Consider the following 115,343-nt stretch of genomic DNA (forward strand, 5'->3'; position numbering starts at 1 on the left):
TTACGATAGATTTTTGAAACATTTCCGTCATAAGTTATACTATAAAAATACCAGACTTCTTTTACTAATGGCACTGAAACGATCACATTATTTGTATCTCCCCAGCCTACCAGACTCAAATCTGAATTGCTTCCAGACACGGGCTGTTGTACTAATCCAAAATATTGTCCGTTTACTGCTGCACCGTATCCTAAAATGTAATTTGGAATATTGACCGCATTAAATTTTACCCAAACCGATATAGTTTTTGGTTTATTATCCTGCGGAAGCTCTCCTACTACAGCCTGATAAGCTTTATTTGTAAGTCGCAAAGCGCTTTTGGGACTTCCCATTCTATCGTTAACAAAAAGTGGCGTTCCTAAAAAAGAAATGGAATTATCAGCACTGTTAAGATTACCGTTAAAATTAAATTCCTGTACCGGATTTTGCGCATTGGCAGTTAAAAAATTTACAAACATTAACGTGAGTAATATTTTTTTCATAGTTATAGGTTTTTATCAGAATAGTGGTAAATGGGCAAATAGTTTAAAATGGCAATTTGAAATCATTTTCTCGACTTCAAACTTTCGTTTATTATTTTCATAAATTTTGTTAAAACTATAATTTTAATTCAGCATCACCAAACGATTCCTACACACAAATGCATAATTCTCACAAAATTACAATTAACACATAAAACAATAATGCTTTAATGCATTTTAGACAACTTTAGAATGGAAATTAAAACTAAAAAAAGCTTCCTGATCCCAGAAAGCTTCCCTTACTATTCCAAAAACTCAATTGCTTACGCAATAAAAAAATACTAACTAACATTTAAAAACAAACTAAAAAACCATTTATTTTGAAGTAATTTTCTTTGATGCAGTGCTGGTAATTTTTAATAAATAAGTCCCTTCAGGGAGATCTGCTATGTTCGCTGCATTACTTCCCATTATTTTTTGTCCTTGCGAATAAACTTCTACACTTTTAGTTGTACCGTTAACTTCATTTGAAGTAATAATAGCCTCACTTGCAGTTTTTGCTTTTACAGATGTTTTTTCCGTTTTAGCTTCTACAGATCCCACAGGAGACAAATTAGAAACCTTTTCGCTATCATACAATTCTTTTACCTGAACTGGAGTCAAAGCAATATTATAAATCTTTAAATCATCTATATCAGCATTTATTCCAACCATTGTATTGATTTCTCCCAATCTAAAAATATTGCCATTTGTAGATCTAGTCATACCTTCCAGATACTTCAGTAATTTACCGTCACGATATATCTTAGAAGTAGTACCTTCATAGGTAATAGTATAATGGTACCAAATATTTTTTTCTAGCGGTGTAGATACGATAACATCATTAGAAGCTCCCCAGGCCGCTAAACTTAGGTCAGAGTTAGAAGAAGTTGTTCCTTGCTGCAATAAACCGCAATATTGAGCATTTAAAGGATTTCCGTAGCCCCAAATATAATTTGCATTTGAAATATCGTTGAATTTAACCCAAATACTGATTGTTCTTGAGCTTTTTCCTTGTGGCAGATTATCAATTACTGCTTCTAAAGCTTTATTATTTAACCGCTGAGCGCCTTTCAGAACACCCGCTCTATCAGCTACATAATTGTCGGTTCCAATGAATGAAATTGTATTTGCCGTATTGTTTAAAGTACCATTAAAGTTAAATTCCTGAATCGGTGTTTGTGCATTTACATTCAAAAAACTTACAAACAATACGGTTAGTAGTAATTTTTTCATAATAGTAGATTTTAGGGATTAAACAACTTTCGTTATCTTAACACCTCAAAACTAGACTATTATAATTTTCACAAGAAAAATTTCCGATAAAATGCCTAAAAATTCGTTAAAATAACGTTTTTCATTCATTTTGACGGTAAAAACATTTTTAAAAAATCATAAATAATATTAAAATATTAAACTTAACTCAAATAAAATCACAATTTCTTACGTATAAATACGGTATATTCAACAAAATAATTATTTTAACTTTTTACAAAAAAACTTATCACACAGAAAAGTTTATCACAAAAAAAACTCCATTCAAGAACGAATGGAGTTGTATATTTTGGAAAGTACTTTTATTACTTTACGAATTCAATTTTTTGAGCTTCTTCTTCATTAACGCTATCAAAGAAACCTTGCTCGTTCATCCAGTCATCGCTAAATACTTTACTCATGTAACGAGAACCATGATCTGGGAATATGGCAATAATATTGCTGTCTTTTGTAAATTCTCCTTCTTCAGCATATTGCTTAATAGCTTGCATTACTGCTCCCGAAGTATATCCAACAAATAAACCTTCTTTTCTAGTGATTTCTCTTGCTGAGTGAGCACTTTCTTCGTCGGTTACTTTCATGAATTTATCAATGATATCAAAATCAGTAGCAGATGGGATTAAGTTTTTACCAAGACCTTCTATACGATATGGGTAAATTTCTTTGCTGTCAAACTCTTTTGTCTCGTGGTATTTTTTCAATACAGATCCAAAAGCATCAACTCCTAAGATTCTAATATTCGGATTTTTTTCTTTTAAGAATTTTGCAGTTCCAGAGATAGTTCCTCCTGTTCCGCTGCAAGCAACTAAGTGCGTAATTTGTCCTTTTGTTTGTTCCCAAATCTCTGGACCTGTAGTGTTGTAGTGGGCATCAATATTTAACTGGTTGAAATATTGATTAATGTAGACTGACCCTTTTGTCTCTTCGTGCAAACGTTTGGCTACATTATAATAAGATCTTTCATCATCTGCAGAAACATGAGCCGGACAGACATACACTTTGGCGCCTAAACTTCTCAACATGTCAATTTTGTCTTTAGATGATTTTGAGCTTACTGCCAAAATACAATTGTAACCTTTAATAATGCTTACCATTGCTAAACTAAATCCTGTATTACCAGAGGTAGTTTCGATAATGGTATCTCCCGGAGATAGAATTCCTTTTCTCTCGGCTTCTTCAATAATATATAACGCTATTCTATCTTTTGAGGAATGACCTGGGTTGAAAGCTTCTACCTTTGCGTAGAAATTTCCTTCTAACTCTTCGGTAATTTTATTTAGCTTAATAAGGGGGGTGTTTCCTATTAACTCTAAAACATTATTATAAGCAGTTATTTCTTCTTTCATAAAAAAATAGTTAATCAAAGGCCTTTTTAAATTAACCTTGATAGGTTGCAAATTTAACAAAAAATTTCTAATTAGCTTTTAATTTTTTCTAAATCTAATAAAAAACTAAATTCCTTTGCTAAGTCTTTTAAAGCCTCAAAACGTCCCGAAGCCCCGCCATGACCTGCATCCATGTTGGTATCTAAAAACAAAAGTTTGTTATTTGTTTTTAAATCTCTCAGTTTTGCAACCCATTTAGCTGGCTCCCAATATTGTACCTGCGAATCATGTAATCCAGTAGAAACATACATATTAGGATATTCCTGCGCTTTTACATTATCGTAAGGTGAATACGATAACATATAGTCGTAATATTTTTTATTGTTTGGGTTACCCCATTCGTCATACTCTCCAGTTGTAAGCGGAATACTGTCGTCTAACATCGTAGTAATTACGTCTACAAAAGGCACCTGAGCGATAACGCCATTATACAATTCAGGAGCTTCATTTACGATTACTCCCATTAAAAGTCCGCCAGCAGATCCTCCTTCTGCATAGAGATGTTCGGGAGAAGTGTACTTTTGGTCTACTACAAATTTAGAGCAATCGATGAAATCTGTAAAGGTATTTTTCTTTTTTAACAGTTTTCCGTCCTCATACCATTGTCTTCCTAAGTCCTCACCTCCTCTAATATGCGCAATAGCGTAAACAAATCCGCGGTCTAAGAGCGATAACCTTGTTGAAGAGAAATAGGTATCCATTGTAATTCCGTAAGAACCATACGCATAAAGCAGTAACGGATTTTTACCGTTTTTCTCCAATCCCTTTCTGTAAACCATAGAAATTGGCACTTTTACACCATCTCTTGCAGTTGCCCAAACTCTCTCTTCTATGTAATTTTCTTTATCAAACTTTCCTCCCAAAACCTGCTGTTCTTTCAAGATTTCCTTGGTTTTGGTCTTCATATTAAAGTCAATTACCGAAGACGGAGTTGCCAATGACTGATAGCTGTAACGCAAAATATCGGTATCAAAATCAACATTGGTTGTAGTGTAAGCATTATAGGTTTCACTGCCAAAAGGAAGATAATAATCTGGCTCGCCATTCCAAGGCATGATTCGAATATGATTTAATCCGTTAGAGCGCTCTTCAACAACCAAATAGTTTTTAAAGATCTCAATATCTTCCAATAAAACATCTTCTCTATGCGGAATAAGATCGACCCAGTTTTTCTTTCCTGTTTTGCTTTCAGACGTTTTCATCAATTTAAAATTGGTCGCCTTATCTTTATTAGTCAAAACATAAAATGAATCCTCGTAATGAGAAATGCTATATTCTAATCCGCGCACACGGGGCTGGAAAACCGTAAATTCCCCATCAGGATTATCTGAATTCAAAATTCTATATTCAGTTGTCAAAGTGCTTCCAGAGCCAATAACAATGTATTTTTTTGATTTTTCTTTGCTGATAGAAACATTAAAAGTATCGTCAACTTCATCATAAACCAAAACATCATTTTCTGAACTAGTGTTTAATTTATGTCTAAAAACTTTATCAGCCCTTAATGTCACCTGATCTTGTCTCACATAAAAAATAGTATTGTTATCGTTTGCCCAAACAGAAGCTCCGGTAACATTTTCTATTTTATCTGCTAATATTTCACCTGTTTCTAAGTTTTTAATCTGGATAGTATAAATTCTTCTCCCCACAATATCCACTCCAAAACTGGCAAATTTATTATCTGGGCTAATGCTCAAACCGCCTAATTTGAAATAAGCATGTCCTTTTGCCATTTCGTTACAGTCAAAAAGAATTTCTTCATCTGCAGAAAGGCTTCCCTTTTTTCGAGCGAAAATTGGATAATCCTGACCTGTTTCAAAACGCGTAATGTAAAAATACCCATTGTAGAAATAAGGAACCGAAGAGTCATCTTCTTTAATTCTACTTTTCATTTCCTCAAAGAGACTTTCTTTCAAATTTTGAGTGTGGGCAGTCATGCTTTCGTAATAAGCATTCTCCTGATTCAGATAATCTATTACCTCTGGGTTTTCTCTGTCATTAAGCCAGAAATAGTTGTCAATTCTAGTTTCTTTATGTTTTTTTAATGTCTTTGGAATTATTTTAGCCTTTGGGGCCGATATATCATTTTGCATTGATTGAGCATTAATTTTTAAATATGAAGACGCAAAAATAGCACAAACCCAACAGAACAAAATTAATTTTTTCATAAAATATTCTATTGAATTAACACAGCAATATACTAATTTTGTCTGAAATAATTTAAAAAATCAACAAAAATGGATTTAATGGGAATGATGGGTAAACTTAAAGAAACCCAACAAAAAATTGAAGATACAAAAAAGCGTTTAGATACTGTTTTGATTGATGAACAAAGCGCTGACGGATTATTAAAAGTCACTATTACCGCAAGCCGAAAAATAAAATCTCTTTCTATTGACGATTCTCTTCTAGAAGATAAAGAGCAACTGGAAGATTACTTAATTGTAACGCTAAATAAAGCGATAGAAAAAGCAACAAGTGTAAACGAAAGAGAATTAGATGCTGTTGCCAGAATGGATATGCCTTCTATTCCTGGAATGGATAATCTTTTTAAATAAGATTCTAAGAAACTAAGGTTCTAAGTTTCTGAGTTTTTCTTTTATTGTGAAGACTTAGAACCTTAGAATCTTAGTACCTTAGCAACTTTCTCTAAAACTTCGAAAGTGTTTCCAACACATAAGTATGCATCACTTCTTTATAATCTAGATGCGTTACAATTCTGAGTTTATTATGCCCTAAAGAACTTATTAGTATATTTTTCTGTTTCAATTTTTCAATTAATAATTGATCACTGTAACCTTCAGCTAATGAAAAAATCAAAATATTAGTTTCTACAGGCTCAATTGACGCAATCCAAGGTTTTGTACTTAAGATTTTTGCTATTTCTTTTGCTCTGCGGTGATCTTCTGCTAATCTTTCGATATTATGAGCTAAAGCATACAATCCTGCCGCAGCTAAATAACCAACTTGACGCATTCCCCCACCCAATATCTTTCTGATTCTCAACGCTCTGTGAATATCAGCTTTGCTTCCAAGCAATACAGAACCAATTGGAGCGCCTAATCCTTTAGACAAACAAACCGAAATAGTATCAAAAATAGCTCCGAATTCTCTAGGATTTTGTCTTTTAGCGACTAATGCATTCCAAATTCTTGCTCCATCTAAGTGAAACTTCAAATTATGAGCGTCGCAAACCTTTTTTATTTCTCTTAAATCTTCCAACTCGTAACACGCGCCGCCGCCTTTATTTGTTGTATTTTCAACACAAACCAAACTTGTTAATGGACTGTGATAAAATTCTGGATCGTTTATTGCCGCTTTTACTTGTGCCGCCGTAATCATACCACGATTTCCATCCAGCAGACAGCAAGAAACGCCACTGTTAAAAGAAACACCTCCTCCTTCATAATGATAAACGTGAGCATATTTATCAGCTATTAGCTGTTCACCAGGCTGCGTATGCAGTTTTATTGCAGTCTGGTTTGCCATAGTTCCAGACGGAAAGAAAAGTCCAGCTTCCATACCAAAAAACTCTGCTGTTCTATTTTCCAATTCAATCACCGTTGGGTCCTGTTTGTATACGTCATCGCCAACGTGGGCGTTAAACATATACTGCAGCATTTCATAAGTAGGCTTTGTTATGGTATCGCTGATTAAATTTATTTCCATATTCTAAAAACTATATCTTATTTTTGTATGCAAAATTACGTATTACTTATAGTTATTCTCAGCAAGTTTTGGTAAAATTTAACTCGCTGGTTTCTCTAGACCAAATTAACGTAATAATTCTAAAAAACATATAAAACCTAGTAATTAATTTATGACAACAGCCGAACAAGTAAAAGGTATTGTGGAGCGCCTTGGTGCGTTGAGGAGGTATCTTTGACGTTGATGCCAAGCTAATCGAAATTGCAAACGAAGAAGAAAAAACGTTTGCTCCTGATTTTTGGAACAATCCGAAAGAAGCAGAAAATATTGTAAAAAATCTTCGAAACAAGAAAAAATGGATTGAAGATTATGATAAAGCAGTCTCTCTTACAGAAGAATTACAGCTTGCTTATGATTTCTACAAAGAAGGAGAACTTTCTGTAGATGAATTGGATGAACAATATAATGTTGCTCAAGCACACATTGAAAACATCGAATTCAAAAACATGCTTTCTGACGAAGGAGACAGTTTAAGCGCTGTGGTTCAGATTACTGCGGGAGCTGGAGGAACAGAAAGCTGTGACTGGGCAGGAATGCTGATGCGTATGTACATGATGTGGGGAGAAAGTTATGGCTATAAAATAAAAGAACTTAACTTTCAGGAAGGTGACGTGGCTGGAATTAAAACCGTAACTTTAGAATTCGAAGGAGATTATTCTTTTGGATATTTAAAAGGAGAAAACGGAGTTCACCGTTTGGTTCGTATTTCGCCATTTGACAGTAACGCTAAACGTCATACATCATTCGTTTCTGTGTATGTTTATCCGCTTGTAGATGATAGTATCGAGATTGACATTAACCCTGCCGATATCGAAATTACGACTTCTCGTTCGAGTGGTGCTGGAGGACAAAATGTAAATAAAGTTGAAACGAAAGTACAGCTTGTTCACAAACCAACCGGAATCCAGATTCAATGTTCTGAGACAAGATCACAGCAAGATAACAGACAGCGTGCTATGCAAATGCTTCGTTCTCAATTGTATGAAATTGAGTTAAAAAAACAGCAAGCACAGCGTGCTGACATTGAAGCAAGCAAAATGAAAATCGAATGGGGTTCGCAGATTCGTAACTACGTAATGCAACCTTATAAATTGGTAAAAGATGTTCGCACTGGCTACGAAACCAGCGATGTTGACGGCGTTATGAACGGAAATATCGATCCTTTCTTGAAAGCCTATCTGATGATGATGGGACAAAAAGAGGAAGAGTAAACAGTCACAGTTTACGGTCACAGTAAACTTGAAACCTGAAACTTGAAACTTAAAACAAAAAGTTATGATAAAATGGGCAGATGTAATTCATTTTACAAATAAAGGAAATCCAACTCCAGACAAAAGAGTCGAGAAAACGGAGGAAGAATGGAAACAAGTTCTAACGCCAGAAGAATTTCAAGTAACACGCTTAAAGGGAACTGAAAGATCTTTTAGCTCTGAATTGTGCAGTTTATTTGATCCTGGAATTTACGAATGTAAATGCTGCGGAACAGTTCTTTTTGATGCAAGCGAAAAGTTTGAATCTGGCACAGGATGGCCCTCATTTACCCAACCTGTAAAAGAAAACGCTATTGCTTATCATGCTGACAAGTCATACGGAATGATCCGTGTTGAGGTAGTCTGCAATGTATGCGACTCTCATTTAGGGCATGTTTTCCCTGACGGACCTCCTCCGAGTGGTCTGCGTTATTGCATCAATGCAGTTTCATTATCAAAAATCAAAGAATAATTTATAAAAAGCGATTCACTAAAAAAGTGAATCGCTTTTTTTATTAATCATCACTTATAAAAATGATTTAACAAAACAAATGTAAGCCATCACTTAACAATTATTTTTTTTAGCTTTTAGTCCTCAATTTTAGCTTTTAAAATTAGAAATCTAAACAATCGCCCCATTAGTACATTGAAAAACTTTTATTTAATTAATATTTTAAATGTTAATTTTACAAAAAACAGATCTATATTTTAAATAATTATTAAGAAACAAGAATAATTAATTAGGTAATTAAAATGTATTTCATTTTATTTGGCAAAAAATAACCTAAGTCGATTAAAATTTGTCAATGAGATCCTATTCAATTCAAGAAATTAATGAAGTTATAAATGGCGTAATTTACGGCAGCACTTCGGAAGGCATTACTGCCACAGAACAACTAGAAAAAGCAACAACTTCAGAAATTTCATTTATTGGAAACAAGAAATACGAAAAATACTGGTCGACTTCTAATGCTTCAATCGCAATTGTGAACGAAGACATTTCGATTGAGCCGGGAGAAAATCGAGCTTTTATAAAAGTCAAAAATGCCGATTTGGCAATGTCACAAATCCTTGCTCTTTTTGCTCCCCCTGCCCCAATCTTTCATTACAATATTCATAAAACCGCAACTGTAGACGAAACAGCGATAATTGGCGAAGGTGCTAAAATTGGCGCTGGCTGTTACATTGGCCCAAAAGTTGAAATTGGAGCTAATGCCATAATTTATCCAAATGTTACCATTTTAGACGAATGCACAATCGGAAGAAACACAACCATCTGGTCTGGAACCGTTGTTCGTGAGCGCTGTCATATTGGCAACGAATGCATTATTCATCCAAACGCAACAATTGGTGCAGACGGTTTCGGTTTTCGTCCTTGCGAAAAAAATGGACTTGTAAAAATTCCGCAAATTGGTAATGTAATAATTGGAAACAGGGTTGAAATCGGAGCTAATACTTGCGTAGATCGCGGAAAATTTAGTTCAACTATTGTTGGAGACGGATGCAAAATTGACAATTTGGTGCAGATTGGACATAATAGCAAACTCGGAAAGTTCTGTATCATGGCTGGAAACAGCGGTTTAGCAGGTTCTGTAACTTTAGGAAACGGAGTTATTATTGGCGGAAGCGCTTCAATAAAAGATCACACCACTATTGGAGATGGCGCGGTAATTGGTGCTGGATCTGGTGTTACTGGAGATGTTCCTGCTGGAAAAACTATGTTAGGATATCCTGCTGTTGAAGCTCGTGATGCTTTAAAACAATGGGCTTTGCTGAAACAAATGGTTTGTGGCCTTAAAAAATAATATCACTTAAAATCGAAAAAAGAACATCCGCTAAAACGGGTGTTTTTTTTATTAATGCTATTTCTTAATTCATAAAGCAACTCGTTTATTTCAATTGATTTTGTAAATTAGCCAACACTATTTTATCAAATCAATACTATATCATGGATTTAAACTTCAATAAAAACGAAGATCACAATAAATTACTTCTTTCTGAATTAAAACAAAAATTTGCCAAAGTTAAATTGGGTGGTGGCGAAAAAAGAATCGAAAAACTGCATGCCGAAGGTAAAATGACCGCGCGCGAAAGAATTGCTTATTTATTGGACGAAAATTCTAAAAGTATTGAAATTGGAGGTTTTGCTGGTGAAGGAATGTATGCAGAACATGGCGGTTGTCCTTCAGGAGGTGTTGTGGTAAAAATTGGCTACATCAGAGGAAAACAATGTATTGTCGTTGCCAATGATGCTACTGTAAAAGCAGGAGCTTGGTTTCCGATAACAGGAAAGAAAAACCTTCGCGCGCAAGAAATCGCAATGGAAAATCGACTGCCAATTATTTATCTTGTAGATAGCGCAGGAGTTTATTTGCCAATGCAGGATGAAATTTTCCCTGATAAAGAACATTTCGGACGCATCTTTAGAAACAACGCCCAAATGAGCAGTATGGGAATCACGCAAATAGCTGCCGTTATGGGAAGCTGTGTTGCTGGTGGCGCCTATCTCCCAATCATGAGCGATGAAGCTTTAATCGTTGACAAAACCGGAAGTATTTTCCTTGCGGGAAGTTATTTAGTAAAAGCTGCAATTGGCGAAACTATCGACAATGAAACTCTTGGCGGAGCAACAACTCATTGTGAAATTTCAGGTGTTACCGATTATAAAGCTAAAGACGATAAAGATGCTTTAGACAAAATCAAAAACATTGTAGATAAAATTGGTGATTTTGACAAAGCTGGCTACAGCAGAATCAAAGCCGAAAAACCTGCGTTAGATCCAAATGAAATTTACGGAATTCTTCCAAAAGCAAGAACCGAGCAATATGATATGATGGAAATCATCAAACGTTTGGTCGATAATTCTGAATTTGAAGCGTATAAAGATGGTTACGGACAATCTCTAATAACAGGATATGCCAGAATTGATGGTTGGGCTGTCGGAATTGTTGCCAATCAAAGGAAAGTCGTAAAAACCAAAAAAGGCGAAATGCAGTTTGGTGGTGTAATTTATTCTGATAGTGCTGACAAGGCTACTCGTTTTATTGCCAACTGCAACCAGAAAAAGATTCCGCTAGTGTTTTTACAAGACGTTACAGGTTTTATGGTGGGTTCAAAATCAGAACACGGCGGTATTATTAAAGACGGTGCCAAAATGGTAAATGCCGTGAGCAATTCTGTTGTTCCTAAATTTACAGTTATTGTTGGAAACTCCTACGGAGCAGGAAATTACGCGATGTGTGGAAAAGCTTATGATCCTAGATTGATATTTGCATGGCCAAGTGCAGAACTTGCTGTTATGGGCGGAACTCAAGCGGCGAAAGTTTTGGCGCAAATAGAGGCTTCTTCGCTTAAAGCAAAAGGAGAAACTGTCGACGAAGCAAAAGAAGCTGAATTATTCGATAAAATAAAAGCCCGTTACGACGAGCAGACTTCGCCTTACTATGCTGCTTCAAGACTTTGGACAGATGCCATTATTGATCCATTAGAAACCCGCAATTGGATTTCGATAGGAATTGAAGCTGCAAACCATGCTCCGATTCAAAAACCATTTAATTTAGGAGTCATTCAGGTATAACGATTTAAGAATTCTCAACAAGACGTTAAATAAAAAGTAAAAAACTTATTTTCAAGGTGTTAAAAATAAATATCTGATTAAAAATTAGTAACTTAGTGCATAATTTTTAATCACACAACATCATGGAAAATGTAAAAAGTTTGAATAAATGGGCGAACTCGCACACTTATTTACCAGTTGATTTAGTACGTATTGTTTTGGGTGGATTTTTATTTATGAAAGGTGTCTCTTTCGTCACCAATGTTCAATACCTGCATGATTTGATTTCCCCGATTGATAAGTTTGGAGGAGGTATGTTTATGCTGCATTACATTGCTCCAGCTCACATGATTGGTGGTATAATGATTATTTTTGGGCTTCTAACCCGTTGGGCAATTGCTGCTCAATTGCCTATTTTATTTGGTGCTGTTCTTGTCAACTCTATGGGAAGAATGCATTCTGAAAGTTTAATTTTAGCTATAGTCGTTTTATTAGTCTGCATATTCTTCCTGTTTTATGGAAGCGGCAAACATTCAGCAGATTATTATTTTAAAATGCAACAATAACCTCATAAGTCCTCAGTTTCGCTGAGGACTTTTTTTGAGTGTTAATTAATTCTATAAAATTTCTTTAATTGCGTTTTATGACTTAAATTCGCCGACATGAATTGGATTCGTAAAACCGTTATTCTTATTACACTTATACTTGCAGGACTGTTTGCTTATCAGGCAAACCAATCTGCTGTACACGCAATTGAAACGGAAAAATCCGATACCAACTTCTGCAAAGACATTCCTGATTCGTCTGCATTTATACAGCCTCAGGGAAGTTATCAGCTTGCGGCAAACGTCAAAACAAATCCTACTGGAATAATTAAATGTTTTGAGAACCTTTTACCGCTTATCCCGCAGCATCAAACCGTTACACACACTACAGCATATACTAAACTCTTTACAACACAAAGTAAAAAGGTTTTAGTCATACTCTATGCTTTCCATTTTTTCTGGTAAATAAATACTTGATTTTTCATTAGAAGATCTATTCTTCATCACGTACTTAACCGTTTTCAAATCGAGAACTGTTTTGCATATCATTTATTTATTACATTAAAACATTATGGAAACTACTACCACAATAATGGGAATTGTGATTTTAATCATTGTTGCTATCCCAATATATTTCTCTGCACGTTCATCTGCAGCAAGTAAATCGAGAATTTTAAACATCAAAAAAAGATTCAATCCCAATCATCCAGAAGATTTTGATTTGACAGAATCAATCAACAATAAGACTTTAACAATTGATCAAAAAAACAATAAGTTTATTTTGATGAATTTCAATCCAAATCAGCAAGAGTCAATTTATGTCGATTTGAATACAATTTCTTCATGCAAATTAGTTCCAACAACAGATGCTGGTTCTGATACTATTGTTAAAATTGATTTTGATTTTCAAGAAAAAGAAACTGGTAAAAAAATAATAATTCCATTCTATGATTTTGATGATGACCGCATCAAACAGATTAGCGTCTATCAAGATCATCAGTTTGCGAAAAAATGGCTTAAAATCATCCAAGATTCTATATCACGTTAGTTATTTAATTCAGAAAAGAGGCTCCAATTTAGGCCTCTTTTTTTTTGCGTTTTACATGATATTTGTCATTTTATGTCTTAGTTTGAAGTTTTAATTTTGAGGTAAACTAAATCCGTCATTATGAAAATTTCTTTGACTCAAAAGTACAACGTCCCAGGTCCAAGATATACTAGTTATCCGACTGTTCCTTATTGGAATGAAGCAGACTTTACATCCGAAAAATGGATTACTACTTTAAAGCAATCATTTTCTGAAAGCAATTCAAAAAACGGAATAAGTTTATACATTCACCTGCCTTTCTGTGAAAGCATGTGCACTTTCTGCGGATGCAATAAACGCATTACAAAAAATCACTCAGTAGAAGAAAAATACATTCAGGCGGTTCTGAAAGAATGGAAAATGTATTGTGATTTACTTCCAGAAAAGCCTGTAATCAAAGAAATTCATTTGGGTGGAGGAACACCAACCTTCTTTTCAAAAGAAAATTTAGAATGTCTTATTAACGGAATTTTTGATTATGCTGTAAAAGCAGAAAATCACGAATTTAGTTTTGAAGGGCATCCAAACAATACTACTCACGAACAACTCAAAAAACTATATGATTTAGGCTTTCGCCGAGTGAGTTTTGGCGTTCAAGATTATTCTCCTGCTGTTCAAAAAGCAATTAATAGAATTCAGCCTTTTCATAATGTTGCCAAAGTAACTTTTTGGGCAAAAGAAATTGGCTATACTTCAATTGGGCACGATATTATTTTTGGACTTCCATTTCAAACTATCGAAGATGTCGTAGATACAGTCGAGAAAACCAATTCTTTAAAACCAGATCGATTGGCATTTTATAGCTATGCGCATGTGCCGTGGATAAAAGGAAACGGACAGCGAGGCTTTAATGACGAAAACCTGCCAAAGGATGCCGAAAAAAGAAAACTATATGAAATTGGTAAAAAGCTTCTGATTCAAAACGGATATCACGAAATTGGCATGGATCATTTTGCTTTAAAAGGCGATAGTTTATACAAGGCAGCTCACAACGGAAATCTGCATAGAAATTTCATGGGATACAGCGCTTCCAAAACTCAAGTTATGATTGGTTTAGGCGTTTCTTCAATAAGTGATAGCTGGTACAGCTTTGCTCAAAACACCAAAAGCCTAGAAGAATATTATGAAATTTTAGAATCGGATAAACTTCCTGTTGTAAAGGGTCATATTTTAAACGATGAAGATCTTATCATTAGAAAACACATTCTGAATCTAACCTGCGAATTGGAAACTTCCTGGACTGCAGAATCTTTAAATTTTGCTGAACTTCCTGAAGTTTTAATTGCTTTAAAAGAAATAGAAAACGATAATTTGATTATTATTGAAAACAATAAAATCACAATTACCGAAGAAGGGAGACCTTTTGTCCGTAATATCTGTATGGCATTTGACTTACATCTAAAAAGAAAGTCACCGGAAACAAACCTGTTTTCGATGACTGTATAATAACTTAAATATATCTTCTAGTGGCAGTTTGGAGTCTGCTGTACAAACAAACTCATGTTTGAGGGAGAGATATATGGAATTCCTAATCCCAATCCACGAAGGATGAATAAAACACCAATTATAACAGCTACATACGGAATTGCCTTTTGGATTTTATTTCTGAAAGGCAATTTTAATAATGAGTTGACATAAACCACAACCGTCATTAGCGGTATAGTCCCAATCCCGAATAAAAGCATGTAGAGAACACCAAGACTTGCACTCTGCATGGCAATTGCTCCAAATAAAGCAACATAAACCATTCCGCATGGCAGAAATCCGTTTAGAAGGCCAATAGTAAAAAGAGATTTGTAACTCTTGTTTTTAAACTGGCTACCTAAATTCGATTTAATTTTAGAAATGATTTTATAAACAGGTTTAGAAAAATTGTATTGAGCAAATTTTTTCTCGGGAATCAAAACCACAACAATCATAATTACACCAATAATTATTGACATTTTCTGCTGCAAGCCCGCTAGAAAAAAACCTCTTCCCAATAATCCAAAAATCAACCCAATTGTTGAATAAGCAGTTAATCGTCCAAAGTGATAAGTCATAATCTGCATTGCCTTTTTAGCTTCATTTTGCCTATCTACAGGAAGCATCATAGCAATTGGTCCACACATACCAACGCAATGCAGACTACTGATCAAACCTAAAAAGAAAGCAGAGAATAACATTTTATTTTTAGTTTACGTAAATAACCTCTTTAGTGAGATATTTTTTGCCTTCGTACTGCCATTCCATATTAACATCCCAGCGTCCTTTTATTAATTTTTTCTGCGGAATAATGATTTCTGAATTGGTTAAAGCAATTTGAGTATTAAAGTCAAATTTTTTGTTTGAAGGTCTGTATAATTGAATATTTCCTTTTACTTTATCACTTTCAAATCCTGCAGGAAAAATTACCGCAACACCTTCTCCAGTATATTTGATTGATGGTTTGTGCTGCAAATCGTGTGCATTCTGAATTCTAGCCATTTCTTCTTGAAAGTGCGTATCGTGTTTATAATATTCTTCTACAACCAAATCATTATCGTATTTAGAGTTTGACTGTACTTCAAAAACAAAATATAAAATAAAGGTCATAAACAATCCGAATGCAATGACGATACCTGTGCCCCAATTAAATTTCATATTTGTAGATTTTATTTGTTATTTGTCAAATATGTTATCGCCTTTATTCTTTTGTTTTGATTTTACAAAGTTTATTTTGTGGCGATTTCATAATAATATATTTTTAATTAAAACTGCGCGGCCCTAAGAAATTTGTAGTAGTTGTTTGCAAAAGTTCAGAACCATTATAAACTCCAATTTTTACTTTTGTTTTATCGCTTTCAAGCAGAACTTCATCAATTTCTATAAACAATGTTCCTTGAGAAATTCCTTCTTTAGCAATTTTAAAGTGTTTTTTACCAACATTTTTAATTTCTCCTTTCTGATCAATTAGTTCGAAATGTATATCGTTGTAATCTTTCATTGTCTTGTTTACAATTTTATAAGTGTAAACATTGCTGATTTTTTCTCCATTATGCTGGAACAGCTGGCCAGGCAATCTTAAAATTACTGCCTGTACATCTGTTCTTAAAAACAGCATTCCAACAAAAATACTCAATAAAATGAAGAGAACGGCTGTATATCCTTTCATTCTCGCTGTAAACTTGAAAGGTTCCTTTTTCGCAATTTCATCTTCAGATGCATAGCGAATAAGTCCTTTTGGCAATCCAACAGATTCCATAATATGATCACATTCGTCGATACAAGCTGTACAGTTTGTACATTCCAGCTGTGTTCCGTTTCTGATATCAATTCCCATTGGACAGACGTGAACACATTGAAGACAATCAATACAATCTCCTTTTCCTGTTAATGCTCTATCTTCATTTTTTTTGAATTTTGCACGTCCTTCTTCTTTTTCACCTCGAACAAAATCGTAAGCAACATTTATAGATTTATTATCTAAAAGTACGCCTTGCAATCTTCCGTATGGGCAGGCGATAATACAAACCTGTTCACGAAACCATACAAAAACAAAATAGAAAATACTTGTAAATATTAATAGAGCAATAAAATTGCTTGCTTGTTTAACGGGACCTTGCTCAATCATTAAGAATAAAGCATCACTTCCTACCAAATAGGCCAAAAAAACATTAGCTATAAGGAAAGATATTAAGAAGAATATAGTCCATTTCAAAACTCGTTTTCTAATTTTTTCAGCATTCCATTCCTGTCTTGCCAAACGAGTTTGAGAACCTCTGTCTCCATCGATCCAATATTCGATACGACGGAAAACCATTTCAAGGAAAATAGTCTGCGGACAAATCCAACCGCAAAATATTCTTCCGAAAACAACAGTAAATAAAATTATAAATACAACGCCGACAAGCATTGAAATTACGAAGAGATAAAAATCCTGAGGCCAAAAAGGGAATCCAAAAATATTAAAACGACGTTCCAAGATATTGAACATCATAAACTGATTTCCATTAACCTTGATAAAAGGATTTATGAATAAAATTGCTAGCAAAACATAGCTGACAATTTTCCTATAATCATAAAATTTACCAGACGGTTTTTTAGGAAATATAAATTTTCGTTTACCACCTTCATCTATTGTTCCAATGGTATTTCTAAAAGCTTCGTCTGGTAAATTTGACATGATATTCTAATTATTTTTTAACTTCTGTGGTATCTTTTGTAGTTGCTGCAGCGGCATCGGTTTTAGGAGCGCTATCGTCTACCCAAACTTCTCCTTCTGCTTCTTTTGGATCTTTTGGATTACTTCCTTGTAAAGACAGAATATAACTAGCCACTTTTTGTATTTCTTTTGGTTTAAGAGTTCCTTTCCAGGCAATCATCCCTTTACCGTCTCTTCCTCCATTTGTAATGGTGTGGAATAGATTTTTGATTCCTCCTCCTAAAATCCATCTATCATCTGTAAGGTTTGGTCCAATCTGTCCTCCCGCATCGGCACGGTGGCACGCAGCACAATTCGTAGTAAAGATTGTTTTCCCTTCAGCTAGACTTGGCCCATCAGTTAACAAAACAACCGTTTTTTCATCCATTAAATCTGGTGCTGTTTTCATGTATTCTGCAACATCAATCTTGGCTTGAGCCAATTCTTTTTTCAATTCCATTTCCTGATCATCAGCTCCTAAAACATCGTAACGAACTACATAAATTACTCCGAAAATGATACAGATGTAGAATAAATATACCCACCATGGCGGTAAATTATTATCTAGCTCTTTGATTCCGTCATAATCATGATCCATCAATAATTCACCTTCTTTTTCAATTGGCTCTGTTTTAGTCAATTTATGCATTAGGTTTTTAAACCAAGTGCTTTCTTTAAAGCTTAAACTTTCTTCAAGTTCTTTTTGTGCTTTTTCTTCAGGCGATAATAATTGATACATTACTCGATTAACAGCACTAAGCGTAATCTCGATGGCAATTAGAATAAACAAAAAGACAAATAAAAAGAGTGATACCATTGGATATTTTACAAAAGCCGGCTTATCGCCTGAATCTATAAAATATTCCATCAAAGCAAATACGATGAAGAAAATCAACGGTACTCTAACATATACTGGGAAAAACTTTTTCATTTTTATCTATCTTTTGTAGTTACACTAAGTCCTTCATCTAAAGGTATATTACTCATTTCTTGAATTTTTTCTTTTCTATAAGAGAACACCCAAATGCCTAATCCTACAAAGAAGAAGAAAAAAATTAAGAGGGAAATAATCGGGTAAATTTCTATACCCGATATTGTTTCCATATTGTGTTTTATCTGTTCAAACATAATGCTGTTATTTTGAAGTTTCTTTTACTTTAATATCAGTACCAAGTCTTTGAATATAAGCGATTAAAGCAACGATTTCTCTTTCGTTCATCGGAATGAATTTCTCGCCTTTTGCAGCAGCTTTTTTACGGCTGTCTTCATAACTCTTAACGAAATCAGGATCGCTTTCTAAGCTTTTTTCAATCTTAACAGCCTGCTCTCTTAAAGTTTTCTGTGCATTTGCAACATCTTCTGGAGAATATGGCACACCTAATGAAATCATTGCCTGCATTTTCTTTTGTGTCAATGAAATGTCCATTGGTTTGTTATCGAACAACCATTTGTAACCTGGCATAATTGAGCCTGCAGATGTGCTTTGCGGATTCCACATGTGGTTAAAGTGCCAGTTATCATTGTACTTACCACCCACTCTTAACAAGTCTGGTCCTGTACGTTTTGACCCCCATAAGAATGGATGATCGTAAACAAATTCTCCCGCTTTTGACTGAACTCCATAACGCTCTACTTCACTTCTAAAAGGACGAACTGATTGCGAGTGACATCCAACACAACCTTCTCTAATGTATAGGTCACGACCTTCAAGTTCTAACGGTGTATATGGTTTTACACTTGAAATTGTTGGAATATTTGATTTTACCATAATTGTTGGCACAATCTGAATAATACCTCCAATTAAAATTGCGATTGTAGCTAGAATAGTTAATTGAATTGGTTTTCTTTCTAACCAAGAGTGGAATTTCTCTCCGCTTAATCTACCACTTTTTATTGTTTGTAATGCAGGAGCTTGAGCCAATTCATCTTCTACTGGATTTCCAGCTTTAATTGTCATCACAATATTATATACCAATGTAAGCATACCTACCAGATACATAGTACCACCAATAGCTCTCATCCAATACATTGGCATAATAGCCGTTACGGTTTCAAGGAAATTCCCATAAGTTAAAGTGCCATCTGGATTAAACTGTTTCCACATTGATGCTTGCTGGAAACCAGCGACATATAATGGAATCGTATAAGCTATTATCCCCAAAGTACCAATCCAAAAATGGAAATTGGCTAATTTCTTAGAGAATAACTCTGATTTTGTCATTCTTGGAATCAGCCAGTAGATAATACCAAATGACATGAAACCATTCCAAGCTAAAGCTCCTACGTGTACGTGTGCTACGATCCAATCAGTATAGTGCGCAATAGCATTTACATTTTTTAAAGACAGCATAGGACCTTCGAAAGTTGCCATACCATAACCAGTAATGGCTACGACGAAGAATTTCAAAACCGGTTCTTCACGAACTTTATCCCAAGCTCCTCTTAATGTTAAAAGACCATTGATCATACCTCCCCAAGATGGAGCAATTAACATTACTGAGAATGCAACTCCTAAATTCTGAGCCCAGTTTGGCAGTGCAGAATACAATAAGTGATGTGGTCCTGCCCATATATAAATAAAGATTAAAGACCAAAAGTGAATAATGGATAACCTATAGGAGTAAACTGGTCTATTTGCAATTTTTGGAACGAAGTAATACATTAGCCCCAAGAACGGAGTTGTAAGGAAGAATGCCACCGCATTATGTCCGTACCACCATTGCACCAATGCGTCTTGAACACCAGCATATACAGAGTAACTTTTTAAACCCGAAACTGGAATTTCAATGTTATTAAAGATATGCAGTACGGCTACCGTTACAAATGTCGCGATATAAAACCAAATCGCTACATATAAGTGACGCTCCCTGCGTTTTATCATTGTACCAATCATATTGATTCCCATTACAACCCAAATCAAAGCGATTGCAATATCAATTGGCCACTCTAACTCTGCATATTCCTTTGAAGAAGTATAACCTAGAGGAAGCGTAATTGCTGCAGCCACAATAATCAGCTGCCATCCCCAGAAGTGAAGATTACTAAGAAAATCACTAAACATTCTGGCTTTTAGTAATCTTTGCAGCGAGTAATACATACCGGCAAAAAAAGCATTACCCACAAAGGCAAAAATAACTGCATTAGTGTGTAACGGTCTTAATCGGCCGTAACTCAACCACGAAATCCCATCTGTCATGTTGGGAAAAAGGTACATTACCGCTAAGGTAAGTCCCACTAACATACCTACAACTCCAAAAAGAATTGTGGCATAAATGAATTTTTTTACAATTTTGTTGTCGTAATAAAACTGTTCCATTTCCATAATTATACTTGTTTTTCTTCGATTGGTGAATTATTATTTTGGGAATTAATTTTTGTTTCGTCATCAAAAAGGATTCTGACTGAAGGAGTATAATCATCATCATACTGTCCAGATTTGACAGCAACGACAAAGGCAATAAAGAAACAGATTGCCACAAAAATACTTACTGAAATTAAAAGATAAATAACACTCATACCTTAGATTTATATTAACAAAATTACTTCGTTAAAGGCGCATAAAATATGATAATTATCATGATCAAAAAGATATGTTAAATTTATAAAAAATATCTTTCAAAACAATTTAAATTTACTCTAAATTTTTGTTACTGAAATAGTTAGACATAAAAGTTACAAAACTGACAATCGTAATTGTACTCAGTGGCATAATGATCGCCGCAACCAGCGGAAGCAGATTTCCTGTAACCGCAAATGCAAGACCGACAACATTGTACAGCAATGACAACCCAAAACTCATTTTTATAATTAAAATAGCTTTATGAGAAAGCTTTAAAAAGTAGTTGAGACGAGAAAATTCTGTTGCATCCAAAATGGCATCACAGGCAGGTGAAAAGACATTCACGTTTTCAGATATAGAAATCCCGACATTACTTTGAGCTAAAGCGCCAGCATCATTCAATCCATCGCCCACCATCATAACGTTTTGTCCTTTCTCCTGAAGTTGCTTTATGTATTCTAATTTCTGTTCAGGCTTTTGATTAAATATCAACTCGGTACCTTTTGGAAGAATAGCTTCCAGATTTGACCTTTCGCCATCATTGTCACCAGAAAGCACTTTTATTTGATAATCTTTGCTCAGGTTTGCAAAAAGCTTTTCTAAACCTTCACGATATTGATTTTGGAAAGTATATTTTCCGAAATAAATCTCACCTATTTTAATGTGTAATGCTGTTTTTTCTATTTCTGAACCATCTGCAACTATATCATTTACAAATTGCCCTGAGCCAATTTTCATTTCCTTTCCGTCAATTATTGCTAGAATTCCTTTTCCTGTAATTTCTTGAAACTCTTCTACAGCAATGCGTTTACTTTCTGGCAGAAAATCGTAAAGCATTCGGCTTAATGGATGATTTGAACCTCGCAATACATTTTTAATCAATGTAATATCTGAATTTGAAATAGGATTTCCTTCATATAATATATTCGACTTCTTGTTGGTTGTAATGGTTCCTGTTTTATCAAAAACAATTGTATCAACTTTGGCAAGCTGTTCGATTACAACAGCATTTTTCAAATAAAATTTCTTTTTACCTAAAATTCGCAATATGTTTCCAAAAGTAAACGGGGCAGTGAGAGCCAATGCACATGGGCAGGCTACGATCAATACCGCGGTAAAAACATTAAAAGCAGTATTGGCATCTTTAAAAATCCAATAACCAAAACCAGCAAATGCAATGAGCAATAATATGGGGGTAAAATATCGACTTATTGCATCTGTTATGGTCTTATGCTTCTGGTCTACTTTTTTCTGAAAAATTTCGTTACTCCATAATTGGGTTAAATAACTTTGAGAAACAGAATGCAAAACTTCCATTTCGATCACTTTACCAATCTGCTTTCCTCCTGCAAAGACTTTATCACCAGACTTTTTGGTAATAGGCACTGCTTCTCCCGTAACAAAACTATAGTCTATTTCGGCGCTATCGCTGATTAAAATTCCGTCAACAGGAATAAGCTCTTGATTTCTTATTAATAACCGGTCTCCTTTTAGAACATCATAAATAGCAACATTTTCTTCAGAAGTATCTTTATTTATTTTAGTAACCGCAATTGGAAAGTATGATTTAAAGTCTCTTTCGAAACTTAAAAAACTATACGTTTTAATTTGAAACATTTTGCCAAGAAGCATAAAAAATATCAAACTGGCCAAACTGTCAAAAAAACCTGGACCGTGGTCCATTAGCATATCGTAAGTACTTCGAATAAACATCACGATAATTCCTAAAGCAATCGGGATATCAATATTGAGCATTCTCGTTCTAATGCTATGATAAGCAGAAACATAATATCCGCTCGCTGAGTAAAAAAAAGTGGGTAATGCTAGAAGAAAAATAAGTAATCTGAAAAACGGCTTGTAACTATCGAGCCAGAATTCTTTCATTTCGAAATATTCTGGAAATGAAAGCAGCATAATATTTCCGAAACAGAAAAATGCAACACCTAATTTATAGGTTAAACTTCTGTCGACTTTTGCTTTTGCAGATCCATAATTTTCTAAACTAATATAAGGTTCATAACCTATCGAACTTAGGAGATAAACTATTTCTTTTAAAGAAACCACATCAGAATTAAAGGTAATTCTAACTTTCTTTTCGTGAAAATTAACTTGAGAAGTGCTAATTCCTAGCTGAAGACGATTAAGATTTTCTAGAATCCAGATGCAAGAACTGCAATGGATATGAGGAATATTAAGCGAAACGATTGAAGTGTTTCCTTCTTGAAACTCTAAAACTTTTGCAAGTATGGTTTCATTCTCTAAAAAATCATATTTTCCTTTGATGTCTTGCGGAGTGGCTCCCGGAGACTTTTCAAAATCATAATATGATGTCAGGTCATTGATGCTAAAAATTTCGTAAACTGTTTTACAGCCAGTGCAACAAAACTTTTTATCATCAAAATCAATTTCTTCATTTTGTTCAATAGTTAAACCACAATGAAAACAACTTTGCTCCCTCATAAACTTGTTTTTATTTGCCACAAATTTCCAACTAAAGCACAATTATTAAGATGATAATTGTCATGTTATTTTGAAATTGGATACCTAAATTTATAAAATAAAAAGTTCAAAAAAGAGCTAACCCTAATTTATAATAAATTTACCTTTTAAAGGTGGCTAAAACCCTCAAATATCCTTATTTTTGCAGCAAACAAATATTGTCATGAACAAATGTGATCAATGCATTGTACGCCAGTTAAGCTCATTAAAAGCCCTTAATAAAGAAGAAGTTATTAAGTTAGCCAATAGCAAAACGACTTACAAAATTAAAAAAGGCGAGGCTCTTTTTGAAGAAGGCGAAGTAACCAATGGTGTTTTTTGTGTAAAAGACGGAGTTGGGAAACTTTCAAAACTGAGTGCAAACGGAAAAGACCAAATTGTAAAATTGGTAAAATCTGGTGAACTTCTTGGACAGCGCTCTATGATTAGCAATGAACCCGCAAACTTGACTGCAAAAGCGATTGCCGATATGGAAGTCTGCTTTATTCCTAAAGCTGAAATCATCAATTTCTTTAATAATAACAATCAGTTTTCTTTAAATATGATGCAATCTGTTTGCGAAGATTTAAAGGAATCTGAGAACGAAAAAATTGCCTTAGTGCAAAAAACTGTTAAGCAGAGACTTGCCGAGACTTTACTGCACCTACATGATGAATTTGGCGAAGATACCGATAAAACACTAAGAGTACAGCTAACAAGAGAAGAACTTGCAGGGATTATTGGAACTGCTACAGAAAGCTGTATTCGTTTATTATCTGATTTTAATAAATTAGGATTGATAGAATTAGTTGGTAAAAAAATTATGTTGAAAGACGTTCGCGCATTAAAGAAATTGGCCGACAACTAGAGTTTTTTAGCTTCATTCCAGAAAACATCCATTTCTGTTAGCGTCATATCCATTAAAGGCTTTCCTAATTCGTTTGCTTTACTTTCTAGGTATTGAAAACGCTTAATAAACTTTTTATTGGTTCTTTCTAAAGCATCTTCAGGGTTTACATTTAAAAATCTTGCATAATTAATCATAGAAAACAAGACATCTCCAAACTCGTCTTCAATTTTATCTTGATTTCCAGTTTTTACTTCGTCTTGTAGTTCCTGTAATTCTTCTTGTACTTTATCCCAAACCTGATGAGGTTCTTCCCAGTCAAACCCTACTCCTTTCACTTTGTCTTGAATTCGACTTGCTTTGACCATTGCCGGAAGACTTCTCGGAACGCCTTCTAAAACAGATTTCTTACCTTCTTTAAGCTTTAGCTTTTCCCAATTTTGTTTTACTTCTTCCTCATTTTCTACTTTTACATCTCCATAAATATGAGGATGACGATGAATCAATTTATCGCAGATTTCATTACAGACATCAGCAATATCAAAATCATTAGTTTCACTGCCTATTTTGGCATAGAAAACAATATGAAGCAGTAAATCACCCAATTCTTTTTTAACTTCATTTAAATCATTGTCCAGAATAGCATCTCCTAGCTCATAGGTTTCTTCGATTGTCAAATGTCTTAAAGTCTGAAGAGTTTGCTTTTTATCCCATGGACATTGCTCACGAAGTTCATCCATGATATTCAGTAATCTCTCAAATGCTTTTAACTGGTTTTCTTTGCTCATTTTGAAGTTTCTTTTGATTTAAACTCGATTCTGTAAAATTAAAAATCCTGTCAAGAAAACCTCTCAACAGGATTATATTATGTTTAAAGAAGAGCGATTATTCTTCTTTTTTAGCTTTTGCTTTTTTAGTCGCTGGAGCTTTTTTAGGTTTTTCAGCCGCAACTGGAGCTTCTTCTTTTGGTTCTTCAGCTGCAGGAGCTAAATCTGTAACCAATCCTTTTGCTTGAAGTGTGTTGTACCAGCTTAATACTTTTTTAATGTCTGATGGGTAAACTCTTTCTTCGTCGTAATCGGGAAGAATTTGTTTAAAATAAGCAGACAAAGTAGCATTATCTTCTTTATGAGAGATAGCTTGTCCTTTGTTTTCTTTAACGGCAATCTGCTGCATTACTTCAGTTAACGGTTTTTCGCCTTCGTAAGTATAAATCGAAATTTCAGACAATAAACTTACATTGCTTTTTAGATTTACAGTAATCTTCTTCCCATCAATTAATGATTCCGCCACAAAACCTGTACGAGTTTGTACTTTTAATTCGTATAAACCTGGTTTTCCTGAAATGGCTAAAATTTTCGTTAAATTCATTTTTATTAAAATTAGTATTAAGAATTTTATTTATTTTTTGTTTCTAAATATATAGAAAACTTATCTTGCTTTTTTAGCTGCGTAAAATTTCATTCTATATTCCTGAGACGTTTTTCCCTCAGTAATATTTTTTAATTTCTTTTGGATTAAACGTTTTTTTAGAGATGAGATTTTATCTGTAAACAAGATTCCTTCAATATGGTCGTATTCATGCTGGATAACTCTTGCAATTAACCCGTCAAATACTTCCGTTTTCATTACAAAATCTTCTTCACAATATTCGATTGTAACAGTTGGTTTTCTGTAAACGTCTTCACGTACATCAGGAATACTCAAACAGCCTTCATTAAATCCCCACTCTTCTCCTTCTTCTTTAACGATTTTAGCATTGATAAAAGTCTTCTTAAAGCCTTTCAAATCTTTTTGTTCCTCTGAAGGAAGATCCTCATCATCACTAAAAGGCGTTGTATCTATCACAAACAAACGAATTGGTAGTCCAACCTGCGGTGCTGCAAGTCCAACTCCATACGCATTGTACATCGTCTCGTACATATTTGCGATCGTTTCTTTTAGGTTTGGATATTCTGGTGTAATATCCTGCCCTACTTTTCTTAAAACAGGATCACCGTATCCTACAATTGGTAAAATCATTTGTTTTTATTTATGTTTTAATGTGCTGCAAAAACAGAATTAAAGTTCTGATATTTCAGCTGGCAAAAATAGTAAAAAATAGTCAATGAATAATTCTTATAAGGCATTATATCATATTTTTTACTTGCTAATAAAAATCTCAGCTATAATTATGCCAAAATCACTCCTACAATTCTTACCTTTGTTAGTAAACCTCTTTTTATGATTGATAGAATTTCGAAATTTACTAACAGCACTTCCTTTCTAAATGCCTCTAAAGTAACTATTGCTTCTGTTGTTCCTGTTTTAGTTTTAAATTTTCTTGGTCATTTTGAAATCGGTTTTACCATTGCGCTTGGTGCATTTTATACTTATCCCAGTGATATTCCAAGTTCTCTCAGCCATAAAATAAAAGGATTAATTGCTGCTTCTTTTATTGTTTCTGGAGTTAATCTTTTGGTAAATCTTGTTTATCCTTTTCCTTTCCTTTTTTATATCTTTTTAGGATTTCTGCTGTTTTTATGTTCTATGATTTCGGTTTACGGACAGCGAGCTACTTTGATTTCTTTCTCTGCCTTATTATCGATTTCCCTGTCCTTTGGCCATTTGCATGAAGGTTGGGAAGCTTTTGAATACTCTGGTTTTATTTTTATCGGAGGAATTCTATATTTAATAGTATCTCTTGTTTTTCATTTTGTACAGCCTTATAAATATGTAGAATTACAAATTGCCGAAGGAATAAAACTTACTGCTAAATATCTAAAATTAAGAGGCGATCTATGGAGTCCTGAAGCCAACAGAAAAGCAATTATTGAAAAACAGTTAGCTGTTCAGGTAGAATTGAATCTTATTCATGAAGATTTAAGGAAAATGCTCATTGGAAACCAGAATGCATCTGGAACTACAAGCCAGAACCGAAAAATGCTTTTGGTTTTTATTACTTTGGTCGAAATTCAAGAATTGGCTTTATACACTTCATTTGACCACAGCAAACTTCATGAAAAATTTGCCAAACATCCTGATGTTTTAAGAACCTATCAAAACGTAGCATATAAATTAGCTTCTACCTTAAAAAAGCTTTCAAAAAATGTGAACCATATTAGTACTTATGTTGACAAACATGACCTAAAAAATGAGTTGGATGCTCTTGAATTTGCCATTTTTGATTATGAAAAAACATTAGGAAAAGAAGAAGCCGCAGAAGGTGTATTAATGCTGACCAATATGCTAAAATACGCTAAAAATCAGGTTGGGAAAATAAAAACCATTCAGCGTGCGCTTTCTTTAGCAATGCAATCTTATAAATTGAAAGATCAAGACAAAGAGCTTGAAAAATTCTTAACACCACAATATTATCCGCTTCGAACTTTAATTGAAAACTTAAGTTATTCTTCTTCCATTTTCAGACATTCGATACGATTAACCATAACTATTTTGATTGGCTTTTTTCTCGGCCAAATGCTACCGTTTCAAAACGTATATTGGATTCTGCTGACCATTGTAGTAATCATGCGTCCTGGGTATGGCTTGACCAAAGAGCGATCGTACAATAGAATGTTCGGAACTATTCTAGGTGGAATTATAGCTTTCGGAATTGTATCTGTTATTCAGAACCACGTGGCATTGAGCATTTTCTCTATTGTATGCATGCTGCTCGGAATTTCATTTACCCAGATCAATTACAAGATTAGTGCAACATTTGTTACGATGTACGTGGTTTTCATCTACGGAATTCTAACTCCAGACATTAATGAAGTAATTCAATACAGAATATTAGATACACTTGCAGGAGCAACCTTAGCTTTTATTGCTAATCAGTTTTTATGGCCAGCTTGGGAATTCATCAATACACCGATTCACATTGAAAACACCATTCGAGCCAATAGAAATTATTTAAAAGAGATTGCAGATTTTTATAATAAAAAAGGAGAAGTTCCTACTTCGTACCGCTTAGCGCGAAAGAATGCCTTTGTCGAAATAGGAAATTTAATGACTTCTTTCCAGCGTATGATGCAAGAACCTAAGTCGAAACAAAAAACAATGCCTTTGGTAAATAAGTTAGTGGTTTTAAACCACTCTTTATTATCTGCTTTGGCGTCACTTTCTACCTATATTCAGTCTCACCAAACCACTTCTGCATCTGATTCTTTTAATTATATTATCAAAACAATTTTGGCCAATTTGGATCACTCTATTTCGGTCTTAAGAAACGAAGTTGTAATACAAGATACTTTTTTTGAAAAAGAAGATGTGACTTTGCAATTTGAAGAATTAAAGCGTAGGCATTTTACCCGTTTAGCGGAAGATGACGATTTGGACAAAGAAACGCGCCAGGCTAAAATGCAGGAAGCACAGATGGTAATTGAGCAATTAATCTGGATGAGCAATCTGGCAGAAAAAATTCTAAAAAATACAACCGACTTAAAAGCAACAAATCCAGATTAATTCATCTGGATTTGTTTTTTTTTATATTAAATATGAGAAGCTAATTCAATTTTAAAACTTCTGCTGTTTGTTTTCTAAGCTGTTCTAAAAGTTCTGGCTTATCGTTTAAAGTCTGTCCGTAAGACGGAATCATTGTCTTTAATTTCGCTTGCCATTCTGGTGTTTTAATCTGGTGTGTAAAACATCTGCTAATCAAATCAATCATAATTGCTACAGCTGTAGAAGCACCCGGAGAAGCACCCAATAAAACCGCTAAAGTTCCGTCATGTGTATTGATAACTTCTGTACCAAACTCTAAAACTCCACCTTCTTTTTCATCTTTTTTGATTACCTGAACACGTTGCCCTGCTTTTTCTAATTTCCAGTCTTTTGAACGTGCTGTTGGAAGATATTCGCGTAAAGCCTTCATTCTGTCTTTTGGAGACTGACGCACTTGCTCAATCAAATATTTGGTTAATGGAATATTGTGATATCCAGCAGCCAACATCGGAATTAAGTTGTTACGCTTAATAGATAGTGGCAAATCTAAATATGAACCATTTTTAAGGAAACGAGTTGAGAATCCTGCGAATGGCCCAAAAAGAAGCGCTTTTTCACCATCAATTACACGAGTATCAATATGTGGAACAGACATTGGAGGTGCTCCAACACTTGCTTTTCCATACACTTTTGCTTGATGTTTTGCAATTACTTCTGGATTTGTACATTTTAGCCATTGTCCGCTCACAGGGAAACCTCCATATCCATTCCCTTCTGGCACATTTGCTTTTTCTAGTAAAGGAAGAGAGCCTCCACCTGCACCAATAAATACAAATTTTGTATAAGCTTTACGAGTTTTTCCAGTTGACAAATCCTTAATTTTAATTCTCCAAGATTTGTCTTCACGCTGTCTTAGTTTTTTAACTTCGTGATTGAAGAACAAAGAGACACCATCTAGTTTTTCTAAGTAATTGAACATGCTTCTTGTCAAAGCACCAAAATTAACATCAGTACCAATTTCCATATGTGTTGCTGCTAATTTTTCGTCAGCACTTCTGCCTTCCATTACCAATGGCATCCATTTTTGAAGCTGTTCAAAATCGGTACTGAAAGTCATATCTGAGAAAATCGGGTTACTCTGAAGCACCTCGAATCTCTTTTTTAAATAATTTACATTTTTATCTCCCCACACAAAACTCATATGAGGCACGCTTTTAATAAAATTATCCGGAGACGGCACTTTGTTTTGCTGTACTAAGTAAGACCAAAACTGGCGAGAAATCTCGAATGATTCTGCAATGCTTATAGCTTTTTTAGGATCTATGCTTCCGTCTGCCTTTTCTGGAGTATAATTTAGTTCACAAAAAGCAGAGTGTCCAGTTCCTGCATTATTCCAAGCATCAGAGCTTTCTGCTGCAGCAACATCTAATCTTTCGTAAATTTCAATTTTTATATCTGGTTGTAATTCTTTCAAAATTACTCCAAGAGTGGCACTCATTATTCCAGCGCCAATGAGTACTACATCACTATTTGAACGTATGGTTTCGTCAGGCATAACAGTATTTTTATTTAAAGTGCAAAGGTACTTTTTTAATTGCAAAAAAAAACTAATTTTTAGATGATAAAAGTTAGGATTTTCTAAAAACCATTAAATTATAAATAAAAAATACGACGAACAGCGCTATTTTTTTGCGGAAAGATAATCTTGAAGCAGAATTGTGGCAGAAATTTCGTCTATTAAACCTTTGTTCTGACGCTGCTTTTTACTTAAACCACTGTCGATCATGGTTTGAAATGCCATTTTTGAAGTAAAACGCTCATCAACGCGAATCACTTTCATGTCTGGAAAAATATTCGAAAAATGCTTTGCAAAACCATTAATCACTGAAGCGCTTTCTGATGGCTGTCCGTTCATCTGTTTTGGCTCGCCAATCAAAACCGCTTCGACTTTTTCTTTAGCAAAATAATCTTTTAAAAAGTCAATCAAAGTATGAGTCGGAATCGTTGTTAAGCCCGAAGCAATAATCTGCATTTCGTCTGTAACAGCAATTCCTGTGCGTTTTTGTCCGTAATCTATTGAAAGGATTCTTGGCATGTTGTACAATTTTAAGCAAATTTAATCTAAAATATTTTTCTAATTTTCCATTTCACTCAAAATAAACTTCTTCAAGATTATTTTCAATAAAAAAATCCGCCATGAAAACTCAAGACGGATCTTTATCCAAATATTCAAACCTAAAAAATAACTCAATTTATCTTCCGAACAAACGACTGAAAAAACCTCTATGTTCTTCTTCCTCTCCTGCATCCTCTTCTTCAGAATAATTAGCAAACTTAGATTGTGACTTTTCATGTTCGTAAATCAGCTCCTTAATATATTCAACGTAAGTTCTCTTTTTCTCTTCTAAGAACCCAATCAAGTACTTCTCGCTAAATTCTACTCCGCTTGCTGCTTCGATCTGCAATAACTTTTTATACAAAGGTTCAATATGCATCGCAATTACTTCTTGCGGTACGGCTTGCCTTCTTCCGAAATAATTTACAATAACGTCGTTTTCGTCGCGGGCAATTTCAAAATCTGTAATTACCCAATAGTATCTTCCAGACTTCGCAAGGTTTTTTACAATAGCATGAAAGTTTTTCCCGTTTTTAAGATTTTCCCAAAGCACTTTAAAAATTACTTTTGGCATATCAGGGTGACGTATGATATTATGAGGCTGTCCCATTAATTCATAGTCTTCGTAACCACAAACATCTACAAATACTTCGTTGGCATATTCAATAATACCGTATGCATTTGTTTTACTCATGATAACCTGAGTCTTATCCCAGCTTACTTCTTTGTCAATGATTACTCTGTTTTGAAGGTGATTTTCTTGATTCATATTTTACTGCTTATATGATTATTTATGGAATGGAATGTTGATCAACACTGCGAAATTAAAGTGAAGAAAAAATAGAAATCCTGACTTTTGTCATATTTTGATATAAAAAAAACTTCTAGTGGTAATACTATTAATCAAAAACTTATATACCCTTCGACAACCTTACAAATAAGAAACAAAAAGTTAAATCTGTAACATTTTCAAGTGGTTTTGCTTTTTTGCATTTATACAAATACGTTATCTTTGCCAAAAAAATAAACGTATGAATTCTTTACAGACTATAATTGAACAAGCTTGGGAAAATAGAGCTTTATTGCAAGAAACTACAACTACAGATGCCATTAGAGAAGTTATCGAATTGGTAGACGCAGGAAAATTACGTGTTGCTGAACCAGTTGGTGACAAATGGCAAGTAAACGAATGGGTTAAGAAAGCAGTTGTTATGTATTTCCCGATTCAGAAAATGGAAACATGGGAATCTGGTATTTTCGAGTACCACGATAAAATGTTGCTGAAAAGAAATTATGCTGAAAAAGGAATTCGTGTAGTGCCAAATGCTGTTGCTCGTTATGGTGCTTACATCTCTAGCGGTGTAATCTTAATGCCAAGTTATGTAAACATTGGTGCTTATGTAGACGAAGGAACAATGGTTGATACTTGGGCAACTGTAGGAAGCTGTGCTCAAATTGGTAAAAATGTTCACTTAAGCGGTGGTGTTGGTATTGGTGGTGTTCTTGAGCCATTGCAAGCAGCTCCAGTAATTATTGAAGACGGTGCTTTTATCGGATCTCGTTGTATTGTTGTTGAAGGTGTTCACGTTGGTAAAGAAGCTGTTCTTGGAGCTAACGTATGTTTGACAGCATCTACTAAAATTATTGATGTTACAGGCGATGAACCAGTCGAAATGAAAGGTTATGTGCCAGCTCGTTCTGTAGTTATCCCAGGAAGCTATACTAAGAAATTTGCTGCTGGAGAATACCAAGTTCCTTGTGCCTTAATCATTGGAACTCGTAAACCATCTACAGATTTAAAAACTTCTTTAAACAATGCACTTCGTGAGTACGATGTTGCTGTATAGATTTTAAGAAATCCTAAAATTAAAAATCCAAATTCCATTTAATTATTATTGGAATTTGGATTTTTTTATTTTCTGCTTTTTTGAAGTTTTATAAGCTTGGCATATTTCATATACGAGAAAAAAGCCTGAATCATTGCTATTGAGAGTCCGTCAAGACCATTGAAGATTCCTTTTTTAAAGAAATAGCAGCGAACAAAAGCTACTGTTCCGTTAAGAACAGGTTTGAAAGCATTAATTCTTTTCCCTTGATCAAATAACTGCTGTGCATGCCATCCAGAATACTGGTTCTTTTTTGCAATAATTTGGTCAAAAGAATCCCATCCATAATGCAGAATATGTACAGCAACTTTTTTCTCGTTTTGAGTTACAATTTTCTGGTGTACTTTAGATTCTGAAGGATGAGCTGTTAGTTTATTAAAAAAACGAACTTTATGATCTGGATACCATCCTGAAAAATCAATTAACTTATCTGCTAAAAAGTTCTTTACCCTGAAACTGAAAGCGTCGTAATTTCCTTCCAAATACTTTTTGTTCAGAATAAATTCCTCAGCATCTTTATCTAAAAATTCATCTGCATCAAGATTTAAGATCCAATCATTTTTACAAAAAGGCAATCCGTGTGTACGCTGCGGACCATCTCCTAAAAACACTTGTTGAATAACCTGTGCTCCTTTTTCTTTAGCTATTTCTACTGTTCGATCTTTACTGAAAGAATCCACAATAATAACTTCGTCACAAACTTTAAATAAGGCATCTATACATTTTCCAATGTTTTTTTCCTCATTGAAAGTAATAACCAAACCGCTAATTCCCATTGTTCATTTTAATTTGTTGAGCACAAAAATATAACTTTTTAATTTAGTTTAATCTTATTCATATCATCTCTTGTACACTTCGTAAAATAGTTTGTATTTTAGCCTTTTAATTGAACAAAAACCCAAATGAGAATATTAGTCATTCAGCAAAAAAGAATTGGAGACGTTTTAACAAGCACGATTATTTGCAACAATCTTAAAGCCAAGTTTCCAGACTCTACAATTGACTACATGTGTTACCCTAATTCGATTGATGTTCTTATAGAAAATCCGAATATTCATAACATAATACCGGTGACTAATAAAATCAGAAAATCAACTTTTGAATTCATTAAATTTATTTTTGAGATTCGAAGAAAAAAATACGATGCTGTAATAGACGTATACAGTAAATTGGGAACTAGTCTAATTACTTTTTTCTCTGGTGCAAAATATAAAGTTTCATACCATAAGTGGTATTCCAACATATTTTATAATTACAGTTACGAGCGTTTTGATGCCATAAAATCTGAATTTGGTTTGGCAATTGAAAACAGATTATTGCTTCTTAAACCTTTTTTCTCAGAAAAGATTACAAACGTAAAACCAAAGATCTTTTTAAAAGAATCTGAAATTGCTGAAGCAAAAAACATTTTAAAAAGTTATAATGTAGATCCAGAAAAACCATTGATTATGTTTGGAATTTTAGGAAGCGAGCATTACAAAACATATCCGCTTGACGGAATGGCAAAAATTATTGATTTTACTGTAGCCAAAACAAATGCCACTATCCTATTTAATTATATTCCAAACCAAAAAGAACAAGCTTTAGAGGTCTATAATTATTGTTCGGAAGAAACCAAAAAGCATATTATTTTTGATTTATATGCTACAGATTTACGCCAGTTTTTAGCCATACTTTCTCAATGCGAAATGCTAATTGGAAACGAAGGCGGCGCGGTAAATATGGCTAAAGCTCTTGAGATTCCAACTTTCTCAATCTTCACTCCTTCTGTTAGAAAAGAAACATGGCAATTATTTGAAAATGAAGCAAAAAATGTTTCAGTTCATTTAAAAGATTTAAAACCTGAAATCTACGAGAAGCATACAGAGCAATATATAAAAGAACATACTTTTGAATATTACGCTGAATATCCATTGGAATTGATGCTCCAAAAGCTCGAAACTTATTTTCAAGAATATAAAAATTGAAAAAAGTAAAAGGAATTTATAATGAATAGTGAAAAGCAAAAATTATCAGTCCTGATTATTACGCTTAACGAAGAACAGCATATAAAATCACTTCTGGATGATATTGATTTTGCTGACGAAATAATTGTTGTTGATTCCTGCAGTACCGATAAAACAGTAAGCATAGTTGAGTCTTTCAAAAATGTAAAATTGATTCGGCACCGTTTTGTCGATTATACATCTCAACGGAATTTTGCCTTGGATCAGGCAAAAAATTCATGGATTTTATTTATTGATGCCGACGAAAGATTAACACCAGAATTAAAATCTGAAATTGTTACAGCAATTAATTCTGAAAATGTAGCAAGCGCTTATTTTATCTACCGTATTTTTATGTTTAAAAACAGTCGATTGAAATTCAGCGGCTGGCAAACCGATAAGATTTTTAGGCTTTTTGACAAATCAAAATGCAGATATAACGAAGAGAGAACCGTTCATGAGAAATTAATTGTAAACGGACCAATTGCCTCCCTAAAACATAAAATCATACATTTTTCGTATTCGTCTTATGAAGACTATAAATCAAAAATGTATCATTACGGAATTCTTAAGGCTAATGAAAAATTAGCAAAAGGAATAAAACCTAGCTTCTTACTGCAGCTCCTCCATCCTCTATATACATTATTGTATCAGTTTATAATACGTTTTGGTTTTTTGGACGGCAGAAAAGGCGTTATTATTTGTTATCTGAATGCTTACAGCGTTTATATTCGCTATAAAGAATTAAGAACAATTACTTCTTCCAAAATTTAAGTTTCTTTTTCAAGCGTTTTTTTCTATAAAACTTCTCTTGAAAATCTGAAGTATATTTCCATAAAGTTTCAAAAATCTTCTCTTCAGATTCTGCTTTATAATATTTAGCATATTCATTACTCATTGTCGCAACCATCTCTTCTAAAGGCGTCAAACGACAAAGGTTTTTCATGCGCATTTCAAAAGACATAGAATTATGAAACTCCATTCTGTTTAAATCTACCAGAAAGAAATCGTAATTTCCGCTGGCATTCTTTTTTATCAAAGTATTACCTGGGGAATGGTCTAAAAATTCGATGCCTTTTTCGTGAAGATCAAAACTAAATTTAGTAAACTGTCTTAAAATGTTCTCACGATCTGGAAAATCAGGAATTTCGACTAGTTCTCTATAAGTAAGATCTGCATTTAGATGCTCGCTTACATAAAAACTTTTCTCCAAACCGAATACCGATGAAAACTCAGCAAATGCGATAGGTTCAGGAGTTCCAACGCCTAATTCTAACAATTTGTTTGCAAACTCAAATGATCGTTTTGCTTTTGATTTTCTAAAATATTTATAAGCGATTTTATTGATAAAGTGCGGAACTTTAAACGATTTTATATTAATTGTCTTGCCATTAAAATCAAACAATTTTATTTTGTTGCGATCTCCATTTCCAAAAAGCTCGCCTGTGGAACTAAACATTTTGATGGTATTCAGTATCGAATCAGTATTGTTCTCGAAAATTGGATTTACTTTAAAATTCATCAGCTTTTTTTATAAACAACAAAAATACATATACGATTTAACACTTCAAATTATTATTGTATTTTCGTAAAAAAAAGAAAAAAATGTCATTTAAGATTTTTCTGGAAACACATAACATAATTAACAGGGCTGCTGGCTTAGGAACTTTCAATTATGAACTAGTAAAGGGTTTATCTACTTTAGATTTTAAAAATTTTGAATTAACACTAAACACTCCTAATCCTGATGTATTGAAAGAAGAATTTAAAGACAAATTTGAATATCACAAATACAATAGTCTATCCAGGCATCCACTATTTAGAGTTCGAAAGAAATACGATTTATGGCACTCCGTAAATCAGAATACTAAAGTCGAGCCTTATCATTGTAACAAATACCTATTAACGATTCATGATGTTCATTTTATCGATGAAGTTTCTCCAGATCCTAATCATAGATTAAATAGGTTATTTAGAGCTAAACTCGAAAAATCAACTGCCATAACATATATCTCAGAGTTTGCAAAGTCTGAGACACATAAAAATTTTGATGTCCCAGATATTCCTGAATATGTAATTTATAATGGAAACCCGATTTCTACAATATTAGATACATCGAAATATATTACAAACATTCCTGTTGATAAGCCTTTTTTCTATGCTATTGGAGATTTTCTTGAAAGAAAAAATTATCAGTCGATTGTTAATATGATGAAGCATATAAGAGACTTCAACTTAATTATTTCCGGGAACAATGATAAAAAATACGGCGATAAAATAAAGCGGTTAATTGCTGATAACGGATTAACCAATCAGGTTTTTTTGACTGGAAAAGTAAGTGAAGAAGGCAAACAGTTTTTTATGAAAAATTGCACTGCATTTCTTTTCCCTTCAATTAGGGAAGGTTTTGGACTTCCACCAATTGAAGCAATGAGTTTTGGGAAACCTACTTTTTTATCGAATAAAACATCTCTTCCAGAAATTGGTGGGGAAGCATCAATCTATTGGGATAATTTTGATCCTGAATATATGAAAAACGTTTTAATCGAAGGTCTACATGATTATGAAACCAATAAAACTGAAAGAGAAGCAATCATAAAAAAACGAGCAGCCGACTTTGATTGGAAAAGAACAGCTGCTGATTATTTTGATGTATATACTAAAGTTTTATATTAATTCCATTTAAATAAAAATTTAAACCATTGTCCAAAGTTTTTCATAAAAAGATAGGTCTTGGAAAGTTTTAAAACTTTAGATTCTATTACAAATTTTTTAATATCTTTTAAGTTTTTACTAGGAAAATAGTTTAATCGTTTCCATCTTTCTGGTTCTATATAGTAAAAATTTTCAAACTGAAAGTAATTGTTTTCATTTACCTTAATCCATTTGTTCAAAAACTCAGGATTTACTTCACGTTTATGTCCCCAATTTTCTAATTTAAAACGTAATTCTTCTTCTGTTCTGGATAAAGATTCATGCAACACAATATTATCAGTGTAAATTACCTGTGCTTTAGTTCGTCGTGCGCAAGTATAATTAGGATAATTGGTAGCAAACACTGCTTTCATCGGCAGATCGACATATAATATCCCATTATCAGTATATTTATAAAGTATTATCCAAAAAGCGGCAATCTGGATTTTCTTCTTTTCAGGATTATCGAGATAATGGTCAAATTTTCTCAAGTCCATAACAAACTTTTCGAAATTTAAAAAGTACTCATCACTATCAATCTGAATGAGCCAATTTCCAATTCCCATCTTTAGAGACAGCAAGTGACGCTCTCTTGTATCCATATCAATTTCCGTGAGAGATGGGATATAGAAATTATCTTTATAAATCTCGATTTTATTATCTACATCAATTTCTTTTAGCCATTCAAAAAAAGCAGGATCTACCGCAAATTTATTTCCTGACCATGTGACAAAATTTTCATCCATAGCGATAAAAATTCTATCAGAAGCTCCATAAACAGGAGGGATAGACAACTTTAATTTTTCATAATCATGAGAAAATAAAAAACCAACATGGATTTTCTTCATATACATTTTTCAATCAAGGAGGAGTTAAGAAAAAATTATCTCTTTTCAATTTTAGGCAAAAATAGTAATAATACGTTAATAAAACCTTTTAATAATTTCCAACTAATGTTATATTTTTTTATATGTTGAAATTGCAAAAACCTTTTCGAATTCAAAACTTCAACTTCTTTATAATCATCTTCAAATGCAGGAAAATATTTTTGAAAAGTTTCTTTTTTTTCTTCATTATATAATTCTCTGAATTTTGGATCTGAAGAGATTCCTGTAAAATCATAAACGGCAATAGTCTTTTTTAAATACTTATAGGATACATTTTGATGACATATAGTATAAACAAAAAATTCCCAATCTGAAGCAATCTTATAATCTTCATTATAATAAAAGTATTTATCAAAAAGACTTTTTCTTATAAATGTAGATTGATGATTAATAGAACTTGTATAAAAAAAAGAAAAATGAAGTTTTTCACTATATGTTTTTAGCCTTTTTGATCCATTACTTTGTTTGTAATTGTCACCATAATAAATGTCATATTCAGACGTCAAACTTGAAACATTATCTTGCAGTACAAAATCATCATTAAAGCAGTCTCCACCATTCATAAATATTACAAATTCTCCTGTAGCAGCCTTAATTCCTTTATTCATTGCATGAAAAACCCCATTATCCTTCTCACTAATCCAATATGAAATTTTATTTTGATATTTTTCTATCAATTCTTTACTTCCATCTGTACTTCCGCCATCAATTACAATAAATTCGAAATCTTTGTATGTCTGATTAGTAACACTTTTAAGTGTTTTATGCAGTCCATTTTTATCATTAAAATTTACAGTTATTACAGATATCACACTCATGGTCATTTAATTATTTCTTTTTCTTCCAAAATTTCAGTCTTCTCCATTTATTTTTTCTTCTTTTCCTTTCTACATTGAACTCTCTCGCCATAGTAAAAAAATCGGCTGTTTTACTAGGAAGAACTATAATAGGATGTGTGATATCGTCAAGTTTTTCAGTCTTTAAATTTGAGAAACAATCATCAGCATTTATAGTATGCGTTGCATTTACTCCAAAACCTATGTTACTAATTAAATTTACATTGGGAATAATTGATAAACTATTATTAAAAAAATTGGTTATTGTCCATTGATAATCCCAAGTATCTATTTCGCTTCTAAGCATTTTATCAAAAATAGACTTCCAGCTATCTACAACAATTGGATCGCTGAAAATTAATTTAAAACTATTTTCAGCATCAATGTCTTTATACCTAGAAAGTTCAACATCATAATCATTCCAAGCTCTTCTCCACGAAGCCCATCCCCATACGTGAGTCAAATTCGAAAAATAATAGCTATCCTTTCCATGTTTTTGACCCATTTGTAAATTGCTGCCTCCAATGTGCCGTATTCTGGTATCAAATCGATATTTTTCAAGCATTGTGTCACAAAAAACAAAAAAATCATCAGATGGAAGACAATCATCTTCTAATATAATTCCTTCCTCTTCATTATCAAAAAACCAATTTATTGCAGAAGAAACAGCATACTTACATCCTAAATTTTCATCCCGAAATAAAGTTTTTACTTCACAATCCCAATCAATTTTATTTATAATACTTCTAGTTTCATTACAAAGTTCTTTTTCATTGAATCTATCATTTCTAGGACCATCAGCCGCTATATACAACTTTTGAGGTTGTTGTTTTTTAATCTGTTCAAAAACCAGCTCCGTTACATCCGGACGATTAAAAATTAAAAATAATACTGGGGATTTTGTTTTATAATTATTCATTTTTATTAATTAATTTGAACACGCTTTCCTATAAAGATCTAAACATTGCTGAGCAGCATTTTCCCATGTAAACTTTTTTATTTGTTCAACTCCTTTTACCGAAAATTCTTTTCTTAATTCTTCACTTTGTATCAATTTCAGAATCTTTTCTTTTAAATCATCTTTACTATTCACATCAAAATATACTCCTGCATTTGCTGCTACTTCAGGAAATGAGCTATGATTTCCTAAAACAACCGGACATTCACAAGCCATAGATTCTAAAACTGGAATTCCAAATCCCTCATATAGCGAAGGAAACACAAAACATATGGCCTTTTTATAAAAAAGTCCTAATTCATTTTCTCTAAAATCAAATTGTAATATTTGCTTCTCTAAATCTAACCTTTTTATAAATTCTTTCTCTTCTTTATCTAATTTTCCACCTCCGGCGCAAACTAGGAATAAATTTGAATCATTTTTTAAAAGTTCTTTAATAGCTTCAGCTAAAAACTTAAAATTTTTATAATCTGCCCTAGATCCAACATATAAGATATAATTTTCTGGCAAATTCACATTAACATTTTCATTCACACTAATTGATGTTCCATGATAAATAACCTCTATTTTTGACTCATCAATATGTGGGTACAATGTTAAAATATCCTTTTTAGTATTTTGAGAAACGGCAATTATTTTCGCTGACTTTTCAATTAATAATAATTTACTTTCTCTTAATTCAGCAGCATTAGAAAAGTACTGCGGAAAAAGCTCATGAATCATATCATAAACTGTTAGGATAAATGGTTTTTCATTTATAAAATTTAAAAAGTAAGGATCATAGTATGTGGGAATAAAAACATCAAAAGAATCTTCTAATAATGTATTAATTGTTCTAGAGTAATTATTTTTTTTACTTTTTTTTCTAATACTTATTCCTAGTTTAGATAAAAGCCCTAAAAAATAGCTATTTCGCTTTTGGCTTTTATTAAAAAGTTTACTATCTCGATAATATAAATTTCTAGTATATAACCAAGGAGTGATAATCTCTAGACCAGCTTTATTGGAAAGAATAGAAAAAATCTCTGTATAATATCTTGAAACGCCTCCATATTTTTGATAATTAAACGCTTGGGAATCGAGGATTATTTTCATTGTTTGAGATTAATTTTCAAGTTTAAAATTAAAAAAAATAAGTAGCCAAATTACATTTTACAGACAACATTTCAGATTTTCCTTAATGAGAACAATTGGTTAAATTTTGCTGCAAAATAAATGCTTAAAAAACTCATATACTATTTTTTTATTCATTTTAAAATAACAATCTTGTCATAATTTCTAAATACGTTTGATTATTTTCAAACAACTTTTTTTAAAGTTTATTATTTACCTTTACATTTCTTTCTGAAAGAATAAATTAATTAGTTTATGGATATTATAAACCAAGAAATCATCAACGCATACGAAGTAATAAAAAACGGAGGTATAATCCTTTACCCAACAGATACAGTTTGGGGAATTGGCTGTGATGCCACAAACGCAGAGGCTGTTGCTAAAATCTATAAATTAAAACAGCGAGCAGAAACCCAAAGCATGATTGTTTTAATGAATAGCGAAAAAATGATGTACAATGTTTTTAAAGACATTCCTGAAGTTGCGTGGCAAATTATGGATTTATCTGAAAAACCAACAACTCTAATTCTTGACGACGCTAGAAACGTTGCTCCAAATATTATTGCTGCAGACAAATCTCTTGGAGTTAGATTAGTAAAAGAACCTTTCTGCTATAAATTGATGGAAAGAATGAAAAAGCCGTTGGTTTCTACTTCAGCTAATATTTCTGGACAGCCTACACCGCAAAGTTTCAAAGATATTAGTCCTGAAATTATCAATGGCGTAGACTATGTTGTAAAATTAAACCAAGACAAAGTCAACGGAAAATCTTCAACCATTATCAAATTAACCAAAGATTCTCAGGTAAAAGTTATTCGTAAATAGCTTTTTTGTTTCAAGTTTCAAGCCTCAAGTTTTTGAAAAATTTTGAGTATAGTTTTTACCGCAAGTTTTACTAGAATCTAAAGAGAGCTTAAAAAAAGTTCGCAAAGTTTTATCAAAACAAACTTTGCGAACTTTTTAGTTTTATTCTTATCGCAATCCTAATTAAAAAAACTTAAAATCTCAGAGCCTTAGCATCTCAGCATCTTAGACCGTTTTCAAACTCTCAATAAGCCAGTCGATATCTTCTTTGGTATTATAATGACTAAATGAAATTCTGAGATTTGGTAATTTTAAATCCGTCTCAGAAAGCATTTCGTTTAAAACATGCGAAGGTTTTATACTTCCAGACTGGCAAGCGCTTCCTCTTGAAACCGCAATTCCTTTCATATCCAAACTAAAGAGTAACATCGAGGTTTTATCTGATGAAAAAGGCAGAATAATATTGATGATGTTATAGAAGTCATCTTTTTTCCCGTTGATTCTAAAATCTGGAAAATGAATTTCTAACTGCTCAATCAGGTAATTTTTTATACTTGAAATATAAGCTCTTTCTTCGTCTAATTTTTCATAAGAAATAGACAAAGCTTTTGCCATTCCGGCAATCTGATGTACAGCTTCAGTTCCTGCACGAAGTCCTTTTTCTTGTTCTCCTCCAAAAAGCAACGGTTGTAAACCAGAATTTTTTCTAATAAAAGCAAAACCAATTCCTTTTGGCCCGTGAAACTTATGCGCACTAGCCAAAATAAAATCAACAGGAGTCTTTTGAAGGTCGATTTCTGTCTTCCCAACAGACTGCACTGTATCTGAATGAAACAAAGCATTATATTGCTTACAAATCAAACTAACGCGATCTAAATCTAAAACAGTTCCCGTTTCGTTGTTTACATGCATTAAACTGACTAAAGTCTTTTTTTCGTCAGCCAATAAATTAGATAAATGTGTTAAGTCAAGACTTCCGTCTGTATTTACATTAACGTAGTCGACCTGAATTTTGTATTCATCTTGAAGCGCCCAAACGGTATGCAAAACGGCATGATGTTCAATCTTTGAAGTAATGATTCTTTGTACTTTTAAATCCTCGACAGAAGAGCGCAGAATCCAGTTGTCGGCTTCAGTTCCGCCAGAAGTAAAAATGATTTCTTGAGCAGTGCAATTAAGATGTTTCGCAATACTCTTTCTTGAAAGTTCTAATATTGTTTTACCGTTTCGCCCAAAACTATGTGTAGATGACGGATTTCCGTAATCCTCAAGCATTATTTTTGTCATTTCCTGAATTACTTCGGGACGCATGGCGGTTGTTGAGGCATTATCTAGATATACTTTTTTCATTGCTGCAAAGTTAAGAAATATCAATTGTCAAATCTTAAATATCATTTGGCATTTTTTTCACTATTTTTGACCCAAATAAATTTTACAATGAAAAAATATGCTGCCCTCCTACTATTTGCTCTTTTCTTAAACGGATGCGATGATGGAGATTTGACTGTAGATAAAATAGATTTTGAAGATATTGCAGAGTCTCAAGCTTGTGATCCTACAACAAATACTTTAATTTATAAATTAAAGCCACAAGAAGCGCTTTTACTTCAAATGCCAGAAGGAGCAATTATCAATGACAATGGCACCAAAACATACACAATAGATGCAAAAGGTAATGGTTCATACAGAGTAGTTTATAGAGCTTATGACGGAACTGTTGCGAAAGAAAATATTTGCGGTACGATTCCGCCAAGCACTCCAAAAGTAACCGAAGAATGGCTTGGAATTGATGGTCTAATCGAAATTGCAACCACTCAACTGGTAGATTCAAGCGCAACTGATGGAAGCACTAGAATTAAAGGTTATGAGCACAGTATCATTTTTAGAAATATCACATTTGCCAAACCAGCAGGAAACCAAACACAAGCAGAATTTGTATTTGGAACATACAATACTACCATAACACCAGCCAACCTGACTTTCAAAACTAACCCTAATGGATCTGCTTATGAATGTGACGAAGTGGCTAGAGTTTATAATTACAACAACACATTCTATTTATCGATTGATGATATAGATCCTGCTTTACTTGTCAATGTTGTTACTCCAAGCAACCAGCCTCGTACAAGTTTAATAACTGCTACACAAAATAAAGTGTTTTATAAAACAGCTAAAGAAGGAACTGGATCTATAACGCCAGCTTTTGTGTGTGCCAAAATACAGCCGTCTGCTCCAGCAATCGAAGAAACCTGGACAGGGCAGCTTGGAGTTGCTAATGTAAGCGGAATTATCGAAGTCACTACTACTTTGACTGGACAAGTTTATGAGCACACAATCGTCCTTAAAAACGTAGTTTTACAAAAAGGAAATAGCAACTTTAAACTGGGAAGCAATTTCGTTCTTGGAAAAATTAATAGAACAGCGACGAACTAAATAAATAAATTTCTAAAAAGAAATCAGCAAAAATAATTCTTACAAAAAAACGTCTGTTTTTTGAGATGATTTTACAACTAAATCGAATCAAAAAAATAGACGTTTTTTTTATGCTTTAAGACAGCCCTTTTTACTGCATAAAATTGTTTTACTTATTGCTTTGTCTAATATAAACTTCTGTAGCTCCAAGACCATATTTTTGATAATTGGCATCTTGAAAATCAATTCCGTCATAACGGCCTAATAAAAAATCGAGTTCCGCTTTCAAAATTCCTTCACCAACACCATGAATAAAAACGATTTTTGGAATGCGGTTTCTTATCGCAAATTCGATATGTCTTTTTGCCGTTTCAGTCTGCAATGTCAAAATATCATAGTTTGACATTCCGCGTTTATTGGGAACCAATTTTTCGATATGCAAATCAAATTCTGGAACACCAACATCACGTTTATCTTTCTTTTCTTTTACAAAACTTCTTGGTTTTGGCTCTGTTTTCTCTTTTGAAACTTCATCTAAATTAATTCTTTTAATAGAATTCATTAAATCACTGGTTTCTTGAATTTTAATTAGTTCGTTGACTAAAAATGTCATCATAAAACCATCTTCTGTTTCAATCAAAACTTCATTGTTTTTAACCGAAACTACCGTTCCGTTTATGGCTTCATCGAGTACTGAAACCTTATCTCCTTTTACCAGCATCCTACTCCTCTTTATCGTTATTTTTACTTGGCGTTTTTGCACTCAATTGCATCATTCCGAACATGAAAACTACAATTGCAGCAATCATGATATAGATGTTTTTTTCTTCCGAAACCTGTTCGTATAACGCAACCGAAATCGCAAGAATCATTATTATAATTTTAAAAGTTTTCATCCTTTCTTTATTTTAAGATTTCAAAAATATAAAACTTTCAAATAGTACTTCTATACTCCTTCAAACGTTTCTCATATTTTTTTAGTAAAATTGCAAAAAAGATCTGCCATGAGTTTAGAAAAATATATGATTCCTTGCATGTTCAAAACTGTATTTGGCTTTGACTGTTTGGGGTGTGGATTTCAGAGATCTCTATTCTTACTTTTTCAAGGCAATTTTTTAGCAGCTTTTAAAATGTATCCAGCCATTTATACCTGCCTTTTACTCTTTATTTTTTCGGCATTTCATTTCTTAGATAAATCTAGAAATTATAAAAAACTAATCTGGAGAATGGCAATCATAAATCTATTTTTTATGCTGGGTGGTTACTATCTTAAACACTTTTATTTTTAGATTTTCTAAAATCGCTTCGCTCTTTTTTGGAATTTGTCCCGATAGCTATCGGGATTAAAAAATTGGAATTTTAAAAACTTTTATTTCTTAATCTGATCCAAAATATCGTTCATCATTTCGATTTGGACTTTTTGAATTTCGATTAATTCTTGCTGCTGATGCATAATCAAATGATCAATTTTATCATGAATTAATCTAATTTCCAACTCTGATTTAAGATTAATCATAAAATCTTTTTTAGCACGATTACGGTCTTTTTCTTCCTGACGATTTTGGCTCATCATAATCACAGGTGCCTGTAAAGCTGCCACACAAGACAATATTAAGTTCAAGAGAATAAATGGATACGGATCAAATCCTTTGTTTAGGAAAATAAAAACATTTGAGCCAATCCAAACCGAAATAAAAACTACAAACGAAATAATAAAAGTCCAGCTTCCTCCAAAATCAGCCACTTTATCGGCTACTTTTTGCCCTAAATTTCTAGTTTCCTCCTCTTCTTCCACAATACTTACAATCGATTTATCTTCTTTTAATGAAGAAATAACATTTTTCTCCATTGCAGAAAGAGCTCCGATTTCAGAAGAAAGATAATTTGAAATATATTTTTGGCGATAAACATTTAACTCATTTATAGAAATACAGTCTTCAGCATCAAAATCAGGATATTCTTTTTTAATTAATCCCAAAATAGGATCATGAATTGCCCTTCCGTAAATTTTCTCACTTTCAGGAAAAGAAATCCCAGAAATATCACTTTTAAATGTTTGATTGTTTTTCATTTTAATATATTTTAAAAGCTAATTTACGCAATAAACTTCTTAAGAATTGCATAAAAAAGAACCGCTTACAATTCATTTTTTATCACAAATCAAACTTTGCAAACAAAATTTCTTTCGTTAAATCGTGATTTTATTTCCAAAAAACGCCTTACTTTTAACGTTCCAAAATTATTCATTCATTTTTACCATTGTGACAAAAGACAATATCATACAAAATATAAGAGCTTTAAAGAGCCATTCACATATAAATTACGGCATTAAAACCAAAACGGAAGACTTTACAGAAAAGCTTTTTTATACGCTATTTGATTCGAATGCAGCGTTGGACGAGAGCATTGATGAACTGGAGTTCCGTTTTAAAGAAATTGCGGTTTTAGCCTGCAAAAAACCTCAAAATTTATGCGAATCTATTTGGGACCGTTTTTTAGAAAAGCTCCCTGGCGTTTTAGAAAAGCTAAATCAAGATGCAGAATATATTCTTGAAAATGATCCCGCTTCAAACAGCATAGACGAAGTATATCTGGGGTATCCTGGATTTTATGCCATCGCGATTTACAGACTAAGCCACGAATTATATCATCTCGATTTACTGCTGTTTTCTCGATTAATGAGTGAATATGCACACAGAATTACAGGTACAGATATCCATGCCGGAGCCGATATTGCATCGCCATTTTTTATTGATCACGCTACGGGTATTGTAATTGGTGAAACAACCGTTATTAAAAAACATGTAAAAATCTATCAGGGAGTTACGCTTGGCGCATTGAGTGTAAGTAAAGAAATGAAGAATGCTAAAAGACATCCGACGGTAGAAGCCAATGTCTGCATTTATGCTAACGCGACAATTCTAGGCGGAGAAACTGTAATTGGAAAAAACAGTATCGTTGGAGGAAATGCTTGGATTACCAAATCTATTCCCGAAGATTCTATTGTTTTAAATACCACTACTACTGAAGTCAAAATAAAAGAAAAGAAATAACATGAATTCACATAGATTATTAAACTTAATTGGCAATACTCCATTGATGGAAACGGTCAATCTGGTTAAAAATAAAAATGTAAAACTTTTACTGAAACTGGAAGGAAACAATCCTGGAGGAAGCGTAAAAGACAGAGCGGCTTATAATATGATTGCCGCAGCATTAGAAAGAGGCGACATCAAAAAAGGAGATAAATTAATTGAGGCAACCAGCGGAAATACCGGAATTGCATTAGCGATGATTGCACAGTTGTTTGGCATCGAAATCGAGTTGGTTTTACCAGAAGATTCAACCAAAGAAAGAACTCAGACCATGCGTGCATATGGCGCCACCGTGATTCTTACGCCTGCCAGCGAAGGAATTATAGGATCCAGAGATTATGCAGATAAAAAAGTGGCGCAAGGCGGCTATTTGATGCTGAATCAGTTTGCTAATGATGACAACTGGAAAGCGCATTACAAGACAACAGGTCCTGAAATATGGAATGATACTGACGGAACGGTAACGCATTTTGTTTCTGCTATGGGAACAACTGGAACTATTATCGGAACTTCGACTTATTTGAAAGAAAAGAATCCAAATATTCAAATTGTTGGCGCACAGCCTAGCGATGGTTCTCAGATTCCTGGAATCCGTAAATGGCCACAGGAATATCTTCCAAAAATTTTTGATGCTTCTAAAGTGGATACCGTTGTCGATGTAAGCGAAGAAGAAGCACGTGCCATGACTAAAAGATTAGCTCTGGAAGAAGGTGTTTTTGCAGGAATGAGCAGCGGAGGTTCTGTTGCCGTTGCCTTAAAAATAGCCGAACAACTAGAATCTGGAGTTGTCGTAGCCGTAATCTGCGATCGTGGAGATCGTTATTTATCTTCTGATTTATTTGACTAAAAAGATACTAAGTTGCTAAGTTTTGAATAAATAAAAACTATGTGTCTCAGAATCTCAGCAACTCTAGAAAAAAACTTAGAATCTTAGCAACTCAGAACCTTAGAATCTCAAAAAAAATGAACTACAGAAAACTAGGAAAAACAAACTTCAATATCTCTGAAATCTCACTTGGCACTTGGCAAGTTGGCGGAAAATGGGGATCGGGTTTTGATGATAAAACGGCCGATGAACTTTTGAATACGGCTATTGACAATGGCGTAAACTTTATTGATACTGCCGATGTTTACGAAAACGGATTAAGCGAAACTGCTGTTGGAAGAGTCGTTCGCTCACGTTCTGAACGTATTTTTGTTGCCACAAAATGCGGGCGACAGATAAATCCACATGTTAATGAAGGATATACTCCAAAAGTGCTTCAAAAATTTGTTGAAGACAGCTTAAAAAGAACTGGTTTAGAAACTCTCGATTTAATTCAGTTGCACTGCCCTCCTACAGAAGTGTATTATCGTCCAGAAATATTTGAACTTTTTGACCGATTAAAAGATCAGGGAAAAATTCTTAATCTTGGTGTTAGCGTTGAAAAAGTTGAAGAAGCTTTAAAAGCAATTGAATATTCTAATGTAACCACAGTTCAAATTATTTTTAATCTGTTTCGCCAACGACCTTCTGAATTATTTTTCTCAGAAGCTAAAAAGAAAGACATTGGAATAATTGCAAGAGTACCGTTGGCAAGTGGACTTTTAACAGGTAAATTTGATTCAAAAACTACTTTTGAACCTCAGGATCATCGCAATTTTAATCGTAACGGAGAAGCGTTTGACAAAGGCGAAACTTTCTCAGGAATTGATTATGAATTAGGATTAAAGGCTGTTGATGAATTAAAAGCTTTATTTCCTGAATCTAAAAATTTAGCCGCAATCGCCCTTCAATGGATTTTGAGTTTTAACGAAGTCAGCTGCATTATTCCAGGCGCATCAAAAACAGAACATGTTTTATCTAATTTATCGGTTTATAACACTCCAAAATTAACTTCTGAAAAGATTGCTGCAATGAACAAAATTTACAGCGATTTGATCAAACCTTCAGTTCATCAGCTTTGGTAGTAAATAAAAAGGAATAAAAAGGGTTATTAAGCATTTCAAAATCTTAATAACCCTTTCATATTTAGACATCAAATTCAATTCTAAATTCGGCGCCTTTATTTTTTCCTTTACTGGATGCTGTCAATTGCCCTTTATTTCTTTCAATGATTTTTTTGCACAAATACAATCCAATCCCCGTAGAACCTTCACTTGCAGTTCCAAGTCGGCTCATTTTCGTGAATTTTTTAAATAATTCTTCAATCTGATTTTTATCAAAACCTATTCCGTGGTCTTTTACTGTTATAATCAATTTTGAGTTTTCTGAAAAGATTCTGGCTTTTATTTCACTTTCAAAATAGGAAAACTTAATCGCGTTGCTAATCAGATTTACCAAAACCTGAATCAAAAGTCCCTCATCGATTTTCAGTTTAGCTTCTGAACATTCTATTGCTAAATCTAGTCTTATATTTTTATCAAGTAATCGCTGTTCGACTTGTTCATTAATAAAAGGTAGAATATTAGAAAACGAAATGGTCTTAGCTTCTTGGTTCACTTTTGCAACTTCATCCTGTTCTTTTAGTAACTTGATGAAATTTTCGATATATCTAAATTGAAGATCAGTCGATTCGCAAATCAATTCGGCCATATTCTTAACCGATTCTGATGGATTTTCGCTTATAATCAATTGAGCCAAACCTTGCGGATTTCCAGCAAAATTTTTCAAATCATGCGAAAGCATATAGATTAAATCCTGTTTTTCGTTGATAAAATTCTCAGCTTCATTAATAGATTCTTGTATGTTGCACAAAAGCAGTCCAGCTTCATCTGTATATTCTGTTGGCAGATCAGACAATTTTCTTGAAGTTCTATAATCATCCAAAGCCTTTGAAGCTGTGGCAATAGGCTTTATCAGCTTGTTTAAAACCAAAAGTGTTATCGCTGTTGCCAACAATGTCATAATTAAAGAAAAAATAAGAATGGAAGTCGATGAAACCTCATGCTCGAAAAACAAAACGAAAAATAAAATGCCAATTAAAGGAATATGGATACCTATAAAAGCGACAAATAGGAATTTAAAAGCATAACTTTTTTTAAGAAAGCTGATTTGTGAGAGTTTATGATACAACTTCATAAAAAGACAAGAATAAGCGTAGATTAATAGCTATTTTTATTGGGGCAATTGCTAAAACAAAATTAGCTTTTATAGCCAATTAAACTAATATTTTGAAGAATTTCTAAATTTTTTCAAAAATTAAATTTGTAAAAGTTTTCAAAGGCTTATTTTTGCGCTATGGGAAGAAAAAATACAGACAAAGTTGTCTTTCATCAAATTCAAGTTCTTGATGCTGGTGCAAAAGGGGTTTCAGTAGCCAAAGCACCTGACGGAAAAGTAATCTTTATTCCGAATGTGGTACCTGGAGATGTTGTAGACGTACAGACATTAAAAAAAAGAAAGGCTTACTACGAAGGTAAAGCTGTAAAATTTCACGAATTATCTGAATATAGAGTAGATCCGATCTGCGAACATTTTGGAGTGTGTGGAGGTTGTAAATGGCAAAATATGAAATACAGCCAGCAACTTGCATTTAAACAAAATGAAGTTAAAAATCACTTACAAAGAATAGGAAAAATTGAGCTTCCAGAATTTGAAGATATTTTAGGTTCTGAGAAACAGTTTTTCTATAGAAATAAAATGGAATTTTCTTTTTCTAACAGCCGTTGGCTTACAGAAAAAGAAATTGGAAGCACGGAAGACTTAGGAAATAGAAATGCTTTAGGATTCCATATTCCGAAAATGTGGGATAAAATTCTTGACATCAATAAATGCCATCTACAAGAAGATCCCTCAAATGCCATTCGTAACGAGATCAGAGCTTTTGCAAACGAGCATAATTTAGCATTTTTTAATCCAAGAGAACATTCTGGATTATTGAGAACTGTCATGATTCGTACTGTCTCTACAGGAGAAATTATGGTTTTAATTCAGTTTTTTGAAGATGACAAAGAAAGTAGAGAATTAATTCTTGACCATTTATACGAGAAGTTTCCACAGATTACCTCTTTACAATATGTGGTAAACGGCAAGCAAAATGACACTATTTACGATCAGGATGTTATTCTTTACAAAGGAAGAGATTACATTTTAGAAGAAATGGAAGGTCTAAAATTCAGCATTAATGCAAAGTCTTTCTATCAGACAAATTCTGACCAAGCCTACGAATTATACAAAATAACACGTGATTTTGCTGGTCTTACAGGAAACGAGACGGTTTATGACTTATATACAGGAACAGGGACAATTGCTCAATTCGTTTCTAAAAAAGCAAAAAAAGTAATCGGAGTAGAAAGTGTTCCAGAAGCTATTATTGATGCTAAAGCCAATGCAGAACGCAATAATATTACAAATTGCGAGTTTTTTGTTGGTGACATGAAAGTAGTCTTTAACGAAGCTTTTATTGCACAACACGGGAAACCAGATGTTATTATTACAGACCCGCCTCGCGACGGAATGCACAAAGATGTAGTGGAGCAAATTTTAAAAATTGCACCAAAAAGAGTAGTTTATGTAAGCTGTAATTCTGCAACTCAAGCACGTGACTTAGCTTTAATGGATGAAAAATACAAAGTGACACGAGTGAGACCTGTTGATATGTTTCCGCAGACGCATCATGTTGAAAATGTTGTACTTTTAGAACTTCGATAAAAAATAGATGAAAAAACTAATTTCTCTTTTGCTACTCTTTACTTTTGGCTTATCTAGCTGCGAGAAAGATGATATTTGCGACGCCAATACACCAACCACGCCAAGATTGGTGATTACATTTTATGATATTGCCAATCCGACAAAAACTAAAAATGTAAGCAACTTAAAAGTTATTGGCGATGGAATGGAACAGGGAATTGTTTTTAATGAAAGTCTCGCCGTTGATGATCCGTTGAGATATGTAACCAGCGGAAGTAGTGTTATGATTCCTTTAAAAATAAATGACAACACAACAACCTTCAAGTTTATTTATAACTCTTTAAGTGAAACGCCGACAACGATCAATACTGATGTTATAAAATTCAACTATACGACACAAAATGTGTATGTATCTAGAGCTTGCGGATTTAAAACTATTTTTCAGTTAACAAACGTTGCCCCTTTTGTACATACTGATCCAGACGGAGATACTTTCTGGATGACCGAAGTTGATTTAGAAAACCCTAACATTGAATTAGAAAATGAAACACACATTAAAGTTTATTTTTAGTCTTTCATTATTGTTTTCAATGTTTTTAGGTTTTGCTCAGGATGTGCCTGAAATTTCTAAAAATAAAGACACAATAGTGGCTAAAAAGCCTCAAACAGAAAAAACTGTAAAAACGGTAAAACCAGAAATTCAGGAAGCTCCAAAAGATAGCGTTGTAAAAACTGATCGCTATGGACTTCGTGTTGGTGTTGACTTGTACAAATTAACTCGCGGACTTTACGATAAAGATTACAAAGGAATTGAATTTGTAGGAGACTGGCGCTTGACAAAAAAATATTATATAGCTGCAGAATTAGGCTACGAAGACAAAACTACAGAAGACGACCGATTGACTTCTTCTGCTAACGGAACTTATATTAAAGCAGGTTTTGATTATAACTTTTATCAAAACTGGCTGGATATGGAAAACCTCATTACGATAGGAATGCGTGGTGGTTTCAGTACTTTTAGCCAAGAACTAATTAATTACAAAATTTACAATTCGAATCCATATTGGGGTGAACTACCTCCGATAAACGAGGGTCAGAAATACAGCGGACTTATGGCAACTTGGATCGAAGTTGCAATGGGATTAAAAGCACAGGTTTTTAGAAACGTATTTGTTGGTTTTGGTGTTCAGCTGAAACTTCTGGCTACAAACAAAGAACCAAATAATTTTGAAAACCTTTACATTCCAGGATTCAACAGAACTTACGATGGAAGTTTTGGAATCGGTTTCAACTATACCGTTTCTTACTTTATTCCGATTTACAAGAAAAAGACAATGGCTTCTGAAACTGCAAAAAAAGAAGAGCCTAAGAAGAAATAGTTTTTTTTTGGACGCTAAGATACTAAGGTTCTAAGATTAAAAAAGGGAAAATTCAATTTGAATTTTCCCTTTTTTATGATGTTTAGAAACTAAGCAACTTAGAACCTTAGTAGCTTAGCAACTCGAAACTATGTTAATTGAAAATTAATTGCTGCTTGCGTATGTATTAAAGTTGTGTCAAAAATCGGAACATTTAAGTCTCCTTCTTTTATGACTAGTGGAATTTCGGTACATCCTAAAATGATTCCTTCTGCTCCGTTTTTTATCAATTCATTTGCTATTTCTAGATAACGTTTTTTCGTTTCTTCCGTTGCGATTCCTCTTCCTAATTCCTCAAAGATAGTGTAATGAATAAAATCTTTTACTTCTTCACTTACGGGAATTATCGTTTCAATTCCTTTTTCAGCAAGCTTGTCTTTAAAGAAATCTAGTTCCATTGTAAATTTGGTTCCTAACAGACCTACTTTTTTCAGCTGTTTTTTCTCAATTTCAATTGCCGTTTCTACTGCAATATGAATAAGAGGAATATCAATTGCTTGTTGTAATCTATCCGCAATGAGATGCATGGTATTGGCACATAAAAGGATCGCTTCTGCCCCGCCCGATTTTAAAACTTCCGCAGCTTTCAAAAGCATATTAAAAGTTGAATCCCAATCGTTGGCATCGTTATTCTTTTTAATATCGGCATAATTAAAAGAATAAATCAAACACTCAGAGAAATTCAATCCGCCAAGTTTTTCATTAATTCCTTTATTAATCAAGGTATAATAATCAGATGTAGAAACCCAGCTGATTCCGCCAATAAGTCCAATTTTCCTCATATACTTTTTTAGATTATTCGATTTCTTTGATTCCTTTTATAAAAAGCCATTTCATAAAAAGCTTCTCCCCATCTTTGGTTCTCACAGCTTGAAATTTAGGACCAATTATAGTTCCAATTACAAATGCTGTCATCGGAATCCAAATCCCTGTTAATCCTGTATAAGAAGCAATCAAATATCTAAATAGAAGAAATAGAATTGCAAAAGCTGCTAATTGATATAAAAAAGCTCGTAGTTGTAGTTTTGACATTTTTTTTGAGTTGCTAAGGTTCTAAGATGCTAAGATTCTAAGTTTTTCCTTTGAATCTTAAACAACAGAAACCTTAATTATTTAAAATTTTCTTTAATCTTTTTTAGTTAGCTAAAATTCTAAGCATCTTAGAACCTTAGTAACTTAGAAACTTAGACTTGAAATTTCGTTCTCTTGCTTCCTTCGTACATTTCGTATTTCACCAAACGTGCTTCAAGACTTCCGTTGAAAAGTTTGATTTTTCTTGACGGTTTTAATCCGACAAATTTCAAAGCTTCAAGGTTTGCTGTAATAAACCAAGCATTTGTTCCAGGATAATTTTTCTTTAAAGTGTCTCCAATATTAGCATAGAATCTTTCCATGTGAATATCCAAACGCTCATCATAAGGCGGATTGAAAACGACATGAAGTTTTCCTTCTGTTTCTTTTTCCGTATCAAAGAAATTTTCTTCGTAAACCTTAATATAATCCTCTAAATTGGCATTTCTGATATTATCTTTTGCTTTGCTAACGGCGCTTGGCGCTTTATCAAAACCTTTAATCGTATAATGAAACTCGCGTGTTTTTTTCATTAAACTACCCACAATTGTATCAAACAAATCATTATCCCAATCTTTCCATTTTTCAAAAGCGAACTCTTTTCTGTTGATGTTTGCTGGAATATTGCAGGCAATCATAGCCGCTTCTGCCAAGAAAGTTCCCGAACCGCACATCGGGTCAAGGAAATGGCTTTGCCCGTCCCATCCAGACAATAAAAGGATTCCAGCTGCTAAAACCTCATTAATTGGTGCAATATTCGTAGCTGTTCTATAACCGCGCTGATGAAGCGAAGCACCAGATGTATCTAAAGCTACAGAAACCTGATCTTTATCGATATGAATATTAATGCGCAAATCTGGATATTGTTTATCAATACTTGGTCTTTGCCCAGTTCTTTCTCTAAACTGATCTACAATTGCGTCTTTGCATTTCTGAGAAACAAATTCAGAATGATTGAAATAAGTAGAATGCACCGTAGCATCAATCACAAAAGTCTGGTTCGCATTTAAATATTTTGACCAGTTTAAACCCGAAATACCTTTGTACAAAGCCTGCTCATTATTTGCTCTAAAAGAATAAATTGGTTTTAAGACTTTAAGAGCCGTGCGCAAAGACAAATTGGCTTTGTACATAAAACCTTTATCTCCTTTAAAGCTTACCATTCTCACTCCTTTTTCAACATCTTGAGCGCCAAGTGTTCGTAATTCTTTTTCTAATATTTCTTCAAAGCCAAAAAAACATTTGGCAATCATTTTAAAATTTTCTTCCATTTTTTTTCAATTAAAAAAAGCCAATCGCCATAACATTTTATTATACTGGTATAAACACGTATCGGAGCGAAATAGTTATTTTTCGGCAAAAATACACTAAATTTGCCGGACTTTGAATTAATTGAAATAGAATAAATGTCTGAAAAACATAACGCATCAACGCCAAACCAAGAAGACGACAATCAAAACTGGTATTCTTCATGGTTTGATACGCCATATTATCACATTCTTTATAAGGATCGTAATTATCGTGAAGCTCAGATTTTCATGGACAATTTAACGCATTACCTTAATTTGCCTGAGAAAGCAAAAGTATTGGATTTAGCGTGCGGAAAAGGCCGTCATTCTATTTATTTAAATCAACTTGGCTATGATGTCTTAGGAGCCGATTTGTCTGAAAACAGTATTGCCGAGGCCAGCAAAAACAGTAACGAAACACTGCATTTTAAAGTGCACGATATGCGCGAACCTTTTGAAGAAAAGTTCGACGCTATTTTTAACCTTTTCACCAGTTTTGGCTATTTTGAAAGCGACGATGATAATCTAACAACCTTAAAGGCAATTAAAGAAAGCCTATCTGAATATGGTTTTGCTGTTATCGATTTCATGAACGTGGCAAATGTTATTGAAAATCTTGTCCCTGAAGAAGTAAAAACGGTTGACGAAATAGATTTTCATATCAAAAGATATGTTGAAGACGGACATATTTTTAAAGAAATTGATTTTGAGGACAAAGGCAGAAAATATCATTTTACAGAAAAAGTAAAAGCACTAACTTTGAAAGACTTTCAGGATTTAATGGACGAAGCCGGAATTTTCCTGCTGGACATTTTTGGAGACTACAAACTCAAAAAATTCCATAAAACCGAAAGCGAAAGATTAATCATGATTTTTAAATAAATTGGTAAATCGTTTAATTGTTTAACCGTTTAATCGGAAGCAAAAAACGATTAAACGAATCAACGGTTAAACAAATATAAATGAACTATTTATTACCTTTATTTTCTGTACTTTTAGGATATAGCGCGGCTTTGTTTATAAAACCCGAAAACAAAACCAATTTAAAATTACTGCTGGCTTTCAGCGGCTCTTTTTTATTGTCTCTAACCGTAATGCACCTTCTTCCAGAAGTTTACGAATCACACAATCATAATATCGGAATCTTTATAATGGTCGGAATTTTGTTCCAGATCGTGCTCGAATTTTTCTCAAAAGGAGCCGAACACGGACATGTTCATGGACATGCAAAACTGTCTCAGATTCCGTGGCTATTGTTTGCCAGTCTTTGCATTCATGCCTTTTTAGAAGGTTTTCCAGTAAGCCATCATCACGGTTTGGCTATAGGAATTGCCATTCATCACCTTCCAATTGCGGTTATTCTAACGACCTTTTTTATCAATGCCGATTTAAACAAAAAAGCCATTTTTGCTTTCATGCTGACATTTGCCATCATGACACCGCTAGGAACTGTGGCATCTGAATATTTGCCATTTTTAAGCAAATATTACACCGAAATAACAGCAATTGTAATTGGTATTTTATTTCACATTTCGTCAACGATTATTTTTGAAAGCAGCGAAGGACATAAATTCAATATTGCTAAAGTTTCTATGATCGTTCTCGGAATTCTATTGGCATTCTTTTTATAATCTGGGCGTGGCACCATCCCGATAAGAGGGCAAATTTACTTTGAGGTTATTCGCCCTCTTATCGGGACGCTGTCGGGCTATCCGCATTAATTCGGTAATTTGCTCCTATCCCTCACGCAAAAAAATTATTCATAAGTCAACTCTAGATTCTAAAATCTCCTAAAACGTGCTGTCCTTAAAGAAATAAAAGCTAAAATTCTATCTATTCTCTCTAACAAATCTAACTTGGTACTTTATCTTTAAAAAAAACTTTGTGAAAAATATTTTAGCATATGTAACAATGATGGGAATAAAGCGTCTTTATGCTAAAAAAACACAAGAAAAAAATTGATTTTAAATCTCTGAGACTTTGCAAGATTGAGATAAAATATATTAATTTTGACGAGTCTAAATAACGATAAAATGACATTTACCAAAACCACTGAACAAGCATCAAAATATGAACATTTAGAGAAAATGTCTGTTCATGAATTGTTATCCAATATAAACCAAGAAGACAAAACTGTGCCTTATGCGGTAGAAAAAGCTTTGCCACAAATCGAAGCTTTAATTCCTCAGATTGTAGAGAAATTAAAACTCGGAGGCAGATTGTTTTATATTGGTGCAGGGACTTCTGGCCGTCTTGGTGTTGTCGATGCTTCAGAATGTCCGCCAACTTTTGGCGTTCCTTTTGATTTAGTAAATGGCATTATTGCAGGCGGTGATACAGCCATAAGACGTGCTGTAGAAAACGCCGAAGACAGTACAACAAATGCTTGGATCGATCTTCAAAACCATAATATCAATTCAAACGATGTGGTTATTGGAATCGCTGCTTCTGGAACGACTCCTTATGTAATTAGCGGTTTAGAATCTTGTAATAAAAACAATATTGTAACAGGATGTATTACTTGTAATGCAGGAAGTCCGTTGGCTTTAACTGCCCAATTCCCAATTGAAGTTGTAGTCGGACCAGAATTCGTAACAGGAAGCTCTAGAATGAAAGCTGGAACTGCACAAAAATTGGTGCTGAATATGATTTCGACTGCATCTATGATTCAGCTTGGAAAAGTGAGAGGAAACAAAATGGTTGATATGCAGTTAAGCAATATCAAACTTGTTGATCGAGGCGTTAAGATGATTATGGATGAAATTTCGGTTTCGTATGATGAAGCTTCTGAACTATTGAAAAAATATGGCAGCGTGAGAAATGCTGTTGATAATTATAAAAAATAAAAGTATTTTGCTTTGTCGTTTAGTTTAATCGCAATCCCGATAGCTATCGGGAGCTAAAGTTTACGCAAGGTTCGCAAGTTTTTTCAAAGCTTTGCGAACCTTGCGTTTTATTAAAGTTTCTAATGTAAAAAAACTTTGCGACCTTTGCGGTTAAACACAAGTCAAACAACTTGAAACTTGACACAAGGAAAACCTGAAACTAAAAACATGGCAACAAACAAAGAATTACTAAAAAAAGGAGTGAAATATTTATCAGGTGCTCTGCCTCTTATGTTTCTTGGCCCAACATTGATTTATAATGCTTTTATGAATCAGCATACTAACTGGCATTATCTTGTTTTAGGAATCGGAATTGTGGCTTGTCTTTCTTCTATGCTTTTGATCTTTTTCGGATTGAAAATCATTATGAAAGGTATTTTTAATGACTAAATAAGCAATCAACAAACCTAACAGGTTTTGAAAACCTGTTAGGTTTAATATTTATAAAACATGGAAAGTCTAATTCACATTCAGAAAACATTTGAAAAAGTTGTTTATATCGATAAACGAATAAACAATCGAGAATTTGAAGATTGTGTGTTTAAAAATTGTGATTTTTCCAACAGCAATTTCAATTCTAATACTTTCCTTGACTGCGAATTTATTGACTGCAATTTATCTATGACCAGTTTGGCTGGAACGAGCTTAAAAAATGTAACCTTTAAAAACTGTAAACTTCTCGGAATCGCTTTTAATGAATGTGACGATTTTTTATTTCAAGTATATTTTGAAGATTGTGTTCTGGATTATGCTCTTTTTTCGAATAAAAAAATGCCTAAAACCAAGTTCATCAATTCTTCTGTGCGCGAAGTAACTTTTATCGGAACCAATTTAACGAGTTCTGTCTTTGACAATTGCAATCTTGACGGTGCTATTTTTAACGAAACTCAACTAGCTGGAGTTAACTTTAAAACCGCATACAATTACAAAATTGATCCTGAGTTTAATCCGATGAAAAAAGCCCAGTTTTCTACTGAAGGAATTGTTGGATTATTAGATAAATATGACATTAAAATCATTTGATTATGAATGAAGATCAATCTTACCTAGAAAGTGTTAAAAAACAATTTTTATATTATAAAATGCTTGGCGAAAAAGCAATTGACCAACTTGAACCATCACAGCTTTTTGTTTCTTTTAATGACGACACCAACAGTATAGCGACAATTATAAAACATATTTCTGGCAATATGCTTTCTCGTTGGACAGATTTTTTAACTTCTGACGGCGAGAAAGAATGGCGAAACCGTGATTCCGAATTTGAAAACGATTTACAATCTAAAGAAGAAGTTTTGGAAGTTTGGAATAAAGGCTGGAATTGTCTTGAAAATGCTTTGGAAAGCTTAAAACCCGAACAGCTTTCAGATATCATTTACATTAGAAATGAAGGCCATACGGTTATTGAAGCTATAAATCGTCAATTAGCACATTATCCTTATCATGTCGGACAGATTGTTTTTTATGCTAAACAATTGAAAAACAGCGAATGGAATAGCTTATCGATCCCGAAGAATAAATCAGGAAATTATAATGCCGAAAAGTTTGCCAAAGAAAAAGAAATCAAGAACTTTACTGATGATGAATTAAAGAAATTGAAATGATAAAAGCTGTAAGCTTAAAGCATAAAAAAATGAAAAAAATACTATTCTTATTACCGATTCTGGCTTTAGTGTCTTGTTATAATACCGAACACAATTGCAAGGATTTTAAAACTGGAAAATTCAAATTTGAAACAGAAGTCAATGGCGTAAAAAAAACAACTTATTTTGAGCGCAAAGAAGATATTGAAATCGAAACATTTGAAGGAAAAACAGATACCGCGACCATTCGCTGGGTAAGTGACTGCGAATATGTGCTGCAGAAAAAACATCCAAAAAATATGGCTGAAGAAAAAGCCATCAGCATGAAGATTCTAACAACTTCTAAAGATTCGTATACTTTTGAATTTGGCTTGGTTGGTTCTGAAGAAAAGCAGCGAGGCACAGTTTATAAAGTTGATTAAACTTTCGTTATATACTATTTAAAGCTCCAAGATTGGAGCTTTTTTTTTAATCTATTTAAAAATGAAATACAGTGTGGAGCTACTTACGGAGATCCCTCGTTCCTCGGGATGACAAAACTGTGGAAAAAAACCTTTGTCCCTTTGTCCCTCTGTTTCTTTGCAACTCAAAAAATAAAAATGTTTCTTTTACATTTCTATTTTAAATAGTACATTAGGACTTTAATCTAACCAAATGAAAAATACCATTTCGCAAAGAGTAGCTGACTTTTTAAAAGGATATCCGCCGTTTAATTTTTTGCATCAGAGAGATTTAGAAAAACTGTCTGAGCAGATTTCAATTATATATAAAGAAAAAGATGCTGTGATTTTTGCTGAAAATGACAAAACTCACGACTCTTTTTATGTGGTTCATAAAGGTGCAGTAGCTTTGAAAAAAAGCACTAAAAATACGGTTTTAGACATGTGTGATGAAGGGGATATTTTTGGACTTCGTCCGCTTTTGGCACAAGAAAATTATATTATGGAAGCTGTGGCGCATGAAGAAACCATTCTATATGCCATTCCGATTGCCGTTTTTAAACCCTATGCGCTTGAGAATAGAAATGTTGGTAATTTCCTGATTGAGAGTTATGCTTCGAATACTCGAAATCCGTATTCAGATATCCATAAAGATAAATTATATGGTGATGATCAGCTGAATGAAAATTTGCATTCCAGCAATCATTCTTTCGATTTAGCTCCTATCAAATATTCCAAAAAAATCGTAACCTGCAGTCCGTCAACAACTGTTAAGGACATTGCGAAAATCATGAATAAGAAAAAAGTCGGTGCCATTTTGATTGTAGATGAAATGCTTCCGATTGGTATTTTGACGGATAAAGATCTTCGAAACAAAATTGTCACTGGAGATTTTCCTATAACGACAACTGCCGAAACAATAATGACAAAACCGGTTATTACGTATCCGAAAAAAATGACGGTTACCGAGGCGCAAATGGCGATGATGAAAAGCAATATCAGCCATTTATGTTTGACAAAAGACGGGACTGTAAATACAAAAGCAGTTGGAATTTTGTCAAAACACGATGTTATGGTGGCGCTCGGAAATAATCCAGCCGTTTTAATAAAAGCCTTGAAACGTGCTAAAAAAGTCAAAGAAATAAAGCCAATCCGAAACCGAATTATGCAATTGCTACAAGGTTATTTGGATCAAAACATTCCGATGACTCTGATTACCAAAATCATAACTGAATTGAATGAAGCGTGCATAACTCGAGTTATCGAAATTTGTATCGAAAAAATGAGCAGTCCGCCACCTGTAAAATTTGCTTGGCTGGCACTTGGAAGTCAGGGACGTGGTGAACAGATGCTGCATACGGATCAGGATAATGCCATTGTGTACGAAAATGTCAATGAAGTTTTCAGAGATGAAACTAAAATCTATTTCTTAAAATTTGCTGGACTTGTCAATAAAGGTCTTTTTGAAATTGGTTACGATTATTGTCCTGCCGAAATGATGGCTTCGAATCCAAAATGGTGCATGAGTTTGGATGAATGGAAAAGTCATGTGCGCCATTGGATTACCAATCCTGGTAAAAATGAAGTCTTATTGTCGTTTATTTTCTTTGATTACAGCTTAACTTACGGAGATAGCGAAGTGGCAAATCAATTGTCCGATTATATTTTTGAAGATTTAAAAGCAAATCCGATTTTTTATATGCATTTGGTAAGCGGTGCTTTACAAAGTCCTTCTCCAACTGGTTTCTTTAGACAGTTTTTAGTAGAGCAAGACGGAGCTAACAAGGATAACTTTGACATTAAACGAAGAGCTTTAATGCCTTTAACCGACGCAGCACGTGTTTTAATTTTATCTCATTCGGTAAAAGGAATCAGTAATACGGCAGAGCGTTTTGAGAAACTGGCAGAATTGGAACCAAACAATAGAGAGCTATATTTATCATGTTCGTATTCGTTTAAAGCGTTATTAAAATTCAGAACGAAACAAGGATTGTTGCATCATGATTCGGGTCAGTTTATCGAATTGGAATCTTTAACCAAAATGGAAAAAATTAAACTGAAACGCACTTTTAAAACGATTAAAGAACTTCAGGAACTTATTTCAGTACGTTTTAACATCTCAAATCTGGTATAATAATGAGTTTATTCAATTTTTGGAAGAAAGAAGAAAGCAATCTATTCCACGAAAATATTACGATCGAAGAAACTCGTTTTGTGGTTTTAGATACCGAAACTACAGGATTTGACTACGATAATGATCGTATTTTGTGTATTGGCGCACTGGTTCTTCAAAACGGAATTATTAATGTTCAGGAAAGTTTTGAGGTTTATTTGGAACAAGACCATTATGACAAATCTACCGCTCAGATTCATGGTATTTTAAAAGATCTGCTTATTAAACGCCCGACTGAACTAGAAGCTTTAAAGCAGTTTTTAGATTTTTTAGGAGATTCTATAATTATTGCACATCATACCATTTTTGATGTTACGATGATCAATAGAGCTTTAGAGCGCAATGGACTTCCGCAATTGCAAAACAAAACTTTAGATACGGCTTATTTGTATAAAAAGACTTTGATTCAGTCGCATTTATTTGAACGAAAAGATCATTATACCTTAGATGACTTAGCCGATAAATTTGATATTTCAAAAAAAGATCGTCATACCGCTTTGGGAGATGCTTATATAACAGCGATTGCTTTTCTTAAGATTGTGAAGAAGTTAAGAGAAAAAAAAGAGGTCAGCTTAAATCAGCTTTTTAAATATTAATTTTTTTTTATCAATCTTAAATTTACATTCAAAACCTTCAATTTACCATTTCATAATACAAGACTTAGATTTATTAGCATTAAGAAAAAATTAACATAACGTGTACTTTGTTTTAGAGAGATAGCTTTGCCTTAATCAAAAAAATAAAAAACACTTTATGAAAGCTAACTTTTTAAAATCAATTACCTTGCTTGGACTTGCAGGTTTTTCTGCAATAAGCTGTCAAAATGATGACAAAGATTCAAAAAACGATGTAAACGCAAGTATCGATTTTACTTCACATTCAAAAGTACCTCCTTTTGTGTATGCTCAAACAGGTTTTGAAAACTTAAAAATCAGTACTTTAATTACAAGTGCAGATATTCTTCCAAATTCACCTTCTTTTGTTTACGGAGCACAGCCAGACGGTGCCGGATTAATGAAAGACCCAAATGGTGATGGATACATTATGATTACCAACCACGAAATTATCCAATCTGTATCTAGAGTATATTTAGATAAAACTTTCAAACCTGTAAAAGGAGATTATATCGTTGATGGTGTTGGAGGCCTAACTCGTTTATGTTCTGCTACTTTGGCAACTCCAGAAATCCACGGATTTGGACCAATCTTTTTAACTGCCGGAGAAAGCGGTCAAGAAAGCATGGTTCACGGAATTAATCCTCTTGGATTATCTTCCGATAAAGCTAGAACAGATAGAGTTTTACCAGCTTTAGGAAAAGCAAGTATGGAAAACGCAGTTCCGCTTCCAAAAGAGGCTTATCCTGGAAAAACAGTTATTTTAATCGGTGAAGATCAGTCTTATGCAACTTCTCACGTAAGCGCCGGCCAGCTGATTATGTATGTAAGTACAGTTGGTGATTTATCTAACGGAAAATTATACGCTTTAAAAAGAACTGATGGAAATCAAGTTGAAACTACTATGACTTTAAACAATTCATACCCAGTTGAATTTGTTGAAATTCCAAATGCTAAAAACTTAACTGGTGCTGTAATCAATACAACGGTTAATGATTTAAAAGCAATTCGTTTTTCAAGAGTTGAAGACGTAGATTACAGAAAAGGAAGCGCAAGCAACAATAGAGAAATCTATTTTACTGCAACTGGTCAGGCAACTAACAATGCTCCTGTTGAAGGATATACCATGTGGGGAAGAGTTTATAAAGTAAAATTAGACGCAACAAACCCATTAAAAGGAACTTTAGAATTGGCTGTTGAAGGTGACAGTACTCCTGGAACTGGAATCATCAATCCAGATAACTTATGCGTAACTGAAAACTATGTTTACATTCAGGAAGATGGCGACAGCTATTATGCAGATGCAAAACACGATTCATACATTTGGCAATACAATATTGCTACAAAACAAAATAAACCGTGGTTAAACATGAATCACAAAAGAACAGATACAGCTTGGAACACACTTTATAACCAAACTGGCGAAATGAGATTTGGAAGCTGGGAATTTGGAGCCATGCAAGACATTTCAGATATCATTGGTGTTCCAGATACTTTCACGGTAAATATTCACCCTCATACTTGGCAGAGCGATGCATTTAAAAATGCAGACGGTTCAGGAACTCAAACTAACAAAGAGGGAGGGCAAACTGTAATTATTAGAAACGTGCAGCGCTAATAATTTCTAACAAAAGCTTATTGACAACCCTTATTTTCCGATAAGGGTTGTTTCTATTACAACACCACTATGAAATTAAAATATCTTACTTTTCTATTCCTACTGCTTTCTTTTTTCTTTTCATGCAAAGAAAGCGAAGCTTCAAAACCTACAGTTAAACAAGAACTACTTGTCGATTTAAGTAAACTTAGCAATGAAATTACTCATTTTCAAAAGCTTGTAAAAAGCAATTCTTCACAGAAAGAAATTGTCGAACAATTTAAAAAATCACGTCTGGCATATAAAAAAGTCGAATGGGCAATTGAATATTTTATTCCTGAAACCGCCCGATTTATGAATGGTCCCGCTCTTGACGAAATGGAGTTGGAAGAAAACCGCTCTTTTGAACCTCATGGCTTTCAGGTTATGGAAGAAATGATTTATCCTGAATACAATCCAGAAAGTAAAGAAGATTTAGCGAGAGAATTGCATATTTTTCAATCGAATATAAAACAATTAGAAAGTACATTTGAAGCTATAACTGTAAGTGATGATTACGTTTTAGATGCTATACAGCAGAATGTTTTTAGAGTGATTGCCTTAGGAATTACGGGTTTTGATAGTCCGATTTTGCAATCTTCAATTCCAGAAGCCAGCCAAAGTTTAATCTCAATTCCAGAAACACTTGAAAAGATTGATGCTGATAATAAATCGGTATCTGAATTAAGAGAGTTAACCAAAAATGCACAAAAATACTGCACTGAAAATAATAATTTCAATGCTTTTAATCGTGCAGTATTTATAACTGAATATCTAAATCCGATTTCGAAAAAACTGAAAACTTTTCAGAAAGAAGAAAACATTAAAGATGTAAAGAAAAGCAGTCCGCTAAAACCAACAATTGAAACTTTATTCGACAAAGATGCCTTTGACGTAAATGCTTTTGTACTTTCTAAAGAATATGCTTTTACTAAAGAAAAAGCTGTTCTAGGCGAAAAATTATTTTATGACAGAAGTCTTTCCAAAAATAATGACAGAAGCTGTGCGACTTGTCATAATCCAGAAAAAGCTTTTACTGATGGCTTAAAAACTAATGTTTCATTAACGGGAAAGAATTTACCCCGAAACACTCCTACTCTAACCTATGCCTCTCTGCAAAATGCTCAATTTTGGGATATGCGTCAATTAGATTTAGAAAAACAGAGTGTTGATGTGATCCAGAATAAAGATGAAATGCATGGTTCTATGGAAAATATTCATGCTAAAATTCAGCTTGATAAAGAATATGTAAAACTATTCAAAAAAGCCTTTCCAAAAACCTCAAAACCTGAAGCTTGGCAGATTCAAAATGCTATTGCGAGCTATGTGCGTTCTTTAAATTCTTTTGATTCTCGATTTGATCAATACATGAGAGGAAATAAAAATGTTCTGAACAATGAGGAAATCGAAGGAATGAACCTATTTATGGGAAAAGCAAAATGTGCCACCTGCCATTTTACACCTTTATTTAACGGAACGGTTCCGCCAAGTTATTCCAAAACCGAACACGAAGTTATCGGAACTCCAAATGAGCCTTCAGGAAAATCTTTAAGTCCAGATAAAGGCCGTTACATATACAATAAAATGCCACAATTGGTTGGTGCTTTTAAAACACCAACGGTTAGAAATTCGGCTGTTACAGCTCCGTACATGCATAACGGAGTTTTTAAAACGCTGGAAGAAGTGGTTTCTTTTTACAATAAAGGCGGCGGAATTGGTTTAGGCTATGAAGTAGAAAACCAGACACTTCCTTTTGACAAACTGAATTTAACTGTAAAAGAGGAAAAAGCTCTTGTTGCTTTTATGAAAACGCTCACGGACAAGAAATACCAGTAAAACCAAAATAAAACCCCAATTAAACAAAACCGCCGAAAAAGATCTTTTTCGGCGGTTTTTATTTTTTTATTCTTCAATGAAAAGTCGGTAAGGAAATACGTTTGATGATCTATTTTTTAAGTTCTTTATAAAACTTTCGCATAAATAATCCCATTCTGTAGCTGATAGATAATTTCTTTCTGTTGCATTTATTTTTAAATAAATATCTACCGTTCTACTAAAACCTGCTTTTACAGAAATTTCTTTTCGTGTTCCTTTCTCTATTCTAATATCTGTTAGACAACTTTTAAAATGATTAAATCCAAACGCTTTTATATCCGCAAATGTTACAATTCTGCCACGAGTAAGTAAAGCATTTCTATAAGCCAAAATACGGTCTTTATTATTCTGCTTATTCATTCCGCCCACAGTATTAGTAACCAAAACTGCCTCTTTACTTACAAACAGCAAATCGTCTTTCGATTCTAAAACAGTTCCTGCTTTGATATCGTTTCCTTCTTCTGCACAAGTTGACCAATAATGTATAGCAAATGACTTTCCTAAAGATTCGTCAATCTTTGGCTTAATCATTATGTAAGGATCATTATTTTTAGAAAAACTGCTTTCTCTTGCCTGTTGCTCTACAGAAGCTAAAAGCTGATTTATTTCACTGGCATTCCTGCAGGAAAACTTAAAGAAGAAGAGAAACAAAAACTAAATACTATTGAAGACGTTTTGAGAAAAAGGGTAATTGGCCAGGATCATTGTATTGCAACTGTTTCAGGATCTATTCTCGAATCACGTTCGGGATTAAGCAAAGCTGGACAGCCAATTGCATCATTTTTCTTTTTAGGACCAACAGGAACTGGAAAAACAGAATTAGCAAAAAGCTTAGCGGAATTTCTTTTTCAAGATGAAAATGCTATTATTCGTTTTGACATGTCTGAATTTAAAGAAGAACATTCTGCGGCTTTGTTGTACGGGGCACCTCCAGGCTATGTCGGGTATGAAGAGGGAGGTTTGTTAGTCAATAAAATTAGGCAAAAGCCCTACTCTATTGTTTTATTTGATGAAATTGAAAAAGCACATCCTTCTGTTTTTGATGTTTTTCTTCAGATTATGGACGAAGGAAAACTGCATGACCGTTTAGGCAAAGAAGGCGATTTTTCAAATGCCATTATTCTTTTTACCTCAAATATTGGTGCAGATCATATCGTCACTACTTTTAATAATGGTGAAATTCCTACTTCAAATTCTCTAATGGAAATTATGGCAAATTATTTCAGACCAGAATTTTTAGGACGTTTAACCGAAATTATACCTTTTGCGCCTATCAGCAAAGAAAATGCATTAAAGATTTTCGAGATACACCTCAAAAAAGAATTTACAGACTTATTGAAAAACATTAATATTAAAGTCGAAATTCCGATAGAAGCAAAACTCTATCTTGCAGAAAACGGCTATAATGCCAAATATGGAGCAAGACCAATTAAAACCATTATCAGAACGCATTTAAGAAGGCCTCTAGCTAAGAAAATAATTTCCGGAGAAGTCAAAGATGGTGATACTATTTCAGTAGTTATTGAAAACAACGAAGTAAAATGGATTAAAGAAGAAGCCCTTTCAATTTAAAATTAGATCTCAATAATTTATATAAAAAACGCTAAGAAATTAATTAATCTTAGCGTTTTTTTTATTTTTATTCTAAAACTAGGCCTATTTGTCCATCGTCGTCTAATTCTGTTTCAACAGGATCATCTTCTGGAATTTCCGGTTTTTCCGGAACTTCTTCAACTGGTTCTTCATAAGGAAGCGGCTCTAATAAATTCACCTGTCTTAATTTATCAGTCGTCAATTGATTTCCTAAAGCTTTGAAACCTTTTACGGCTATAAAGTCTTCTACATCAATATGAAGATCGTCTTTTTGAACACCTTTTACTTTGGCGAAAACCAATTGTGCCACTGGACGATAATCAGTCGAAACGATTTCTAACTGCGAATTTGGATGATCAGTAATGAAACTTTCTTCTTTTCCTTCATTTTCTACCAAGAAACGTTTCAAGAAATAACGTTCTTTTTCTCCATCATAATAGATTGCTGAAATTGGTTTTTTAGGATTCCATTTTTCCAATACAATCATGTCTTCATCGAAATGAGTTGATAATTCTGGAATGACTACTTTCAATTTCCCTGATTGACTAATGACTAAGATTTTATCCGTTGGTTTAAATTCTCCTAATAATTCTCCTCTTGCATCAACATTTAAACGTTTTACGGTATCATCAAACCAAACTTTTCTTGGCAGTAAAGTCGAAATTCCTTTTTCTTTTAATTCGATTTTTTTGATTGGATATTTGGTTACTAAATTTCCTTTAGAACCACGCCCTTTAATAGCTAACTTAGCGAAATCAATATCGAATTTCAGTTTCTTAATCGTTCCAACCTGACGAAGCAAAATAGTCACAACCTCGGCTTCTCCATTAGGATTATGCGAAAAATACACTACCTGAGAACCGTTTGTTCCATTCGTTAAATCGTAGGCTTTATCGCGTGTTACACCTGTAACATTAAAACGTTTTATATAAGACGGACCTGACTTACCATCACGATACATCATATTATAAATCGTGCGTTTATCGTTTTTATCAAATACCGCTGCGTGTATAATATCTTTTCCGATAAAAGTCTTGGCATCAACTTTTGTAATCATCATGGTTCCGTCTCGTAAAAACACGATAACATCGTCAATATCAGAACAGTCGCCTACGTATTCATCTTTCTTTAAACTAGTTCCTACGAAACCTTCTTCGCGGTTTACGTATAGTTTTGTGTTTCTTAAAACTACTTTTGTAGCTTCAACGTTATCAAATACGCGAAGTTCTGTTTTACGCTCTCGCCCTTTTCCATATTTCTCTTTCAGTTTGGTAAAGTAAGCAATGGCAAAATCGGTAAGATGCTCCAAATTGTATTCTACCTCTTTCATTTCCTCTTCTAATCTAGAGATTAATTCATCTGCTTTATCAGAGTCGAAACGAGTAATACGAATCATCGGAATTTGAGTCAGTCTTTGTAAATCGTCATCGTTGATTTCTCTAACAAATGATTTTTTGAAAGGCTCAAAACGGTCGTATAAATATTTGTAAAGTGATTCTCTATCTCCATATAATTTGAAGTCAATATACATTTCTTCACGAATGAAGATTTTTTCTAAAGTAGAGAAATGCCACTTATTTTTTAATTCTTCTAATTGAATTTCAAGTTCTTGTTTAAGCAAATCAACCGTTCTTTCAGTTGAAATCTTCAACATTTGTGAAACACCAATAAATAACGGCTTATTATCTTCAATTACACATCCTAAAGGTGCAATTGAAGTCTCACAGGCTGTAAACGCAAACAAAGCATCGATTGTTTTGTCTGGCGAAACTCCCGGGAAAAGATGAATTAAAATCTCAACATCAGCGGCGGTGTTGTCCTCAATTTTCTTGATTTTGATTTTCCCTTTTTCATTGGCTTTCAAAATACTATCAATCAAACTCGATGTATTGGTAGAAAACGGAATCTGCGTAATTACCAAAGTATTTTTGTCTAATTGCGAAATTTTAGCACGCACACGCACACGTCCGCCACGCATTCCGTCGTTGTAATTCGAAACGTCGGCAATACCAGCTGTGGCAAAATCTGGATAAAGCGTAAATGACTTCCCCTTTAAGATTTTAATCGACGCGTCAATTAATTCGTTAAAATTATGAGGAAGCACTTTTGTAGAAAGTCCAACCGCAATACCTTCTGCTCCTTGTGCTAAAAGCAATGGGAATTTTACAGGAAGATTAATTGGTTCAGCTTTTCGACCATCATAAGATAGTCCCCATTCTGTAATTTTTGGAGAATATAAAACCTCCAAAGCAAATTTGGATAAACGTGCCTCAATATAACGGGGTGCTGCTGCACCATCACCAGTTAAGATATTTCCCCAGTTTCCTTGACAGTCAATCAATAAGTCTTTCTGACCGATTTGTACCATGGCATCACCAATACTCGCATCTCCGTGTGGGTGATACTGCATGGTGTGACCAACAACATTGGCAACTTTATTATAACGACCATCATCCAACTCTTTTAAAGAGTGCATAATACGACGCTGAACAGGCTTGAATCCGTCTTCGATAGCAGGAACTGCACGTTCCAAAATTACGTACGAAGCATAATCCAAGAACCAGTCTTTATACATTCCCGTTACTTTAGTAATAACGTCTTCGCCTTCTTCTTCTTGATTTTCGTAAAAATGTGCACCTTCGAAATGTTTTCCTTCACCATCAATCACATCATCATCGCCATCCTGAATGTTATCCAGATTTTCCTCTGAATTATTCTCGTCGTCGTTTGGAATTATGTTATCGTCTTCTTCGTCTTTCATATATTTTGTTCAGTATAAATACTAAAAAATTCTTCTGTAATTCTTTTCTTTTTAAACCTCTTCAAGCTCATCAATCTCCACCTTAAGATTTTTGATAATAAAATCTTGTCTGTCTGGGGTATTTTTACCCATATAGAAAGATAACAGCTGCTCAATCGAAGTATGTTTATCCATCATAACCGGATCAAGGCGAATGGTGTCTCCAATAAAGTTTTTGAACTCATCTGGAGAAATCTCTCCTAAACCTTTGAATCGCGTGATTTCTGGTTTTGGCTTTAATTTCTCGATGGCATCTTTTCTTTCTTCTTCAGAATAACAATAAATGGTTTCTTTTTTATTTCGAACCCTGAAAAGTGGTGTCTGTAAGATATACAAATGGCCTTCTTTGATTAACTCAGGGAAAAATTGAAGGAAAAACGTAATCAATAATAGACGAATGTGCATTCCGTCGACATCGGCATCGGTTGCGATTACGATGTTGTTGTAACGCAGTTTTTCTAATCCGTCTTCGATATCAAGCGCTGCTTGCAATAAGTTGAATTCTTCATTTTCATACACAATCTTTTTAGACATTCCGTATGAATTCAGAGGTTTACCACGTAAACTGAAAACCGCTTGTGTATTTACGTCACGTGACTTTGTAATTGATCCAGAAGCCGAATCTCCCTCAGTAATAAAAAGCGTACTTTCTAAGTTTCTAGGGTTTTTGGTATCTGGAAGATGCGCTCGGCAGTCTCTTAATTTTTTATTGTGAAGATTGGCTTTTTTAGCACGATCTGTTGCTAATTTTCTAATTCCTGACAATTCTTTTCGCTCGCGTTCTGCCTGAAGAATTTTACGCAATAACGCTTCGGCTGTTGGCGGATTTTTATGCAGGTAATTATCCAGTTTCGTTTTGATGAAATCGTTAACGAAAGTACGAACAGAAACCGCTGGTGTTCCGTCATCAGAACCCATATCGGTAGAACCTAATTTTGTTTTGGTCTGAGACTCAAAAACCGGTTCCATTACTTTAATGCTAATCGCACTTACAATCGATTTTCGAACATCTGACGCATCAAAATTCTTATTGTAAAACTCTCGAATTGTTTTTACAACCGCTTCACGATACGCCGCTAAGTGCGTTCCTCCTTGTGTTGTGTTCTGACCGTTTACAAAAGAGTGATATTCTTCGCTATATTGGGTTTTACTATGGGTCAATGCCACCTCAATATCGTGGTCTTTCAAATGGATAATTGGATATTCTAAATCTTCTTCACTGATAGTCTCTTCCAACAAATCACGAAGTCCGTTTTCTGAATAGTATTTTTCTCCATTGAAAATAATCGTCAAACCATTGTTTAGATAACAATAGTTTTTAACCATTTTCACTACATATTCTAAACGGAATTTAAAGTTTTTGAAAATTGTTTCGTCTGGCGTAAAAGTTACTTTCGTTCCTTTACGTTTTGTTGTTTCTATAATATCTTCTTCGGAAACTAAATTACCAGCTGAAAACTCTGCCGCTTTTTGTTTGTCATCACGAACCGATTCTACGCGGAAATAAGTCGAAAGTGCATTTACTGCTTTTGTTCCAACTCCATTCAAACCTACTGATTTCTGGAAAGCTTTTGTATCATACTTTCCTCCCGTATTCATCTTCGAAACTACATCGACCACTTTTCCTAAGGGAATACCTCGTCCGTAGTCCCGAACGGTAACCGTCTTTTCTTTGATACTTACCTCAATAGTTTTTCCAGAGCCCATTACGAACTCATCGATACAGTTGTCTAAAACCTCTTTTAGAAGAATGTAAATACCATCATCCGGCGCAGATCCGTCTCCAAGTTTTCCGATATACATCCCAGGACGCATACGGATATGTTCTTTCCAATCAAGCGAACGAATATTATCTTCGGTATATTGATTTTGCTCTAGCATATATGATTTTGGGATTTTTTGCTAATGTACCATTTCTTAGCAAAAAATGAAAGCGTATTTTCTTTTTGTTATGAATAATAACAGTTTAAAATCTATTTAAATTGATTTTAAAGTAAAAAGGGCGCTGAAAGGATCTAAAAACTGCTTTTTCAGCAAAAAATATTATTTGATTCCTAGCACTTCTTTTGCTAAAGCAATCATTTCGGGCGTTCCCGTATTTTTATTTTTCTCGTCAGAAAGTTTCACAACACCCTGCCAATGTAGATTATCGGGTTTTGTATCGGTCAATTTTATAACCATATTCATTGCAGGAAGCCCAACATCATTAGTAAAATTTGTTCCTATTCCAAAAGACATTTTTATTTTGTCCTGACAGAAATCGACAATCTTTTTTACTTTATCATAATTTAAAGAATCAGAAAAAACAATAGCTTTTGATTTTGGGTCGATTCCCATTTTTATGTAATGCGAAATCACTTTTTGAGCAAATTCAATTGGGTCACCACTATCATGTCGGACGCCATCAAAAAGTTTAGAATATTTTTTATCAAACTGATTGAAAAATATTTCGGTAGTATAAGTGTCTGTTAAAGCTATTCCGAGATCGCCGCCGTAAACTTGTGTCCAATGTTCCAGGCTTATCGAATTTGCCATTTTAAAACCATATTGCGCGGCATGAAACATAAACCATTCGTGAGCGTGCGTCCCTAGAGGTCTCCGATTATTGACCATTGCAAAATGTACATTGCTGGTTCCAATGAAGCTCTGCCCGCCATAAGTACGCAAAGTCTCATTTACAAGATTCTGCACATCATAAGAGTGGCGTCGTCTGGTTCCAAACTCTAAAATAGAAACTCCAAGTTTATTATAATTCTCTATTTTTTCTTTCGTAAGACTTTTTACCGCTTCATCATTTAAACGAATTAAGTGGTTGGATTTATAAAAAAGTTCCGAAATCAAAGCCATTAACGGTACTTCCCACAAAATGGTTCTGTACCAAAATCCTTCAACGGTAACTTTTATTTCTGATCCTTCCTGACTAATCTGAACTTCAGACGGATCAAAGCTATATCCTTGCAGAAAATCTAAATACGTAGGATCGAGATAGGGACAATAATGGGCGAGATAGTTCTTTTCTTCTTTTGTTAAACGAAGATCTGCCATTGCATCGACAGAATTTCGAAGTAAATCGGCAAAACCTTCCGGAAAAATATGTTTTCCACGGTTTATAAAACCATAACGAACTTTTGCTTTTGGAAAAAGTTTAATTACAGCATGCTGCATTGTAAATTTGTAGAAATCATTGTCTAAGATTGATTTCAGAAAAGTTGTTTCCATAGCATTCAAATTCGGATCATTCTTGCTAAGATACGTCAATTTCAGAAAAGATGAAAATTGCCGGATTCTTAATCCATTATTTTTAAACTATCTTAAAAGAAACAACACTATTTCCGTCTACAAAAACAGTAATGTAATCACCTATATTACTATCAATTTGAATCTGAAATTCTAAACCTCCTCGCTTCTCTTTTGGGTTTTGAACCTTAACAGCTTTATTATATTTATTCAAATAAAAAACCTGATTCGATTTCGAAAGATTTTTGATTTCTACTGTAATTCTATCACCATTTCGTGCTTCAATTATCCCAGAATCAGGGGATTTAATTTTATAATCTTTTTCGATTGTCGTATTATAAATCAAAGGTCCATTAAGAAAATCTTCTTTGCTTAATCTGTTTCCCAAATAAGAACCTGAATCAGGAAAATGCTTCGCAAAGAAATAATCTGGATCTGTATCAAAATAAGCAGGATTAAAATCATTGACCATTCTGCCTTTGCTGCTGTCATAATAGCCTTGCCCCCATGTTACATCTAGAAGACGCCATTTTTTATCAATCAAAACCATATTCCAAGCATGATTGGATGAAGTGGTTTTTCTTCCAATATCTCTTACTGAAATTTTAGAATCTCCACGAATGATTTCGCATTTAATTCCCACCAAGGAAGCCAAATGCTGATACAAAGCCGTAAAACCTTCACAGACTGCTTTTTTAGATTTAAAAGCTTTCTGAACTAAATTATCATTCAGCTGTTTTATTTTTCGCTGTTTTTCTGCTTCTGAAGAATAACTGAAACCTTGCACTCTTGGCGGATTCAAATAGGCATTGTAATCGTATCTTATATTGAAAGCAATCCAACTGTAAATAGCACGCGCACGATCATAATCCGAATCAAAATCTTTTTCGATTCTGTCGGCTAATTTTTCAGTGCTATCAAAGCTTTTTGGGTATTTTGCAACTATTTTATCAACTTCATTAATCTTTTGAGCAAAAGTAAAATTGATGAAAATACTATTTAATAAAAGGAAAACAAGGGCAATCTTTTTTTGTGGCATTTAAAAATTTGATTTAATAATGTCTTTCAGTTCTTGATCTAATTCAGGATTAGATATTTTATTTTCTTGTAAATCAAAATTCGAGCCAAATGCTGGTAATGAGAAACTTCCTTTAATTTCAGCACCATAACGAGGGAAAAGATTCTGTGCAATTCCTAAAACAGATGCGCCTCCTCGACCTCCTGGAGAAGTTGCCAATAATAACATGGGTTTGTGTTGAAAAACGTCTTTTTCGATGCGAGAGCTCCAATCGAAAACATTTTTGAAAGCAACAGAATAATTTCCATTATTCTCTGCCATCGAAACCACTAGAATATCAGCTCCTTTAAGTTTATTCAAGAATGCTTGTGCTACTTCATGCTGACCAATTTCTTTCTCAAGATCTACGCTGAAAACTGGCATTGCAAAATCATTAAGATCTAAAACTTCAACATCTGCATTTTCAAACAAACTAGATGCGTAGGTTGCTAAACGTTTGTTGATTGACTGCTTACTGTTACTTCCTCCAAAGGCTACTATTTTCATATTTGTGGTATTTGTTGTTTTATAATTGGTTTAAGATTCTATTTCAAAAATCTCTTTTTGTATTTCTACAGAATAATCATTTGGTGAAATACTTCCGCCGAAAGCTTTTGCATAGACTTTAGTAAATTCTGCTCCAAAATATAAAATAATGGCCGAATAATATACCCAAACCAAAATTATAATTACAGAACCCGCTGCACCGTAAACGCTTGCAACAGTCGAATTTCCTAAGTATACTCCAATTGCAAATTTACCTATCATAAATAAAATCGCAGTGCTTGATGCTCCAATAAAAGCATCTTTCCACTTGATGATTCCGTCAGGTAAAGTTCGGAATATAATAGCAAAAAGCAATGTTATACTGGCAAAAACAATTACCAAATTAACCACATAAAAAAAGTAAACTGTTGTGTCTGGGAAATAGAGTTTTAAACGTGCATTTAAAACGTCGAGTGTAGCATTGACTATTAAACTGACCAGCATTAAAAATCCAACTGAAACAATCATGGAAAAAGACATCAATCTGTTTTGAATGAATTTCTTCAAACCTTTATTAGGTTTTGCGCGAAGCCCCCAAATATAATTGATAGAGCTCTGAATTTCTGCAAAAACCCCAGATGCCCCAATTAAAAGCATTACAATCCCAAATACGGTAACAAAGACATTACTGTCTGATAATTGAACATTCTTGATTGCCTCCTGAATCTGTACTGCAGCATTATTTCCAACCAATCGATTTATCTGACCATATAACTGACCTGTGACTGCCTCTTCCCCAAAAAAGAAGCCACAAATGGTAATTATAATAATCAATAAAGGAGGCAACGCAAAAATGGTATAGTAAGATAATGCCGCACTTAGCTTTATGGCATTATCATCATTGAATTCTAAAAATGTTGTTTTTAATAAATACCAAGTTTTTGAAAAGATATTATGATTTTTCATTTGCTGATCTTTTGATATTCATTCAAATTTAAGCATTAATGAAAATTCGTTACTTCTTGGATTTTCGTTGGTTTTTATATTTTTCCCATATATGATATTTAATCCCTAACGGAATAATCTCATTGAGATTTAATATTGGTAAGTCAAATAAACGACACTCTAACTGTCACTTAGGGGGCTTCACACCAAAAATTATTTATAATGACAAAAAATCCCTTTATCGTAAACCGTCCATAAACTTGCTTTTTGATTCGCTGCTTTTAAAGCATTATTTGCCCAAGTATTGCATGTATAAAAAAGACTGTAACTTCCTTTGGCTTCATAAAAAGCATCTTTTTTCCCGTAGCTGTGACCTTCAATCCATTGTGGATGAATTGGATCACTAAAACTATTGGAAATATAATTGACTAAGTTTTGATAATTTTCTTTTGACACCAAAATACGTTTGCAGTCATCGCCTTCTCTTAAGTTTTTAAAAAATGTTGCATGCACAGCAGACGAACTGATTCCAAATGCGGCTTTGAACGCTGTACTTGCTTTTAAATCTGACCATTCTGGCGTTTCCAAATAAAAACCTTTATCTCCCCAGCCAAAAGCAATATAATTCATCACCGAATCTTTTGATTGCGTCTGATTGAATTGAATTTCGTTTCTCCAATCTTTTATTTCATTTTTTACGGGAACTACAATATCGGTATGAACTCCATTTGAAAGAATGTAAATTGGAATTGCGTCTTGTTCTTCGACTTTTGCGATATCTGAATTGACTGTAATTTTAGAAATAATCAAAACAGAAGAAATATAAAGGGCAAGAAAACTAAAGATTCCGAAAAGCGTCCAGCCCAGAATTTTGAATGATTTTTTTAGCATTTTAATTGGTTGATTTTAGATTAGTAATTGGTTATTTTTTCTGTAACCAATTTTTGAGCCAAAAAATTTACTTGCTAAAAATAGCACGCGGATTTTACTGATTCGCTTTCGCGAAAGCGCGGATTTAAACGGATTATCATTCTTGTTTTTGTCATCCTGAGGAACGAAGGATCACACTAGAATTTCCACAATCCAAATCGCCAATCTTTGTAGAGTTTCGTGTGTGATCCTTCGTTCCTCAGGATGACAAACTTTGTGATTATTCATTTTAAGCATAAAAAAACTGCTGAATCTCTCCAGCAGTTTTAGTCTTTATTCTTTGTTCTTCTTCTATTTTTTATAAAAAGACTAAACGTTAAAACGGAAATGCATTACATCACCATCTTTCACGATATATTCTTTTCCTTCCACTCTGAATTTTCCAGCTTCTTTTGCTTTTGCTTCAGAACCGTAGTGAACGTAATCGTCATATGAAATTACCTCTGCACGGATAAATCCTTTTTCGAAATCAGTGTGGATAACTCCAGCTGCTTGTGGTGCAGTTGCTCCAATTGGAATAGTCCAAGCGCGAACTTCTTTTACACCAGCTGTAAAGTAAGTTTGCTGTTTTAATAATTTATAAGCTGCACGAATTAAAACTGAAGCTCCTGGCTCTTCTAATCCCATATCTTCAAGAAACACCTGACGCTCTTCGTAGCTTTCCAATTCTGTGATATCAGCCTCTGCTCCTACTGAAAGCACAATTACTTCAGCATCTTCATCTTTTACTAATTCACGAACTTGATCCACATATTTATTTCCGTTTACTGCAGAACTTTCATCAACATTACAAACGTATAAAACTGGTTTTGCAGTTATCAATTGAAAACTTTCCAATAAAACTTCTTCGTCATTATTTTGAGGAACAATTGTTCTAGCAGATTTCGCTTGCAAAAGAGCTTCTCTAATTCTGTTTAGCAAAGCTTCTTCTGCCTGAGCTTCTTTATTTCCTGTTTTTGCAGCACGTTTTACTTTCTCCAAACGTTTTTCGATTGTTTCTAAATCTTTTAACTGCAATTCGATATCAATCGTTTCTTTGTCACGAATTGGGTTTACGTTTCCGTCAACGTGTACAATATTATCATTGTCAAAACAACGCAAAACGTGAATGATAGCATTACACTCTCTAATGTTTCCTAAAAACTGGTTTCCAAGGCCTTCACCTTTACTCGCACCTTTCACTAAACCTGCAATATCAACGATATCAACAGTTGCCATTTGAACGCGCTCTGGTTTAACCAATTCCTCTAATTTGTTGATTCTTGGATCTGGAACGTTTACAACACCAATATTAGGTTCGATTGTACAAAACGGAAAGTTCGCACTCTGCGCTTTTGCATTAGATAAACAATTAAATAATGTTGATTTTCCAACATTTGGCAATCCTACAATTCCTGCTTTCATCTGTTTGTTTCTATTTATTTTGTTCAGTCTTCTATTCTAGACCTCAAACACTAAACATTGTTTTTTAGTGCGTTATGATTTTATCTGTTTTTCTGATTTCTGCCAAAATGATATTTTTTGGCATTAAAATTTTGCAAATATAAGATTTAATAGCTCTTGCGCGAAGTAAAAATGTTCAATAATATAATTTTAGACATAAGCAATGAAATTTTTAAACATTTTATTAATATTTTGTTAAAAAAGATTACTTTTATAAAACTGATTAACAAAAAACAAACCAAAAAACCACTTACCATGAAAAAGATTGCATTATTGTTATTTCTGCTGAATTCAGCATTTCTCTTTGCACAAAAAGAGGTCTCGGGTCTTGTAAAAGATAAATCGGGAAATCCGCTTCCTGGCGTTAATATTGTTGAAAAAGGAACTTCAAATGGAGTTTCTACTGATTTTGAGGGTAGCTTTAGAATAAAAGTAAAAGAAGGTGCAACTTTAGTTTTTAGTTATGTCGGTTTTACAACAGTTGAAAAAATAGCTTCTGGAGATAAAATAAACATTGTCTTAAGCGAAAACGATGGCCAAGTTTTGAATGACGTTGTTGTCGTGGGTTCTCGAAATGCAAAACGAACGGTTGTAAATTCGGCCGTTCCTATTGATGTAATCAATGTCAAAGATGTTACTACTCAAAGCGGAAAAATTGAAATTAATCAGCTTTTACAATATGTAGCTCCTTCATTTAATGCAAATAAACAATCTGGTTCTGATGGTGCCGACCACGTTGATCCTGCTTCTTTAAGAGGTATGGGACCAGATCAGACTTTGGTTTTGATTAATGGAAAAAGAAGACATCAATCGTCTCTAATCAATTTATTTGGAACACGCGGGCGTGGTAATACAGGAACAGATTTGAATGCAATTCCTGCCGCATCTATCAAAAGAATTGAGATTTTGAGAGACGGTGCTTCTGCACAATATGGTTCTGATGCGATTGCAGGGGTTATTAATATTGTGACAAATGACAACGTTGACGAATTAACAGGTTCAGTTACCTACGGCGTTTTTAACACACATGCCAAAGGCGAATTCTTGCCAGGAACTCCAAATACAAAAGGATTTAGATTGGATCAAAATGGAAATGGGAATTCGTACGGAAAAGATCAGGACTTTGACGGAGGTTCTGTAAGAGTGGCAGCTAATTACGGAACAGGAATTGGAAGCAAAGGCGGTTATGTAAATGTTACGGGAGAATTTTTAAGTAAAAACAAAACTCTTAGACCTGCTTACGATTTTAGAAAAGGGTTTGGCGATGCTGAAATGACAGGTGTTAACCTGTTCGCCAATTTAGCAATTCCTATTTCTGATAAAACCGAATTTTATGCTTTTGGAGGAAGCAATTTTAGAGATACCGACGCTTATGCTTTTACCAGAAATGACGGAGAAAGAGTTGTCGAATCTGTTTATCCAGGAGGTTATACTCCAAGAATTACTTCTAAAATTAATGATAATTCTATCGCAGCGGGAATTAGAACCGAATCTTCTGGTGGATGGAAATTTGATTTGAGCAATACTTTTGGTAAAAACAAATTCCAATACGATATTAAAGGAACTATAAATGCTTCTCTTGAAGAAAAATCTCCTCATGAATTTGACGCTGGAGGACACAGCTTACTTCAAAACACTACAAATTTTGATATTTCTAAAAACTACGAAAGTGTTTTAAGCGGTTTAAATATTGCTTTTGGAGCAGAATTTAGAGTGGAGCAATTTGAAATTTTTGCTGGCGAAGAAGGTTCATACGCGACTTATGATACAGATGGAAAACCTATTACAGATCCGACAACGCAAAGCGCACCAATTGATCCCGTAACTGGGGAACCAAGACCTGGAGGCTCTCAAGGTTTCCCAGGATACAGTCCTGCAAACGAAGTCAATAAAGACAGAACCAATTTTTCTCTCTATACTGATGCCGAATTGGATGTTACCGAAGCTTGGATGGTAAGCGGAGCTTTACGTTTTGAAAATTACAGTGATTTCGGAAGTACATTAAATGGAAAACTAGCATCAAGACTTAAAATCACAGACCATATCAACGCTAGAGGATCGATAAGTACAGGTTTCCGCGCTCCTTCTTTAGCTCAAATTTATTATAATTTACGTTTTACCAACTTTAATGCAAGCGGGGCAACAGAAGTTTTATTGGCTCCAAACGATAGCCCAGTTACAAGAGCATTTGGAATTGAGAAATTAAATGAAGAAAAAGCGGTAAATGCTTCATTAGGATTTACTGCGTCTTTCGGTGATTTTACAGCTACCATTGACGGATATTACATTCAAGTAAAAGACCGTATTGTTTTGACAGGATATTTTGATGCCAGTTCTTTAAATCTAGGTGTTTCTGAAGCTCAATTTTTTGCGAATGGAGTGGACACAAGCACGCATGGTTTGGATTTGGTTTTCTCTTGGAAAAAGACATTTGATTTCGGTCAGTTTGGTGCAACTTTAGTTGGAAACATCAACGATATGAAAATTGACAAAGTAAAAAACGGAACTCTTGACGAAGCTATTTTCTTCGGAAAACGCGAAAAAGCATTTTTATTAGCTTCGGCTCCAGACAATAAATTTGGTTTAAACCTTACTTACGCAAAAAACAAATTTGATGCTGGTTTAGCTTTTACTCGTTTCAGCAAAGTAGTTCTGGTTGATTATGCAGACGAAGATGATGTTTACAACCCAAGATTGATTACCGATTTAACTGTTGGATATCAGTTCACTAAAAGCTTAAAACTGACTTTAGGAAGCAACAACTTATTTAATGTATATCCAACCAAACAAGACGAACAAGGAAATACAGAGGCAGGAGGTTATTGGGACGCTGTACAAATGGGCTTCAGCGGAGCTTATTACTACGCAAGGCTTGGTTTTAATTTTTAAGAAAGGGCTTCGACTCTGCCCAGTCTGACCAAACAAAAAATCCTGAGCGTTATGTTCAGGATTTTTCATTTCTATTTATAATTACAATTTAAACTCTAATGATGCGATGATTGCTTTTTCTTCGTCGGTTGCTGTAAATCCTGAAATATCCCAATAATTGGTCAAGATTTTGTTTTTTTTATTGAAAAGTGATTTTTCTTTAAAGACATCACTGTCGTTATAGGTGAAATTTTGTTTATTGAAACCTGTTGTTACAAAACTATTTCTTATCTGGACATTTTTAGTTTTATCCTTTAAAACAATATCATAACCAATTTCTTCATTCGAACTCAATACATAATAATCTGTTCCATCCCATCTATAATTTACTTTTACAAATGATTTTGTTAAGTTTTTTTCGCCTTCTTTTGTCTTTTCTTCCACTTTATCAAGAGTTGCAGGCGTAGTTGAAATCGTAAATTCTACAATAATCTTTTTCAAAGGATCATAAATGATTTCAAAATTATCAATTGCTTCTTTGGCCTTGTCCAACGGAACAACTGACATTACGTAGTAATCTTTGTTTTTCGAATGTCCTTTTATTGTAAAATCGTATGCTTTTTTTGACTTTGAATCTAATAATGGATCAAAATATTTAAAATTCGAATAATTCTCCATTATATTATTAAGGTTATAGCCCTTTAAATCAGCACTCACATCTGCTTCTAATAATCCGTAGGAGCGATTTTGTTCAACCAATAAAGTGGTTGCATTATTATTTTTATCAAATTGAAAATTTACCAATCCATCATTATAGTAGGTATACTGATTGTCAAGCATAAAAAACTCTCTAACATATACTTTCTGTCTATGAGAGATACTTATTTTCTTTATAGAATTATTAACCAATTTCTGCAGTATTTTTTCAGGAGATTCCTTAGACAAAACTACTTCATCTAATTTATTGTTTTTACTCTTTAAATAAATAACAAATTTTTGCTCTCCATTTAAAGAAGTCCAGCGTACAGTCAAATCTTCATAATTAGTTTCAGAAACCTGAACATTAGATCCACCGGTCAGCATAAAAGTAACTTTTCCTTCTTCATTGCTCAATAAAATCTGTTGGGTTTTCATTATTTTAACCGTAGCGTTTTGTATTGGCTCCAAAGTTTCTATATCCTTAACAATAATAGAATATTCCTCCTTTTGTGCAAAAACGCTTACGCAATTGAGCAAAACAACAAATAAAAGTAGCAATCTCTTCATAGGCATTGTTATTTTTTCAACTAAAGTATTATTTTTTTAACAATTAACCAATAGTCTAAAAATAAAACATTCACTATCAAGAAACTGACTTTTTAAAATACCTGAAATCAGGGTAAAAAAAAATCCTGAACCAAAAGGTTCAGGACTATATTTTAAATACAAAGAAAAATTATTCAGCATGCAAAAATGCTTGTCTCTGCAATAAAGTTTCTTCGTCTTCAACATGATTATCATCAGGAACGCAACAGTCAACAGGACAAACAGCAGCACATTGCGGCTCATCGTGAAAACCTTTACATTCTGTACATTTTCCTGGTACTATATAATAGATTTCGTCAGAAATTGGAGTCTGCGCATCATCTGCGTCAACTTCAGTTCCGTCAGGTAATACAATTTTTCCAGAAAGACTTGTTCCGTCTTTATATCTCCAATCATCTGCTCCTTCATATATTGCTGTATTTGGGCACTCTGGTTCGCAAGCCCCACAATTGATGCATTCGTCAGTTATAATAATTGCCATCTTTTTTAGTCTTAAAGTTTAAAAGTCACAAAGTATAAAGCCATAAAATCTGTCATAAAGTTTGAAAGTATTTAAAGTAAAAATATTAAAGTCTTTTCAACTTAGGACTTTCGACTTTCCACTTTTGTCTTTCGACTTAATTATGCTTATTTTTGTGCAAAATTACAATCAAAACAATTCATAAACAAACATTATGACATTAGAAACAAAAAAAAGTGTTTTTGTTGAATTAGGAAAATTTTTAAGTCAGTTTTCTGAAAACGGTTCTATGCAAAAATCTGACGTTTTATATAACGACATCTTTTTTGAAGATTTCGAAAATCTAATTCGCCTTTCACAATCTCATAATGGATGGTATACTCCAGAACAAGTATATTTCTCGATACAATCTTGGGCAGAAGCGCTAACAAAAGAAAACATTGACAAATGGCTTTCTGCTTATTCCTTCGACTCCGCTCAGGATGATAAAAATGGAAAAACTGTTGCTTTGATTTTAGCTGGAAATATACCTTTGGTAGGTTTTCATGACTTTTTATCAGTTTTAATAACAGGAAATAAAGCTTTAATCAAAACTTCATCAAATGATCAGCATTTATTGCCCTTTTTGGCTAAATATTTAATTGCTGTTGATGAAAACCTAAAAGACAGCATCACTTTTGTAGAAGGGAAACTGGAAAACTTCGATGCTGTAATTGCAACTGGAAGCAATAATACTTCTCGTTATTTCGAATATTATTTTAAAGACAAACCGTCAATTATTCGTAAAAACAGAAATTCGGCAGCGATTTTAACAGGAAAAGAAACCAATGAAGATTTAGAAGCTCTTGGCGAAGATATTTTTAGATATTTTGGTTTAGGATGCCGAAATGTTTCTAAACTTTATGTACCGAAAAACTATTCTTTTGATGCATTTTTTCAAGCAATGTTCAAATATCAAGACGTTATTCACTATGAGAAATACGCTAATAATTACGATTATAATAAAGCTGTATTTTTAATGAGCAATTTCAAATTATTAGATAACGGATTCTTGACTTTAAAAGAAGATTCGAGCTATGCTTCGCCAATTTCGAGCGTTTTTTATGAATACTACGAAAACCTTGATGAGCTAGAAAAACGTCTTCAGGAAGACACAGATCAAATTCAATGTATTGTAAGCAATAATTTAACCCCAAACAGTATTGCATTTGGAGAAACCCAAAAACCTCAATTGTGGGATTACGCAGATAATGTCGATACTATAACGTTTTTGTTAACAACAAAGTAATAAATTGTTTAATTATTTCGAATATTTTAACGCTTTTTCGGCTCTTATTACCGAAATTTGCGTCTTTAAAATTTTCGACTATTAACAACAACCATGAAAAAACACAACTACAGCGCAGGACCAAGTATTTTACCTCAGGAAGTTTTTGAGAAGGCATCAAAAGCAATTTTAAATTTTAATGATTCAGGGTTATCTATCCTTGAAATCTCGCACCGAAGCAAAGATTTCGTTGCAGTTATGGAGGAAGCTCGTTCCCTTGCTTTAGAATTATTAGGACTTCAAGGAAAAGGTTATCAAGCTTTATTTTTACAAGGTGGTGCAAGTACAGCTTTCTTAATGGCACCATACAACCTAATGAAAGAAAACGGAAAAGCAGCTTATTTAGATTCAGGTACGTGGGCAACTGCGGCGATCAAAGAAGCTAAACTTTTCGGTGAAACTGTTGTCGTAGCTTCGTCAAAAGAAGACAATTATACTTATGTTCCAAAAGGTTACGAAATCCCAGCTGATGCTGATTATTTCCACTGCACAAGTAACAATACCATCTTTGGAACTCAAATGAAAGAATTCCCATCAACAAATATTCCTGTTGTATGCGATATGAGTTCTGATATTTTTTCACGCGAATTAGATTTTTCTAAATTCGATTTAATCTATGCTGGAGCTCAAAAAAATATGGGACCTGCTGGAACTACATTAGTGGTAGTTAAGGAAGAAATCTTAGGCAAAAACGGAAGAACAATTCCTAGCATGCTAGATTATAGCAAACACATCAAGGCAGAAAGTATGTACAATACTCCATCTGTATTTGCTGTTTATGTGTCTCTTTTAACTTTACAATGGATTAAAGAAAAAGGCGGAATTGCTGCTGTTGAAAAATTAAACAACGCAAAAGCAGAATTACTTTACGCTGAAATCGACAGAAACCCATTATTTAAAGGCGCTGCAAAAGTAGAAGACCGTTCAAATATGAACGTAACTTTCTTATTGACAAACCCTGATCATACTGCAACTTTTGATGCTTTATGGAAAGAAGCAGGAATTTCAGGATTACCTGGACACCGTTCTGTAGGAGGTTACAGAGCTTCAATCTACAACGCTATGCCAATTGAAAGCGTTCAGGTTTTAGTTGACGTAATGAAAGCATTAGAAACTAAAGTTTAATTTTTTTTCGGTTAATCGTTAATTTGTTTAACTGTTTAATCGTCAAAAAACACTTGCTTTAAAATATCAAAAAAAGAAAAATCAAATAGTTGGTTATCGATTAAACAATTAAACGATGAACCAAACAAACAATAAACACAACAATGAAAGTATTAGCAAATGACGGAATTTCTAAAAGTGGAATTCTAGCCTTAGAAAAAGGCGGTTTTGAAGTTATCACTACAAAAGTAGCTCAAGAACAAGTAGCTAACTATATAAATGAAAACAACATTGACGTAATTTTAGTTCGTAGTGCGACTAAAGTTCGTAAAGATATCATCGATGCATGTCCTGGCATCAAAATCATCGGTCGTGGTGGTGTTGGTATGGACAATATCGATGTGGACTACGCAAAAAGTAAAGGAATCCATGTAATTAATACCCCTGCTTCATCTTCTGAGTCTGTTGCGGAATTGGTATTCGGACACTTATTTTCTGGTGTACGTTTTTTACATGATTCTAACAGAAATATGCCTCTTGAAGGAGATTCAAACTTCGAAGGTTTGAAAAAAGCATACGCTAACGGAACTGAATTAAGAGGAAAAACTTTAGGTATTGTTGGTATTGGCCGTATCGGGCAAGCTACTGCAAAAATGGCTCTTGGTCTTGGAATGAAAGTGATCGCTGCAGATAGCTTTATTCCTCAAGTTGATGTAAAAGTTGAATTTTTCGACGGACAGTCAATCACAACTACAATTGTTTCTCAATCTTTAGAGTCTTTATTTAAAGAAGCAGATTTCATCACATTGCACGTTCCTGCTCAAGATGGATACATCATTGGAGAAAAAGAACTTGCCATCATGAAAGACGGTGTTGGAATCGTAAACTGTGCTCGTGGTGGTGTTATTGATGAAGTAGCTTTAGTAAAAGCTTTAGATTCAGGAAAAGTTGCTTTTGCTGGCTTAGATGTTTTCGAAAGCGAACCAAAACCAGAAATGGCAATTTTAATGCATTCTAAGATTTCATTAACTCCTCATATTGGAGCTGCGACAGGAGAAGCACAAGATAGAATTGGTACAGAATTAGCATCACAAATCATTACTTTGTTAAGCTAATTAACTATATTTAAATTACATAGAAGGGATTTATTAACACAGTTTAATAAATCCCTTTCTTTTTTTGTTTAAATTTGATTGATAATCTAAACCCTAAATATCATGTTTGAACAATTAACCCAATTAGTGCAGCAATACGGAGGCGATGCTGTGGTAAACAATAGCGCTGTCCCAAATGAACATAATGACGCCGTAATAAGCGAAACAAGCAATTCTATTTTTGAAGGATTAAAAAAGATTGTTTCTGAGGGAAACACAGATCAGATTGCCGGATTATTTAATGGAAATTCTCCAATAGACAGTTCAAATCCTGTTGTTCAGCAAATCCAACAGCAATTAAGCGGAAGTCTTGGAGAAAAATTTGGTTTAAGCAGTGCAGATTCAAATGGAGTTGCTTCCAATTTAATTCCACAGATATTAGGCTCTTTAATCAATAAAGCAAAAGATCCAAACGATAGCAGTTTTCAAATTTCAGATATTATAAATTCCATTTCTGGTAACAGCGGACAAGCTTCTGGAATAATGGATACCATTTCTAAATACGGAATGCAATTTGGACTTGACCAAAACAACGACGGAAAAGTTGATGTGGCAGATGTTCTTGTTGTAACCAAAAGCAAAGGAGGAATTGCAGGTTTTATTGGAAAACTTTTTGGAAGTAAATAGTTAAGACACTAAGACTCTAAGTCTCTAAGATACTAAGTTTTTAAAGCTGTTTGGTTCGCAAACAGCTTTTAACTTTTATGCACACAACCAAAAATAAAGCTTAGAAGCTTAGCACCTTAGAAACTTCAAAAGAATGTTAAACCTTTGTTACTTTGAGCCTTTGCCTCTTTTAACCTGAAAAAATATTCGTAAATTTATAATATGAAAAAATGTATTTCCATATTAATTGTTTTACTTATAATTGTTGCATGTTCTACAACTTCGCAGAATATTGCGAGCGCTAATACTGCATCTACATCAAGTAAAAAAATAAGTGATACTGTTAGAATTGCAAACGACTCTCTTGAATATGAAGTAATAATTATCGATAATGGATTTAGCACTTGGCTTGCATCAAGAGCTTATCCAAGAAATTATTATTCATTACAATATCTTGAAAATAAAAACTATTTGTATGTAACCGAATGGAATAATCGTGTCTTACAGCCGCAGCGTTACAATCCGAATTTATACGAAATGTCAATTAACTATCGTCCTGACATTCATTATGGCTATGAAGTAAATTACCTAATTTACAATTACATGATTTATTTCCAAAATACTTACAAACAAAAGCTTTGGGGTAACGTTCCTTCAAGATAATATACTATATTTGTAATCATTACAAATAGTATGGACAGATTAAAAAAACGCTGGGGTATTACCTCAAATTTACAAGCCGTTATTATATTTATCGTTTTTGCCATCACAGGATCGGCATCTGCTTGGCTGTCTAAACCTTTCTGCGTTTGGCTAGGAATTACCAAAGAAGATTTCGGAGGTTGGTTTACGCTTATTCGTCTTATTATTATCTTCCCAATTTATCAGGTTTTATTGGTTGCTATAGGAACTGTTTTTGGGCAATTTAAATTCTTTTGGAACTTCGAAAAGAAGATGCTTAAAAACATGGGACTTCGATTTTTATTTAAAGATTAAACTGCGGTTTTTCTTCCCTGAAAAAAATAAGTATAAATCCATGTCAAAGTAAAAGAAGGAATAACATCTGTAAACGGAATAATTTCTTCTAGAAAAGTCAAAACTCCGGCAACCTTCCCTACTCTTCCTTTATACATTCTCGCCATAATTACGCCTGCAATAGGCGCCCAGATTACATCAGAGAACTCACCCAAAAACGGAATCGAGAAAGAAATCATACCAATTCCATCCAAAACCAATCCGATGATTAATTTTGACATTCTGTTATCTTCTACCACTTCTAAATCTTGCATAACACATTCACTTTTAAGTTAATCGAAATTAAAAATTATCTATTAAACCAATATTATTTATTTATAAAATTTAATTTCTAAATTCCCATTTATTTTCTAGTAACAGCAAATAAAGCGCCAAAATTTCCATCAGTCTGAATCCACTTTTCTGAAGGAATGTAAGCTCGAGACACAAATCCGTCAAGATATAGAGCATTTTTGCACCCTAAACTTTTAAAATAATATGCAAAATCATAAAAATTGACGTCCTTCTTTGATAATACAAAAACCACTTTACCGTCAGGCAAAATCCCAACTCCATTTCTAATATTTACATTTTTAGATTCTTCTTTAAAATCTGGATGAATTTTTCCGTCAATAATCAACATTGGACCAGATTGTGTTGCATATTTTATTTTACTATCGCTACGAAACTTTTCTGTTGTACAAATGTTTGCAATTTTATTTGTTGAAATGTAAAAAACTCCATTTGGTTTTAGATAGAAATTCCCTAACGCTTTTGCTGTATCTAAAGGACTCAATATCTTTTCGTTTTCAATATAAAGTCCCTGAGGAGAATTATCTGGTTTATACATTCCAGCATTCATTGCAAATTCTAGTTTCAATTTCTTTTTTTCAACCCAAGACCTTAATTTTTCTATACTTCCAAAACGGTTTCCCTTTGCATCTTTCCAAAACATCTCTAGATTCTGTTTTTTCAGATCAACTTTATAAACCAAAAATGTATCACCTGAATACTGAACAGCACCAATTAGAGCAACTGTGCCGATCATTATAAATAAAAACAGAATTATTTTTAGTTTCATTCTTTTTAATATTGTGTTTAAACGATAGATAAAAATACACAACGCTTTTAACTTCATAAAATTCTGTTAGAAGCAATTTTTATATCGGTAGAATCTTCGTTTCTTTGTAAAAACAGTTTCAGTACATGATACACGCAAAAAACATACATAAATTCTACGACAAACTTGAAGTTCTAAAAGGAGTCGATCTACATATCAAAAAAGGTGAAATTGTTTCTATCGTTGGCGCTTCAGGCGCTGGTAAAACGACATTATTGCAGATTTTAGGAACTCTTGATAAACCAGACCATAATCCAGATTCATCTCTGACCATTAATGGTAAAAACGTTTTAGAGCTCCAAAATATTAAAAACGAAAGTTCAAATCAAGAAAAAGCTTTTAAAATCATTACTTGGTTGGGAACACTTTATTTTGTTTTATTAGCAGTATTTCTATTGTTTTTTAGAAGTAAAATAGAAAACGATATTTTCGGTTACGGCACATGGGCAGTAATCCTCACTCCGACCTTACTATTATTATTTTACTATAATCGCTACTTTAAAAAGAAAAGCAGACAAGACAAAGTTTTATCCGATTTTAGAAACTTAAATCTCGGATTCATTTTTCAATTTCACCAGCTTTTGCCTGAATTTACAGCCTTAGAAAACGTTTGTATTCCGGCTCACATTGCAGGTAAAAAAACAGCCGAAACCGAAGAAGAAGCAAAAAAACTCCTTTCTTATCTCGGACTTTCGCATAGAATCAATCATAAACCTAGCGAACTTTCGGGCGGAGAACAGCAGCGTGTAGCGGTTGCGAGAGCTTTAATCAATAAACCTGATGTTATTTTTGCCGATGAACCTTCGGGAAATCTGGACACACATTCTGCAGAAAACCTGCATCAGCTATTTTTTCAGCTGAGAGATGAATTCGGACAAACTTTTGTTATTGTAACTCATAACGAAGAATTGGCCAATATGGCTGATAGAAAATTAGTTATGGTTGACGGTCAGATTAGCAATTAAAATAATCAGTAGCTATTTCCTACTGTCCTTCCAATCTTTTATGCCGAACCCCGGCACAAAAGGATTTTCCCTCCCATCAGGGCTAGGGTCTCGTATACATAAGAAGATTTCATTAAAATGAACCAAAAAGAACTCAAAGAATTTCTAGACGAAAAAGTCATTCAATATAACAATCAGGATTTTATAGAAAGCGATCCTGTTCAGATTCCGCATCTTTTTACCCAAAAAGAAGATATCGAAATCGCTGGTTTTCTTAGCGCTTCTATTGCTTGGGGAAACCGTAAAATGATCATTAAGAATTCGCAAAAAATGATGGAATTAATGGGCAACACACCTTACGATTTCGTCATGTCGCATTCTGATGAAGATTTAGCAAGACTTGAAACTTTTGTCCACAGAACTTTCAATGGAAATGATTTTGCAGGTTTTATAAAAGGCTTAAAACATATCTACCAAAACCACAACGGACTAGAATCTGTTTTTGCCAAAAATCAAGAAAAAGACAGTTTGCAGAAAAGCATCAGCGAATTCAAAAAGATATTTTTTGAAACAGATCATTTAGCTCGAACTCAGAAACACATTTCAGATCCGCTCAACAATTCAGCAGCCAAGAGAATCAACATGTATTTGAGATGGATGGTGCGCCAAGATGCAAAAGGAGTCGATTTAGGAATCTGGAAAAGCATTTCACCCTCTGTTTTATCTTGTCCGCTAGACGTTCATTCTGGAAATGTAGCGCGCAAACTGGGAATTCTTTCGCGTAAGCAAAATGATGCAAAAGCTTTATTGGAATTAGATACCAAATTAAGAGAAATGGATGCAAAAGATCCTGTAAAATATGATTTTGCTTTGTTTGGATTAGGAGTTTTTGAAGGTTTTTAATCTTTTAAAAATCTAAAAATATACAACCGTCAGGCTGAGCGGAGTCGAAGCCCATGCTCCAATCGTTGCTCTCTTCTCCCGAAGCCTCGGGATCGCCCAGAGTGACATTCAAAGTGGCAATACAATATCAAAAATTACAAATTCAACAAAAAACCACGAATTTAACGTACATTTGCACAAAATTTAAAGCAAATGAGCACTTTCGAAAAATTTAATCTTCCAAAATCATTACAAAAAGCAGTTGACGAATTAGGATTTGTTACGCCTACTCCTATTCAAGAAAAATCTTTTTCTGTAATCATGTCTGGACGTGATATGATGGGAATTGCACAAACGGGAACCGGTAAAACATTTGCTTATTTATTACCTCTTTTAAAGCTTTATAAATTCACTCATACCAATACGCCAAAAATTGTAATTCTAGTTCCAACACGCGAATTAGTAGTTCAAGTGGTTGAAGAAGTAGAAAAACTGACGAAATATATGTCGGTTAAAACTTTAGGGATTTATGGAGGCGTAAACATCAATACACAGAAAAAAGCCGTTTACGAAGGGGTTGACATTTTAGTTGGAACTCCTGGACGTACAATGGATTTAGCTCTTGATGCTGTTGTTCGTTTTGACGAAACACAAAAACTGGTTATCGACGAGTTTGACGAAATGCTGAATTTAGGTTTCAGACCACAGCTGACTTCGCTTTTTGCGATGATGAAACCTAAACGTCAAAACATTCTGTTCTCTGCAACGATGACAGACGAAGTTGATGATTTATTAAATGATTATTTTGATTTTCCTGAAGAAGTGACATTAGCACCATCAGGAACGCCTCTTGAGAAAATTACGCAGCTTACTTATAATGTTCCAAATTTCAATACAAAAGTAAATCTGTTGAAACATTTATTGGAAACCGATGAAAGCATGAGCCGTATTTTGGTTTTCGTAAACAACAAAAAGATTTCAGATATGCTTTTCAATCGCATTGATGAACTTTTTGACGGGCAATTTGGTGTGATTCACTCCAACAAATCTCAAAATTATCGTTTGAGTACAATGGCTGAGTTTCAAGAAGGAAATCTTCGCGGTTTAATTACAACCGATGTTATGGCAAGAGGTTTGGACATTTCTAACATTACACACGTAATTAACTTCGAACTTCCAGAAGAACCTGAATTGTACATGCACAGAATTGGCCGTACAGGTCGTGCAGATGCAACAGGAACAGCCATTAGTTTTGTTACTCCTAGAGAAGAAGAATTCAAAATAGCAACGGAACTTTTAATGGATCAAGAGCTTGAAATAGCTGATTTTCCTGAAGAAGTTGAAATTTCAGAAAAACTTATTGAAGCTGAAAAAGATAAATTACCAAGAAAGTTTTTATTGAAAAAACCGAAGCTGGAAGGCGAAGGCGCTTTTCACGAAAAATCTAAAAAGAACCAGAAAGTCAATCTTGGAGGTCCTTCAAAAACCAAAAAGAAAACACATGGTTCGGTTAATCGAAATATGTTGAAGACAAGAAACGAGAAGAAGAAAAAAAAATAAGTGTTTTTTAGATACTAAGCTACTAAGTTTCTAAGTTTTTTTCTATAAAATATGAAAAGGGTAAAGATTTAAATAAATCTTTACCCTTTTTTTATCTTAGAACCTTAGCAACTTTTCTCTATATTTTCGTAAACAACAATCCCACTGGCGAACACAACTGTATTCTTCTGCCAGTATCTACAATCTTTCCTGTTGCTATATCTCTTTTAAAAATAACTATATCATTAGTATATTGATGGCCTACTAAAAGGTAATTTCCTGTTGGATCAATTGCAAAATCACGTGGACCTTTTCCTAATGTGCTTTGCTGTTCTACTAATTCCAGACTTCCTGTTTTAGAGATTTTGTAAACCGAAATAGCATTTGCATCAACACGGTCTGAAACGTATAAAAAATTTCCATCAGGTGAAATTTTGATTGCAGCTGCACCCGTTCCGCCTTTAAAGTCTTTTGGAAGAATGCTTGTTTCAGCAACTACTTTTAAACTTCCAGTTTTATCCCAGCTTAGTGTTGTTAAAGTCCCATCCAATTCCTGAACTAAATACACAAATTTTCCGTCTTTACTGAAAGTTAAGTGTCTTGGTCCGCTTCCCGGTTTTACATCAACACTACCTTTTAAAGTCAGAATTTCATTTTTTGAAGTTGGGTTGTATTTATAAATAAACACTTTATCTAAACCTAAATCATTTGATAAAACAAACTTTTTGTCTGGAGAAAACATAACCATGTGCACATGCGCCTTTTCCTGACGAGCTGCATTTGGTCCTTTTCCTTCATGTTGAATAAGTTGTTGTTTTTCTGTAATGCTTCCATCTGGATTTTTCTTAAAAACAACCATGCTTCCACCAGAATAATTGGCAGCAATTACATTTTTATCATCATTAATTAAATGGCAAGGATCTGCTCCAAAAGAATCATTTTTATTTAAAAGATTGATTTTGCCTGTTTGCGAATCATATGAAAAAGAACTTACTGTACTTTGCGCCCCGTTTTCGTTTACAGCATAAATAAATTTATTATCTGCAGAAACTGATAAATAGCTCGGACTAACAACATTCTCTGAAGAACTTTTTAATTTATAATCACCTGTTGTAGCATCAAATTCATACACATAGATTCCGTTGCTTTGGCAAGTATTGGTGTAAGTTCCAACCAGTAAGTTGAATTTATTCTGAGCTCTAACCGCGGTTATTGATAAAGCTGAAAATAACACTAGATACATTTTTTTCATAGTTTATTTTTGTTTTTGTGAATTAGCTAAAATAAGTAATAATATTTGTTTGAAGGAGCTTCTAAGTTACAAAGAAATTACAAAAGTTACATTTTTTGATAGTTTTCTTGCTAGTCAAAACATTTTCAATTCATAATTGACAATTAACAATTCATAATTCTCCTACTTATATGGTTTAATAATTTTAATTTGTATTTTTGACCAGCATCTTCGCGAAAAACAAAACGTAGTGAAGTAAATCGAAGCCAGAATGCATTTTAAACATCCCGAAATTCTATACTTTCTGTTTTTATTGATCGTTCCAATTTTGGTACACTTATTTCAATTAAGACGATTCAAAACTTCCTATTTTACCAATGTACGCTTCTTAAAAGAACTTGCTATACAGACTCGTAAGAGTTCTAAAATCAAAAAACGCCTTTTATTGGCCACTCGTTTATTATTGCTTATCTGTGCCATTATCGCCTTTGCACAGCCTTTTTTTGAAGCAGCCGACAGTAAGAACGCTTCAAATGAGATGTATATTGTACTGGATAATTCTTTCAGCATGCAGGCAAAAGGCAAAAAAGGAGAATTATTAAAAAGAGCCGTACAGGAATTGCTTGAAAACACTCCAGAAAACACACAATTTTCACTTTTAACCAACACTGAAAATTTTTGGAATACGGATATAAAATCTTCTAGAAGTGCTTTACAAAATTTAAAATACAGCGCTTCTCCTTTTGACCTTTCAGCAATTACAGCTAAAATAAAAACTCATAAATCGGCTCATAAAAAAGATATTGTCATTATTACTGATGCTGTCGGTTTAAAGGAAGCAGCTATTCAAAATATAGATTTCGAAGAAAAACCATACTTTATTGTTCCAGAAGCGGAGCAAAAAAACAATGTCTCAATAGACAGCGTTTACATCAATCAGACTTTAGAAAACTTCTACGAAATCGGAATTAATCTATCAGCTTATGGCGAAGATTTTAAACCAGTTTCAACAGCACTTTACAATCAAAATAAACTGATTGCCAAAACTATTGTCAATTTCGACGCCAAGAAAAAGAAAATCAATTTCACGATTCCAAAAGAAGCTTTTCATGGATATGTAACAATTGAAGACAATGGTTTAACTTATGATAATAAATTGTTTTTCAGCATTTCAAAAAATAAAAAAACAAACGTTATCAGCATTGGTGAACCTGAAAAAAGCAATTTTTTATCCAGAATTTACACTTTTGCAGAATTCAATTATAACAATTATCCAATCGGTTCTTTAGATTATAATAGTTTAGAAAAACAAAATACTATTATTTTAAATGAACTGGTTGATATTCCGCAAGCATTACAAACCACTTTAAAGGCTTTTGTTTCTAAAGGAGGAAATTTAGTTGTGATTCCATCCGAGAAAACTTCTCTTTCAAGTTTAAACGCTTTATTGGGTAATTTTGGAAAAATTCAATTCGGAAATTTAGAAACCAACAGTAAATTAATCACTAAAATTAATTTTGATCATCCTCTTTTTTCAGGCGTTTTCGAAAACAAAATAACCAATTTCCAATACCCAAAAGTAAACAGTTCGTTTGCCGTGTCGAGTTCATATCCTGCTGTTCTTTCGTTTGAAGACCAGACTGCTTTTGTAACCGCCGTTCAAAATCAGGTTTCTGGAGTTACGGTTTTTACAGCTCCGATTAATAGTGCCAATTCTAATTTTCAGCAATCGCCTTTAATTGTCCCATTGTTTTATAAAATTGCTCAAAACAATCAGAAAACTGGCGTAAATGCTTTAACAATAGGAAACAATCAACCTTATTTTGTTGATGTTCTTTTGACTAAAGATGCTATTTTGGAAGTAAAAGGAACAGAAGATTCGTTTATACCCGTTCAGCAGATTTTAAACAATAAAGTCAAATTAACCTTTAATGATTTTCCTGAAACAGCAGGAAATTACAGTGTTTTTGACAAAAAAGAATGGGTAGAAAACATCAGTTTCAATTACAAAAGAACCGAAAGCGATTTAAGCCAAGTAAACACCAATGTAGTTTCTGATTTCAAAACTGCCGATACGATTTCGACCATTTTCAATACGTTACAAACTGAACGAACCGACAGCCAAATTTGGAAATGGTTTGTTATCTTTGCACTGTTATTTTTAGCATTAGAAATGGCAATCATAAAATTTGTAAAATAGGTTTCTCGTTTTCTAAAACGTCTTACTTTTTACAAAAATCATTTTACGACAAAAAATATCTACATATGAAACTAATCATCAAAAGCGCCAAAATTATCGACTCAAAAAGTCCGTTTCACAATCAGACCGTTGATCTTTTAATTGCAGATGGTGTAATAGAAAAAATAGGCGTTTCACTTCCAAACGATGACGCAGAAGTGGTACGATTTGATAATCTTCATGTTTCTCAAGGATGGTTTGACAGCAGTGTCTCGTTGGGAGAGCCTGGTTACGAAGACAGAGAAACCATTGCAAACGGATTGAATGTTGCAGCCAAAAGCGGTTTTACGGCAATTGCATTACAGCCAAATTCGTTACCAATTATTGACAATCAATCTCAGGTAAATTTTGTAAAAAGCAAAGCAAATGGTTCTGCTACAGAAATTTTTCCGATTGGTGCTTTAACAAAAGCCAGCGAAGGAAAAGATATGGCGGAGCTTTTTGATATGAAAAATTCTGGAGCGATAGCTTTTGGAGATTACAACAAAAGCATTGACAATGCTAACATTCTAAAAATTGCTTTGCAATATGTACAAGATTTTGACGGATTGGTAATTGCATATTCTCAAGATCCTAACATTAAAGGAAATGGTGTTGCAAATGAAGGAATTGTTTCAACAAGATTAGGTTTAAAAGGAATTCCAAACTTAGCTGAAGAACTTCAAATCTCGAGAAATTTATTTTTATTGGAATATACTGGTGGAAAACTTCACATTCCGACTATTTCTACAGCAAAATCGGTTGAATTAATTAGAGAAGCTAAAGCAAAAGGCTTAAACGTTACTGCAAGTGTTTCGGTGCATCATTTGGTTTTAACGGATGAAAAACTGGATGGATTTGACACTCGTTTTAAAGTGACGCCTCCATTAAGAACTGAGGTTGACCGACAAGCTTTACTAAACGGAATAGCTGACGGAACTATCGACATGATTACTTCAGATCACAATCCGATTGATATCGAATTCAAGAAAATGGAGTTTGATACTGCCAAAAATGGAACTATCGGATTAGAAAGTGCTTTTGGTGCTTTACTAACGGTTTTACCTGTGGAAACGGTTGTTTCAAAATTAACTGCTACGAGAAATGTTTTTGGTCTTGAAGATCTTACAATCAAAGAAGGTGCAAAAGCAAATTTAACTTTGTTTACCACAGAAGGGAAATCAACTTTTATGAAAGAAAATATTCTCTCAAAATCAAAAAATTCTGCTTTTTTAGGAACTGAACTTAAAGGTTCTGTTTACGGGATTTTCAATCAAAATCAATTAGTTACAAAATAATAAAATGAATAATTCAGTCGAAGAAGGAAAATCAATTGCTATAACTAGCTATATTCTAATTATTGGTGTTTTAATCGCCATGAGCATGAATTCTGAGAACAAAAATAGTTTTGCTTCCTTTCATATCCGCCAATCTTTAGGATTGTCTTTAACCTTTATTTCTTTGGGTGCAATCATTAGTAATTTCGATAGTTTCTTCATTACTTTCCCAATGTGGATCTGCATTTCAATTTTATGGACTTTCGGTATTTTTAACGCCATTCAAGGACAAATGAGACCTATTCCTTTAGTTGGAAATTTATTTCAAAAATGGTTTAAAAAAATTGGTTAATTTTTAAATTTCCAATTTTTAAGCACCAAATTCTAAACTAAAAACGTCAAAACTTTTGTCAAAGTTAAGAATTGAAAACCGCGACTGAGACTGAGACTAAAAATTTACAATTCACAACTTACAATTCATAATTAAAAAATGAATCTATCCTTAGAATATAAAATCAGAGAACCAAAAGTAATTTTAGATAAAAATCCTTTATTGCTTTTATTGCACGGATACGGCAGCAACGAAGCCGATTTATTCTCTTTTGCTTCTGAACTTCCAGATAATTATTATATCATTTCTGCAAGAGCCCCTTACGATTTACAATATGGCGCTTATGCTTGGTATGCCATCAACTTTGATGCAGATCAAAATAAATTTTCAGATAACGAACAAGCCAAAACTTCAAGAGATTTAATTTCAAAGTTTATTGATGAATTAGTGGCAAATTATCCAATTGATGCGAACAACGTAACGTTAATTGGATTTAGTCAAGGTTCAATTTTAAGTTATGCAACGGCACTTTCTTATCCTGAAAAAATTCAGAGAGTTGTCGCAATGAGCGGTTATTTCAACGAAGAAATCATCAAAGAAGGTTTTGAAAACAATGATTTCAAAAACTTAAAATTCTTCGCTTCACACGGAACTGTAGATCAAGTTATTCCAATTGAATGGGCAAGAAAAACACCTGCCGCTTTAGAAAAACTTAATATTCCGCTTACGTACAAGGAATATCCTGTTGGACATGGAGTTGCTCCTCAGAATTTCTTTGATTTCAAGAATTGGTTAACTTTATAACTCATTAAAAAACAAAGAAAAAACTTACTTTTTTTGTCGTTTTGCAAATTATATATTGTATTTTCGTCTTAACAAACTAACGTAGTTTAATAAAGATAAAAATAATTAAATACCCAAAAGTTTCTTTAAAAGGAAACTTTTGGGTATTTTTGTAATAGTAAGAGAATGGAAAAAAATTTTGATATAATTTTTCTAGAAGAGGTTTTTGATTTTCTTAGAAATTTAAAAGCAAAACATTCAGAAAAAATACTTTATAACATTAGAAAATCGCAAACAAAAAATGACCCTGAACTTTTTAAAAAGTTAAATAATGACATTTGGGAGTTTCGAACTTTATATCAAGGAAATCATTATCGATTATTTGCTTTTTGGGACAAAACCAATACACAAAATACTTTAGTAATTTCTACACATGGCTTTATAAAAAAGCAAGGCAAAGTGCCCGAGAAAGAAATATTAAAAGCGCAAAAACTGAGATTAGAATATTTTAAAGATAAAGATTAAATTCAATTTTAAAAATATGAAAACATATACTTTGAATCAAGTAACAGATGAGATAGTTGGCAAAATCGGAACTCCTGCAAGAGATCAATTTGAGTATGACTTGCAAATGGATTTAATCGGAAATGCTATTAAACAAACTCGTAAAGAGCGTAATTTAACTCAAGAAGAATTAGGAAAACTTATTGGGGTACAAAAAGCGCAAATATCTAAACTTGAAAAAAACGCTGGAAATGTAACACTTGAAACTGTTATTAAAGTTTTTACAGCACTAAAAGCTACAGTCAAATTTCAAATAGAATTAAAAGACTTAACGATCAGTTTAGACAAATAAATTTTGCTATTTTATAACTACAATACTTTATAAATGAACACCAAAAAACTTGATAATCCTGCATTAATTTTAATTGATATTCAAAAAGGCTTTCATGATATTGCCTATTGGGGCGGCGACCGTAATAATGTTACAGCAGAAGAAAAAGCTGGCGAACTTCTGGAAATTTGGAGAAACAAAAAATTGCCTATTTTTCACATACAGCATTGTTCTTCAAATCCAAATTCGATTTTAAACGAAACAAACCCGGGAAATGAATTTCAAGATGTGGCAAAACCTCTTGAAGAAGAAATCATTATTAAAAAGAATGTCAACAGTGCTTTTATTGGAACTAATTTAAAAGAGCTTATTGATAATGCCGAAATAACTAATCTTGTTATTGTGGGTTTAACTACAGACCACTGTGTTTCTACCACGACAAGAATGGCTGGAAATTTCGGTTACAATGTTTACTTGGTTTCTAATGCAACGGCAACTTTCAATAAAAAAGGCTTAAACGGAGAAGAATTCTCTGCCGAATTAATACATCAGACTGCTTTAGCAAGTTTAAATGAAGAATTTGCTCAAGTCGTAGATTCTGAATTTATTAAAGAGATTATTTAGTATTCAGTCGCAGTCGCAGTTTCAATTTAACTATAAAAAAACTTTGTCAAAGTTTAAAACTTTGACAAAGTTCTAACTAAAACCGAGACTGCGACTGTAAACTTTTATTCTCCAGTATAAAGAATCTTACCTGCTTTTTTCAAAACATAACCTTTCCACGGAATCAACTGCCAGTCGCCGTTAATCCAAGAATCACCTTCTGATTTTCTTTCTAAAATAATGGATTCTTTTTGAGTATCTAGGAAAAGCTCTGCTTTATTTCCGTCAAAAATTACATAGGAAACGGTAGAATATGCTTTTCCATCTTCAGCATGATTTAGTCTTGTGCTGTTTTCAAAAACTCTAATGCATTCTTTTTTCAAAACCGACCAAGTATAGCCTGCCGAAGCTTTGCATCCATGAGAGTCGGAATCTCCTCCAACGACAGCTTCCTTTTCAGGTTCTTTTGGAGTTGTGCTTGCATTTTCTTGAGAAACTTTTTTTCCGCAAGAAATTGCACTTGCCATAATCAAAAACAAAAACATCTTTTTCATAATCCTATTTATTTAAAAGTCAAAAAAAAATAGGATTAAAAAATCCTATTTTTGATATAACCAAGTTTGATTTATTTCAAAGGTAATATTATCATCATTATCAACAAAGTATTTTAACAAGACTTCTCCCCATAATTCTCCATTACTGTAATCTGCAATGATCCATCTATGGTTTAAAATTTTTACTTTATTAATGATAAATTTGTTTGGCCCAATCTGATCTTGTCCCGTGTAAGGATTCCCTTTTGGATTAGAATTAAAGTCCAATAACTTTTCTGTCACAACCGGAATCAGTTTTTCGTATAAAATTACTTTTCCTCCAGAAGCGCTGTTATCGAAGTAGTTTTGCGCATTTTCGTTGTGTTCTAAAGAAAAATAATCTGCTTCTGCCAATTTATTTTTCATCAAACTAATGCTGTCTCTTAACTTCTTAGTGGTTTTATCATATCGCTCTTGTCCAAATTTTACTTCTCCGCTATAAAACGAATACGTAAAAACATTCATCAAGATGGCAAGAATAAAAAGATAAAGCATTAAAGATTTTTTCATTGTGTGGTATAATTAAATTGTAATTTCTAAATTGTCGTAAGCCAGAAAAACATTTTCAGGAAGCTGTTTCTGAACTTCTTCATGAAAACCTAAAACATGGCTGATATGAGTTAAATAAGCTCTTTCAGGCTTAACCAAATTAATAAAATCAAGTGCTTCTTGAAGATTAAAATGAGTATCGTGAGGTTCAACACGCAACGCATTTACAACGAGAACTTTTATTCCTTTCAGCTTCTCAACTTCAGCTTGTTCAATTGTTTTTACATCGGTCAAATAGGCAAAATCTTCTATTCGATAACCAAAAACCTGAAGATCGCCATGCATAGCGTTTATCGGAATTGCCATTTTATCTCCAACGGCAAAAGATGCATTATTTTGCACTTCGATCGTTTTTACGCTTGGAGCTCCTGGATATTTATTTACAGTCTCAAAAACATAATCGAAACGACGTCTTAGATTATCTAAAACGCGTTTATGTCCATAAATCGGAATTTCTCCTTGTCTGAAATTAAACGGACGAATATCATCTAAACCAGCAGTGTGATCAGAATGTTCGTGGGTAAAAAGAATTGCATCGAGCTTTCGGCACCCGCATGAAAGCATCTGCTGTCGGAAATCAGGACCGCAATCTATCACATACGAATGCTCCTCCCATGTTATCCAAATGGACACACGAAGCCTTTTATCCTTAGCATCAGTGCTTTTACAAACTGGATGATCGATTCCGATAATTGGAATGCCTTGAGAAGTACCTGTACCTAAAAAATAAACCTTCAATTGAACTTAATTTTTTTACAAAAATAGATTATTTCTCTTTCATTAGACTGCTAATTTACTAACTTTGTAACAAATCTATTTAAAACAAAATGGGTACAGAAATAAAACTCAAAGGTGACAAGGTCATCGAACAGATTCCTTCTATAAAAGACAAAGCGTTACGCATTAATTTAAACGAAAATATTTACGGAACATTTGCTGAAATTGGCGCTGGACAGGAAACTGTTAGACACTTTTTCAGATCGGGAGGTTCGTCGGGAACTATTGCAAAAGCCATGTCTGCCTATGATAAAGATTTCAGTGATGCTGTTTATGGAGCTGAAAGCGACGGAAGATATGTTACCGAAGAGCGATTAAAAAAAATGCTTACCCATGAAGGACAAATCATCGAAGAGCGTTTAAGCCGAGAAAAACACCCAACAAAACTTTTTTTCAGTTATGCCAATACCGTTGCGACAATAGATTTTGCTAAACAATTTAAAGGTCACGGATGGGTTGGAATTCGATACCAAATTGAACCAGACGAAGCTTATAACGAAATTATTCTTCACATTCGTTTTAAAGAAACTGATGCTAGATTACAGCAAGAAACACTTGGTATTTTAGGAGTTAACTTAATTTACGGTGCTTTTTACAAATACAACGATCCAAAACGATTACTTCGTTACTTATACGATCACTTAGATAAAGATCAATTAGAGATCGATACCATTAACTTTTCTGGACCGCGTTTTGCCGATGTAGACAATCGTCTGATGAGTTTGCAATTGGTTAAAAACGGAATGACAGATGCTGTAATGTTTAACCCAGAGGGGAAAAACATTCTGCCGGCTGCTATCTTATACAAAAAGAATCTTTTGGCTTTAAGAGGAAGTTTCCGTCCTGTTACGAAAGTAAACATGGATATGTATGAGAAATCATTAAAAATGTTCCTTGAAGAAAATAAGGTTGAAAAAAACAATACGCTTGTTATTTTTGAAATCACACTTTCGAATTTACGTTCTGATGGTGAAATTGACGAACGTGACTTTATGGACAGAGCCGAATTACTTTGCTCTCTTGGCCAAACGGTTATGATTTCAAATTTCCAAGAATACTATAAAGTGGTAGAATACTTCGCCAATTATACTAAAGCCCGTATGGGATTAGCAATGGGTGTAAACAACCTTGTCGATATTTTTGACGAGAAATACTATCGCCACTTAAGCGGAGGAATATTAGAAGCTTTTGGAAAATTATTCTACCGTGATATGAAAGTTTTCTTATATCCAATGTTAGATGAAGATGGAACTTTAATGAATTCAAATAACTTAAAAGTTCATCCGAGAATGAAAGAATTGTACAAATTCTTTAAATTCAACGGAAAAGTGGTTGATATTGAAGATTACGATCCAAATATCTTAGATGTATTCTCTAGAGAAGTTTTAAAAATGATCAACCAAGGCAAAAAAGGATGGGAACCGATGCTTCCTTCCGGTATTGCAGAATTAATCAAGGAACACCATCTTTTTGGATACCATCCACAGAAAGAATTAGAACAAAATACGTAATATAAAAGTCCCTTATCGGGACTTTTTTTTTTAGTTTTCAGTCTCAGTTTTCAGTCACAGTTTTCAGTCTCAGTGAGCACTGAAAACTGAGACTGCGACTTAAAACTATTTCAAAATCTGAGAAGCATGTTCTTTTGTTTTTACATTCTCAACTACTTCTTCGATAGTTCCTTTTTCGTCGATTACAAAAGTAGTTCTGTGAATCCCGTCGTATTCTTTTCCCATAAATTTCTTCGGTCCCCAAACTCCAAAAGCATTGATAACCGATTTGTCTTCATCTGCGATTAACGGGAAAGGCAATTCGTATTTTTCTTTGAATTTTACTTGCGCTTTTGCACTGTCAGCGCTTACTCCTAAAAGTTCGTAATTATTGGCTTGAAAACGGTGAAAATTATCTCTTAAATCGCAAGCCTCGGCTGTGCATCCTGGCGTACTTGCTTTTGGATAAAAGAAAACAACTAATTTTTTACCTGCATAATCTGTCAGTTTATGTGTTTTTCCGTCTTGATCTGTTCCCGAAAAGTTTGGCGCTTTATCTCCTGCTTTTAGTGTTGTCATATATTTTTATTTTAGATTGTTAATTTTAGATATTAGATTAAAAAACAAAGATAACTGATAACTATTTACCGAGCTAATAACTCATAACTCATAATGCATAACTTATTTGCCCCAGATTGAAGTGAAAACCCCGGAATTATGATAGCTTACATTTTTTGTATTTAAAAAGCGACCGAAGGAAGCTCTTTTAAATACTTAAAAATGTTGCTAGCATAATGAGGAGTTGAAACGGAAAGCTGGATTAGGCACATCATTAAAATTATACTATTTTTACAGCATTAAAAATACGGAAATGAATAAAGAAGCTCGCGTACAATTTGTTATCGACACCTTAAAAGAACTCTACCCTACTATACCTGTTCCGCTTGACCATAAAGATCCTTACACGCTTTTAATTGCAGTTTTATTATCTGCTCAATGCACAGATGTTCGCGTGAATCAGATTACGCCACTTTTGTTCGCTAAAGCTGATAATCCGTACGATATGGTCAAAATGTCTATTGAGGAAATCAAAGAAATTATACGCCCGTGCGGTTTGTCTCCAATGAAATCAAAAGGAATTCATGGTTTATCTGAAATTTTGATTGAAAAACATAATGGAGAGGTTCCGCAAAGTTTTGAAGCCCTAGAAGCTTTACCTGCAGTTGGTCATAAAACGGCAAGTGTTGTCATGTCACAAGCCTTTGGTGTTCCAGCTTTTCCTGTAGATACACATATTCATAGATTGATGTACCGATGGAATTTATCTAATGGGAAAAATGTTGCGCAGACTGAAAAAGATGCGAAGAGATTATTCCCGAGAGAATTATGGAATGACTTACATTTGCAGATTATTTGGTACGGCCGAGAATATTCTCCTGCGCGCGGATGGAATTTAGAGAAAGATATCATCACGAGAACTGTCGGAAAAAAATCTCTAATTGAAGAATTGCAAAAAACAGCATCAAAAAAATAAGGCACAAAGATAAAAATCTCTGCGCCTTTGTTACTTTGCAACTTTATGCCTTTTAACAGGAAACTACATTCCCGCTTTCAAAGCATTATATTCTGCTGTCATATCAAGCGATCTGTAGACACCCAACAGCGTTTTTGTTGCATCTTGATTTTTTGGTTCAAGCGTAAGCACTTTTTTCAGATACGGAATTGCACTTCTTGTGATGTCGTCTTTTCTGGCATTCAGCTTATCATACTTCTGCATCTCAGCTGGCGAAGTTCCCAGTGATGAAATTTCATCCGCTAAATCTTTCTTAATTTGCAATTTCAAATAAGCCAAATTGATATAAGCATCTATATAATTCGGATCTAATTCTAAAACATAATTATAAATGGATTCCGCTTTCGAATAATCCTTTTTCTCAAGATATGCATAAGCCAAATTGTTGTTCACTTCTATTTTTTTAGAAGGCAAAGATTCTGTTCTTGGCTTTTCATAAAGACCTTGCTGTATAGCCGATTCTCGAGCTTTTGGCGAAATGAAAACATCTTCTTCCTTTGTTTTCTTATTTGTAGCGTAATACAAAACACCTTTTCCTGAATAATTAATCTTTTTTAGAAGTTCATAATAAGTCACAGCGGCATTGTAATCTTTTGCATTAATAGAAGAAGAGGCCGCATTGTACAAGTTTAAAGTATCTTTCTTGTCGAATAAATATACCTTATAACTTTTCTCGGCACTTTCTTTATATTTTCCAGCATTAAAATCTGCCATAGCTCCATTTACAAGACTGGCTTTCATGTCTTTTAAAGCCATATTAGCTTTAACAGTCCATTTAAATTTTCCTGATTCGTTCTCGTACAAAAATACATCTTGATATGATTGCGATGCCAATGTAAAATTATTTGCTGCATCTATATTTTTTACAGCCAAATCTTTTAAAACGTTCCCTTTTAAGAAGTAGTAATCAGATTTGTCTTCATCAGATGCGTTAAGAATAAGATATTCTGTCTTAGTTAAAATCGCTAAAGCTTCCTGGCTATTTCCTTTATCAAATAAAGACTGTGCTTCCTTAATTTTGTCTTTTTGGGCAAATGCGCCAATACTTATCATCAATAAGCATGACAACACTTTAATGTTCTCTTTCATTTTGCGGTTAAGTTTTGGTGATTAAATGATTTTCTTAGTTTGTTTTGAGGTACAGTAATAAGAGATAATTAAACTGGATTGAAAATTACCTTTATTACCATTTTATGAGAAACATTTGCTGGTCCAAATTGTCACTCAATAATCAAATGGGCATCAAACTTAACAAAATAAAGCAGGGTAGTTTTTCTTCATAAACAATCTGTTTTGGGGTTAAATATTTAATTCTTAATGTATTGTTTTTCTAATTTTTAACTTAAACTGAATTTTCAATGCGAATAATCCTTTACAAAAGCATTTATACCGAATAAAAAATTAGTTTTTTAACTAAAATAGAATTAAAAATCAAACAAACACATAAAATCCAATCAAAATATTAAATTTTAACAAATTAGAGAGAAAAATGCTGTAAAACCTTATACTTTTTTACACAAAAAAATTTAAAACAAAAAAACTCACTACTTGTATATAGAATATACAAACAGTGAGCTCTTAAACCAAAACGACCATTTGGTTTGTTTTTTATAAACATCCGACAGGAGCAGTGGGCTGTTTAGTTAGCTATAATCTCAAAATTTTTATCGTCGATCTTAACAACAGTCAAGGCTTTCGAGTAATTCAATAAAAAAGAAACGACTTCTTTTTTAGGTTTAAGATTTTTAGAAGCTAGTGCTTTTTTTGAGTAAATTTTCCCCATACTATCAAAATGTTTTATACTAGTATAACGGGCTAATTATCAAAATAGTATTAGTTGGTTAAAATAATTTGATGTTTATCTATTATTTTTCTCAAATTCATCAGTGCATAACGCATTCTTCCAAGCGCCGTATTGATGCTTACGCCAGTTACTTCTGAGATTTCCTTAAAACTCATATCTTGGTACATACGCATTACAAGCACCTCTTTTTGATCTTCTGGAAGTTCTTGGATTAGTTTTTTTAAATCAAGTTCTACTTGATCTACAATCATTTTGCCTTCAATTGTAAGCGCATCATCTGACATAATAGAGAAGATAGAAAATTCTTCTGTTTCTCTGTACATTGGCATCTTCTTAGTTTTTCTAAAATGATCCACGATTAGGTTATGAGAAATACGCATTACCCAAGGCAAAAATTTACCTTCTTCGTTATACGAATTGCTTTTTAAAGTTTTAATTACTTTAATAAATGTGTCTTGAAAAATATCATTTGAAATATCTCTATCAGCGATCTTAGAATATATAAAACCATATATCTTAGATTCGTGCCTTTTTATTAATGTTGCCAGCGCAGCTTCGCTACCGTCAACATAACTTTTTACTAATAGAGCGTCTGGAGTATGCAGATCAGCCATAATAACTACTTTTTTAGTTTTATTTTAAAATTTGGAGTATTTTCTAAAAAGTAGTTTTTTTATATAGGCGTATCTTTTTTTGGTTATGTTAATATTGTGACCAAATTTAACAAATTTTACTTTTAAAAAGCAAATAAAATCATTAATTATTATTAGTAAAACTTTTATTAATGTATAATAAACATAAAATTTACGTAAAAAGAGCTAAAAATCCGTAAAATAAAAGCGCTCAAAAAGTGTTAAAAAACAAACGTAAATACCTTACAATTAACAAAATAAAGTTTAATCACTGCACTAAATTTAAATTTAAATTACAATTTTTCCTGAAATAAATCGACAAATTCTCGATAATTTTCTAAAAAAGACTTTAAACTACATCTTTTGTATTTGAAAAACAGATTTTTTTTTTCAAAAGATTTTATTAGAAAGCTTTTTATTATGATAAAATAGTTAAGATTTGGAACTAAATCCTTAACTAAATCCAATTCAAAATTGATTACTTTTGTAAAAATTGACTTTTTTATGCAAATTGACCTTTCTAAAATAGATCCAAAATCAAATATTATAATTAAAGGAGCGCAGGTACATAATTTAAAAAATGTAGATGTTGTTATTCCAAGAAATAAACTGGTTGTCATTACAGGTCTTTCAGGATCAGGGAAATCGAGTTTAGCTTTCGACACTTTATATGCCGAAGGACAAAGACGATACGTAGAAAGTTTATCTTCTTATGCTCGTCAGTTTTTAGGTCGTTTAGACAAACCTAAAGTAGAATATATTAAAGGTATTGCGCCTGCAATTGCTATTGAGCAAAAAGTAAATACTACCAATGCCCGTTCGACTGTTGGAACTTCTACAGAAATATACGACTACATCAAACTTTTGTTTGCTAGAATCGGACGCACATACTCTCCTATCTCTGGACAGGAAGTCAAAAAAAATACAGTAACGGATGTTATTTCTGATGTCAAAAGCCTTCCTCTAGACAGCAGATGGCTTCTCCTTGCTCCTATTCATTTAGAAGAAGGAAGACAGCTTGAAGATAAACTAAAAGTACTTTTACAGCAAGGTTTTGCACGTATTTTGGTTGACAATGAAATGATTCGTTTAGATGAATTTTCAGCCTCAGATTTACATCAATTTGACAATAAAGATATTTTATTGATTATTGATCGTATTGTTGTAAAGGAAGAAGAAGAATTTTACAATCGTCTGGCCGATGCAGTTCAGACTGCTTTTTTTGAGGGAAAAGGAATTTGTTTTCTTCAGGAATTAAACGGTGAGAAGAGATTTTCTTATTCAAATAATTTTGAACTTGACGGAATAACTTTTCTTGAGCCAAACGTTCATTTATTCAGTTTCAACAATCCATATGGAGCCTGTCCTGTTTGTGAAGGTTACGGAAACATCATAGGAATTGATGCCGATCTGGTTGTTCCAAACACTTCTTTATCAGTTTACGAAAGTGCTATTTATCCGTGGCGTGGTGAAAGCATGAGCTGGTATAAAGATGAATTGGTAAAACATGCTTATAAATTTGATTTCCCAATTCATAAACCCTATTTTCAATTAACTGAAGAACAAAAGGATTTAATTTGGACGGGAAATCAATATTTTCAAGGTCTGAATGATTTCTTCAGGGAATTGGAAGAAAAAAATTATAAGATTCAAAATCGTGTAATGCTATCACGCTATCGTGGTAAAACGAAATGTCATGCGTGTAAAGGCAAACGCTTGCGCGAAGAAGCCTCTTATGTAAAAATCAACGGTAAAACGGTTTCTGATCTGGTTGATTTACCAATTAAACATTTGGTAACTTTCTTCAAAAACATAGAATTAAATCAATACGAACAGCAGATTGCAAAACGATTAATGATTGAAATTAATAATCGTTTGTCTTTTTTATCTGAAGTTGGTTTAGATTACCTTACTCTAAATAGAAATTCTGCAACTCTTTCTGGAGGGGAATCACAGCGAATTAATCTGGCAACTTCTCTTGGAAGCAGCTTGGTTGGATCGATGTATATTCTCGACGAACCAAGTATTGGTCTGCATCCTAAAGATTCTGAAAGATTAATCAAAGTATTGCTTTCTCTTCGTGATCTTGGCAACACTGTAATTGTGGTTGAACATGACGAAGACATTATGAAAGCGGCCGATATGATTATTGATATTGGCCCCGAAGCTGGAACCTTTGGAGGAAAATTGGTTGCTCAAGGAACTTATGACGAAATTTTAAAGTCAGATTCTTTGACTGCAAAATATTTAAATGGCGATTTAGAGATTTCTGTTCCGAAAAGAAGAAGAAAATACAAAAATCATATAGATATCATCGGTGCACGCGAAAACAACTTAAAAAATATTGATGTCACTTTTCCTTTAGATGTTTTAACTGTTGTTACAGGTGTTTCCGGAAGTGGAAAAAGTACTTTGATCAAGAAAATTTTGTTTCCTGCAGTACAGAAAAAACTAGAAAGCGCAGCCGAAAAAGCAGGACAATTTTCTGAGATTTCAGGATCATTTTCTCAGATTAAGCATATTGAATACGTAGATCAAAATCCGATTGGAAGAAGCTCTAGATCAAACCCTGTAACGTATATCAAAGCGTATGATGATATTCGTGATTTGTATGCCAAAGAAAAATTGTCAAAGATAAGAGGTTATCAGGCCAAACATTTTTCTTTTAATGTTGACGGCGGACGATGCGAAACTTGTAAAGGAGAAGGCTCTATAAATGTCGAAATGGTTTTCATGGCTGACGTTTCTCTGCCTTGTGAGACTTGCGGAGGAAAACGATTTAAGAAAGAAATTTTAGAAGTAACTTTTGACAATCAGAATATCAATGATATTCTTACCATGACGATTGATGATGCGATTGCTTTTTTCGAAAAAAATAAGCAGTCCAAAATCACTCAAAAACTACAGCCTTTACAAGATGTTGGTTTAGGATATGTTCAATTAGGGCAATCTTCTTCAACTCTTTCTGGTGGAGAAGCACAGCGTATTAAATTGGCTTCTTTTCTAGTAAAAGGCGCCACAAAAGAAAAAGCATTATTTGTTTTTGACGAACCTACTACGGGTCTTCACTTTCATGACATTAAAAAGCTTTTGGCTTCGTTTGATGCTTTAATAGAAAAAGGACATTCGATAATTGTAATTGAACATAATCTGGATCTTATTAAATGTGCGGACTGGATACTTGATTTAGGACCAGAAGGAGGAGAAAACGGAGGGCACTTGCTTGCATCTGGAACTCCAGAAGATATTGTAAAAGTAAAAGAATCTGTAACAGGAGTTTATTTAAAAGACAAATTGTAACATATACCGTTTTCAATAACAAAAGCCATAAATACAATTGATTAGTTTGTATTTATGGCTTTATAATTTATTTCTCTTTTTAATGTTCTTAAGCTACTAAACATCTTTCTTCAAAAGGAAGACCATCTTCGTCAATAGCTACTAAAATCTTTTTCTGTTTTGAAGCCTCAAAAGTGAGATAAAGCCACGCAAATGACCACAAACCTAGAGTTAAACAGAAAATCATAAAATTTAAACTGTGGTTAACCACTTTTCCTCCTTTAGATAAAACTGCAAAAAGCAATTCATCGTTTCTTTCTTCTAAAGTAAATCCATTATGAACCTTGTTTGATATCATATTAGAAAATACTTGCATGCTTTGTTCATGGCTGAGATGATTGTACTTCATAATTACTAATCTACAATTAATTCTGGTTACACTTTTATTTGTAATTTCCTGCAAAAATATTCAATTCTAAAAAATAAAAAAATACCTACATTTAATCGTTTTGTTAGAAAAAAAACTGCGTTTTGAGCAAAGTACTGCTAAACATTCATGATAAAGTTAATTTTTATTCAATTAATTACAAAGTATTCAAGTGTTAAAGTTTTAAATTTAATCACTCGTTATCAATTATTTAACCTTTGTTCTTAATATTAAAAACAGGAGATTCATAATCTTCTTTTAAATAATTTGGCGGAATCGTTGTGGTGTTTCCATCTCGTAAAGCACTGTAGTGAGGCGACATGATCTCGATTCCAGCCGCATTAAAAGAATCTTGAATATTCTGATGAAGCGAAGAATAAATTCGTGGCTGTTTTGTTGGTTCCTTAGTATAAACATTGATTTGATATGACACATAAAAATCATCTAAACTGGTTTGCAGTACAAACGGTGCAGGTTCTTTTTCTGTCATTTCTGTTTTTAAAGCCGCATCAATCAAAGCGACATGAATGTCTTTCCAAGGAACATCATATCCAATTGTTACCGTGGTATGAATCAATAATCCATTAGTCGCTTGATTTGTATTCGCTGAATAATTTGTTGAAGTACTCGACAAAACAGTCGCATTTGGAATCGTAATATCTTCAAATTTTGGTGTTCTTATTCTGGTTACCAAAGCTGTTTTTTCAATTACTTCTCCGCTTACATCTCCAATTTTAATATAATCACCAATTTTAAACGGGCGCATGTAGGTAATAACCAAACCAGCTACCATATTGGCAATTGCATTGGAAGAACCAAGTGAAAACAAAACTCCCACAAATACAGAAACTCCTTTGAAAATTGGAGAATCTGAACCTGGCAAATACGGGAAAATGATTACCAGCATAAAAGCATACATCAAAAGACGAATGACATTGAAAGTTGGCAATGCCCAATCGCTATAAAAACCATTAATCTTAATGTTTTCTGATTTTATTTCGTAAAAGAAAAACTTAATTATTTTAAGCGAATATTTAAAAATAATAATGATTACAATTATAGTAAATAAGCTCGGAAGAAAACCAACAAACCCCATAAAAGCAGATTTTGCAGGAGTTAAAATCCATCTCAACAAGGTTGTGGTGTAATCTTTTGTAGCCGGAAAAATACTAAATAATACAGGAAGCGAAAGATAAACGATTAAAATAAGCGTGATTATTTTTATAACGCTGAAGATTCTAAGCAATAAAATCAGCTGCTTCTCTGGTGATAATATTTTAATGGAATTATAATGCACTCCTTTAAAATACTTCGCTCTATTTTTTACAACATAGTTTTTGATGAAGTTAAAAATTTTGGCAGTCAAAAATAAAATCAGACCGATTATTAAAACTAATAACGCTGTATAGCCTATTCGTTTTGGCAATTGCGAGTAATTTTCATTCTGATATATTATCGCACTTTTAATCTTCGCCAGATTACGATTAGCAATATTGGCTATCGTGGTATTTTCTGCTTTCGCATCAGCATCCAAGACAGACATGATAACAAAATCGTTTTGGTAAACAATATCCATAGAAACGTCTGACGGCACTATTTTAATAGAATCCTTCTCAAAAAAAGATTCATTGTAAAGTCTTTTGATTTTATTGGAAATGTATTCTGCCCGTTCTTTTGCAGAAAAAGAACCCACATTGTGGTAAACTAAAAAAAGTGTGTCTTTAAAAGGAGCTACTGGATAACCTTTTATTTCGACAGTTTTCTGTTCTTTATCAGAAGTCTTCAGATTCTTAGTCTGGGCATTCACTGAAAAAGCAAATAAAACAAAAAAGAAAGCTAATAATCTAAGTACTTTTATTCTCATATTCAATTAGAAATAAATTAGTTATCCTTTCTAACAAATATAAAAACAAAAAAGCTACAATTTTAAATTATTTACATTTTTCCTACAACTCCCAATTAGATTTTAATCCCGATCTTTTTAAAAATAGAATCTATAACATTATTAATGTCTGGAGATATCTTGAATTTATAATTCAGATACAGATATACAACAGTTACTAATATCGATTTCAGAGCAATACTGATTAATTGAAAAAATGGAAATTCCCAGAAATAAAACAGTAAAAACAATGCAAATGTTAAAACCATCGAATGAATCGTCTGTTTGGTAAAAGGATACAAATCAAGCTTCTTAACTACAAAAAGCAATTTAGCCAAACTGTATAACGTAATAGACAAAAGTGTTGCAAATGCTGAACCCATAATTCCAAAATCAGGAATAAACAGCATGTTTAAAATCACAGTTAAAACCACCAGCATCAATCCTAAATATAATACCATTCGGTAATATTTGGTATTAAAAATAATGGCATTGTTATTTCCTAAAATCAAGTCAAAATATTTAGAAAGACCAATCATAAATACAACTGAGATACCGCCGCTATATTCCTTTGGAACCAATTCGTACAATTGGTTAATATTGACAAAAATACATAACATAACAAATCCGCCTACAATCTGCAAGTTAATAGACGTTTTCTTGTACAGCTGATTCAATTCGTCGTGTTTATTTTCATGCATCAATTTAGCAGTAATTGGATACACGATTTGATGCATAGCACGGCTTGGTACCGAAATAACCAAAGCAATATAAGTAGCTACAGAATAATAAGCAATATTTTCAATCTTCATGTATTGATTAAGCATCAACTTATCGCCGTCTAGAAGCAAATTGGCAACGCTTCCTGAAAGAATAATATAAAAAGTATATTCCATTACTGCTTTTACATTCTCAGGTATTGTAATCTGGAAATTCGGCTTTTTGATATAGAATGCATAAAACATCGTAATCAGAAATGCAAAAAAATATATTCCTGCTGTTATGTACACAAATCCAACCAGTGAAATCCAATTAAAATACAATCCGATTAAAGCAAAAGTTGAGAGCAATCTTAAGCCAACTTCTTTT

At 33.5% G+C, this 115,343-nt stretch carries 110 protein-coding genes and 3 pseudogenes (2 of these 113 only partly in view); 57 read left to right on the forward strand and 56 right to left on the reverse strand.

Translation table 11 applies throughout. From position 1 onward, the window contains the following. From BLP44_RS05435 to BLP44_RS05450, 4 genes are all read right to left on the reverse strand, one after another. Positions 1–482 carry the 5' portion of a LamG domain-containing protein gene (locus BLP44_RS05435; RefSeq protein WP_244511685.1) on the reverse strand. 430 nt of this gene lie to the left of the window's left edge, so 482 of the gene's 912 nt are visible here — the first part of the coding sequence; its start codon is at positions 480–482; its stop codon lies off the left edge, out of view. 354 nt (positions 483–836) lie between these two features. Continuing rightward, positions 837–1,736 (reverse strand): LamG domain-containing protein, encoded by a 900-nt coding sequence (locus tag BLP44_RS05440; protein ID WP_091130339.1) that lies wholly within the window; start codon positions 1,734–1,736, stop codon positions 837–839. Positions 1,737–2,080: 344 nt separating this feature from the next. Then, positions 2,081–3,121, reverse strand: coding sequence for a cysteate synthase (locus tag BLP44_RS05445; protein WP_008462690.1), 1,041 nt, complete (start codon positions 3,119–3,121; stop codon positions 2,081–2,083). A gap of 71 nt (positions 3,122–3,192) precedes the next feature. Next, on the reverse strand, positions 3,193–5,328 hold the full coding sequence (locus tag BLP44_RS05450; protein ID WP_162927195.1) for a S9 family peptidase: 2,136 nt from the start codon (positions 5,326–5,328) through the stop codon (positions 3,193–3,195). 69 nt (positions 5,329–5,397) lie between these two features. Here BLP44_RS05450 and BLP44_RS05455 point away from each other — a divergent pair, with 69 nt between their 5' ends. Beyond that, entirely contained in the window at positions 5,398–5,718 is a 321-nt protein-coding gene (locus BLP44_RS05455) for a YbaB/EbfC family nucleoid-associated protein (RefSeq protein WP_008462685.1), read from the forward strand. 91 nt (positions 5,719–5,809) lie between these two features. On the opposite strand, the gene BLP44_RS05460 is transcribed toward BLP44_RS05455, so the two are convergent. Beyond that, complete coding sequence (locus BLP44_RS05460) at positions 5,810–6,829, reverse strand: threonine aldolase family protein (RefSeq protein ID WP_066032199.1); 1,020 nt, start codon at positions 6,827–6,829, stop codon at positions 5,810–5,812. A gap of 151 nt (positions 6,830–6,980) precedes the next feature. Here BLP44_RS05460 and prfB point away from each other — a divergent pair. From prfB to hemN, 8 genes are all read left to right on the forward strand, one after another. Further along, positions 6,981–8,079 (forward strand): peptide chain release factor 2 gene (prfB, locus tag BLP44_RS05465; protein WP_119789908.1). Its coding sequence is split into 2 segments (ribosomal slippage): positions 6,981–7,043 and positions 7,045–8,079, totalling 1,098 coding nucleotides; the frame shifts between segments, so codons are not numbered across the junction. Positions 8,080–8,143: 64 nt separating this feature from the next. Next, the gene (gene msrB / locus BLP44_RS05470; RefSeq protein ID WP_091130342.1) at positions 8,144–8,590 is read left to right on the forward strand and encodes a peptide-methionine (R)-S-oxide reductase MsrB; all 447 of its coding nucleotides are present in this window, start codon (positions 8,144–8,146) and stop codon (positions 8,588–8,590) included. A gap of 334 nt (positions 8,591–8,924) precedes the next feature. Next, complete coding sequence (lpxD, locus tag BLP44_RS05475; RefSeq protein WP_091130345.1) at positions 8,925–9,923, forward strand: UDP-3-O-(3-hydroxymyristoyl)glucosamine N-acyltransferase; 999 nt, start codon at positions 8,925–8,927, stop codon at positions 9,921–9,923. Between the two features lie 143 nt (positions 9,924–10,066). Further along, on the forward strand, positions 10,067–11,695 hold the full coding sequence (locus tag BLP44_RS05480; protein ID WP_091130349.1) for an acyl-CoA carboxylase subunit beta: 1,629 nt from the start codon (positions 10,067–10,069) through the stop codon (positions 11,693–11,695). A 122-nt stretch (positions 11,696–11,817) separates the two neighbouring features. After that, positions 11,818–12,240: a DoxX family protein gene (locus BLP44_RS05485; protein ID WP_008462678.1), complete on the forward strand. Its 423-nt coding sequence runs from the start codon at positions 11,818–11,820 to the stop codon at positions 12,238–12,240. Between the two features lie 96 nt (positions 12,241–12,336). Further along, positions 12,337–12,684, forward strand: coding sequence for a hypothetical protein (locus BLP44_RS05490; RefSeq protein WP_091130353.1), 348 nt, complete (start codon positions 12,337–12,339; stop codon positions 12,682–12,684). A gap of 106 nt (positions 12,685–12,790) precedes the next feature. Next, a complete protein-coding gene (locus BLP44_RS05495; protein WP_066032201.1) occupies positions 12,791–13,267 on the forward strand; it encodes a hypothetical protein in 477 nt (158 codons plus the stop codon). A gap of 120 nt (positions 13,268–13,387) precedes the next feature. After that, positions 13,388–14,752, forward strand: coding sequence for an oxygen-independent coproporphyrinogen III oxidase (hemN, locus tag BLP44_RS05500; protein WP_091130356.1), 1,365 nt, complete (start codon positions 13,388–13,390; stop codon positions 14,750–14,752). A 17-nt stretch (positions 14,753–14,769) separates the two neighbouring features. Here the strand turns inward: hemN and BLP44_RS05505 are convergent, their stop codons facing one another. The 8 genes from BLP44_RS05505 to BLP44_RS05540 all read right to left on the reverse strand — a co-directional run bounded on the left by BLP44_RS05505 (position 14,770) and on the right by BLP44_RS05540 (position 23,487). Further along, positions 14,770–15,471, reverse strand: coding sequence for a sulfite exporter TauE/SafE family protein (locus BLP44_RS05505; protein WP_091130360.1), 702 nt, complete (start codon positions 15,469–15,471; stop codon positions 14,770–14,772). A gap of 7 nt (positions 15,472–15,478) precedes the next feature. Further along, the gene (locus BLP44_RS05510; RefSeq protein WP_008462668.1) at positions 15,479–15,928 is read right to left on the reverse strand and encodes a FixH family protein; all 450 of its coding nucleotides are present in this window, start codon (positions 15,926–15,928) and stop codon (positions 15,479–15,481) included. Positions 15,929–16,031: 103 nt separating this feature from the next. After that, positions 16,032–17,450 carry a cytochrome c oxidase accessory protein CcoG gene (ccoG, locus tag BLP44_RS05515; RefSeq protein ID WP_091130364.1) on the reverse strand — a complete coding sequence of 473 codons (1,419 nt, stop codon included), beginning with the start codon at positions 17,448–17,450 and terminating at the stop codon, positions 16,032–16,034. Positions 17,451–17,460: 10 nt separating this feature from the next. Further along, positions 17,461–18,399: a cbb3-type cytochrome c oxidase N-terminal domain-containing protein gene (locus tag BLP44_RS05520; protein ID WP_091130366.1), complete on the reverse strand. Its 939-nt coding sequence runs from the start codon at positions 18,397–18,399 to the stop codon at positions 17,461–17,463. Between the two features lie 2 nt (positions 18,400–18,401). After that, positions 18,402–18,596, reverse strand: a complete 195-nt coding sequence (locus BLP44_RS05525; protein ID WP_091130369.1) for a CcoQ/FixQ family Cbb3-type cytochrome c oxidase assembly chaperone — start codon at positions 18,594–18,596, stop codon at positions 18,402–18,404. Positions 18,597–18,603: 7 nt separating this feature from the next. Continuing rightward, entirely contained in the window at positions 18,604–20,790 is a 2,187-nt protein-coding gene (gene ccoN, locus BLP44_RS05530) for a cytochrome-c oxidase, cbb3-type subunit I (protein ID WP_091130373.1), read from the reverse strand. A gap of 2 nt (positions 20,791–20,792) precedes the next feature. Further along, positions 20,793–20,984, reverse strand: coding sequence for a cbb3-type cytochrome oxidase assembly protein CcoS (gene ccoS, locus BLP44_RS05535; RefSeq protein ID WP_091130376.1), 192 nt, complete (start codon positions 20,982–20,984; stop codon positions 20,793–20,795). A gap of 115 nt (positions 20,985–21,099) precedes the next feature. Then, a complete protein-coding gene (locus BLP44_RS05540; protein WP_091130379.1) occupies positions 21,100–23,487 on the reverse strand; it encodes a heavy metal translocating P-type ATPase in 2,388 nt (795 codons plus the stop codon). 202 nt (positions 23,488–23,689) lie between these two features. Here BLP44_RS05540 and BLP44_RS05545 point away from each other — a divergent pair, with 202 nt between their 5' ends. Then, entirely contained in the window at positions 23,690–24,373 is a 684-nt protein-coding gene (locus tag BLP44_RS05545; RefSeq protein WP_008462653.1) for a Crp/Fnr family transcriptional regulator, read from the forward strand. Here BLP44_RS05545 and mazG read toward each other — a convergent pair. The 3 genes from mazG to def all read right to left on the reverse strand — a co-directional run bounded on the left by mazG (position 24,370) and on the right by def (position 26,374). Next, complete coding sequence (gene mazG, locus BLP44_RS05550) at positions 24,370–25,140, reverse strand: nucleoside triphosphate pyrophosphohydrolase (RefSeq protein ID WP_091130382.1); 771 nt, start codon at positions 25,138–25,140, stop codon at positions 24,370–24,372. The genes BLP44_RS05545 and mazG overlap by 4 nt on opposite strands. 97 nt (positions 25,141–25,237) lie before the next feature. After that, the gene (locus BLP44_RS05555; RefSeq protein WP_091130383.1) at positions 25,238–25,723 is read right to left on the reverse strand and encodes a DUF5606 family protein; all 486 of its coding nucleotides are present in this window, start codon (positions 25,721–25,723) and stop codon (positions 25,238–25,240) included. A 60-nt stretch (positions 25,724–25,783) separates the two neighbouring features. Beyond that, entirely contained in the window at positions 25,784–26,374 is a 591-nt protein-coding gene (gene def / locus BLP44_RS05560; protein ID WP_066032212.1) for a peptide deformylase, read from the reverse strand. 201 nt (positions 26,375–26,575) lie between these two features. Between def and BLP44_RS05565 the strand changes: the two genes are divergently transcribed. Next, positions 26,576–28,798 (forward strand): FUSC family protein, encoded by a 2,223-nt coding sequence (locus BLP44_RS05565; protein WP_008462649.1) that lies wholly within the window; start codon positions 26,576–26,578, stop codon positions 28,796–28,798. Between the two features lie 40 nt (positions 28,799–28,838). Here the strand turns inward: BLP44_RS05565 and BLP44_RS05570 are convergent, their stop codons facing one another. The 3 genes from BLP44_RS05570 to BLP44_RS05580 form a co-directional block, all read right to left on the reverse strand. Beyond that, positions 28,839–30,332 carry a malate:quinone oxidoreductase gene (locus BLP44_RS05570; protein WP_008462648.1) on the reverse strand — a complete coding sequence of 498 codons (1,494 nt, stop codon included), beginning with the start codon at positions 30,330–30,332 and terminating at the stop codon, positions 28,839–28,841. 126 nt (positions 30,333–30,458) lie between these two features. Beyond that, entirely contained in the window at positions 30,459–30,872 is a 414-nt protein-coding gene (ruvX, locus tag BLP44_RS05575) for a Holliday junction resolvase RuvX (RefSeq protein WP_008462647.1), read from the reverse strand. A 157-nt stretch (positions 30,873–31,029) separates the two neighbouring features. Continuing rightward, positions 31,030–31,662: a PAS domain-containing protein gene (locus tag BLP44_RS05580; RefSeq protein ID WP_008462642.1), complete on the reverse strand. Its 633-nt coding sequence runs from the start codon at positions 31,660–31,662 to the stop codon at positions 31,030–31,032. A gap of 262 nt (positions 31,663–31,924) precedes the next feature. Between BLP44_RS05580 and BLP44_RS05585 the strand changes: the two genes are divergently transcribed. Continuing rightward, positions 31,925–32,740, forward strand: a complete 816-nt coding sequence (locus BLP44_RS05585; protein WP_008462641.1) for a 2,3,4,5-tetrahydropyridine-2,6-dicarboxylate N-succinyltransferase — start codon at positions 31,925–31,927, stop codon at positions 32,738–32,740. Positions 32,741–32,805: 65 nt separating this feature from the next. Here the strand turns inward: BLP44_RS05585 and BLP44_RS05590 are convergent, their stop codons facing one another. Beyond that, positions 32,806–33,555: a glycosyltransferase family 2 protein gene (locus BLP44_RS05590; RefSeq protein ID WP_008462640.1), complete on the reverse strand. Its 750-nt coding sequence runs from the start codon at positions 33,553–33,555 to the stop codon at positions 32,806–32,808. Between the two features lie 126 nt (positions 33,556–33,681). On the opposite strand from BLP44_RS05590, the gene BLP44_RS05595 reads away from it, so the two are divergent. Together BLP44_RS05595 and BLP44_RS05600 are read left to right on the forward strand one after the other, a co-directional pair. Next, entirely contained in the window at positions 33,682–34,746 is a 1,065-nt protein-coding gene (locus BLP44_RS05595) for a glycosyltransferase family 9 protein (RefSeq protein WP_091130386.1), read from the forward strand. A gap of 21 nt (positions 34,747–34,767) precedes the next feature. Then, positions 34,768–35,538: a glycosyltransferase family 2 protein gene (locus BLP44_RS05600; protein WP_091130390.1), complete on the forward strand. Its 771-nt coding sequence runs from the start codon at positions 34,768–34,770 to the stop codon at positions 35,536–35,538. Here the strand turns inward: BLP44_RS05600 and BLP44_RS05605 are convergent. Next, positions 35,519–36,286, reverse strand: a complete 768-nt coding sequence (locus BLP44_RS05605) for a lipopolysaccharide kinase InaA family protein (protein ID WP_008462637.1) — start codon at positions 36,284–36,286, stop codon at positions 35,519–35,521. The genes BLP44_RS05600 and BLP44_RS05605 overlap by 20 nt on opposite strands. A gap of 83 nt (positions 36,287–36,369) precedes the next feature. On the opposite strand from BLP44_RS05605, the gene BLP44_RS05610 reads away from it, so the two are divergent. Beyond that, on the forward strand, positions 36,370–37,440 hold the full coding sequence (locus BLP44_RS05610; protein WP_091130393.1) for a glycosyltransferase family 4 protein: 1,071 nt from the start codon (positions 36,370–36,372) through the stop codon (positions 37,438–37,440). On the opposite strand, the gene BLP44_RS05615 is transcribed toward BLP44_RS05610, so the two are convergent. Genes BLP44_RS05615 through BLP44_RS05630 form a run of 4 tightly spaced genes read right to left on the reverse strand, consistent with a single transcriptional unit; the run spans position 37,437 to position 41,234 of the window. Continuing rightward, complete coding sequence (locus BLP44_RS05615) at positions 37,437–38,306, reverse strand: hypothetical protein (protein ID WP_008462635.1); 870 nt, start codon at positions 38,304–38,306, stop codon at positions 37,437–37,439. The two genes, BLP44_RS05610 and BLP44_RS05615, sit on opposite strands and share 4 nt — an antisense overlap. Positions 38,307–38,341: 35 nt before the next feature. Next, complete coding sequence (locus BLP44_RS05620; protein WP_240628216.1) at positions 38,342–39,163, reverse strand: glycosyltransferase family 2 protein; 822 nt, start codon at positions 39,161–39,163, stop codon at positions 38,342–38,344. A 10-nt stretch (positions 39,164–39,173) separates the two neighbouring features. Next, positions 39,174–40,100: a nucleotide-diphospho-sugar transferase gene (locus BLP44_RS05625; protein WP_066032222.1), complete on the reverse strand. Its 927-nt coding sequence runs from the start codon at positions 40,098–40,100 to the stop codon at positions 39,174–39,176. Between the two features lie 9 nt (positions 40,101–40,109). After that, complete coding sequence (locus tag BLP44_RS05630) at positions 40,110–41,234, reverse strand: glycosyltransferase family 4 protein (protein ID WP_091130398.1); 1,125 nt, start codon at positions 41,232–41,234, stop codon at positions 40,110–40,112. Between the two features lie 273 nt (positions 41,235–41,507). Here BLP44_RS05630 and BLP44_RS05635 point away from each other — a divergent pair, with 273 nt between their 5' ends. Further along, positions 41,508–42,077 (forward strand): L-threonylcarbamoyladenylate synthase, encoded by a 570-nt coding sequence (locus tag BLP44_RS05635; RefSeq protein ID WP_008462627.1) that lies wholly within the window; start codon positions 41,508–41,510, stop codon positions 42,075–42,077. Positions 42,078–42,281: 204 nt separating this feature from the next. On the opposite strand, the gene BLP44_RS05640 is transcribed toward BLP44_RS05635, so the two are convergent. Beyond that, positions 42,282–43,406 carry a cysteine desulfurase family protein gene (locus tag BLP44_RS05640; RefSeq protein ID WP_091130401.1) on the reverse strand — a complete coding sequence of 375 codons (1,125 nt, stop codon included), beginning with the start codon at positions 43,404–43,406 and terminating at the stop codon, positions 42,282–42,284. 87 nt (positions 43,407–43,493) lie between these two features. Here BLP44_RS05640 and BLP44_RS05645 point away from each other — a divergent pair, with 87 nt between their 5' ends. After that, positions 43,494–44,489: a hypothetical protein gene (locus BLP44_RS05645; protein ID WP_066032225.1), complete on the forward strand. Its 996-nt coding sequence runs from the start codon at positions 43,494–43,496 to the stop codon at positions 44,487–44,489. Positions 44,490–44,637: 148 nt separating this feature from the next. On the opposite strand, the gene BLP44_RS05650 is transcribed toward BLP44_RS05645, so the two are convergent. Both BLP44_RS05650 and BLP44_RS22920 read right to left on the reverse strand, forming a co-directional pair. Beyond that, positions 44,638–45,189, reverse strand: a complete 552-nt coding sequence (locus tag BLP44_RS05650; RefSeq protein WP_066032226.1) for a Smr/MutS family protein — start codon at positions 45,187–45,189, stop codon at positions 44,638–44,640. 1 nt (position 45,190) lies between these two features. Further along, positions 45,191–45,364, reverse strand: a complete 174-nt coding sequence (locus tag BLP44_RS22920) for a hypothetical protein (RefSeq protein ID WP_008462622.1) — start codon at positions 45,362–45,364, stop codon at positions 45,191–45,193. A gap of 108 nt (positions 45,365–45,472) precedes the next feature. Between BLP44_RS22920 and BLP44_RS05655 the strand changes: the two genes are divergently transcribed. Beyond that, entirely contained in the window at positions 45,473–45,757 is a 285-nt protein-coding gene (locus BLP44_RS05655; RefSeq protein WP_091130404.1) for a DUF2752 domain-containing protein, read from the forward strand. Positions 45,758–45,837: 80 nt separating this feature from the next. Here the strand turns inward: BLP44_RS05655 and BLP44_RS05660 are convergent, their stop codons facing one another. Further along, the gene (locus BLP44_RS05660; protein WP_008462619.1) at positions 45,838–46,539 is read right to left on the reverse strand and encodes a DUF1003 domain-containing protein; all 702 of its coding nucleotides are present in this window, start codon (positions 46,537–46,539) and stop codon (positions 45,838–45,840) included. A 190-nt stretch (positions 46,540–46,729) separates the two neighbouring features. On the opposite strand from BLP44_RS05660, the gene BLP44_RS05665 reads away from it, so the two are divergent. The 3 genes from BLP44_RS05665 (at position 46,730) to BLP44_RS05675 (ending at position 49,513) form a co-directional block, all read left to right on the forward strand. Continuing rightward, the gene (locus BLP44_RS05665; RefSeq protein ID WP_035690666.1) at positions 46,730–47,521 is read left to right on the forward strand and encodes a serine O-acetyltransferase; all 792 of its coding nucleotides are present in this window, start codon (positions 46,730–46,732) and stop codon (positions 47,519–47,521) included. Between the two features lies 1 nt (position 47,522). Next, positions 47,523–48,410: a cysteine synthase CysM gene (cysM, locus tag BLP44_RS05670; RefSeq protein WP_066032228.1), complete on the forward strand. Its 888-nt coding sequence runs from the start codon at positions 47,523–47,525 to the stop codon at positions 48,408–48,410. Between the two features lie 116 nt (positions 48,411–48,526). After that, on the forward strand, positions 48,527–49,513 hold the full coding sequence (locus BLP44_RS05675) for an aldo/keto reductase (protein ID WP_066032229.1): 987 nt from the start codon (positions 48,527–48,529) through the stop codon (positions 49,511–49,513). Positions 49,514–49,574: 61 nt separating this feature from the next. Here the strand turns inward: BLP44_RS05675 and BLP44_RS05680 are convergent, their stop codons facing one another. Beyond that, positions 49,575–50,450 carry a sensor histidine kinase gene (locus BLP44_RS05680; protein ID WP_244511686.1) on the reverse strand — a complete coding sequence of 292 codons (876 nt, stop codon included), beginning with the start codon at positions 50,448–50,450 and terminating at the stop codon, positions 49,575–49,577. Between the two features lie 333 nt (positions 50,451–50,783). Between BLP44_RS05680 and rlmD the strand changes: the two genes are divergently transcribed. Genes rlmD through BLP44_RS05695 form a run of 3 tightly spaced genes read left to right on the forward strand, consistent with a single transcriptional unit; the run spans position 50,784 to position 53,554 of the window. Continuing rightward, positions 50,784–52,196, forward strand: coding sequence for a 23S rRNA (uracil(1939)-C(5))-methyltransferase RlmD (gene rlmD, locus BLP44_RS05685; protein ID WP_091130411.1), 1,413 nt, complete (start codon positions 50,784–50,786; stop codon positions 52,194–52,196). Between the two features lie 7 nt (positions 52,197–52,203). Continuing rightward, the gene (locus BLP44_RS05690) at positions 52,204–52,746 is read left to right on the forward strand and encodes a DUF6452 family protein (protein WP_008462612.1); all 543 of its coding nucleotides are present in this window, start codon (positions 52,204–52,206) and stop codon (positions 52,744–52,746) included. Continuing rightward, positions 52,718–53,554, forward strand: coding sequence for a DUF6048 family protein (locus BLP44_RS05695; protein ID WP_066032232.1), 837 nt, complete (start codon positions 52,718–52,720; stop codon positions 53,552–53,554). The genes BLP44_RS05690 and BLP44_RS05695 overlap by 29 nt, the downstream gene beginning before the upstream one ends. A gap of 128 nt (positions 53,555–53,682) precedes the next feature. Here the strand turns inward: BLP44_RS05695 and BLP44_RS05700 are convergent, their stop codons facing one another. From BLP44_RS05700 to BLP44_RS05710, 3 genes are all read right to left on the reverse strand, one after another. Beyond that, positions 53,683–54,375, reverse strand: coding sequence for an aspartate/glutamate racemase family protein (locus BLP44_RS05700; protein ID WP_091130414.1), 693 nt, complete (start codon positions 54,373–54,375; stop codon positions 53,683–53,685). A 13-nt stretch (positions 54,376–54,388) separates the two neighbouring features. Continuing rightward, a complete protein-coding gene (locus tag BLP44_RS05705; RefSeq protein WP_008462608.1) occupies positions 54,389–54,625 on the reverse strand; it encodes a hypothetical protein in 237 nt (78 codons plus the stop codon). Positions 54,626–54,777: 152 nt separating this feature from the next. Next, positions 54,778–55,935 carry a THUMP domain-containing class I SAM-dependent RNA methyltransferase gene (locus BLP44_RS05710; protein ID WP_091130417.1) on the reverse strand — a complete coding sequence of 386 codons (1,158 nt, stop codon included), beginning with the start codon at positions 55,933–55,935 and terminating at the stop codon, positions 54,778–54,780. 135 nt (positions 55,936–56,070) lie between these two features. On the opposite strand from BLP44_RS05710, the gene BLP44_RS05715 reads away from it, so the two are divergent. The 11 genes from BLP44_RS05715 to BLP44_RS05765 all read left to right on the forward strand — a co-directional run bounded on the left by BLP44_RS05715 (position 56,071) and on the right by BLP44_RS05765 (position 67,117). Next, the gene (locus BLP44_RS05715) at positions 56,071–56,835 is read left to right on the forward strand and encodes a class I SAM-dependent methyltransferase (RefSeq protein ID WP_008462605.1); all 765 of its coding nucleotides are present in this window, start codon (positions 56,071–56,073) and stop codon (positions 56,833–56,835) included. 80 nt (positions 56,836–56,915) lie between these two features. Further along, positions 56,916–57,584, forward strand: coding sequence for a ZIP family metal transporter (locus BLP44_RS05720; protein ID WP_091130421.1), 669 nt, complete (start codon positions 56,916–56,918; stop codon positions 57,582–57,584). Positions 57,585–57,986: 402 nt separating this feature from the next. Beyond that, positions 57,987–58,799: an N-acetylmuramic acid 6-phosphate etherase gene (murQ, locus tag BLP44_RS05725; RefSeq protein WP_008462601.1), complete on the forward strand. Its 813-nt coding sequence runs from the start codon at positions 57,987–57,989 to the stop codon at positions 58,797–58,799. 207 nt (positions 58,800–59,006) lie between these two features. After that, entirely contained in the window at positions 59,007–59,228 is a 222-nt protein-coding gene (locus tag BLP44_RS05730) for a DUF6095 family protein (RefSeq protein WP_008462598.1), read from the forward strand. A 60-nt stretch (positions 59,229–59,288) separates the two neighbouring features. Further along, the gene (locus BLP44_RS05735) at positions 59,289–59,861 is read left to right on the forward strand and encodes a pentapeptide repeat-containing protein (RefSeq protein WP_008462597.1); all 573 of its coding nucleotides are present in this window, start codon (positions 59,289–59,291) and stop codon (positions 59,859–59,861) included. 2 nt (positions 59,862–59,863) lie between these two features. Beyond that, positions 59,864–60,439, forward strand: a complete 576-nt coding sequence (locus tag BLP44_RS05740; protein ID WP_091130424.1) for a DUF1572 family protein — start codon at positions 59,864–59,866, stop codon at positions 60,437–60,439. A 29-nt stretch (positions 60,440–60,468) separates the two neighbouring features. Then, positions 60,469–60,840, forward strand: a complete 372-nt coding sequence (locus tag BLP44_RS05745) for a DNA topoisomerase IV (RefSeq protein WP_170830217.1) — start codon at positions 60,469–60,471, stop codon at positions 60,838–60,840. Between the two features lie 232 nt (positions 60,841–61,072). Continuing rightward, positions 61,073–62,992: a DUF294 nucleotidyltransferase-like domain-containing protein gene (locus BLP44_RS05750; RefSeq protein WP_091130431.1), complete on the forward strand. Its 1,920-nt coding sequence runs from the start codon at positions 61,073–61,075 to the stop codon at positions 62,990–62,992. Positions 62,993–62,994: 2 nt separating this feature from the next. Beyond that, positions 62,995–63,627, forward strand: a complete 633-nt coding sequence (locus tag BLP44_RS05755; RefSeq protein ID WP_091130435.1) for a 3'-5' exonuclease — start codon at positions 62,995–62,997, stop codon at positions 63,625–63,627. A 157-nt stretch (positions 63,628–63,784) separates the two neighbouring features. Next, the gene (locus BLP44_RS05760) at positions 63,785–65,263 is read left to right on the forward strand and encodes a PhoX family protein (RefSeq protein WP_091130439.1); all 1,479 of its coding nucleotides are present in this window, start codon (positions 63,785–63,787) and stop codon (positions 65,261–65,263) included. A 69-nt stretch (positions 65,264–65,332) separates the two neighbouring features. After that, entirely contained in the window at positions 65,333–67,117 is a 1,785-nt protein-coding gene (locus BLP44_RS05765) for a cytochrome-c peroxidase (RefSeq protein WP_091130443.1), read from the forward strand. Between the two features lie 66 nt (positions 67,118–67,183). On the opposite strand, the gene BLP44_RS05770 is transcribed toward BLP44_RS05765, so the two are convergent. Continuing rightward, positions 67,184–67,807, reverse strand: a complete 624-nt coding sequence (locus tag BLP44_RS05770; protein WP_244511687.1) for a hypothetical protein — start codon at positions 67,805–67,807, stop codon at positions 67,184–67,186. On the opposite strand from BLP44_RS05770, the pseudogene BLP44_RS05775 reads away from it, so the two are divergent. Then, positions 67,766–68,728 (forward strand): annotated as a pseudogene (locus BLP44_RS05775) (AAA family ATPase); the annotation flags it as partial. The gene BLP44_RS05770 and the pseudogene BLP44_RS05775 overlap by 42 nt on opposite strands. 67 nt (positions 68,729–68,795) lie before the next feature. Here the strand turns inward: BLP44_RS05775 and BLP44_RS05780 are convergent. From BLP44_RS05780 to ychF, 8 genes are all read right to left on the reverse strand, one after another. After that, positions 68,796–71,510: a DNA gyrase/topoisomerase IV subunit A gene (locus BLP44_RS05780; RefSeq protein WP_091130446.1), complete on the reverse strand. Its 2,715-nt coding sequence runs from the start codon at positions 71,508–71,510 to the stop codon at positions 68,796–68,798. A gap of 51 nt (positions 71,511–71,561) precedes the next feature. Further along, complete coding sequence (locus tag BLP44_RS05785) at positions 71,562–73,430, reverse strand: DNA topoisomerase IV subunit B (RefSeq protein ID WP_008462577.1); 1,869 nt, start codon at positions 73,428–73,430, stop codon at positions 71,562–71,564. A 162-nt stretch (positions 73,431–73,592) separates the two neighbouring features. Further along, entirely contained in the window at positions 73,593–74,768 is a 1,176-nt protein-coding gene (gene pncB, locus BLP44_RS05790) for a nicotinate phosphoribosyltransferase (RefSeq protein WP_066032241.1), read from the reverse strand. Positions 74,769–74,850: 82 nt separating this feature from the next. Further along, on the reverse strand, positions 74,851–75,825 hold the full coding sequence (locus BLP44_RS05795) for a transglutaminase domain-containing protein (RefSeq protein WP_091130450.1): 975 nt from the start codon (positions 75,823–75,825) through the stop codon (positions 74,851–74,853). Then, on the reverse strand, positions 75,826–76,350 hold the full coding sequence (locus BLP44_RS05800) for an NADPH-dependent FMN reductase (protein WP_091130453.1): 525 nt from the start codon (positions 76,348–76,350) through the stop codon (positions 75,826–75,828). A 30-nt stretch (positions 76,351–76,380) separates the two neighbouring features. Further along, complete coding sequence (locus tag BLP44_RS05805; protein WP_008462571.1) at positions 76,381–77,295, reverse strand: YihY/virulence factor BrkB family protein; 915 nt, start codon at positions 77,293–77,295, stop codon at positions 76,381–76,383. A gap of 192 nt (positions 77,296–77,487) precedes the next feature. Further along, positions 77,488–78,165 (reverse strand): TIGR02117 family protein, encoded by a 678-nt coding sequence (locus BLP44_RS05810; RefSeq protein WP_091130457.1) that lies wholly within the window; start codon positions 78,163–78,165, stop codon positions 77,488–77,490. A 348-nt stretch (positions 78,166–78,513) separates the two neighbouring features. Next, positions 78,514–79,608, reverse strand: a complete 1,095-nt coding sequence (gene ychF / locus BLP44_RS05815; RefSeq protein WP_091130460.1) for a redox-regulated ATPase YchF — start codon at positions 79,606–79,608, stop codon at positions 78,514–78,516. A 294-nt stretch (positions 79,609–79,902) separates the two neighbouring features. Here ychF and BLP44_RS05820 point away from each other — a divergent pair, with 294 nt between their 5' ends. Next, on the forward strand, positions 79,903–82,536 hold the full coding sequence (locus tag BLP44_RS05820; protein WP_091131368.1) for a TonB-dependent receptor: 2,634 nt from the start codon (positions 79,903–79,905) through the stop codon (positions 82,534–82,536). An 81-nt stretch (positions 82,537–82,617) separates the two neighbouring features. On the opposite strand, the gene BLP44_RS05825 is transcribed toward BLP44_RS05820, so the two are convergent. Both BLP44_RS05825 and BLP44_RS05830 read right to left on the reverse strand, forming a co-directional pair. Next, the gene (locus BLP44_RS05825; protein ID WP_170830218.1) at positions 82,618–83,781 is read right to left on the reverse strand and encodes a peptidase associated/transthyretin-like domain-containing protein; all 1,164 of its coding nucleotides are present in this window, start codon (positions 83,779–83,781) and stop codon (positions 82,618–82,620) included. A gap of 169 nt (positions 83,782–83,950) precedes the next feature. After that, on the reverse strand, positions 83,951–84,301 hold the full coding sequence (locus BLP44_RS05830; RefSeq protein WP_008462559.1) for a 4Fe-4S dicluster domain-containing protein: 351 nt from the start codon (positions 84,299–84,301) through the stop codon (positions 83,951–83,953). A gap of 193 nt (positions 84,302–84,494) precedes the next feature. Between BLP44_RS05830 and BLP44_RS05835 the strand changes: the two genes are divergently transcribed. The 6 genes from BLP44_RS05835 to BLP44_RS05860 all read left to right on the forward strand — a co-directional run bounded on the left by BLP44_RS05835 (position 84,495) and on the right by BLP44_RS05860 (position 89,467). Beyond that, on the forward strand, positions 84,495–85,568 hold the full coding sequence (locus BLP44_RS05835) for an acyl-CoA reductase (protein WP_091130465.1): 1,074 nt from the start codon (positions 84,495–84,497) through the stop codon (positions 85,566–85,568). A 93-nt stretch (positions 85,569–85,661) separates the two neighbouring features. Continuing rightward, positions 85,662–86,732 (forward strand): 3-phosphoserine/phosphohydroxythreonine transaminase, encoded by a 1,071-nt coding sequence (gene serC, locus BLP44_RS05840; RefSeq protein WP_066032249.1) that lies wholly within the window; start codon positions 85,662–85,664, stop codon positions 86,730–86,732. Between the two features lie 143 nt (positions 86,733–86,875). Further along, positions 86,876–87,826, forward strand: a complete 951-nt coding sequence (locus tag BLP44_RS05845) for a D-2-hydroxyacid dehydrogenase (protein WP_066032250.1) — start codon at positions 86,876–86,878, stop codon at positions 87,824–87,826. Between the two features lie 102 nt (positions 87,827–87,928). Further along, complete coding sequence (locus BLP44_RS05850; protein ID WP_091130469.1) at positions 87,929–88,492, forward strand: DUF937 domain-containing protein; 564 nt, start codon at positions 87,929–87,931, stop codon at positions 88,490–88,492. A 201-nt stretch (positions 88,493–88,693) separates the two neighbouring features. After that, entirely contained in the window at positions 88,694–89,134 is a 441-nt protein-coding gene (locus BLP44_RS05855) for a DUF6146 family protein (protein WP_008462552.1), read from the forward strand. A gap of 30 nt (positions 89,135–89,164) precedes the next feature. Then, positions 89,165–89,467 carry a DUF6787 family protein gene (locus BLP44_RS05860; protein WP_091130472.1) on the forward strand — a complete coding sequence of 101 codons (303 nt, stop codon included), beginning with the start codon at positions 89,165–89,167 and terminating at the stop codon, positions 89,465–89,467. Here the strand turns inward: BLP44_RS05860 and BLP44_RS05865 are convergent. Together BLP44_RS05865 and BLP44_RS05870 are read right to left on the reverse strand one after the other, a co-directional pair. Beyond that, positions 89,464–89,760: a hypothetical protein gene (locus BLP44_RS05865; RefSeq protein WP_091130476.1), complete on the reverse strand. Its 297-nt coding sequence runs from the start codon at positions 89,758–89,760 to the stop codon at positions 89,464–89,466. The genes BLP44_RS05860 and BLP44_RS05865 overlap by 4 nt on opposite strands. An 89-nt stretch (positions 89,761–89,849) precedes the next feature. Beyond that, positions 89,850–90,566, reverse strand: coding sequence for a phosphodiester glycosidase family protein (locus BLP44_RS05870; RefSeq protein WP_091130479.1), 717 nt, complete (start codon positions 90,564–90,566; stop codon positions 89,850–89,852). 125 nt (positions 90,567–90,691) lie between these two features. Here BLP44_RS05870 and BLP44_RS23250 point away from each other — a divergent pair. The 4 genes and pseudogenes from BLP44_RS23250 to BLP44_RS05885 form a co-directional block, all read left to right on the forward strand. Further along, positions 90,692–90,904, forward strand: a pseudogene (locus BLP44_RS23250) (ATP-binding cassette domain-containing protein); the annotation flags it as partial. A 216-nt stretch (positions 90,905–91,120) separates the two neighbouring features. Continuing rightward, positions 91,121–91,570: pseudogene (locus tag BLP44_RS23255) on the forward strand (ABC transporter ATP-binding protein); the annotation flags it as partial. 117 nt (positions 91,571–91,687) lie between these two features. Next, positions 91,688–92,452 carry a TIGR02757 family protein gene (locus BLP44_RS05880; RefSeq protein WP_091130486.1) on the forward strand — a complete coding sequence of 255 codons (765 nt, stop codon included), beginning with the start codon at positions 91,688–91,690 and terminating at the stop codon, positions 92,450–92,452. 192 nt (positions 92,453–92,644) lie between these two features. Next, positions 92,645–93,991, forward strand: a complete 1,347-nt coding sequence (locus tag BLP44_RS05885; protein ID WP_008462547.1) for a DEAD/DEAH box helicase — start codon at positions 92,645–92,647, stop codon at positions 93,989–93,991. A gap of 118 nt (positions 93,992–94,109) precedes the next feature. Here the strand turns inward: BLP44_RS05885 and BLP44_RS05890 are convergent, their stop codons facing one another. Further along, positions 94,110–95,222 (reverse strand): lactonase family protein, encoded by a 1,113-nt coding sequence (locus BLP44_RS05890; RefSeq protein ID WP_091130488.1) that lies wholly within the window; start codon positions 95,220–95,222, stop codon positions 94,110–94,112. 250 nt (positions 95,223–95,472) lie between these two features. Between BLP44_RS05890 and BLP44_RS05895 the strand changes: the two genes are divergently transcribed. The 7 genes from BLP44_RS05895 to BLP44_RS05925 all read left to right on the forward strand — a co-directional run bounded on the left by BLP44_RS05895 (position 95,473) and on the right by BLP44_RS05925 (position 101,269). Beyond that, the gene (locus tag BLP44_RS05895) at positions 95,473–97,401 is read left to right on the forward strand and encodes a vWA domain-containing protein (protein ID WP_091130492.1); all 1,929 of its coding nucleotides are present in this window, start codon (positions 95,473–95,475) and stop codon (positions 97,399–97,401) included. 65 nt (positions 97,402–97,466) lie between these two features. Then, complete coding sequence (locus tag BLP44_RS05900; RefSeq protein WP_091130496.1) at positions 97,467–98,717, forward strand: dihydroorotase; 1,251 nt, start codon at positions 97,467–97,469, stop codon at positions 98,715–98,717. A gap of 4 nt (positions 98,718–98,721) precedes the next feature. Next, the gene (locus tag BLP44_RS05905) at positions 98,722–99,048 is read left to right on the forward strand and encodes a hypothetical protein (RefSeq protein WP_091130500.1); all 327 of its coding nucleotides are present in this window, start codon (positions 98,722–98,724) and stop codon (positions 99,046–99,048) included. 138 nt (positions 99,049–99,186) lie between these two features. Beyond that, entirely contained in the window at positions 99,187–99,831 is a 645-nt protein-coding gene (locus tag BLP44_RS05910) for an alpha/beta hydrolase (protein WP_091130504.1), read from the forward strand. 165 nt (positions 99,832–99,996) lie between these two features. After that, positions 99,997–100,335 (forward strand): type II toxin-antitoxin system RelE/ParE family toxin, encoded by a 339-nt coding sequence (locus BLP44_RS05915; protein WP_091130508.1) that lies wholly within the window; start codon positions 99,997–99,999, stop codon positions 100,333–100,335. 16 nt (positions 100,336–100,351) lie between these two features. Then, positions 100,352–100,666, forward strand: a complete 315-nt coding sequence (locus BLP44_RS05920; protein ID WP_091130516.1) for a helix-turn-helix transcriptional regulator — start codon at positions 100,352–100,354, stop codon at positions 100,664–100,666. Positions 100,667–100,699: 33 nt separating this feature from the next. Continuing rightward, the gene (locus BLP44_RS05925; protein ID WP_091130519.1) at positions 100,700–101,269 is read left to right on the forward strand and encodes a cysteine hydrolase family protein; all 570 of its coding nucleotides are present in this window, start codon (positions 100,700–100,702) and stop codon (positions 101,267–101,269) included. A 104-nt stretch (positions 101,270–101,373) separates the two neighbouring features. Here BLP44_RS05925 and BLP44_RS05930 read toward each other — a convergent pair whose 3' ends face one another. From BLP44_RS05930 to BLP44_RS05940, 3 genes are read right to left on the reverse strand one after another with little or no spacing between them, the layout of a single operon-like run. Beyond that, a complete protein-coding gene (locus tag BLP44_RS05930; RefSeq protein WP_244511688.1) occupies positions 101,374–101,802 on the reverse strand; it encodes a hypothetical protein in 429 nt (142 codons plus the stop codon). A 45-nt stretch (positions 101,803–101,847) separates the two neighbouring features. Beyond that, a complete protein-coding gene (locus BLP44_RS05935) occupies positions 101,848–102,351 on the reverse strand; it encodes a hypothetical protein (protein ID WP_091130531.1) in 504 nt (167 codons plus the stop codon). Between the two features lie 12 nt (positions 102,352–102,363). Then, positions 102,364–103,128, reverse strand: a complete 765-nt coding sequence (locus tag BLP44_RS05940) for an MBL fold metallo-hydrolase (protein WP_091130547.1) — start codon at positions 103,126–103,128, stop codon at positions 102,364–102,366. Positions 103,129–103,217: 89 nt separating this feature from the next. Here BLP44_RS05940 and BLP44_RS05945 point away from each other — a divergent pair, with 89 nt between their 5' ends. Then, the gene (locus tag BLP44_RS05945; RefSeq protein ID WP_008462537.1) at positions 103,218–104,678 is read left to right on the forward strand and encodes a TonB-dependent receptor; all 1,461 of its coding nucleotides are present in this window, start codon (positions 103,218–103,220) and stop codon (positions 104,676–104,678) included. A gap of 105 nt (positions 104,679–104,783) precedes the next feature. Here the strand turns inward: BLP44_RS05945 and bcp are convergent, their stop codons facing one another. Next, complete coding sequence (gene bcp / locus BLP44_RS05950) at positions 104,784–105,236, reverse strand: thioredoxin-dependent thiol peroxidase (protein WP_091130548.1); 453 nt, start codon at positions 105,234–105,236, stop codon at positions 104,784–104,786. A 292-nt stretch (positions 105,237–105,528) separates the two neighbouring features. Here bcp and BLP44_RS05955 point away from each other — a divergent pair, with 292 nt between their 5' ends. Beyond that, positions 105,529–106,191, forward strand: coding sequence for an endonuclease III domain-containing protein (locus BLP44_RS05955; RefSeq protein ID WP_008462535.1), 663 nt, complete (start codon positions 105,529–105,531; stop codon positions 106,189–106,191). Between the two features lie 63 nt (positions 106,192–106,254). Here BLP44_RS05955 and BLP44_RS05960 read toward each other — a convergent pair whose 3' ends face one another. Both BLP44_RS05960 and BLP44_RS05965 read right to left on the reverse strand, forming a co-directional pair. Next, positions 106,255–107,319, reverse strand: coding sequence for a tetratricopeptide repeat protein (locus BLP44_RS05960; protein WP_091130549.1), 1,065 nt, complete (start codon positions 107,317–107,319; stop codon positions 106,255–106,257). A gap of 744 nt (positions 107,320–108,063) precedes the next feature. Further along, on the reverse strand, positions 108,064–108,648 hold the full coding sequence (locus BLP44_RS05965; protein ID WP_008462532.1) for an RNA polymerase sigma factor: 585 nt from the start codon (positions 108,646–108,648) through the stop codon (positions 108,064–108,066). A 522-nt stretch (positions 108,649–109,170) separates the two neighbouring features. Here BLP44_RS05965 and uvrA point away from each other — a divergent pair. Then, complete coding sequence (gene uvrA / locus BLP44_RS05970) at positions 109,171–111,966, forward strand: excinuclease ABC subunit UvrA (RefSeq protein ID WP_091130550.1); 2,796 nt, start codon at positions 109,171–109,173, stop codon at positions 111,964–111,966. Between the two features lie 88 nt (positions 111,967–112,054). Here uvrA and BLP44_RS05975 read toward each other — a convergent pair whose 3' ends face one another. From BLP44_RS05975 to BLP44_RS05985, 3 genes are all read right to left on the reverse strand, one after another. Further along, positions 112,055–112,303, reverse strand: coding sequence for a hypothetical protein (locus tag BLP44_RS05975; RefSeq protein ID WP_236940403.1), 249 nt, complete (start codon positions 112,301–112,303; stop codon positions 112,055–112,057). A 280-nt stretch (positions 112,304–112,583) separates the two neighbouring features. After that, positions 112,584–114,236, reverse strand: coding sequence for a mechanosensitive ion channel family protein (locus tag BLP44_RS05980; protein ID WP_091130551.1), 1,653 nt, complete (start codon positions 114,234–114,236; stop codon positions 112,584–112,586). A 95-nt stretch (positions 114,237–114,331) separates the two neighbouring features. Beyond that, on the reverse strand, positions 114,332–115,343 hold the 3' portion of the coding sequence (locus BLP44_RS05985) for an oligosaccharide flippase family protein (protein ID WP_066032268.1). Its footprint extends 458 nt past the window's final position; only the last 1,012 of its 1,470 coding nucleotides appear in the window; its start codon lies beyond the right edge, outside the window; the stop codon is at positions 114,332–114,334.

It is taken from the genome of Flavobacterium anhuiense, from assembly GCF_900101855.1.
Taxonomy (GTDB): Bacteria; Bacteroidota; Bacteroidia; order Flavobacteriales; family Flavobacteriaceae; genus Flavobacterium; species Flavobacterium anhuiense.

Bases quoted from the DNA above. Each gene is read 5' to 3' on its own strand.
- BLP44_RS22920 (WP_008462622.1), bottom strand. From the start codon at position 45,364: ATGAAAACTTTTAAAATTATAATAATGATTCTTGCGATTTCGGTTGCG.
- msrB (WP_091130342.1), top strand. From the start codon at position 8,144: ATGATAAAATGGGCAGATGTAATTCATTTTACAAATAAAGGAAATCCA.
- BLP44_RS05690 (WP_008462612.1), top strand. From the start codon at position 52,204: ATGAAAAAACTAATTTCTCTTTTGCTACTCTTTACTTTTGGCTTATCT.
- BLP44_RS05810 (WP_091130457.1), bottom strand. From the start codon at position 78,165: ATGCTAAAAAAATCATTCAAAATTCTGGGCTGGACGCTTTTCGGAATC.
- BLP44_RS05490 (WP_091130353.1), top strand. From the start codon at position 12,337: ATGAATTGGATTCGTAAAACCGTTATTCTTATTACACTTATACTTGCA.
- BLP44_RS05730 (WP_008462598.1), top strand. From the start codon at position 59,007: ATGGCAACAAACAAAGAATTACTAAAAAAAGGAGTGAAATATTTATCA.
- rlmD (WP_091130411.1), top strand. From the start codon at position 50,784: ATGGGAAGAAAAAATACAGACAAAGTTGTCTTTCATCAAATTCAAGTT.
- BLP44_RS05660 (WP_008462619.1), bottom strand. From the start codon at position 46,539: ATGAAAAACAATCAAACATTTAAAAGTGATATTTCTGGGATTTCTTTT.
- BLP44_RS05460 (WP_066032199.1), bottom strand. From the start codon at position 6,829: ATGGAAATAAATTTAATCAGCGATACCATAACAAAGCCTACTTATGAA.
- BLP44_RS05760 (WP_091130439.1), top strand. From the start codon at position 63,785: ATGAAAGCTAACTTTTTAAAATCAATTACCTTGCTTGGACTTGCAGGT.
- ccoS (WP_091130376.1), bottom strand. From the start codon at position 20,984: ATGAGTGTTATTTATCTTTTAATTTCAGTAAGTATTTTTGTGGCAATC.
- BLP44_RS05910 (WP_091130504.1), top strand. From the start codon at position 99,187: ATGAATCTATCCTTAGAATATAAAATCAGAGAACCAAAAGTAATTTTA.
- BLP44_RS05745 (WP_170830217.1), top strand. From the start codon at position 60,469: ATGAAAAAAATACTATTCTTATTACCGATTCTGGCTTTAGTGTCTTGT.
- def (WP_066032212.1), bottom strand. From the start codon at position 26,374: ATGATTTTACCAATTGTAGGATACGGTGATCCTGTTTTAAGAAAAGTA.
- BLP44_RS05545 (WP_008462653.1), top strand. From the start codon at position 23,690: ATGAACAAATGTGATCAATGCATTGTACGCCAGTTAAGCTCATTAAAA.
- BLP44_RS05865 (WP_091130476.1), bottom strand. From the start codon at position 89,760: ATGCAAGATTTAGAAGTGGTAGAAGATAACAGAATGTCAAAATTAATC.
- BLP44_RS05750 (WP_091130431.1), top strand. From the start codon at position 61,073: ATGAAAAATACCATTTCGCAAAGAGTAGCTGACTTTTTAAAAGGATAT.
- mazG (WP_091130382.1), bottom strand. From the start codon at position 25,140: ATGAGCAAAGAAAACCAGTTAAAAGCATTTGAGAGATTACTGAATATC.
- BLP44_RS05830 (WP_008462559.1), bottom strand. From the start codon at position 84,301: ATGGCAATTATTATAACTGACGAATGCATCAATTGTGGGGCTTGCGAA.
- BLP44_RS05675 (WP_066032229.1), top strand. From the start codon at position 48,527: ATGAACTACAGAAAACTAGGAAAAACAAACTTCAATATCTCTGAAATC.
- BLP44_RS05945 (WP_008462537.1), top strand. From the start codon at position 103,218: ATGGGTACAGAAATAAAACTCAAAGGTGACAAGGTCATCGAACAGATT.
- BLP44_RS05640 (WP_091130401.1), bottom strand. From the start codon at position 43,406: ATGAAAAAAGTATATCTAGATAATGCCTCAACAACCGCCATGCGTCCC.
- BLP44_RS05900 (WP_091130496.1), top strand. From the start codon at position 97,467: ATGAAACTAATCATCAAAAGCGCCAAAATTATCGACTCAAAAAGTCCG.
- BLP44_RS05480 (WP_091130349.1), top strand. From the start codon at position 10,067: ATGGATTTAAACTTCAATAAAAACGAAGATCACAATAAATTACTTCTT.
- ccoN (WP_091130373.1), bottom strand. From the start codon at position 20,790: ATGGAAATGGAACAGTTTTATTACGACAACAAAATTGTAAAAAAATTC.
- serC (WP_066032249.1), top strand. From the start codon at position 85,662: ATGAAAAAACACAACTACAGCGCAGGACCAAGTATTTTACCTCAGGAA.
- BLP44_RS05800 (WP_091130453.1), bottom strand. From the start codon at position 76,350: ATGAAAATAGTAGCCTTTGGAGGAAGTAACAGTAAGCAGTCAATCAAC.
- BLP44_RS05520 (WP_091130366.1), bottom strand. From the start codon at position 18,399: ATGAAAAAGTTTTTCCCAGTATATGTTAGAGTACCGTTGATTTTCTTC.
- BLP44_RS05890 (WP_091130488.1), bottom strand. From the start codon at position 95,222: ATGAAAAAAATGTATCTAGTGTTATTTTCAGCTTTATCAATAACCGCG.
- BLP44_RS05525 (WP_091130369.1), bottom strand. From the start codon at position 18,596: ATGTTTGAACAGATAAAACACAATATGGAAACAATATCGGGTATAGAA.
- BLP44_RS05630 (WP_091130398.1), bottom strand. From the start codon at position 41,234: ATGAAAATAATCCTCGATTCCCAAGCGTTTAATTATCAAAAATATGGA.
- BLP44_RS05855 (WP_008462552.1), top strand. From the start codon at position 88,694: ATGAAAAAATGTATTTCCATATTAATTGTTTTACTTATAATTGTTGCA.
- BLP44_RS05795 (WP_091130450.1), bottom strand. From the start codon at position 75,825: ATGCCACAAAAAAAGATTGCCCTTGTTTTCCTTTTATTAAATAGTATT.
- BLP44_RS05820 (WP_091131368.1), top strand. From the start codon at position 79,903: ATGAAAAAGATTGCATTATTGTTATTTCTGCTGAATTCAGCATTTCTC.
- ychF (WP_091130460.1), bottom strand. From the start codon at position 79,608: ATGAAAGCAGGAATTGTAGGATTGCCAAATGTTGGAAAATCAACATTA.
- BLP44_RS05835 (WP_091130465.1), top strand. From the start codon at position 84,495: ATGACATTAGAAACAAAAAAAAGTGTTTTTGTTGAATTAGGAAAATTT.
- BLP44_RS05555 (WP_091130383.1), bottom strand. From the start codon at position 25,723: ATGAATTTAACGAAAATTTTAGCCATTTCAGGAAAACCAGGTTTATAC.
- BLP44_RS05585 (WP_008462641.1), top strand. From the start codon at position 31,925: ATGAATTCTTTACAGACTATAATTGAACAAGCTTGGGAAAATAGAGCT.
- BLP44_RS05590 (WP_008462640.1), bottom strand. From the start codon at position 33,555: ATGGGAATTAGCGGTTTGGTTATTACTTTCAATGAGGAAAAAAACATT.
- lpxD (WP_091130345.1), top strand. From the start codon at position 8,925: ATGAGATCCTATTCAATTCAAGAAATTAATGAAGTTATAAATGGCGTA.
- BLP44_RS05455 (WP_008462685.1), top strand. From the start codon at position 5,398: ATGGATTTAATGGGAATGATGGGTAAACTTAAAGAAACCCAACAAAAA.
- BLP44_RS05805 (WP_008462571.1), bottom strand. From the start codon at position 77,295: ATGAAAAATCATAATATCTTTTCAAAAACTTGGTATTTATTAAAAACA.
- BLP44_RS05965 (WP_008462532.1), bottom strand. From the start codon at position 108,648: ATGGCTGATCTGCATACTCCAGACGCTCTATTAGTAAAAAGTTATGTT.
- BLP44_RS05445 (WP_008462690.1), bottom strand. From the start codon at position 3,121: ATGAAAGAAGAAATAACTGCTTATAATAATGTTTTAGAGTTAATAGGA.
- BLP44_RS05765 (WP_091130443.1), top strand. From the start codon at position 65,333: ATGAAATTAAAATATCTTACTTTTCTATTCCTACTGCTTTCTTTTTTC.
- BLP44_RS05975 (WP_236940403.1), bottom strand. From the start codon at position 112,303: ATGATATCAAACAAGGTTCATAATGGATTTACTTTAGAAGAAAGAAAC.
- ruvX (WP_008462647.1), bottom strand. From the start codon at position 30,872: ATGCCAAGAATCCTTTCAATAGATTACGGACAAAAACGCACAGGAATT.
- BLP44_RS05960 (WP_091130549.1), bottom strand. From the start codon at position 107,319: ATGAAAGAGAACATTAAAGTGTTGTCATGCTTATTGATGATAAGTATT.
- BLP44_RS05925 (WP_091130519.1), top strand. From the start codon at position 100,700: ATGAACACCAAAAAACTTGATAATCCTGCATTAATTTTAATTGATATT.
- BLP44_RS05920 (WP_091130516.1), top strand. From the start codon at position 100,352: ATGAAAACATATACTTTGAATCAAGTAACAGATGAGATAGTTGGCAAA.
- BLP44_RS05930 (WP_244511688.1), bottom strand. From the start codon at position 101,802: ATGAAAAAGATGTTTTTGTTTTTGATTATGGCAAGTGCAATTTCTTGC.
- BLP44_RS05935 (WP_091130531.1), bottom strand. From the start codon at position 102,351: ATGAAAAAATCTTTAATGCTTTATCTTTTTATTCTTGCCATCTTGATG.
- BLP44_RS05825 (WP_170830218.1), bottom strand. From the start codon at position 83,781: ATGAAGAGATTGCTACTTTTATTTGTTGTTTTGCTCAATTGCGTAAGC.
- BLP44_RS05570 (WP_008462648.1), bottom strand. From the start codon at position 30,332: ATGCCTGACGAAACCATACGTTCAAATAGTGATGTAGTACTCATTGGC.
- BLP44_RS05955 (WP_008462535.1), top strand. From the start codon at position 105,529: ATGAATAAAGAAGCTCGCGTACAATTTGTTATCGACACCTTAAAAGAA.
- BLP44_RS05720 (WP_091130421.1), top strand. From the start codon at position 56,916: ATGAACTATTTATTACCTTTATTTTCTGTACTTTTAGGATATAGCGCG.
- BLP44_RS05715 (WP_008462605.1), top strand. From the start codon at position 56,071: ATGTCTGAAAAACATAACGCATCAACGCCAAACCAAGAAGACGACAAT.
- murQ (WP_008462601.1), top strand. From the start codon at position 57,987: ATGACATTTACCAAAACCACTGAACAAGCATCAAAATATGAACATTTA.
- pncB (WP_066032241.1), bottom strand. From the start codon at position 74,768: ATGGAAACAACTTTTCTGAAATCAATCTTAGACAATGATTTCTACAAA.
- hemN (WP_091130356.1), top strand. From the start codon at position 13,388: ATGAAAATTTCTTTGACTCAAAAGTACAACGTCCCAGGTCCAAGATAT.
- BLP44_RS05755 (WP_091130435.1), top strand. From the start codon at position 62,995: ATGAGTTTATTCAATTTTTGGAAGAAAGAAGAAAGCAATCTATTCCAC.
- BLP44_RS05695 (WP_066032232.1), top strand. From the start codon at position 52,718: ATGAAACACACATTAAAGTTTATTTTTAGTCTTTCATTATTGTTTTCA.
- BLP44_RS05705 (WP_008462608.1), bottom strand. From the start codon at position 54,625: ATGTCAAAACTACAACTACGAGCTTTTTTATATCAATTAGCAGCTTTT.
- BLP44_RS05495 (WP_066032201.1), top strand. From the start codon at position 12,791: ATGGAAACTACTACCACAATAATGGGAATTGTGATTTTAATCATTGTT.
- BLP44_RS05845 (WP_066032250.1), top strand. From the start codon at position 86,876: ATGAAAGTATTAGCAAATGACGGAATTTCTAAAAGTGGAATTCTAGCC.
- BLP44_RS05710 (WP_091130417.1), bottom strand. From the start codon at position 55,935: ATGGAAGAAAATTTTAAAATGATTGCCAAATGTTTTTTTGGCTTTGAA.
- BLP44_RS05735 (WP_008462597.1), top strand. From the start codon at position 59,289: ATGGAAAGTCTAATTCACATTCAGAAAACATTTGAAAAAGTTGTTTAT.
- BLP44_RS05600 (WP_091130390.1), top strand. From the start codon at position 34,768: ATGAATAGTGAAAAGCAAAAATTATCAGTCCTGATTATTACGCTTAAC.
- uvrA (WP_091130550.1), top strand. From the start codon at position 109,171: ATGCAAATTGACCTTTCTAAAATAGATCCAAAATCAAATATTATAATT.
- BLP44_RS05885 (WP_008462547.1), top strand. From the start codon at position 92,645: ATGAGCACTTTCGAAAAATTTAATCTTCCAAAATCATTACAAAAAGCA.
- BLP44_RS05655 (WP_091130404.1), top strand. From the start codon at position 45,473: ATGAGTTTAGAAAAATATATGATTCCTTGCATGTTCAAAACTGTATTT.
- BLP44_RS05625 (WP_066032222.1), bottom strand. From the start codon at position 40,100: ATGAATAATTATAAAACAAAATCCCCAGTATTATTTTTAATTTTTAAT.
- BLP44_RS05635 (WP_008462627.1), top strand. From the start codon at position 41,508: ATGGATATTATAAACCAAGAAATCATCAACGCATACGAAGTAATAAAA.
- BLP44_RS05680 (WP_244511686.1), bottom strand. From the start codon at position 50,450: ATGACATTGTTGGCAACAGCGATAACACTTTTGGTTTTAAACAAGCTG.
- BLP44_RS05700 (WP_091130414.1), bottom strand. From the start codon at position 54,375: ATGAGGAAAATTGGACTTATTGGCGGAATCAGCTGGGTTTCTACATCT.
- BLP44_RS05905 (WP_091130500.1), top strand. From the start codon at position 98,722: ATGAATAATTCAGTCGAAGAAGGAAAATCAATTGCTATAACTAGCTAT.
- BLP44_RS05595 (WP_091130386.1), top strand. From the start codon at position 33,682: ATGAGAATATTAGTCATTCAGCAAAAAAGAATTGGAGACGTTTTAACA.
- cysM (WP_066032228.1), top strand. From the start codon at position 47,523: ATGAATTCACATAGATTATTAAACTTAATTGGCAATACTCCATTGATG.
- BLP44_RS05485 (WP_008462678.1), top strand. From the start codon at position 11,818: ATGGAAAATGTAAAAAGTTTGAATAAATGGGCGAACTCGCACACTTAT.
- BLP44_RS05580 (WP_008462642.1), bottom strand. From the start codon at position 31,662: ATGAATCAAGAAAATCACCTTCAAAACAGAGTAATCATTGACAAAGAA.
- BLP44_RS05505 (WP_091130360.1), bottom strand. From the start codon at position 15,471: ATGTTATTCTCTGCTTTCTTTTTAGGTTTGATCAGTAGTCTGCATTGC.
- BLP44_RS05650 (WP_066032226.1), bottom strand. From the start codon at position 45,189: ATGCTGGTAAAAGGAGATAAGGTTTCAGTACTCGATGAAGCCATAAAC.
- BLP44_RS05450 (WP_162927195.1), bottom strand. From the start codon at position 5,328: ATGAAAAAATTAATTTTGTTCTGTTGGGTTTGTGCTATTTTTGCGTCT.
- BLP44_RS05440 (WP_091130339.1), bottom strand. From the start codon at position 1,736: ATGAAAAAATTACTACTAACCGTATTGTTTGTAAGTTTTTTGAATGTA.
- BLP44_RS05615 (WP_008462635.1), bottom strand. From the start codon at position 38,306: ATGAAGAAAATCCATGTTGGTTTTTTATTTTCTCATGATTATGAAAAA.
- BLP44_RS05915 (WP_091130508.1), top strand. From the start codon at position 99,997: ATGGAAAAAAATTTTGATATAATTTTTCTAGAAGAGGTTTTTGATTTT.
- BLP44_RS05895 (WP_091130492.1), top strand. From the start codon at position 95,473: ATGCATTTTAAACATCCCGAAATTCTATACTTTCTGTTTTTATTGATC.
- bcp (WP_091130548.1), bottom strand. From the start codon at position 105,236: ATGACAACACTAAAAGCAGGAGATAAAGCGCCAAACTTTTCGGGAACA.
- BLP44_RS05980 (WP_091130551.1), bottom strand. From the start codon at position 114,236: ATGAGAATAAAAGTACTTAGATTATTAGCTTTCTTTTTTGTTTTATTT.
- ccoG (WP_091130364.1), bottom strand. From the start codon at position 17,450: ATGTCAAATTTACCAGACGAAGCTTTTAGAAATACCATTGGAACAATA.
- BLP44_RS05565 (WP_008462649.1), top strand. From the start codon at position 26,576: ATGATTGATAGAATTTCGAAATTTACTAACAGCACTTCCTTTCTAAAT.
- BLP44_RS05540 (WP_091130379.1), bottom strand. From the start codon at position 23,487: ATGAGGGAGCAAAGTTGTTTTCATTGTGGTTTAACTATTGAACAAAAT.
- BLP44_RS05510 (WP_008462668.1), bottom strand. From the start codon at position 15,928: ATGAAATTTAATTGGGGCACAGGTATCGTCATTGCATTCGGATTGTTT.
- BLP44_RS05610 (WP_091130393.1), top strand. From the start codon at position 36,370: ATGTCATTTAAGATTTTTCTGGAAACACATAACATAATTAACAGGGCT.
- BLP44_RS05850 (WP_091130469.1), top strand. From the start codon at position 87,929: ATGTTTGAACAATTAACCCAATTAGTGCAGCAATACGGAGGCGATGCT.
- BLP44_RS05605 (WP_008462637.1), bottom strand. From the start codon at position 36,286: ATGAATTTTAAAGTAAATCCAATTTTCGAGAACAATACTGATTCGATA.
- BLP44_RS05785 (WP_008462577.1), bottom strand. From the start codon at position 73,430: ATGCTAGAGCAAAATCAATATACCGAAGATAATATTCGTTCGCTTGAT.
- BLP44_RS05645 (WP_066032225.1), top strand. From the start codon at position 43,494: ATGAAAAAATATGCTGCCCTCCTACTATTTGCTCTTTTCTTAAACGGA.
- BLP44_RS05880 (WP_091130486.1), top strand. From the start codon at position 91,688: ATGAACCAAAAAGAACTCAAAGAATTTCTAGACGAAAAAGTCATTCAA.
- BLP44_RS05780 (WP_091130446.1), bottom strand. From the start codon at position 71,510: ATGAAAGACGAAGAAGACGATAACATAATTCCAAACGACGACGAGAAT.
- BLP44_RS05860 (WP_091130472.1), top strand. From the start codon at position 89,165: ATGGACAGATTAAAAAAACGCTGGGGTATTACCTCAAATTTACAAGCC.
- BLP44_RS05740 (WP_091130424.1), top strand. From the start codon at position 59,864: ATGAATGAAGATCAATCTTACCTAGAAAGTGTTAAAAAACAATTTTTA.
- BLP44_RS05620 (WP_240628216.1), bottom strand. From the start codon at position 39,163: ATGAGTGTGATATCTGTAATAACTGTAAATTTTAATGATAAAAATGGA.
- BLP44_RS05870 (WP_091130479.1), bottom strand. From the start codon at position 90,566: ATGAAACTAAAAATAATTCTGTTTTTATTTATAATGATCGGCACAGTT.